The sequence below is a fragment of the Burkholderia sp. L-4 genome, from assembly GCF_056856535.1.
The window spans coordinates 3,505,366-3,597,731 of sequence record NZ_JBXEOX010000001.1 but is presented as its reverse complement, the minus strand read 5'-3'; the positions used below and the strand labels follow the sequence as shown (position 1 = coordinate 3,597,731).

The 92,366-nt window shown below is 65.5% G+C and carries 92 protein-coding genes and 2 tRNA genes (1 of these 94 running past the window's edge); 62 read left to right on the top strand and 32 right to left on the bottom strand.

Going from position 1 to position 92,366, the window contains the following annotated elements:
* Positions 1 to 420: 420 nt before the first annotated feature.
* The 4 genes from rpmH (at position 421) to yidC (ending at position 3,050) form a co-directional block, all read left to right on the top strand.
* A complete protein-coding gene (rpmH, locus tag AC1VVG_RS16800; RefSeq protein WP_004198824.1) occupies positions 421 to 555 on the top strand; it encodes a 50S ribosomal protein L34 in 135 nt (44 codons plus the stop codon).
* A 15-nt stretch (positions 556 to 570) separates the two neighbouring features.
* The gene (rnpA, locus tag AC1VVG_RS16795; protein ID WP_006489941.1) at positions 571 to 1,032 is read left to right on the top strand and encodes a ribonuclease P protein component; all 462 of its coding nucleotides are present in this window, start codon (positions 571 to 573) and stop codon (positions 1,030 to 1,032) included.
* A 75-nt stretch (positions 1,033 to 1,107) separates the two neighbouring features.
* Positions 1,108 to 1,374, top strand: coding sequence for a membrane protein insertion efficiency factor YidD (yidD, locus tag AC1VVG_RS16790; protein ID WP_006750110.1), 267 nt, complete (start codon positions 1,108 to 1,110; stop codon positions 1,372 to 1,374).
* A gap of 8 nt (positions 1,375 to 1,382) precedes the next feature.
* Positions 1,383 to 3,050, top strand: a complete 1,668-nt coding sequence (gene yidC / locus AC1VVG_RS16785) for a membrane protein insertase YidC (protein ID WP_034190191.1) — start codon at positions 1,383 to 1,385, stop codon at positions 3,048 to 3,050.
* 92 nt (positions 3,051 to 3,142) lie between these two features.
* Here yidC and AC1VVG_RS16780 read toward each other — a convergent pair whose 3' ends face one another.
* On the bottom strand, positions 3,143 to 3,577 hold the full coding sequence (locus AC1VVG_RS16780; protein WP_034190192.1) for a transcriptional regulator: 435 nt from the start codon (positions 3,575 to 3,577) through the stop codon (positions 3,143 to 3,145).
* Positions 3,578 to 3,906: 329 nt separating this feature from the next.
* On the opposite strand from AC1VVG_RS16780, the gene mnmE reads away from it, so the two are divergent.
* The 8 genes from mnmE (at position 3,907) to AC1VVG_RS16740 (ending at position 11,628) form a co-directional block, all read left to right on the top strand.
* The gene (gene mnmE, locus AC1VVG_RS16775; RefSeq protein ID WP_034190193.1) at positions 3,907 to 5,301 is read left to right on the top strand and encodes a tRNA uridine-5-carboxymethylaminomethyl(34) synthesis GTPase MnmE; all 1,395 of its coding nucleotides are present in this window, start codon (positions 3,907 to 3,909) and stop codon (positions 5,299 to 5,301) included.
* Between the two features lie 167 nt (positions 5,302 to 5,468).
* The gene (locus AC1VVG_RS16770; RefSeq protein ID WP_482835878.1) at positions 5,469 to 6,704 is read left to right on the top strand and encodes a tyrosine-type recombinase/integrase; all 1,236 of its coding nucleotides are present in this window, start codon (positions 5,469 to 5,471) and stop codon (positions 6,702 to 6,704) included.
* 290 nt (positions 6,705 to 6,994) lie between these two features.
* Positions 6,995 to 7,543, top strand: coding sequence for a hypothetical protein (locus AC1VVG_RS16765; RefSeq protein ID WP_482835877.1), 549 nt, complete (start codon positions 6,995 to 6,997; stop codon positions 7,541 to 7,543).
* Positions 7,544 to 7,877: 334 nt separating this feature from the next.
* Positions 7,878 to 8,174: a helix-turn-helix domain-containing protein gene (locus tag AC1VVG_RS16760; protein WP_482835876.1), complete on the top strand. Its 297-nt coding sequence runs from the start codon at positions 7,878 to 7,880 to the stop codon at positions 8,172 to 8,174.
* A gap of 41 nt (positions 8,175 to 8,215) precedes the next feature.
* Positions 8,216 to 9,001: a hypothetical protein gene (locus AC1VVG_RS16755; RefSeq protein ID WP_482835875.1), complete on the top strand. Its 786-nt coding sequence runs from the start codon at positions 8,216 to 8,218 to the stop codon at positions 8,999 to 9,001.
* Entirely contained in the window at positions 8,998 to 10,365 is a 1,368-nt protein-coding gene (gene dnaB / locus AC1VVG_RS16750; RefSeq protein ID WP_482835874.1) for a replicative DNA helicase, read from the top strand. Before AC1VVG_RS16755 ends, dnaB begins: the two co-directional genes overlap by 4 nt.
* 37 nt (positions 10,366 to 10,402) lie before the next feature.
* On the top strand, positions 10,403 to 10,963 hold the full coding sequence (locus AC1VVG_RS16745; protein ID WP_482835873.1) for a hypothetical protein: 561 nt from the start codon (positions 10,403 to 10,405) through the stop codon (positions 10,961 to 10,963).
* On the top strand, positions 10,960 to 11,628 hold the full coding sequence (locus AC1VVG_RS16740) for a hypothetical protein (RefSeq protein WP_482835872.1): 669 nt from the start codon (positions 10,960 to 10,962) through the stop codon (positions 11,626 to 11,628). Before AC1VVG_RS16745 ends, AC1VVG_RS16740 begins: the two co-directional genes overlap by 4 nt.
* A 135-nt stretch (positions 11,629 to 11,763) precedes the next feature.
* Here the strand turns inward: AC1VVG_RS16740 and AC1VVG_RS16735 are convergent, their stop codons facing one another.
* Entirely contained in the window at positions 11,764 to 12,048 is a 285-nt protein-coding gene (locus AC1VVG_RS16735) for a hypothetical protein (RefSeq protein ID WP_482835871.1), read from the bottom strand.
* Positions 12,049 to 12,363: 315 nt separating this feature from the next.
* Positions 12,364 to 12,777 carry a PH domain-containing protein gene (locus AC1VVG_RS16730; protein ID WP_482835870.1) on the bottom strand — a complete coding sequence of 138 codons (414 nt, stop codon included), beginning with the start codon at positions 12,775 to 12,777 and terminating at the stop codon, positions 12,364 to 12,366.
* A 367-nt stretch (positions 12,778 to 13,144) separates the two neighbouring features.
* On the opposite strand from AC1VVG_RS16730, the gene AC1VVG_RS16725 reads away from it, so the two are divergent.
* Positions 13,145 to 13,351 (top strand): hypothetical protein, encoded by a 207-nt coding sequence (locus AC1VVG_RS16725; protein WP_482835869.1) that lies wholly within the window; start codon positions 13,145 to 13,147, stop codon positions 13,349 to 13,351.
* Positions 13,352 to 13,500: 149 nt separating this feature from the next.
* On the top strand, positions 13,501 to 13,767 hold the full coding sequence (locus AC1VVG_RS16720) for a DUF4224 domain-containing protein (protein WP_482835868.1): 267 nt from the start codon (positions 13,501 to 13,503) through the stop codon (positions 13,765 to 13,767).
* Positions 13,768 to 13,770: 3 nt separating this feature from the next.
* Here the strand turns inward: AC1VVG_RS16720 and AC1VVG_RS16715 are convergent, their stop codons facing one another.
* On the bottom strand, positions 13,771 to 14,022 hold the full coding sequence (locus tag AC1VVG_RS16715) for an excisionase (protein ID WP_482835867.1): 252 nt from the start codon (positions 14,020 to 14,022) through the stop codon (positions 13,771 to 13,773).
* Between the two features lie 417 nt (positions 14,023 to 14,439).
* On the opposite strand from AC1VVG_RS16715, the gene AC1VVG_RS16710 reads away from it, so the two are divergent.
* The 8 genes from AC1VVG_RS16710 to AC1VVG_RS16675 all read left to right on the top strand — a co-directional run bounded on the left by AC1VVG_RS16710 (position 14,440) and on the right by AC1VVG_RS16675 (position 21,338).
* Positions 14,440 to 14,670 (top strand): hypothetical protein, encoded by a 231-nt coding sequence (locus AC1VVG_RS16710; protein ID WP_482835866.1) that lies wholly within the window; start codon positions 14,440 to 14,442, stop codon positions 14,668 to 14,670.
* Positions 14,663 to 14,899 (top strand): hypothetical protein, encoded by a 237-nt coding sequence (locus AC1VVG_RS16705; RefSeq protein ID WP_482835865.1) that lies wholly within the window; start codon positions 14,663 to 14,665, stop codon positions 14,897 to 14,899. Before AC1VVG_RS16710 ends, AC1VVG_RS16705 begins: the two co-directional genes overlap by 8 nt.
* Before the next feature lie 425 nt (positions 14,900 to 15,324).
* Entirely contained in the window at positions 15,325 to 15,588 is a 264-nt protein-coding gene (locus AC1VVG_RS16700) for a helix-turn-helix transcriptional regulator (protein ID WP_482835864.1), read from the top strand.
* A gap of 317 nt (positions 15,589 to 15,905) precedes the next feature.
* On the top strand, positions 15,906 to 16,130 hold the full coding sequence (locus tag AC1VVG_RS16695; protein ID WP_482835907.1) for a helix-turn-helix domain-containing protein: 225 nt from the start codon (positions 15,906 to 15,908) through the stop codon (positions 16,128 to 16,130).
* Positions 16,127 to 17,662 (top strand): hypothetical protein, encoded by a 1,536-nt coding sequence (locus AC1VVG_RS16690; RefSeq protein ID WP_482835863.1) that lies wholly within the window; start codon positions 16,127 to 16,129, stop codon positions 17,660 to 17,662. Before AC1VVG_RS16695 ends, AC1VVG_RS16690 begins: the two co-directional genes overlap by 4 nt.
* A 315-nt stretch (positions 17,663 to 17,977) precedes the next feature.
* Complete coding sequence (locus AC1VVG_RS16685; protein WP_301941870.1) at positions 17,978 to 19,543, top strand: recombinase family protein; 1,566 nt, start codon at positions 17,978 to 17,980, stop codon at positions 19,541 to 19,543.
* A complete protein-coding gene (locus AC1VVG_RS16680) occupies positions 19,540 to 20,445 on the top strand; it encodes a plasmid partitioning protein RepB C-terminal domain-containing protein (protein WP_482835862.1) in 906 nt (301 codons plus the stop codon). Before AC1VVG_RS16685 ends, AC1VVG_RS16680 begins: the two co-directional genes overlap by 4 nt.
* Complete coding sequence (locus tag AC1VVG_RS16675; RefSeq protein ID WP_482835861.1) at positions 20,442 to 21,338, top strand: ParB/RepB/Spo0J family partition protein; 897 nt, start codon at positions 20,442 to 20,444, stop codon at positions 21,336 to 21,338. The genes AC1VVG_RS16680 and AC1VVG_RS16675 overlap by 4 nt, the downstream gene beginning before the upstream one ends.
* A gap of 316 nt (positions 21,339 to 21,654) precedes the next feature.
* Here the strand turns inward: AC1VVG_RS16675 and AC1VVG_RS16670 are convergent, their stop codons facing one another.
* The 4 genes from AC1VVG_RS16670 to tnpA are packed head-to-tail and all read right to left on the bottom strand — an operon-like array spanning position 21,655 to position 24,630.
* Positions 21,655 to 22,251, bottom strand: coding sequence for a plasmid pRiA4b ORF-3 family protein (locus AC1VVG_RS16670; RefSeq protein ID WP_045598730.1), 597 nt, complete (start codon positions 22,249 to 22,251; stop codon positions 21,655 to 21,657).
* Between the two features lie 11 nt (positions 22,252 to 22,262).
* Complete coding sequence (gene tnpC / locus AC1VVG_RS16665) at positions 22,263 to 23,804, bottom strand: IS66 family transposase (RefSeq protein WP_482835906.1); 1,542 nt, start codon at positions 23,802 to 23,804, stop codon at positions 22,263 to 22,265.
* Between the two features lie 50 nt (positions 23,805 to 23,854).
* The gene (tnpB, locus tag AC1VVG_RS16660) at positions 23,855 to 24,202 is read right to left on the bottom strand and encodes an IS66 family insertion sequence element accessory protein TnpB (protein ID WP_046543747.1); all 348 of its coding nucleotides are present in this window, start codon (positions 24,200 to 24,202) and stop codon (positions 23,855 to 23,857) included.
* Complete coding sequence (tnpA, locus tag AC1VVG_RS16655) at positions 24,199 to 24,630, bottom strand: IS66-like element accessory protein TnpA (protein ID WP_063934034.1); 432 nt, start codon at positions 24,628 to 24,630, stop codon at positions 24,199 to 24,201. Before tnpA ends, tnpB begins: the two co-directional genes overlap by 4 nt.
* Positions 24,631 to 24,787: 157 nt before the next feature.
* Here tnpA and AC1VVG_RS16650 point away from each other — a divergent pair, with 157 nt between their 5' ends.
* The 3 genes from AC1VVG_RS16650 (at position 24,788) to AC1VVG_RS16640 (ending at position 26,485) form a co-directional block, all read left to right on the top strand.
* Positions 24,788 to 25,540 (top strand): TIGR04255 family protein, encoded by a 753-nt coding sequence (locus tag AC1VVG_RS16650; RefSeq protein ID WP_301941873.1) that lies wholly within the window; start codon positions 24,788 to 24,790, stop codon positions 25,538 to 25,540.
* A gap of 101 nt (positions 25,541 to 25,641) precedes the next feature.
* Positions 25,642 to 26,007: a hypothetical protein gene (locus AC1VVG_RS16645; RefSeq protein ID WP_482835860.1), complete on the top strand. Its 366-nt coding sequence runs from the start codon at positions 25,642 to 25,644 to the stop codon at positions 26,005 to 26,007.
* On the top strand, positions 25,955 to 26,485 hold the full coding sequence (locus AC1VVG_RS16640; protein WP_482835859.1) for a hypothetical protein: 531 nt from the start codon (positions 25,955 to 25,957) through the stop codon (positions 26,483 to 26,485). Before AC1VVG_RS16645 ends, AC1VVG_RS16640 begins: the two co-directional genes overlap by 53 nt.
* A gap of 560 nt (positions 26,486 to 27,045) precedes the next feature.
* On the opposite strand, the gene AC1VVG_RS16635 is transcribed toward AC1VVG_RS16640, so the two are convergent.
* The 3 genes from AC1VVG_RS16635 to AC1VVG_RS16625 all read right to left on the bottom strand — a co-directional run bounded on the left by AC1VVG_RS16635 (position 27,046) and on the right by AC1VVG_RS16625 (position 29,043).
* Positions 27,046 to 28,404: a sensor domain-containing diguanylate cyclase gene (locus tag AC1VVG_RS16635; protein WP_034190194.1), complete on the bottom strand. Its 1,359-nt coding sequence runs from the start codon at positions 28,402 to 28,404 to the stop codon at positions 27,046 to 27,048.
* A 108-nt stretch (positions 28,405 to 28,512) separates the two neighbouring features.
* Positions 28,513 to 28,761, bottom strand: a complete 249-nt coding sequence (locus tag AC1VVG_RS16630; protein ID WP_482835858.1) for a DUF2795 domain-containing protein — start codon at positions 28,759 to 28,761, stop codon at positions 28,513 to 28,515.
* Positions 28,762 to 28,872: 111 nt separating this feature from the next.
* Positions 28,873 to 29,043 carry a hypothetical protein gene (locus AC1VVG_RS16625; RefSeq protein WP_006489933.1) on the bottom strand — a complete coding sequence of 57 codons (171 nt, stop codon included), beginning with the start codon at positions 29,041 to 29,043 and terminating at the stop codon, positions 28,873 to 28,875.
* Positions 29,044 to 29,194: 151 nt separating this feature from the next.
* Between AC1VVG_RS16625 and speG the strand changes: the two genes are divergently transcribed.
* The 3 genes from speG (at position 29,195) to AC1VVG_RS16610 (ending at position 31,332) form a co-directional block, all read left to right on the top strand.
* Positions 29,195 to 29,752, top strand: coding sequence for a spermidine N1-acetyltransferase (gene speG, locus AC1VVG_RS16620; RefSeq protein ID WP_034190196.1), 558 nt, complete (start codon positions 29,195 to 29,197; stop codon positions 29,750 to 29,752).
* A gap of 488 nt (positions 29,753 to 30,240) precedes the next feature.
* Positions 30,241 to 30,588 (top strand): surface attachment protein Sap1, encoded by a 348-nt coding sequence (gene sap1 / locus AC1VVG_RS16615; protein ID WP_034190197.1) that lies wholly within the window; start codon positions 30,241 to 30,243, stop codon positions 30,586 to 30,588.
* A gap of 189 nt (positions 30,589 to 30,777) precedes the next feature.
* The gene (locus tag AC1VVG_RS16610) at positions 30,778 to 31,332 is read left to right on the top strand and encodes a YaeQ family protein (RefSeq protein ID WP_034190198.1); all 555 of its coding nucleotides are present in this window, start codon (positions 30,778 to 30,780) and stop codon (positions 31,330 to 31,332) included.
* A 21-nt stretch (positions 31,333 to 31,353) separates the two neighbouring features.
* Here AC1VVG_RS16610 and AC1VVG_RS16605 read toward each other — a convergent pair whose 3' ends face one another.
* Positions 31,354 to 31,767: a VOC family protein gene (locus AC1VVG_RS16605; protein WP_482835857.1), complete on the bottom strand. Its 414-nt coding sequence runs from the start codon at positions 31,765 to 31,767 to the stop codon at positions 31,354 to 31,356.
* A 431-nt stretch (positions 31,768 to 32,198) separates the two neighbouring features.
* On the opposite strand from AC1VVG_RS16605, the gene ada reads away from it, so the two are divergent.
* The 3 genes from ada to gshA all read left to right on the top strand — a co-directional run bounded on the left by ada (position 32,199) and on the right by gshA (position 36,325).
* The gene (ada, locus tag AC1VVG_RS16600) at positions 32,199 to 33,290 is read left to right on the top strand and encodes a bifunctional DNA-binding transcriptional regulator/O6-methylguanine-DNA methyltransferase Ada (protein ID WP_482835856.1); all 1,092 of its coding nucleotides are present in this window, start codon (positions 32,199 to 32,201) and stop codon (positions 33,288 to 33,290) included.
* A complete protein-coding gene (locus AC1VVG_RS16595) occupies positions 33,287 to 34,246 on the top strand; it encodes a DNA-3-methyladenine glycosylase family protein (RefSeq protein ID WP_049029766.1) in 960 nt (319 codons plus the stop codon). The genes ada and AC1VVG_RS16595 overlap by 4 nt, the downstream gene beginning before the upstream one ends.
* A 465-nt stretch (positions 34,247 to 34,711) precedes the next feature.
* On the top strand, positions 34,712 to 36,325 hold the full coding sequence (gshA, locus tag AC1VVG_RS16590; RefSeq protein WP_482835855.1) for a glutamate--cysteine ligase: 1,614 nt from the start codon (positions 34,712 to 34,714) through the stop codon (positions 36,323 to 36,325).
* 74 nt (positions 36,326 to 36,399) lie between these two features.
* Here gshA and AC1VVG_RS16585 read toward each other — a convergent pair whose 3' ends face one another.
* Entirely contained in the window at positions 36,400 to 36,711 is a 312-nt protein-coding gene (locus tag AC1VVG_RS16585; protein ID WP_034190203.1) for a DUF4148 domain-containing protein, read from the bottom strand.
* A 466-nt stretch (positions 36,712 to 37,177) separates the two neighbouring features.
* On the opposite strand from AC1VVG_RS16585, the gene AC1VVG_RS16580 reads away from it, so the two are divergent.
* Entirely contained in the window at positions 37,178 to 38,818 is a 1,641-nt protein-coding gene (locus AC1VVG_RS16580; RefSeq protein ID WP_034190204.1) for an L-lactate permease, read from the top strand.
* 95 nt (positions 38,819 to 38,913) lie between these two features.
* On the opposite strand, the gene AC1VVG_RS16575 is transcribed toward AC1VVG_RS16580, so the two are convergent.
* Complete coding sequence (locus AC1VVG_RS16575; protein WP_034190205.1) at positions 38,914 to 39,831, bottom strand: LysR family transcriptional regulator; 918 nt, start codon at positions 39,829 to 39,831, stop codon at positions 38,914 to 38,916.
* 230 nt (positions 39,832 to 40,061) lie between these two features.
* Between AC1VVG_RS16575 and AC1VVG_RS16570 the strand changes: the two genes are divergently transcribed.
* Positions 40,062 to 42,233: a phosphocholine-specific phospholipase C gene (locus AC1VVG_RS16570; protein WP_482835854.1), complete on the top strand. Its 2,172-nt coding sequence runs from the start codon at positions 40,062 to 40,064 to the stop codon at positions 42,231 to 42,233.
* 189 nt (positions 42,234 to 42,422) lie between these two features.
* Positions 42,423 to 43,151: a phosphonate utilization associated transcriptional regulator gene (locus AC1VVG_RS16565; protein ID WP_069245725.1), complete on the top strand. Its 729-nt coding sequence runs from the start codon at positions 42,423 to 42,425 to the stop codon at positions 43,149 to 43,151.
* Between the two features lie 75 nt (positions 43,152 to 43,226).
* Here the strand turns inward: AC1VVG_RS16565 and AC1VVG_RS16560 are convergent, their stop codons facing one another.
* The 5 genes from AC1VVG_RS16560 to AC1VVG_RS16540 all read right to left on the bottom strand — a co-directional run bounded on the left by AC1VVG_RS16560 (position 43,227) and on the right by AC1VVG_RS16540 (position 49,873).
* Entirely contained in the window at positions 43,227 to 44,615 is a 1,389-nt protein-coding gene (locus AC1VVG_RS16560; RefSeq protein WP_482835853.1) for an FAD-dependent oxidoreductase, read from the bottom strand.
* Between the two features lie 102 nt (positions 44,616 to 44,717).
* The gene (locus AC1VVG_RS16555) at positions 44,718 to 45,848 is read right to left on the bottom strand and encodes a 2-aminoethylphosphonate--pyruvate transaminase (RefSeq protein ID WP_124609245.1); all 1,131 of its coding nucleotides are present in this window, start codon (positions 45,846 to 45,848) and stop codon (positions 44,718 to 44,720) included.
* A 47-nt stretch (positions 45,849 to 45,895) separates the two neighbouring features.
* Positions 45,896 to 47,623 (bottom strand): putative 2-aminoethylphosphonate ABC transporter permease subunit, encoded by a 1,728-nt coding sequence (locus tag AC1VVG_RS16550; protein WP_049031868.1) that lies wholly within the window; start codon positions 47,621 to 47,623, stop codon positions 45,896 to 45,898.
* Entirely contained in the window at positions 47,620 to 48,711 is a 1,092-nt protein-coding gene (locus AC1VVG_RS16545; protein ID WP_059561576.1) for a putative 2-aminoethylphosphonate ABC transporter ATP-binding protein, read from the bottom strand. Before AC1VVG_RS16545 ends, AC1VVG_RS16550 begins: the two co-directional genes overlap by 4 nt.
* A gap of 106 nt (positions 48,712 to 48,817) precedes the next feature.
* The gene (locus AC1VVG_RS16540; RefSeq protein ID WP_482835852.1) at positions 48,818 to 49,873 is read right to left on the bottom strand and encodes a putative 2-aminoethylphosphonate ABC transporter substrate-binding protein; all 1,056 of its coding nucleotides are present in this window, start codon (positions 49,871 to 49,873) and stop codon (positions 48,818 to 48,820) included.
* 209 nt (positions 49,874 to 50,082) lie between these two features.
* Between AC1VVG_RS16540 and phnA the strand changes: the two genes are divergently transcribed.
* The 5 genes from phnA to AC1VVG_RS16515 all read left to right on the top strand — a co-directional run bounded on the left by phnA (position 50,083) and on the right by AC1VVG_RS16515 (position 55,218).
* Entirely contained in the window at positions 50,083 to 51,321 is a 1,239-nt protein-coding gene (gene phnA / locus AC1VVG_RS16535; protein WP_034190338.1) for a phosphonoacetate hydrolase, read from the top strand.
* A gap of 29 nt (positions 51,322 to 51,350) precedes the next feature.
* A complete protein-coding gene (gene phnY / locus AC1VVG_RS16530) occupies positions 51,351 to 52,805 on the top strand; it encodes a phosphonoacetaldehyde dehydrogenase (protein WP_034190339.1) in 1,455 nt (484 codons plus the stop codon).
* A gap of 180 nt (positions 52,806 to 52,985) precedes the next feature.
* Complete coding sequence (locus tag AC1VVG_RS16525; RefSeq protein WP_049028912.1) at positions 52,986 to 53,768, top strand: amino acid ABC transporter substrate-binding protein; 783 nt, start codon at positions 52,986 to 52,988, stop codon at positions 53,766 to 53,768.
* A gap of 14 nt (positions 53,769 to 53,782) precedes the next feature.
* The gene (locus tag AC1VVG_RS16520; protein ID WP_034190212.1) at positions 53,783 to 54,463 is read left to right on the top strand and encodes an amino acid ABC transporter permease; all 681 of its coding nucleotides are present in this window, start codon (positions 53,783 to 53,785) and stop codon (positions 54,461 to 54,463) included.
* Positions 54,460 to 55,218, top strand: coding sequence for an amino acid ABC transporter ATP-binding protein (locus AC1VVG_RS16515; protein WP_482835851.1), 759 nt, complete (start codon positions 54,460 to 54,462; stop codon positions 55,216 to 55,218). The genes AC1VVG_RS16520 and AC1VVG_RS16515 overlap by 4 nt, the downstream gene beginning before the upstream one ends.
* Before the next feature lie 24 nt (positions 55,219 to 55,242).
* Here AC1VVG_RS16515 and AC1VVG_RS16510 read toward each other — a convergent pair whose 3' ends face one another.
* On the bottom strand, positions 55,243 to 56,058 hold the full coding sequence (locus tag AC1VVG_RS16510; RefSeq protein WP_034190214.1) for an alpha/beta fold hydrolase: 816 nt from the start codon (positions 56,056 to 56,058) through the stop codon (positions 55,243 to 55,245).
* Between the two features lie 81 nt (positions 56,059 to 56,139).
* On the opposite strand from AC1VVG_RS16510, the gene AC1VVG_RS16505 reads away from it, so the two are divergent.
* Complete coding sequence (locus AC1VVG_RS16505) at positions 56,140 to 56,754, top strand: CGNR zinc finger domain-containing protein (protein ID WP_069706576.1); 615 nt, start codon at positions 56,140 to 56,142, stop codon at positions 56,752 to 56,754.
* 36 nt (positions 56,755 to 56,790) lie between these two features.
* Here the strand turns inward: AC1VVG_RS16505 and AC1VVG_RS16500 are convergent, their stop codons facing one another.
* Both AC1VVG_RS16500 and AC1VVG_RS16495 read right to left on the bottom strand, forming a co-directional pair.
* Positions 56,791 to 57,696, bottom strand: a complete 906-nt coding sequence (locus AC1VVG_RS16500) for a DUF3592 domain-containing protein (RefSeq protein WP_482835850.1) — start codon at positions 57,694 to 57,696, stop codon at positions 56,791 to 56,793.
* Positions 57,697 to 58,022: 326 nt separating this feature from the next.
* Positions 58,023 to 58,098: transfer RNA gene (locus AC1VVG_RS16495), tRNA-Lys, on the bottom strand.
* 190 nt (positions 58,099 to 58,288) lie between these two features.
* Between AC1VVG_RS16495 and AC1VVG_RS16490 the strand changes: the two genes are divergently transcribed.
* Positions 58,289 to 58,693, top strand: a complete 405-nt coding sequence (locus AC1VVG_RS16490) for a PaaI family thioesterase (RefSeq protein WP_034201217.1) — start codon at positions 58,289 to 58,291, stop codon at positions 58,691 to 58,693.
* Between the two features lie 8 nt (positions 58,694 to 58,701).
* Complete coding sequence (locus tag AC1VVG_RS16485; protein WP_034190218.1) at positions 58,702 to 59,568, top strand: patatin-like phospholipase family protein; 867 nt, start codon at positions 58,702 to 58,704, stop codon at positions 59,566 to 59,568.
* A 51-nt stretch (positions 59,569 to 59,619) separates the two neighbouring features.
* Here AC1VVG_RS16485 and AC1VVG_RS16480 read toward each other — a convergent pair whose 3' ends face one another.
* Complete coding sequence (locus AC1VVG_RS16480; RefSeq protein ID WP_034190219.1) at positions 59,620 to 60,633, bottom strand: D-2-hydroxyacid dehydrogenase family protein; 1,014 nt, start codon at positions 60,631 to 60,633, stop codon at positions 59,620 to 59,622.
* A 426-nt stretch (positions 60,634 to 61,059) separates the two neighbouring features.
* On the opposite strand from AC1VVG_RS16480, the gene AC1VVG_RS16475 reads away from it, so the two are divergent.
* Positions 61,060 to 62,109: a LysR family transcriptional regulator gene (locus AC1VVG_RS16475; RefSeq protein WP_482835849.1), complete on the top strand. Its 1,050-nt coding sequence runs from the start codon at positions 61,060 to 61,062 to the stop codon at positions 62,107 to 62,109.
* 131 nt (positions 62,110 to 62,240) lie between these two features.
* Here AC1VVG_RS16475 and AC1VVG_RS16470 read toward each other — a convergent pair whose 3' ends face one another.
* From AC1VVG_RS16470 to dprA, 3 genes are all read right to left on the bottom strand, one after another.
* On the bottom strand, positions 62,241 to 64,865 hold the full coding sequence (locus AC1VVG_RS16470) for a DNA topoisomerase III (RefSeq protein ID WP_034190221.1): 2,625 nt from the start codon (positions 64,863 to 64,865) through the stop codon (positions 62,241 to 62,243).
* 194 nt (positions 64,866 to 65,059) lie between these two features.
* Positions 65,060 to 65,440, bottom strand: a complete 381-nt coding sequence (locus tag AC1VVG_RS16465) for a thioredoxin family protein (RefSeq protein ID WP_034190222.1) — start codon at positions 65,438 to 65,440, stop codon at positions 65,060 to 65,062.
* Positions 65,441 to 65,476: 36 nt separating this feature from the next.
* Positions 65,477 to 66,790, bottom strand: coding sequence for a DNA-processing protein DprA (gene dprA / locus AC1VVG_RS16460; protein ID WP_482835848.1), 1,314 nt, complete (start codon positions 66,788 to 66,790; stop codon positions 65,477 to 65,479).
* Between the two features lie 185 nt (positions 66,791 to 66,975).
* Between dprA and def the strand changes: the two genes are divergently transcribed.
* From def to AC1VVG_RS16390, 14 genes are all read left to right on the top strand, one after another.
* Positions 66,976 to 67,479 carry a peptide deformylase gene (def, locus tag AC1VVG_RS16455; RefSeq protein ID WP_006477461.1) on the top strand — a complete coding sequence of 168 codons (504 nt, stop codon included), beginning with the start codon at positions 66,976 to 66,978 and terminating at the stop codon, positions 67,477 to 67,479.
* A gap of 33 nt (positions 67,480 to 67,512) precedes the next feature.
* Positions 67,513 to 68,496: a methionyl-tRNA formyltransferase gene (gene fmt / locus AC1VVG_RS16450; protein ID WP_034190224.1), complete on the top strand. Its 984-nt coding sequence runs from the start codon at positions 67,513 to 67,515 to the stop codon at positions 68,494 to 68,496.
* Between the two features lie 110 nt (positions 68,497 to 68,606).
* Positions 68,607 to 69,248 carry a LysE family translocator gene (locus AC1VVG_RS16445; protein WP_482835847.1) on the top strand — a complete coding sequence of 214 codons (642 nt, stop codon included), beginning with the start codon at positions 68,607 to 68,609 and terminating at the stop codon, positions 69,246 to 69,248.
* A 100-nt stretch (positions 69,249 to 69,348) separates the two neighbouring features.
* Positions 69,349 to 70,206 (top strand): zinc metalloprotease HtpX, encoded by an 858-nt coding sequence (gene htpX, locus AC1VVG_RS16440; RefSeq protein WP_059561479.1) that lies wholly within the window; start codon positions 69,349 to 69,351, stop codon positions 70,204 to 70,206.
* Between the two features lie 228 nt (positions 70,207 to 70,434).
* Positions 70,435 to 71,826 (top strand): 16S rRNA (cytosine(967)-C(5))-methyltransferase RsmB, encoded by a 1,392-nt coding sequence (gene rsmB / locus AC1VVG_RS16435; protein ID WP_069706588.1) that lies wholly within the window; start codon positions 70,435 to 70,437, stop codon positions 71,824 to 71,826.
* Complete coding sequence (locus AC1VVG_RS16430) at positions 71,823 to 72,413, top strand: DUF4390 domain-containing protein (protein WP_034190340.1); 591 nt, start codon at positions 71,823 to 71,825, stop codon at positions 72,411 to 72,413. The genes rsmB and AC1VVG_RS16430 overlap by 4 nt, the downstream gene beginning before the upstream one ends.
* Entirely contained in the window at positions 72,403 to 74,817 is a 2,415-nt protein-coding gene (gene esaS, locus AC1VVG_RS16425; protein ID WP_482835846.1) for a sensor histidine kinase EsaS, read from the top strand. The genes AC1VVG_RS16430 and esaS overlap by 11 nt, the downstream gene beginning before the upstream one ends.
* Positions 74,818 to 75,519 carry a response regulator transcription factor EsaR gene (esaR, locus tag AC1VVG_RS16420; protein ID WP_034190229.1) on the top strand — a complete coding sequence of 234 codons (702 nt, stop codon included), beginning with the start codon at positions 74,818 to 74,820 and terminating at the stop codon, positions 75,517 to 75,519. It begins immediately after the preceding gene.
* Between the two features lie 61 nt (positions 75,520 to 75,580).
* A tRNA-Phe gene (locus AC1VVG_RS16415) sits at positions 75,581 to 75,656 on the top strand.
* Between the two features lie 350 nt (positions 75,657 to 76,006).
* On the top strand, positions 76,007 to 76,741 hold the full coding sequence (queC, locus tag AC1VVG_RS16410; protein ID WP_059561481.1) for a 7-cyano-7-deazaguanine synthase QueC: 735 nt from the start codon (positions 76,007 to 76,009) through the stop codon (positions 76,739 to 76,741).
* 75 nt (positions 76,742 to 76,816) lie between these two features.
* On the top strand, positions 76,817 to 77,449 hold the full coding sequence (gene queE / locus AC1VVG_RS16405; protein ID WP_034190231.1) for a 7-carboxy-7-deazaguanine synthase: 633 nt from the start codon (positions 76,817 to 76,819) through the stop codon (positions 77,447 to 77,449).
* 18 nt (positions 77,450 to 77,467) lie between these two features.
* Positions 77,468 to 77,920: a 6-carboxytetrahydropterin synthase QueD gene (gene queD / locus AC1VVG_RS16400; protein ID WP_006482561.1), complete on the top strand. Its 453-nt coding sequence runs from the start codon at positions 77,468 to 77,470 to the stop codon at positions 77,918 to 77,920.
* Positions 77,921 to 78,237: 317 nt separating this feature from the next.
* Positions 78,238 to 79,023 (top strand): HpcH/HpaI aldolase family protein, encoded by a 786-nt coding sequence (locus AC1VVG_RS16395; RefSeq protein WP_034190232.1) that lies wholly within the window; start codon positions 78,238 to 78,240, stop codon positions 79,021 to 79,023.
* Positions 79,020 to 79,772 (top strand): tetratricopeptide repeat protein, encoded by a 753-nt coding sequence (locus AC1VVG_RS16390; protein ID WP_034190233.1) that lies wholly within the window; start codon positions 79,020 to 79,022, stop codon positions 79,770 to 79,772. Before AC1VVG_RS16395 ends, AC1VVG_RS16390 begins: the two co-directional genes overlap by 4 nt.
* A gap of 82 nt (positions 79,773 to 79,854) precedes the next feature.
* On the opposite strand, the gene rodA is transcribed toward AC1VVG_RS16390, so the two are convergent.
* From rodA to AC1VVG_RS16365, 5 genes are all read right to left on the bottom strand, one after another.
* Positions 79,855 to 81,003, bottom strand: coding sequence for a rod shape-determining protein RodA (rodA, locus tag AC1VVG_RS16385; protein WP_034190234.1), 1,149 nt, complete (start codon positions 81,001 to 81,003; stop codon positions 79,855 to 79,857).
* Between the two features lie 11 nt (positions 81,004 to 81,014).
* A complete protein-coding gene (gene mrdA, locus AC1VVG_RS16380; protein ID WP_034190235.1) occupies positions 81,015 to 83,297 on the bottom strand; it encodes a penicillin-binding protein 2 in 2,283 nt (760 codons plus the stop codon).
* Positions 83,298 to 83,391: 94 nt separating this feature from the next.
* Positions 83,392 to 83,904 carry a rod shape-determining protein MreD gene (gene mreD, locus AC1VVG_RS16375; protein ID WP_006482567.1) on the bottom strand — a complete coding sequence of 171 codons (513 nt, stop codon included), beginning with the start codon at positions 83,902 to 83,904 and terminating at the stop codon, positions 83,392 to 83,394.
* The gene (gene mreC, locus AC1VVG_RS16370) at positions 83,901 to 84,959 is read right to left on the bottom strand and encodes a rod shape-determining protein MreC (protein WP_482835845.1); all 1,059 of its coding nucleotides are present in this window, start codon (positions 84,957 to 84,959) and stop codon (positions 83,901 to 83,903) included. The genes mreD and mreC overlap by 4 nt, the downstream gene beginning before the upstream one ends.
* 125 nt (positions 84,960 to 85,084) lie before the next feature.
* On the bottom strand, positions 85,085 to 86,128 hold the full coding sequence (locus AC1VVG_RS16365; protein WP_004189550.1) for a rod shape-determining protein: 1,044 nt from the start codon (positions 86,126 to 86,128) through the stop codon (positions 85,085 to 85,087).
* Between the two features lie 367 nt (positions 86,129 to 86,495).
* On the opposite strand from AC1VVG_RS16365, the gene gatC reads away from it, so the two are divergent.
* From gatC to AC1VVG_RS16340, 5 genes are all read left to right on the top strand, one after another.
* On the top strand, positions 86,496 to 86,795 hold the full coding sequence (gene gatC / locus AC1VVG_RS16360; RefSeq protein WP_034190237.1) for an Asp-tRNA(Asn)/Glu-tRNA(Gln) amidotransferase subunit GatC: 300 nt from the start codon (positions 86,496 to 86,498) through the stop codon (positions 86,793 to 86,795).
* A gap of 69 nt (positions 86,796 to 86,864) precedes the next feature.
* Complete coding sequence (gatA, locus tag AC1VVG_RS16355; RefSeq protein ID WP_482835844.1) at positions 86,865 to 88,355, top strand: Asp-tRNA(Asn)/Glu-tRNA(Gln) amidotransferase subunit GatA; 1,491 nt, start codon at positions 86,865 to 86,867, stop codon at positions 88,353 to 88,355.
* A 3-nt stretch (positions 88,356 to 88,358) separates the two neighbouring features.
* On the top strand, positions 88,359 to 89,834 hold the full coding sequence (gene gatB, locus AC1VVG_RS16350) for an Asp-tRNA(Asn)/Glu-tRNA(Gln) amidotransferase subunit GatB (protein ID WP_034190239.1): 1,476 nt from the start codon (positions 88,359 to 88,361) through the stop codon (positions 89,832 to 89,834).
* 118 nt (positions 89,835 to 89,952) lie between these two features.
* On the top strand, positions 89,953 to 90,792 hold the full coding sequence (locus tag AC1VVG_RS16345) for a polyphosphate kinase 2 family protein (RefSeq protein ID WP_059561486.1): 840 nt from the start codon (positions 89,953 to 89,955) through the stop codon (positions 90,790 to 90,792).
* A gap of 41 nt (positions 90,793 to 90,833) precedes the next feature.
* Positions 90,834 to 91,607, top strand: coding sequence for an exodeoxyribonuclease III (locus tag AC1VVG_RS16340; protein WP_034190241.1), 774 nt, complete (start codon positions 90,834 to 90,836; stop codon positions 91,605 to 91,607).
* A gap of 86 nt (positions 91,608 to 91,693) precedes the next feature.
* Here the strand turns inward: AC1VVG_RS16340 and AC1VVG_RS16335 are convergent, their stop codons facing one another.
* On the bottom strand, positions 91,694 to 92,366 hold the 3' portion of the coding sequence (locus tag AC1VVG_RS16335) for an NAD(P)-dependent alcohol dehydrogenase (protein ID WP_034190242.1). It continues 380 nt past the right edge of the window; 673 of the gene's 1,053 nt are visible here — the last part of the coding sequence; the start codon falls outside the window, past its right edge — the gene reads right to left on this strand; the stop codon is at positions 91,694 to 91,696.

Sequence of the window (92,366 nt, the reverse complement as noted above, 5' to 3'; positions counted from 1 at the left end):
AAGTAACTGTCGTTTTTTGCGTGCACAGCGCGGCTCGCCGGCGCCCTTGTCGCGGTCGCGCAACAAGGCCCGAAGCGGTCGTGCGAGCGTGCCTCGGACGCCTGCGTCACAGTGTTGGAGGGGCAGGCGCGAGCCGAGGCGGCGTGCGGGATTCTTGGAGATAAGGCGAGATTCTAACGCCAAACGCGGCCACAGCGGGACTTATCCACAGGCTGTGTTTGTGGGGCGCGGGGCCGGATCGGAGCGGCCCGGCACAGGCGAGCGACTCGTAAAGTATTGACCGTCAACGGAAAAACGGTTTAAATAACGGGTTCCGCGAAAACCAATCCTGTATTCCCGGCGATTGCGTTCGCCCGAATGCCTCCGGTTAAGGGCACGCGGTCCCCTGAATTTCGACATTCTCGAACAAGTGAGAACATCATGAAACGTACTTACCAACCGTCCGTGACGCGCCGCAAGCGCACCCATGGCTTCCGTGTCCGCATGAAGACGGCAGGTGGCCGCAAGGTCATCAACGCTCGCCGCGCGAAGGGCCGCAAGCGCCTCGCCATCTAAGGCAGGTTGCGCGCTGTGTCCGCCGTCCGCAGTCCTGCGGAAGGTGCCGTCGAGCCGGGTGCGAATCCGTCGCAGACGAAAGCCGCCTTCCCGAAAGCTGCGCGACTTCTGAAAACGGATGAATTTTCATCCGTTTTTCGTTTGCGCCCCTGGCGGCGCTCCGCGCACTTCGTGATTTACGGCAAGCCGACCGGTCAGCCTGCACGTCTGGGGCTCGTCATCGGCAAGAAGTATGCGCCGCGAGCGGTGACGCGTAACCTCGTGAAGCGGCTGGCGCGCGATCAGTTTCGCCTGCGCCGGGCCGAATTCGCCGGTTACGACCTGCTGCTGCGGCAGCACACGCGCTTCGACAAGAAAGCGCTGCCGAGCGCGGCTTCCGCCCCGCTCGCGGCGATGTGCGCGGCCGAGATCCGCGAACTGCTCGACAGGGCAGTCCGGGAAATCGCGCGCCGTGCGTCGAAGCCCGCGTCCGAGTGACGCATCCGTGCCCGGTGCGGCGTTCGCGCCTGCCCGGCCGGTTTTGACGCGGCGTCGTACGGCGCCGCCCAAGGTATGGAAACGGTACTGATCGCCTTGCTGCGCTTCTACAAGGTTGCCGTGAGCCCGATGCTCGGCAACCGTTGCCGTTTTTATCCTTCCTGTTCGGATTACGCGCGCGAGGCAATCCAGTATCATGGCGCCGCGCGCGGCACGTATCTCGCCGTCAGGCGCGTGTGCCGATGCCATCCGTTTTCCGCGGGCGGCATCGACCTCGTCCCGCCGCCCAACTCCGACACTCGCGCTCGCGGCGAAGCCGACGCGCGGTCCCATCGACTCTGAGACAACGCATGGATATCAAACGCACCGTCCTATGGGTGATCTTCTTCATGTCAGCTGTCATGCTGTACGACAACTGGCAGCGGTCCCATGGACGCCCGTCGATGTTCTTCCCGAGCGCCACGCAGACGGCCCCCGCGGCCGCGGCCGGCGGCGCATCGGGCACGGGCGCGACGACGACGACCGCAGGTGAAGTGCCTGCCGCCGCGGCCGGCGCCGCACCGACGACGACGGCCCCGGCCGCGCAGGCGCAGCTCGTGAAGTTCTCGACCGACGTGTATGACGGCGAAATCGACACGCGCGGCGGCACGCTCGCGAAGCTGACGCTGAAGAAGCAGGGCGACGGCAAGCAGCCCGACCTGTACATCACGCTGTTCGACCACACGGCCGGCCACACGTATCTCGCGCGCACGGGCCTGCTCGGCGGCGATTTCCCGAACCACAACGACGTCTACACGCAGCTGAACCCCGGCTCGACGTCGCTGACGGGCGACCAGAACACGCTGAAGCTGTCGTTCGAGTCGCCGGTGAAGGGCGGCGTGAAGGTCGTGAAGACCTACACGTTCACGCGCGGCAGCTACGTGATCGGCGTCGACACCAAGATCGACAACGTCGGCACGGCGCCTGTCACGCCGACGGTCTACATGGAACTGGTGCGCGACAACACGGCCGTCGAAACGCCGATGTTCTCGCACACGTTCCTCGGGCCGGCGGTCTACACGGACGCGAAGCACTTCCAGAAGATCAACTTCAGCGACCTCGACAAGAACAAGGCCGACTTCGTGAACTCCGCCGACAACGGCTGGGTCGCGATGGTGCAGCACTACTTCGCGTCGGCGTGGATTCCGCAGCAGGGCGTGAAGCGCGACATCTACGCTGAAAAGATCGATCCGACGCTGTACCGCGTCGGCGTGAAGCAGCCGGTCGCCGCGATCGCGCCGGGCCAGTCGGCCGACGTGCAGGCGCGCCTGTTCGCCGGTCCGGAAGAAGAGCGCATGCTCGAAGGCATCGCGCCGGGCCTGGAGCTCGTGAAGGACTACGGCTGGGTGACGATCATCGCGAAGCCGCTGTTCTGGCTGCTCGAGAAGATCCACAGCTACGTCGGCAACTGGGGCTGGGCGATCGTGCTGCTGACGGTGCTGATCAAGGCCGTGTTCTTCCCGCTGTCGGCCGCGAGCTACAAGTCGATGGCACGCATGAAGGAAATCACGCCGCGCATGCAGGCGCTGCGCGAACGCTTCAAGAGCGATCCGCAGAAGATGAATGCCGCGCTGATGGAGCTGTACAAGACCGAGAAGGTCAATCCGTTCGGCGGCTGCCTGCCGGTCGTGATCCAGATCCCGGTGTTCATCTCGCTGTACTGGGTGCTGCTCGCCTCGGTCGAAATGCGCGGCGCGCCGTGGATTCTGTGGATTCACGATCTGTCGCAGCGCGATCCGTTCTTCATCCTGCCGGTGCTGATGGCCGTGTCGATGTTCGTGCAGACGAGCCTGAACCCGACGCCGCCGGACCCCGTCCAGGCGAAGATGATGAAGTTCATGCCGATCGCGTTCTCGGTGATGTTCTTCTTCTTCCCGGCCGGCCTGGTGCTGTACTACGTCGTGAACAACGTGCTGTCGATCGCGCAGCAGTACTACATCACGCGCAAGCTCGGCGGCGTCAAGAAGAAGCCTGCCTGACGCCCGCGACGCACGCAAAAAAAGCCGCATGGTTCATGACCATGCGGCTTTTTTGTTTCCCGGCGGCGACGGCGGCGGCGCGCCGTTCCCGGTCAGGCTTTCTTCGCTTCGAGTTTCAGATCGCCGTAGAACTGCTCGACCAGTTCCTGCACGAGGTAGCGCTGATGCGGCGACAGCGCCTCGATCTTCGACGCGAGTTCGATCGTCTCGGGCGTCGGCGGGTAGCGCTCGTCGCGGGGCAGCGGTTGCGGCGTCGGGTGTTCGATCACGCTTGGCGACGGCCCGTAGTGCAGCCAGTGCACTTCGACGCGCAACCATTCGGCGAGCGTTTCGAGTTTGTCCGATGTCGGAATCGTGCGCCCCGTCAGCCACTTGTGCGCGGTTTGCGGCGAAACGGGATGCGTTCCGCGGTGGCGCAGATTGAATCGATTCGCCAGCTCGGTCGCGCCGGTGACCTTCTCCGGGCTGCGCCGCAGGGCGAATTTCAGGCGTTCCGAGAACGCGGCTTTTTCTTCGGATGTCGGCATGGGGGAGATTGTGCAATTCCATCGAGGCGTTTCAGACAACCATATGAGCTAAACGTATCTCTTTCGGACGAATCGCGACCTTGGCCGGATGGAGTGCGGAAATTTGGGGGCAAATCGTTGGGGCGCTCCAGCGGGCATACTCGTCCGAAACGGTGGCAAAGTCATCGCGCTGGACTGATACTCGGCTTATCCCCGGCGGGATAAATTCGGGCGAGTTCGAATCCGGCACGGTGGCCGGTCGCGTGTGAGCCGGCACGCTACAATGCCGGCGTTCCGATGCCCGAACTGTTGTGCGGGCGCACCGTTTTCATCCTGATCACCCGATTCCCATGCTCGCTACCGACTCCGATCCGATCGTCGCCATCGCCACTGCTGCCGGCCGAGGGGGCATCGGGGTCGTCCGCGTATCGTTCGGGCGCGGCGGCGACGCGGCCGCGCTGCCGCTGATCGACGCGTTGTGCGGGCAGAAGCTGGCGCCGCGCCATGCGAGCTACGTGCCGTTCCTCGACGAGCATGGCGCGCCGCTCGACCGCGGGATCGCGCTGTATTTCCCGGCGCCGCATTCGTACACCGGCGAGCACGTGCTCGAACTGCAGGGGCATGGCGGGCCGATCGTGATGCAACTGCTGCTGCAGCGTTGCCTGGATGCCGGGCGCGGTTTCGGGCTGCGGCTCGCGGAGCCGGGCGAGTTCACGCGCCGCGCGTTCCTGAACGACAAGCTCGACCTCGCGCAGGCCGAGGCCGTCGCCGACCTGATCGAGGCGAGCACGGAGGCCGCGGCGCGCTCGGCGGGGCGTTCGCTCGATGGGGCGTTCTCGCGGCAGATCCATGCGCTCGTCGACGACGTGATCACGTTGCGGATGCTGGTCGAGGCGACGCTCGATTTTCCGGAAGAGGAGATCGACTTCCTCGAGGCGGCCGACGCGCGCGGCAAGCTCGCGAGGATCCGCGCGCAGCTGGCGCATGTGCTCGGCGATGCGCGGCAGGGGGCGCTGCTGCGCGAAGGGCTGTCGGTCGTGCTCGCGGGGCAGCCGAACGTCGGCAAGTCGTCGCTGCTGAATGCGCTGGCCGGCGCGGAGCTGGCGATCGTCACGCCGATCGCCGGGACGACGCGCGACAAGGTCGCGCAGACCATCCAGGTCGAGGGGATTCCGCTGCACATCATCGATACGGCCGGGCTGCGCGAGACCGAGGATGAAGTCGAGCGGATCGGCATCGCGCGCACGTGGAGCGAGATCGAGCGCGCGGATGTCGTGCTGCATCTGCTCGATTCGCGCACGGGAATGACGCCCGATGACGAAGTGATCGCGGCGCGCTTTCCCGGCGGCGTGCCGGTGGTGCGCGTGCTGAACAAGACGGACCTGACCGGCGTGCCGGCGTGCGTCGAGCATCCGGCGGCGGAAGGCGACCTGACCGAGGTGCATCTGTCGGCGAAGCGCGGCGACGGCATCGACATGCTGCGCGCGGAACTGCTGCGGATCGCCGGGTGGCAGGCGGGCGCCGAAGGCGTATACCTCGCGCGCGAGCGGCATCTGATCGCGCTGCGGGCCGCGCAGGAACACCTGGCGCAGGCGGCGGATCACGCGGAGCAACGCGCTCAGTCGCTCGACCTGTTTGCCGAGGAGCTGCGGCTCGCGCAGGAGCAACTGAATTCGATTACCGGGGAGTTCACGTCGGATGATCTGCTGGGGGTGATTTTCAGCAGGTTCTGCATTGGAAAATAACCAGTCGCCCAAGGTTGTCTAGGGTCGTCTAGTCACCCCTCTGAAACCCTTGTGAATGCTAGGATTGATCGCCTAGCGTTGCCCAAGGTTGTCTATTGACATCCAGCCTTTGATGGTACACATTTAGGTACACATGGACGTTGTGTCCCAATTGATGTGTACCAACCATGCCGAAAACTGTCGTCCCGCTGAATGACACCCGCATCAAGGCGCTCAAGCCGAAGGTGGCGCGCTACCGTATTTCGGACGGTGGTGGCCTTGTGCTGGAGGTCATGACGTCGGGGTCGAAGGTCTGGCGCTACCGGTACACACTGCATGGCGAACGCCAGCCGATGGTGACGATCGGCGACTATCCCGCAGTCACGCTGCAGGATGCGCGCGAGAAGGCCCGCCGCTACGCTGAGATCGTCGCCAAAGGTGTTTCCCCTATCGCCGATGCCAAGAAGGATCGCGGCGCCGTGAAGCGCTTCGATACGGTTCGGGAGTTCGGCGACGATTGGTACACAACCCAGATCGCGGGGATGTCCCCCGAGTACGGTCGGACGATCAAGCGCGCGCTCGAGAAGGACATCTATCCCGCGATCGGCAACAAACCGCTGCCGGACGTGACGCCTGGCGACGTGCTGGCAATCTGCGACCGGATCAAGGCCCGCGGCGCGCCCAAGATGGCGCTCTCGACTCGGAACGTCATCAAACGACTGTTCGAATACGCGATTGCGCGCCAGCTTGCACCGACGAATCCTGCACATGCCGTCGTCGCGCGCTTCGTCGCCACTCAGGACAGCCGCACGCGAGTCCTCTCCCCTGATGAGGTCGGGACCGTGCTGCGGGCCGTCTACGCTTCAGACATTCGCCGCGCGCTCAAGCTCGCGATCCACCTGCTGATCCTGACGATGGTCCGGAAGTCCGAGCTGATCGAGGCGCGGTGGTCGGAGTTCGATCTCGACGCCGGCATCTGGCGCATTCCTGCTGACCGGATGAAGAAGGACAAGGAGCATTGGGTCTACCTGTCCTCGCAGGCCGTTGCGATGCTCCGCGAACTGTACGAGCAGACGGGCAGCCACGAGCATGTATTCCCGTCGACGCGCGGCCGCGGTGACCAGCCTATCGCGAAGAGCACGCTCAACCAGGCTGTGCGCTCGCTCAGTCTCGATGTTCAGCACTTCGTCCTGCACGACTTTCGCCGTACTGCGTCGACACACCTGCATGAGATGGGCATGTCGTCGGATGCGATCGAGAAGGCACTGGCGCACTCGATCAAGGGTATCAAGGGCGTGTACAACCGGGCCGAGTATGCCGACGAGCGTCGGAAGATCCTCCAACTATGGGCGGAGTTTGTTGAGGCTCAGGTCGGTGGGGAGAAGAAGGTCGTGATCGGTAATTGTGGCCCGTCAGCGGCTTGATCGATATCGAGTGCCTATGATGAATGAATACGAGATCGAAATGGTGCGCTTGCAGCTGGGAGTCGCAGCAATCTGTATTGCCAAAGCTCGATCCCGGCAGACTCGTGACGAGGACTTGATACGTGCCGCTGACGCGGTCGAACGCGCAACGATCATATTGGGAGAGGATGTCAACGACGTAGTTCGTGAATACTTCTAATCGATTACGCCGTGCCTAGGATGATCCCCGAAAGCCGGGTCCCTCCCCGGTTGGCACGACTCCTTACAGAGGGTTGTTGCGTGAGGGCGCAATGTCGTCGGTCGACTACGAGAAGTTGTTCCGTTTTCTGTTTGAGGTGCCTCTCTGGGAAGAACTGAAGCGGGCTGAGCGCGGAGATGAGGAGGCCGCGCGTAACGTGCTAGGTGCGATTGCATTCCTCACTTCGACGAAGAACGTTCATCCGAATTCCGGCGAGGTTCTGCCAGTGCCAGGCTTTGTTCGAGACTACTTGGCGCGCGCCTTCGGCCTCATGGCGGCCGGCGTCTCCCCCGACAAAGCGCTGCATCTGAACCAAGGCAAGAAAGGGCGCAGTCCTGACTCCTACGGCCGGAAAATTCTAGCCGCGTCGATCGTCGAATATCTTCACCGCTTCCACGAACTGCCTGTCGATGAAGCCTGTCGTGAAGCGGAGGATGTCATAGCTGCCATCATAGAAGCGCACAATGGAGACAAGCACTGGGGGCCGTGGGAGCCGTTTCGCGCGAAAAAGGTTTGCAATGAACACGCCATCCGCAAGTACTACTACGACCAAGAGGTACAAGAGTCTATAAAGCGGTCACGTGCTCTCTCGTTCGATTAGCGCGCGTTCCTAAAATAGCGCCGAGTTATGGGAATGACCGGCGCAAAGCCCGTAAATAGTATTGCTGACAGGTCGCAACAACGTGCGACTAGACCTTAATAGACGAGGTTCAAATGTCAGCAGCGAATATCGCTACACCCCGGGGCCTTCGGCCTGCAAAGGCAGCAGAGAAACTGGGCATCGGTCTCAGTACCCTTTGGCTGCGGGCGAAGAACGAGCCCAACTTCCCCAAGCCGTTCAAGATCGGTCCTCGCATCACATTGTTCCTCGAGCAGGAACTGGACGCTTACCTCGCCACGTGCGCAGCAGCACGGACGGCTTAAGGAGGCGTGCCATGACCACCACAAACGACAAGGGCCGCAACCCCCGCCAGGGCGCGACCCAAAAGACCACCGCGGTCAATCGTAAAGGAACGTCCGCCGAAGCGCAACGAGCTCGCATTCTCGCGTGGCTCAAACGTCGCCCGCTCGACACCGTCGACGGCTACGTGATCCTCGGCTCCCTCCATCTGCCGCGGCGCATCATGGAACTGCGGCGCGCCGGCTATCCGATCGGGATGCGCTGGATTCACCGCTATGGCCCGGAAGGCGAAAAGCACCGCGTCGGCCAGTACTTCCTGGGGGACGCCTAATGCCGATCGTTCGCGCTCCGCGCCCCCAGTCCAACTTCTACATGCTCGACAAGAAGATCAGCGAGGACAAGCACCTGTCGTGGGCGGCGCGTGGTCTCCTGGTCTTCTTGCTCGGTAAACCCGATCACTGGCGCGTCAGTGTTCAGGCATTGGTGAACGAGACCGACGCGGCGTCGATGCCGAGCGGTCGTGACGCTGTCTATCGGATCCTCCGTGAGCTGCAGCAGGTCGGTTATATCAACCGCGCACAGTCGAAAAACGATGGCGGGACGTTTTCCGAAGTCGACTACCTGGTCTCGGAGTGTCGGCTCGAACCGCTTACGGGAAATCCGGAAGCGGCACCGCTTACGGCTTTGCCGCATACGGACCAGCCGCATACGGCTAATCCGACGCAAGTAAGTATTGAAGAAGTAGCAAGTATTGAACTGAAAGCAAGTATTGAGTCCCCCGCGCCGGCTTCTCGGAAAACCGCTGCAAAGCCGAAGCGTGCGAAACGCGATGACGTGCCCCTGCAGGCATGGTTGGATTCGTTGGCGGCGACCGACGAGGACCCCATCCCGGAATCGGATCCGATCTTCCGGTGGGGTAAAAAAACGAAGGTGCCGTACGAAATGCTCAACGTTTGTTGGGAGGTTTTCAAGGAACGCTTTCTCGAAGTCCCCGCAAAAAAGCAAGCTGATTGGCGCGCTCATTTCCGGAACGCGGTGAAGGGCAACTGGTTTCATCTGTGGTTCTTCGACGCATACGAAAACTGCCGCCTCACGACGGCCGGAGAGCAGGCCCGTCGCGCCTACGACATCGCCAAGCCGAGTCAGGAGGCGGCATGACTGCGAACGACATCCAGCGCGCTGTTCCGCAGAGCGTGGAAGCCGAGCAAGCAGTCCTCGGCATCCTGCTCAACGACAACGACTCGATCGACCGGATAGGCGACCTGCGGACGGAGCACTTCTATCGTGGAGACCATCGGGCGATCTTCATCGAGATCGTCGACATGATCGCCAACGGTCAAGGTGCTGACATCGTCAGCCTGTTCGAGCGTCTGCGCGGCAAAGGGAAAGTCGACGACGTTGGCGGAATGCCGTACCTCAACGCGCTCACGCAGAACGCGCCGAGTGCCGTTTCGATTGCGCGGAATGCCGGTATCGTGCGTGACCGTGCCCAGAAGCGTGGTTTGCTCGCAGCCGCCGCGGACATTCAGGAATCGGTCGGCGTCACGGCTGACGACGCTGCGACCCTCATCGACCGGGCGGCAACCCGGATTGAAGCGCTCGGCGAAGCATCCGTGAAGAGCGAACCCAAGCTTGCAGCTGAGGGGCTCTGCGCACACATCAATGTGCTCGAGCGCCGGTCGAATGGCGCCGAGCGGCGCATTTCGACCGGGTATGACGATCTCGACAAGGTGCTCAACGGTGGCCTTCGCCCCGGCTGGACGGTGATTCTGGCCGGACGCCCGGGCATGGGGAAAACGGCCTTGTCGATGAACATCGGTACGAACATCGCTCGTGACCACGGCGTGCTGTATCTGTCGATGGAAATGCCGGAATCGGAATTGCACGATCGGAACATCGCGTCGCTCGGCAGTATCTCACTGTCACAAGTCATGGAAGCGCCGGACGACAACGCTTTCTGGGATCACGTGACGGTTGCGGCTACCAAAGTCCGCGACCTGAAGCTGTACGTCGATGATCAGCCGTCCCTGCGCCTCCTAGACGTGCGCTCGAAGGCTCGGATGGTGAAGCGAAAATCGGGTCTCGATGTTCTGATCGTCGACTACCTGCAGCTCATGCAGGGCGAAGGCGTGAACCGTAATGCCGAGATCGAAGGCATCTCGCGCGGTCTGAAGTCGCTTGCGAAAGAACTGAACGTCGCGGTGATCGCGCTCGCCCAACTCAACCGCCAGGTCGAGCAGCGTGCAAACCGGACGCCTCAGCTTTCCGATCTGCGTGATTCGGGCTCGATCGAGCAGGATGCGGACGCGGTGCTGTTTATCCACCGCGAGGAGATCGCGAACCCGAACTGCGGCGCCCAGTGGCACGGCTTCGCCCAACTGCGACTCGCCAAATTTCGCCACGGCCGCACGGGCGACATCCCGCTGACGTACCGCGGCGAGTTCACTCGGTTCGAAAGCCATGTCGGCGTCTGGCCGACTCACAGCGAGCCGGAAAAATCGAAACCTCGCGGCTTCAAATGAGGTTTATGGAAAACACTCGTCGGATAAAGGAAATTCAATGAGCATTCTTGGTCGCATTACCGGTATGAGCCGTGGGTCCCATGAGGCTGAACGACAACCCCAATCGGCGGAGCTCGCTGACTTGCAGCGGCGACTTTCACGCGTCGACGACGATATCGAATTGATGCAGGCAAATGCGCAAGCAGTCATGCTCCGCCGGCAAGCAGTAGCTGCGTCAATCGCCAAACTCACGGAGCGGGCTGCTGCCGGCACGCTGGACGATCCAGGTCGTCTGGCTGAAGCTCTGCGTCAACAGCGCGAACTGTCGGCCGATGATGCAAGCGAGCCTCGTCTCTCGGCGTTGCGGGCGGAGCAAGAGTCGTTGCAGCAGCAAATGCATGGCGCGCGGCGGCGCGCGGCCCGCGACGCTTACCTAGCAGCCGTTCAACGATATGCGAATGCCTGCGCCGCCTTACCCGGGCTTGCGGTGCAGGTGAGAGAAGCCGCCGTTGCCGCCGGCATGATGCTTACGCCGGACAATTCTCCGCACCTGGTCGGTCGCACGATCCAAATCGGCGACACGCTTGTGGATATTCCTCCGCAAACGGAGACAGTATGACCAAGGCTGCGCAGGAGAAGAAGGAGCCACGCGGTAAGCAGAAGATCTTGTGCGTTGACGATGATCGAGGGATGAGCCCAGAGCAACGGCGCGCGACCATTGCCGGCAGCTCTATCATCCGAGGGGCGGAGGCGGGGCTGCATTACGCCAGACCGATGTTTGGCCGGGACATCGATTTCACCGCCTACGCCTCCGAACTCCGGAAGCAGGCTGACGCGGTAATCGCCGGCGACACGGCATCGATCGAAACGATGTTGATGACGCAGGCGAACACGCTAGACATGATGTTCAACCACCTCGCGCGAAAGGCTTTCAATGCTGAGTACTTGAACCAGGCCGATGCACATCTTCGCCATGCCATGAAAGCTCAGGCTCAATGCCGGGCGACGTTAGAAGCGTTGGCCGAGATCAAGAACCCGCGAGCGGTTGCCTTCGTGAAGCAGGCGAACATCGCGCACGGCCATCAACAGGTGAACAACGGATCTGCGCCGGGTGCCGTGGCGGACTCATGCGCGCGCGCGCAAGAAAGCGACGTCGCTCAATCGAACGAACTATTGGAGCATCATCATGGCGAACGGCTGGACATCCGAGCGACGCGCAAGACAAGCGGAAGCGATCCGACGTTGGAAGCCGTGGGAGCGATCGACCGGGCCGAAATCCGATGAAGGAAAGGCGATTGCGGCACAGAATGCTTGGGTGCACGGCCAGCGCTCCGCGGAGTCACTCGAGGAGCGCCGGCGCATAGCTGACTTCCTACGGGAATGCAGAGACCGATTGCGGCGCGCTTAGCCCCGCGCCGCTCAGGCTGCCGGCAAACCTTGGGCGGCCCACTGGGTCGTCAGGCATGTGATTACCCATGACCGGCGCCCAGTAGTATTCGCAGCGGCAACGGCGAGGCCTTTCACGCCGACGGCGTCGAGCTCGATCGACTGCGAGAAGTACATGGCTGTCGGCAATTGATGCAGTGTTCCGGATTGGTCTTGAATCGACCGGAAGAACCTCCGCGCCTCCATTTCCTCATGCAGCCGCTGATAGTCCGCCTCCGTGGCACCGTGCAGCTCGACGCGTGTAATGAACCAATTCATCATGGTCTCCTGTTGAATTGCATCAATCCCATGTTTGCCGTGACTTACGCAGTGCTGAGCCGTTCGAGGGCCACTTCGAATGGCCACTTCTTGCCGCTGTCGATGTCCCCCCGTAAGCCGGACGAACTCATGTTGCACGCTCAGAAGTGCTCGGGTCGACGCTTTCCGACGGCAATAGAGAAACAAACCCCATGAACGAGGCCGCACATGGCGAAGACGTGCGGCGCCCGCCCGCGATCTGGATTGCTGGCGGCCGCTTTTGCGGCTGACCCTCGGCCCCGGAGATCACTGATGGCCCTGCGGTCGCGGTCAGGATTATGCAGTGGCCTCTTGTTGTTGCAGGAAGCGCTTGCGAAACTCCATCGGATTGGAGATGCCCGGGATCGGGGCCTGCGGGTTGCCGGCCCCAGCCATTACGATCGACCCGAAGTCGAAGAGGCGACCGAGGATGCCTTGATGGATCTGGATGCTTTCGATCTTGCGGATTCCGATTTCGACCGTGCTTCGCCGGATGAACCCGAATTTCGCGACGATTCGTTTGTTTGTGATCGCTAGCTCAGTGGATTTGTATTGGATGAAGACGTCCAGCCACAGGAGCAAACCGATACCGAACAAAGGGAGAAGCAGCAGTCCCGCGACGAGCTTGGGAGCAAGGTGCCAAAGGCTGAGTTGCCCTTGGTAGACGATCTGCTCCTCAGACAGGAGGTTTTTTTCTACGTATTTCGCCACGATATCCCCGGTAGTGAATTTTCTGGTAATGGTGCCAGTTCTCAGATTTATCGGCACTCCTGGCCACAACTTTAACCGATCGGGCAGTTCTGGATGGCCGGTGCCACCCACGGTGGCAGCGGCATATGTTGGGGCCAGGATGTGGATAACTTCCGGTGCCGCTATTGCCTAAAAAATGTGCAAAAACCTGACCGGCTCGTGCGCCTTATCCGGCTTGTGTCTCCCGAAATGCGGACAAAAATTGTCCACTTCTCTACATTTGATAATTGGAGGTTATGTCAAATTGCGGAGGGAAATTGATCTTTTCTCCTCTTTTGGGGAGGCGTGCTATCCTCGGGACACGATCATTCTCGCGCGCGCAAGGCACATGACCCCTGACGAGTTTCAAACCGCTCTTGACCAGCTCGGCTGGAAGCAGTCCGACTTCTGCCGCATGGCCGGGGTCGACAAGAACACGCCGAGCCGTTGGCTAAAGGGAACGACACCGATCCCCGGCTGGACTCCGCGGTTTCTTGGCATGGCGCTGGAGATCCGTCGCCTAGCAACGCTGATTGAGCCACCGAGGCTCGGGTGACAGAGGCTCCGGCCCATTTCCCAGATCGGTTTCCATTTCTATGAAACGTCTCGTGCTTCCTGACCGTGGCGGCGCGCTGCCTGTCGATGAACGCATCACGATCGGAGATGCTGAGCGCGACCTGCTGCGATCCAAACGTCGATTCCGCTATGAGCGACTACCTGACGTCCGAAGAACTGGCTGATCTTGTTGGATGCAGGCCGAACCAGCGAGCCGTTATGTCGGCTTGGCTGACCAAGAACGCTTGGTCCTTTGTCGTCGATCGCAACGGCCTGCCAAACGTGCTGCGAGCATATCGCGATCAGCGGTTAGGAATGAAGGCGGCCGTCGTTGACGATAGTCTCGAGTCAGGCCCGAACCTCGACGCGTTTCGAGACGAGATACAGAAGATGCGAGCGAAGACTCGATCGAGATGACCATCAGCACCCGTCGATCATCCGTTGCAGTTCCTCGGCGACCGGATCGATGTACCGTGCGTTCGGGCTCACGAAATATGAGCGGCCAATCTTGATCGGGACGGGGCGAATCTTTCCGTTGTTGACCCAGTTGCGAAGGGTGTGGCGATGTGGAGCGTACTCGCCGAACGTTTCTTCGGCCCAGACACTCAGCGGAATCAGCTTCGGCCTCGTGCCTTTGGTTGCCTTCTCTGTGATGTCCTCGCGCTCTGCCATCAGCATCTCCTTACGTTCGTTCGTGAGTTCGCATCGTCGCGCGCGGTTCGCAATAAAATCCGCTTGACGCTGTGATGCGACGGACATAATCTTAAGTCGTGCTTGAGACAACAAGCACCGGGTTTGGCGACCTGACACTCAAGGCGGATGACGACCGCCACATGGCGGTATTTTTTCGTCTGTACACTTCGCACACATCCAGTCTATGGGTGGGCGGTGGTGGGGATACCCGCGAGGGTATGCCGGATGCCTTGAGTGCCGGTTCGCCAACCCTGTCATTCGCCCGCCCACCCCGTTTGGCGACGGAAGGCGGGTCCAACACTCAAGGATCCACCATGTCACGCAATCTCGAAGCCAGAGTTCCGGCCGGCGAACAATACTTTCTTAATCGCACATTTGATCGAGTCGGTGATCATCATGGTCGTGACGCAGAGGTGCGCCATGGCTGCTAATGCAAAGATTGCATCTCAGGCCGCCAGCAAAGCCAAAGTTATTCGGTTGGCCGACCATCGGAAGATCACTCGTGAGATTCCGCCTCCGTCCATCGACCACGAGGTTGTCGAGAACTCGCTCCTTGCAATCGATACGCTCCTCAAGACAGCCCGGAACATGATCGAGAAGTTGGGTGCGGAGGTGCGACATGGCTAAGCGCGAAACCGAGCGTCCCGATGACGCACCCTCGCCGGACGCAAAGTCGTGTCCGATCGACATCGGCGAGCTGACCATTCTTCTCGATCCGCGCTTAGGTGGCGCGTCATATTTCGGCACGCGCGCGCAGATTGAGGCCGAGGGTATGGTTCCGGCAACTACCGAGTGGCCGAAGGGTTTTGACGTCGTAAGATGGTCCGCAGGTGACAATGAGTTCTGGTTGAGGTGAGATCGTCCTGAAGGAGCGAAAGGCCCGCGTCGTGACTTCCTAAGCTGCGATAACTGGCGCTTGGGAATATTGCGACGGAATTGGAGTCCTTTCGACCATCAGATCATGCGTAGGACCGAGGAACTGCGCAACATGCTTCATCGAGATTCACGAGCGGGAAGGGTAGCATTCAGTAAGTTCTGGGCTGCTCTACAGGTTGCAACGGAAGATCAGAAATTCCAGGCTTTCAAGGCGCTCGTTCCGGGGCTCGTTCCGGAACCTCGGACTCGCCGGGGCGGCAGGCCGGCACAGGCGCGGAAAATCGAACAGTAGGAATCGCGACGTCAAGACGATTTCGATACCGGAATCGTCTTGCGTCTACGGATGAGGCTGATTCGTTTTTTTACGGTCAGTGATGACCGTGGTGCTAGGCAAAGGAGGACTCGATGAAATCCCTATTTATCCTGATGGCGCAGTTTGATTCCAAGTTGCGCCTGTCGCTTGACGAGGTTTGCGAAGCCATCGGCTATGCCCGGCAGACTGCCTATAACGAACTGAGTCTCGGGCATTTCCCCGTGCCGATGCAGAAGTGCGCCGGCAAATGGGTCGCCGATATCCGCGACGTTGCGCAATTCCTGGACGATGAGAGGGCGGCGGCCCGCGTGAAATTCGACGAGCTTCGGGCCTCCCTTTCCCGGAGTGCAGGGTAGTTCTGAAAATTGTTACAACCGCGCCTAGCCCGACGGGGCGAAAGCAGCAAGGGTTTGACCGACGCGGCTCTCGTTAAATTTAGTATGGCGGACCGCGTCGGCATGGGCCATGGCTAAGTGCAACCTTTCTCACAACTGACAGCCTCCATTGCTGCGCCGACTGATCGGCGTTCCGGAAATATACGAGACTTAATGGAATGACCGCGCATTTGGCGATCTATAGCCTTGGCAGCAGGCTGAGAAACGCAACGAAACGATAGCAGACGCCATGAAGTAGCTCAGCCCGCGTCTGCTATCGTGCGGAGCTGCAATTGGACATGCAAGGCCACGTAGTGTCGCCGCGGGCGGTGCCGGACATTGAGGCACTCCCGGACGACGCACTTTTGAAGACGAGCAAAGTTGCCGCTCTCTATGATGTCAACTCGGCAACGATTCGTCGCTGGGTTCAGGAGCGTCGCTTCCCAGCACCGGCCCGATCCGAAGGGCATTGGCTTTTCCGTGTCGCGGACATTCGCGCCAGCTGCGGAGGTGCACGCGCATGACCACCAAGCGTCTCTTTCAGTTTCCAGGTGCGGCGAACATCGGTCCAAGCGATCTGATCTACATGTCCCAAAATGGGATCGAGGTTGCCGCAACGCCAGCTCAGATTGCAGCGGCTATCGCACAAAATGCATCGCGCGAAGTTTTCACCGCCGGCCCATCGTTCACTGGTTCGATCTCTGGAACCACGCTGACCGTCTCGGGTGTTGTGGGTACGATCGCCATCGGCCAGACGGTCTATGGTGCGGGAGTGGCCGCCGGAACGACGATCACTGGCGGAAGCGGCACATCTTGGACTGTCAACAATTCGCAAACCGTCACCAGCGAATCAATGGGATCTGCGAATTCGAGCCAATTCGCAGCCGGCTTTTCGACCAGCATCACCTTGGCGGGAATCTACGGCTCGATCAACAACATCACCGTCCTATTTGATGCCGCGTCGCAGGTTGACTGCACGCTGAATGGTCAGGTTCTGACCTTCAATCCGACAGTGCCAATCGGTACGCAGCAAGTCACGATCACGGGTTGGCCCTCTCGCTCCATCGGCGTGCCGGCCAATGCATCTGTCGGGTCTGCCCAACTCGCATCTGGAGCAGTAAGCGACGCTGCAATCGCGAGCGGCCGCGCCCTTCTGCAAAAGAATTCAATCGCACAAAACTACCTGATCAATTCAGGTGCCGGCACGAATCCGCTGTTCCAAACGGATTTCGTCGAGAGCCTTTCGCCAGGCCCGAATGTGTTTGTTGATGGTGTGGTGGTCAATCACGTGCGCACCGATGGGAACGGCCATCGTCAGGCTTTCACCGCCCAGATCACGTCGAGTGGGGCCAACGCCGGAGAGTTCATCGTGGGCTCTTGTGGCTTTGCATTCATCAATAGTGGTTCCGCCAACGCATCGGGAATGAACGCATATTGCCAAGCCCTAAGTAGTGCTGCGTCGACGACCGAAATTGTCGGCGCGGAAATCAACACCGATGTGCGCAATGCCGGTGTTAACCGCAAGGTCGGCCTTCAGATCGTTGATGTCAATACGAGCACCGGCGGAAGCAGCAACATCAGTGCCGGAATGATCATAGAGAAGCAGGCCGGTGGATCCGGCTGGACCACGGGCATCCAATTCGGCGATGACTTGACCGCGAATCAAGGTGCGATCTCTGGCGCACTTATCCGTACCGGCAACGCGTCAGGGTCGGCCAACGTGACGCGCGGCATCGACTTCCGTACTGCTGTGTTCACGAGCGCTGCGATCGATCTTCCGGCCAATGGCGCTGGCTCGGGTTCTATTGCATGGGCTGCAGGCCCAGGAGGTTCATTGCAGAGCCAAACCGCAGTCAACGGTCCCACCGCAATTTTTGGCAACAATACGTTCGGTGTTGCTGACGTCACCGGTGCAAGCCTCGCTCTCTCCGTCACCACGCAGACTGGCAATCAAAGCGTCAGCGTCCAAATCCCCGGAGTCGGACTTCGACAAATTCAGGCGGGGGCTGCGAATAGTGGCGGCGCAGGACTGCGTTCGCTCGTGTGCCCCAACTAGATTGGGATATGCGGCAGTCTGTACCGTTCGTGGACGTGTGCCGCGAGAGGTGGTGAAGGCTCTGCTTGGCCGGATGGGCGCCGCAGCCGATTCAATTGTCATCGCGGTGCACGGTTTGGAAGAACAGTGAGATTCACGCATACCTGAAGAGCCCGTTGGATTACCGTGCTGCGGGAGGGTGAAATGTAAGAACTGGTGTCGAACACCAATTGGCATTTCCGGTGCGCGGTGATTCGTGGTGGCGAATGTCATCAAACAGACATGGCAGCAGTCGCAGCATTCATCGACAGAAAGTCATGCTGTTGGAGGTCGTTGATGGATGCCGACTTGCTTCCTTTCCCAAGTGCTGCAGACGGGACCGAGATACCGGCCGCCGAGTATCTGCGCATGTCGACGGACCATCAGCAGTACTCGACCGAGAATCAGCACCAGGCGATATTGGAGTACGCGCGGCAGCACAACATGCGCGTAGTCCGGAGCTACGTCGACCACGGAAAGAGCGGTTTGACGTTCAAGGGGCGCCCCGGACTTCGAGCGCTTATCTCCGATGTTACCCAAGGTCGCGCTGATTTCGAGGTCGTCCTGGTTTACGACATGAGTCGTTGGGGACGATTTCAAGATGCGGACGAGAGCACTTTCTACGAACAGCTTTGCCGCCGCGCTGGTGTTCAGGTTCTCTATTGCGAGGACGAAATAGGGAACGACAAAGGTCCGGCGGGAAGCCTAATTCGACAGGTGCGCCGGATGTCGTCTGGCGACTTCGTGCGCAATCTTTCCGTCAAAACCCATGCGGGGCTTCGAACGCTTGCCCAGATGGGAGTGCGGCAAGGAGGTACGCCAGGGTTTGGCTTCCGCCGCTTGCTAGTTGATGCTCAACGCAAACCCAAGGAGGTTCTCGCGTTTCGGCAGCACAAGAGTATCCAGACGGATCGCGTGATCCTGATACCGGGCCCCGCGGACGAAGTCTCCGTTGTTATCGAGATTTATCGTTGGTTCGTGCATAGCCATTGGACTGAGCGGCAGATTGCCGAGCAGTTGAATGCACGTGGGCTCCTCACGGACCTCGGCCGGCATTGGCGCCCGGCTACGGTCCAGCAAGTTCTCACGAACGAAAAGTACATTGGAAATAACGTCTGGAATCGAACGAGCGGACGTTTGAAATCTCCTCGGAGGCGAAATCCAACGTCGGATTGGGTCAGGTGCGACGGAGCCTTCGAACCAATCGTTTCAGCGGATCTGTTTGCCGAAGCTCAGCGAGTTATAGCCCGACGTCGGAAGAGGCTCGACGATGCCGAAATGCTAGGTGCGCTGCAGGAGCTGCTTGTGCGTACGGGTTACTTGTCAGGTTGGGTCATAGACGAGCAAGCCGGATTGCCATCAAGTGCGGCATATGCGGCTCGGTTCGGCGGTCTGCTGCGTGCCTATTCAATGGTGGGATATTGTCCGCAGCATGACTATCGGTACCTGATCATCAACGAAGCGCTGCGTCGTCTGCATCCGGCCGTTGTGAATGAGATTGTGGAAGGCATTCAGTCCACTGGTGGGTGGGTGGAGAGATCGGAAGTCGCGGACCTGATGCTGGTCAACGGAGAGTTGTCGCTCTCGGTTGTGATCGCTCGATGTAAGACGACTCCGGGTGGGCATCGTAGATGGATCACCCATCTCGATCAGGCCTTGATGCCGGACATGACAGTCATCGTGCGCATGAACGCTGACAACGAGACGCCGCACGACTTCTTCATTCTTCCGTCTATCGACTTTCCGCGCGATGTACGCGAGCTGAAAGAGGAGAACAATTTCTTCCTAGAAGCGTATCGGTTTGACGACCTTTCGCTCCTGTATTCACTCACCGCACGCGTGACGTGCCGGGAGGCAGCATGAACGAGGATGACATCACTGGCCCGATAGAGCTGATACCGGTTAATCAGATTCGGGTGCTGAATCCCCGTGCGCGAAGTCGTCGTATGCACGCGGAAATCGTTCGGAACATTGAAGCTGTCGGGCTGAAGAGGCCAATCACGGTTTGCCGAAGCGATGAAACCAAAAAGTCGGGCGTGTTTGATTTGGTCTGTGGTCAGGGGCGCTTGGAGGCATTCATCGAACTTGGTCAAAGCGAGATTCCCGCGCGCGTTATCGATGCGTCGGAACATGAGTGCTTGATCAAGAGCTTGGTCGAAAACATCGCTCGGCCACAAAAGGCAACTGTAGAACTGCTCGATAGCATCAGCATCTTGAAGCATCGAGGCTATTCAAACGCGGAAATTGGTCGGAAGATCGGATGCACCGCTGAGTGGGTGAAGAGCGTTGCAGCTTTGCTTGAGAAAGGAGAGCGTCGGCTCCTGGCAGCGGTCGAGGCCGGACACATGTCCCTGAGCTTGGCGATCGAAATAGCTCGTGCGCCGGACTCGGAATGCCAGAATCTGTTGATGGACGCATACAACCGCGGCGATCTACGAGGGAAAAAGGTCACGGTCGTGCGGAGGGTTCTGGCACTTCGCGCGCGAGTCGGAAAAACGGGGGCAATCAATATTGCAGCGAAGGGACGGAGCAAGGCCTACAAGCCGGAAGAGTTGCGCCGGATCTACGAGGTAGAAGCAGCAAAACACAAGGCACTGCACAAGCGCGCTGAATTTACACAGAGCAGGCTCATGGGCGCTGTCGAAGCTTTTCGTGATCTGCTGCAGGTCGATGAGTTCGTCACATTGCTGACGGACGAGAAGCGTAGCTCTATGCCCGAGTTTCTTAAAGAGGCGGCGACACGTCGCGAGGCAGGTGTATCGTGAGTGATCGAGTCGTTGCGATGGGGTTTGATCGACAGCCCGTCAAGGTGCCCCTGAGCAGTCTGCGTCCAAACAAAGTCATCGCAGATGCGGTTTGGAAATCGACCAAGTATCGCCAGATACTCGCCTCTGTACAGGCGATTGGGCTAGTTGAACCAGTCGTTGCGAAACCACATCCGGCTGAAGCCGGAATCTACGTCATCATAGATGGTCATCTTCGTGTCGAGGCGCTCCGCACCTGTGGGGTTAAGACGACAAACTGTCTGATTGCGCTGGATGACGAGAGCTTCACATACAACCGCCACAACATCGGTATTGCCGCTATTCAAGTGCACAAGATGATTGTGAAGGCCTTGGACCGCGGCGTGCCTGCCGAGGACCTTGCCGCGGCGCTTGGCATGTCGGAGGACATGATCAGAGCTCGCTTCCGGATGCTGGACGGTATCTGCCGCGAGGCGACGGACATATTGGCCGAGAAAAACTGTCCAACCGGAATCTTCCCGATACTTCGAAAGATGAAGCCACTCCGGCAGATTGATGCTGCAAGTCGGATGGTCGATTTCAACAACTACACGGTCAAATTTGCGCTGGCGATGCTTGAGGCTACGCCCCAGGAATTGCTGGAGGTGCCGGCTGCAAAGAATGCGAAGTCCAGCACATGGAGCGAAGCCAATGCTCGCCTTGAGCGTGAAGTAGCCGCGCTGCAGGTCGAAAGCCGGATGTACGAGGACAACTACGGCCGCGACAATTTGCAGCTGATGATGATCACGACGTACCTGCAAAGCTTGCTGACAGACGCGCGCATTGTACTTTGGCTGTCGGAGAATCGGCGGGACTACCTGACGGAATTCAAGAAGATCGCCGACATCAAGTCTCTTCCGTCCACAAGTGGCTGACCCTTTATTTTGACGCAATTTGCACTCACGAATCCTTCCCCTAAAGGGAAGGTCCCGATGCGGTCGCCCTTGCTTGGCTCTGGATCGACAATCTATACTGATTCCGTTTAGATTCAATCTGGGTTCACCGTGGCCCGTACCAATTCTGTCGAGACCAAGAAGCTGCAGCTGACCGTCGACCAGACGACGGAGCGCATCATTGAGGAAATTGCGCAGCTCGGGCTCCATGGGACCAACAAATCCGAGGTGGCTTGCTCGATCATTCGAATGTGGCTCTGGGAGAACCGTAAGCGTCAATCTGAGGCCGTCTTGACGATCAGAACTTGACCTCTGAGAGGCGCTGATTCGCGAGCACGAGATCAAAGGCGGCGGGATCGAAGCTGCCGCCACACCACTCGAGGAAGTGGTCGTGCTCCTCGTGCGTCGGATCGGTGATCGCTCCGAGGAAGTCGGCATATCCTGGCACTCCCCCGACGTCTTCCGGTGGACACGCATTCTGCCCGTCCAGGCACATCGGCCGGCGCATGTCTGGATCAGGCACCAGCGCCTTCTCGACTTTGATCCGATGCTGCCAGTTGTCACCGTAGTCGTAGATATAGGTGAATGACTTCAGCCCGCCGAGCGCCTTCGACAGTGTGACCCGTGCTTCATTGAGCATTGGTGGATCGCTCTGGAATCCGAAGTCATCAGGTTCACCATAGTTGGTTTCGCCGAAGACGAACTCGTGCAGGTGCCCGCCTTCCCAGCCCATGGCCAGTTGCAGCACGACATGCAGCTTGCCCAGCCGGATCGAGCCGGGAACGACGATTCGTCGCCAGATCGCCGGCTTGATGTACTTCAGCTCAACGCGCAGTACGTAATCGGGGACTGGCGCCTTGACCAGGCGCACGGCAGGTTTGCGGGGTTGGACCATCGGATTGATTCTCAGGCGGCTTGCTGTTCGATGTGTGCAGTCGGCATCAGGTGCCACGGCAGCAACTCGTCGATGCGGTTGATGGGATGATCGGCGATGCGCTCAAACACCGTGCGCAGGTAGGCAAACGGCTCGATGCCGTTCAGGCGCGCCGTACCGATCAGGCTATAGATCACCGCCGCGCTTTGGCCACCGCCGTCGGAGCCTGCGAACAGATAATTGCGCCTGCCGAGAACCAGCGGCCTGATCGCGCGCTCCGCCGTATTGTTGTCCACCTCGACGCGCCCGTCTTCGCAATAGCGTGTGAGAGCGTGCCAGTGCCCCAGCGAGTATCTAATCGCCTTCGCCAGCCCCGACTTCGCCGAGACCAGTGACAGCGTGTGTTCGAGCCAGGCCTTCAGCTCAGCGAGCAATGGGGCCGAGCGCTGCTGACGCGCAGACAGGCGCACGTTCGGCGTCTGGCCGCGAACCTCGCGCTCAACAACATACAGCGCCCCGATGCGGTGCAGTGCTTCTTCGGCAATCGGTGAGCTGTCCAGTTTGTATATGTCGTAGAACTTGCGCCGCGCATGGGCCCAGCACCCGGCCTCGATGACCGTGCCGTCACGATACAGCGCGTCATATCCGCTGAAGGCATCTGCCTGCAGGATTCCCGTGTAGCCCGCAAGATGTTCTCGAGGTCGCTCACCTTTGCGATCGGGTGAGTACCTGTACCAGACTGCTGGTGGCGCGCGGCTTGCCGCAGGGCGGTCATCCCGCACATAGGTCCACAGGCGCGCTGTGCGTGTCTTGCCACGCCCCGGCTCCAGCACAGGCACGGGCGTGTCGTCGGTATGAATCTTGTCTGCGTCGCGCACGTAACGGCCGAGTGCATCAGACAGCGGCTGCAGTAGCGCCGCTGCTTCACGCACCCACGAAGCCAGTGTCGCGCGATCCAGTTCGATGCCGGCGCGGCGATAGATGCCGGCCTGCCGGTACAGCGGCGTATGGTCAGCGTACTTCGCGACGACGACCTGTGCGAGCAGCCCGGCACCCGCCATCGAGCGCGCTATCGGTCGCGAAGGTGCTGGCTCCTGTACCACTGCAGCACAGCGCGGGCAGCTCAGCTTCGGACGTACGTGACGCAGTACCTTGAAGTAGCCGGGTACATAGTCGAGCACCTCCGAGACGTCTTCGCCGAGCGCGCGCATCTGTTTGCCGCATTCCGGGCATCCGCAGCTCGTTGGCGTATGAACAACCGTATCGCGAGGCAAATGGGCAGGGAAGTGCCGCGGTTTGCGGCGCAGCGAATTGAGGTTCGTAGTAGCCGATGTATCCGCAGTCGCGGCATCAGGCACCTTCGCCGGTGCGGCCATATTTGCTTCAGGAACAGGCAGCTCACCGAGCGCGAGCTGCAGCTGGTCCATCAATTCTGTCATGCGCTCCGATGAGCGGCCGTACTGCCATCGCTTCAGCCTCGAGATCTCGGCCAGCAACTGCGCAATGGTCTCGTCACGCGAGGCAACGATGCGCTTGAGGGCGGCGATGTCATCGGGCAGATGGTTGGCAGGCATGCAGCCAGTGTAAATGAAGCCCACGCGCTTGTGGGTTCCCGCACCCGGCGTTACGCGGCGTGCGTCGGCTGCCACGTCCGCTCTGGATGCCGCCAGTCAATCCCCTCGAGCAGCATCGACAGTTGGGCAGCTGACAGATGGACTGTTCCCGAGTCCGCCTGCGGCCACACGAAGCGTCCTCGCTCGAGTCGTTTCGCGTACAGGTTCATGCCGTCGCCGCTCCACCATAAAATCTTGATGAGGTCACCGCGACGCCCACGAAACAGGAAGATGTGCCCCGAGAAGGGATCACGTCCGAGCGCTGACTGCACCAGCGTGGCAAGTCCATCCATGCCACGGCGCATATCGGTAACGCCCGCTGCCAGCCATACGCGGGTACCGCCTGGCGGCGCAATCATGCTGGCATCAGGCAGCGCAGCACGAGGCGCAACTGCACGGGGTCCACCATGCCCGTGACGCGTACACGGGCACCGTTCAGTTCGATCTCGATGCCCGACGCTGCCGATACGCTCTCGCGATGTGGCTCGACAGGCTGTAGAGCGAGCGACGCCAGTTCTGACGTTTCGCCGGTCGGTGCATCAGGTAGCGCTACAGGCAACAACACCGCTGTGCTGTGCGCCACACCTTCAAACAGGCCCGCCCGCAGTTGCCGACGCCACTTGAACACCATATTGGGATTCAGTCCGTGCGCCTGCGCGAGCTTGGCCACCGAAATACCCGGCTCGCACGCCGCGACGGCAACTTGCCGTCGGTACTCCGGCGTGTAGTTCGGTCGGCCCTTGCGGTTCGACGCTCGCGCATCCCGTGTGTCCAAAGTAGTCCCCATCACTTGAAGTAACGGACATCACTTTGGACACCGGCTGCAGCTCTGTCCATGCGGCCACGAAATGACGCTTACGGAGAACCAAGGCAAGCTACGCGACAACGGTATCGAGTTTCAGCGTGATGGCCGCGGGAAGCCTTCCGGAAATGGGGGGCAATGAATGGCACGACATCGTCAGTTGGCCAATGCGCCCGTTCGGGAGGCACTAATTGATCTTCGGTTTGAACCCCCCGTTTCCCTTGATGTAGTTGACCGGTTCGTTGCTAAGCTGGGCAATAGATATGGAGCGCGGACCGACCTTTGGGAGGCAGTTTTCGGTCTGGTTAACGACGGTACCGCGACCTCGACCCATAGCGGACAGAAGGCCGTAGGTCGGCGGCTTCAGTCCGTCGAAGTTCCGCAGTACATCCTGCAAGCGCGAGTCGCGGGATTTACTTTAAGCCGCCTATCCCCATATGGGAAATGGAGCGAGTTGAGAGACGAGGCTTGGACGCTGTGGGAGGCGTTTCGGCAGGAAGCTGGCCACTTGGACGTTACACGAGTCGCTGTCCGATACATCAATGAGCTAAATTTACCTCTCCCACTGGGGGATTTTGGCGATTACCTGACATCCCCGCCGCACGTTCCGGCTGCGTTGCCGCAGTCCGTCAGCGGGTTTCTGAGTCGAGTTATCATTCCCGACCCGGCTGCCGATTGTGTATCGATCGTGACCCAAGTGTTGGATGGCGGTCCAGTCGTGACGCCTTCCGGGACGACGATCATGGTGTTGCTCGATATTGACGTGTACCGTACGGTGCGATTGAACGGCGATGAGATTGAAAAGATATTTTCAGCCTTGGACACCCTTCGGGATCAGAAGAATCGTATGTTTTTCGAGCATCTGACCGAAAGGACAGTGGAGATGTATGAATGAGCACTCTAGCGCTTGGACCTGGAAAGTTCGGACGATTGGCTTTCAGCTCCCCAGCTGCCGGGGAGGAAGCCCGGACGATTGGGTGCAACTCGAGCCAAGTGGTGAGTGGAACCCGCTTTGGGATTCCGGCACGCCAATCCTACGTGTTTAACGACCTGTACGCGTTGGCGCAGGAACAGGCGATCGAGATGCAAGATTCCCCAGTACTGGTGCTCGCACAGCGATTCTTGTTTGCGCTGCCATCCAATGTTCCGCCGCCGGAACTCGCAATGGACGACGATGGAGACGTGTCGTTTGATTGGCGTGGTCCGCGAGGAAAGATGCTGACTGTTGCGCTACGAGAAGATGGGCGGCTCGCGTATGCTGCGCGCATTTCCGCCTTTGACAAAGATCACGGAATAAAGCGATTCGACGATGCGATTCCTGCGCGCGTTGTGGAACTACTTTATCAGGTCACTGCGGTCTGAAACAGAGCCGTCACCGCTACCTGAAGTCGCCGACGCTGATTTTGTCACCGCCAATGGAAAGGTGGCGCGGTTCATTTTTAGCAAGCGCGATATCTATGCGAATGGGACGCCCAGACCCAAGGCGTTCGAGCCGGAACTGCATCCGGATCTCCGGCGATATGAAACTTCAGTTTGTGGTTTGAACGGCGTCCATGATGATCGGCTGTGGCATTTGGGGCGTACGATCAGATCCGACAAGACAGCGTTCGCGGTCGCTGAGGTTTCCGTCGCAGATATTAGTGCGGCCAATCTTGCTTGCGAGCCGCTTCCCCAGGTCGACTACGACGAGCATGGTGTGATTCTGGGATGGAACAGCGATCCGGATGCAAAGGACGCGCGGATGTCGGCTCAGCAGGATCTCGTTGCAGCCATTTCTGCTCAACATGTCCGCAGGCCGCCGAAAGATCCTGCATCAGATGATCAAGCACCTAATGTTTAAGGTACACAAGAAGGTACACAAAGGCCCTGCCAGATCGGTAGGGCCTTGTTGTATATGGAGTTCGTGGAGATTGCTAGGTTCTGCATCGAAGTGAGCGGCCGCTCGGGACGAGACGGGCGGCTCTCTTGTCAGGCGATCTCGGTCGCCCTGTTGCTTACGACACTACGCTGCACGACCACCGTGCTTGCGCTCGTCGCGCCGATCGCTGGGCGAAAATCAAACCGTCGGCGCATCGATCACGACGGCACGTCGGCCGTTACGCGAGCGACGCGCCGGAATCCTCGCCAGCATCAATCCCAATGACGATGATGGTGGTAATACCCGTCGCCGTAGTACCCACCGTCAGGCACCACGATACAGCCGCTCAGCAACACGGCGACGCCGGCAATCAGCAAAAGGGTCTTCTTCATGGCGTTCACCTGCTCGGGTTCGATATGAAGCCCAGCATAGCGAGCGCCATCAACACCGGCTGTAAGCGATCGTATCGCCGCTCCGCAATCCGTAACGGCGGATTATTCCGGTCACAATGACCGTAACAAATAGCCAAACAGCAGACGTTTTCACGCGACGACGACCCGGTTTCGCCCCGTATCCTTCGCACGATACAGCGCGGCATCGGCGGCTTCGATCAACGCGTCGGTCGTCGACAGATCGTCGGCCGACACGGTCGCGCAACCGATGCTGACGCTCACGCGTCCGGCCGGCGAATCGGGCATCTCGAGATTGAGCCGAAGCACGGCTTCGCGCGCTTCGTCGGCCACCACGCGCGCCCCGCGCGCACCGGTGTTTGGCAACACGATCGCGAACTCCTCGCCACCGTAACGCGCGACGATATCGGCGGGCCGCCGTACCGCGCCGGCCAGCGCATTCGCGACCGCGATCAGGCACGCATCGCCTTTCACGTGACCGAACGTGTCGTTGTAGGCCTTGAAGTGATCGACGTCGACCATCAGCAGCGACAGCGGTTCGCCCTGGCGCCGCGCCTGCAGGAACAGCGTGTGGAAATGGTCGTTGAAATGGCTGCGGTTGAATGCGCCGGTGAGCCCGTCGCGCGCGGATGAGCGAACCAGCGTCGCATGCGCCTCGAACAGCTGTTGGTACAGCATCGTCACTTCCCACGCGAGCACGCAGACGAGCACGCCCGGCGTGAACATGCTGAACACGCGCGCGACGTACCAGCCGACCGTGAAGCGATTCGTCGTCAGCAGGTTCAGCGTCGTGTCGGTCAGGCACGCGAGCACCGCGATCGCGAGCCACAGGTCGAGCGTCGTGCGCAGCCGGCCGGTGGCGAGCACCGCGACGAGCGCGAGCGCGTTGAGGAGCCACACGACGAGCGCGATGCCGTTGACGGGCAGCACGGCCGCGTCGCCGGGCGGATGGAACGCCGGCGGCAGCGACACGTTCAGCGCGAGCGCGCACAGCAGCGCCGCGGCGACGGCCGGCCCGCCGACGAGCGCGACCGTCCAGCGGCGCGTCTCGTGCTCGCCGACCGGTGCGCGCGTCAATCGCTCGCGCGCGAACAGCGCGGCCATCACGAAGCACGGGAAGCCGGCATGCCAGAAGATCCACATCCATGCGGCGCTTTGGGGGCGCGCGCCGAGCAGGCCGTGCGGCGCGAATACGCCGGGAAAGGTGAGCAGTTGCAGTGCGACGGCGAGCGCGGTGAACGCATAGGCGCCGCCGAGTGCGCCGAGCACGGGCTGGCGCGTGACGGTGAACTGCGCGCCGAGGAAGAACGCGGCGATGCTCGCGGTCGTGAACACGGTGAGCGCGCACATCGGCATGAACGGCTCGACGGCCGGCAGCGCGACATTCGCGTGCGGCGCGGCGATCCCGAGCGCGAGCAGGATGACGAGCGCCGTCAGCGCGCCGAACCAGAGCTGACGTCGCGTCGTGTGCTGGATCAGGATGCCTTCCATGGAGTCCCCCGGACACGCGTGCCCGCACCCGATCTTGCGCCGGGCAGCACGCCTCCCGGTCGCGGCGCGACCGGTGCGGCCCGATCCTATCGCGTTATCGGCATCCGCTCAAATACCGAGCCCCGGGCCGAAGTTGCCGGCGACCCAGTGCGTGACGGCATTGACGTCCGCGTAGTCCTGTTCGGGCAGGCCGTCGAGCATCGACAGCACTTCGTTGCTGGCGCCGGCGTCGCGCGCGGCATCGACGATCGCATCCTTGTTCGCCGGGTAGCGGACGGCCGCCAGCACGTCGGCGATCTGCAGGTCGATCGTTTCGGGAGGGATATCGTGAGCAGGGGCAGCGGGCTTGTCGTTCACGTCGGCGTCTCGCGGGTTGGGCGGGAATCGGGTCGAAGGGGCGGTACAGCGCGCGTTACTTGGCCCGGGGCGTCCGGGCCGGCGCGTGCTGCGGATCGAGGGTGAACCGGCTCAATGGCCGCGTCGCACGCGGCGCCACGGATGCTTCCAGTCGATATGCGGTGCGTTTTCGTCGCGTGGATGCTGGCGCCGGTGTTCTTGCCACAGTTCGTCGGAAAACAGCGCCGCGACGATGACGAGCGGCAGCACGAGGAATATTCCGAGTATGACTTGCTCGATCACGATAGCCTCCTTGCGGTGGCAGGAACCCTTGCTCCCATTCTAGGCTCTGAACCTCGCCCGCGTTCAATTTCTTACAGTGCGGAACGGGCCCGGACGCGGCCGTGCCGCGCGGGCATTCCGCCCGTGCGCCGGCATCCAACAGGACACCAACATGCAACTCCAGAACGATACCCACACGCTCGCGCTGCGGCCGCTGGAGCGCCAGGACCTGCGCTTCGTCCACGAGCTGAACAACGACGCGAAGATCATGCGCTACTGGTTCGAGGAGCCGTACGAAACCTTCTCGGAACTGTCGCAACTGTACGACCGCCACGTGCACGACCAGCGCGAACGCCGGTTCGTCGCGGTCGATGCGCAACGCGAGCTGGTCGGCCTCGTCGAGCTGATCGAGCTCGACTACATCCACCGCCGCGGCGAGTTCCAGATCATCATCGCGCCGCAATGCCAGGGGCGCGGTTATGCAGGGCAGGCGACGCGCCTCGCGATCGAGTACGCCTTCAAGGTGCTGAACATGCGCAAGCTGTACCTGATCGTCGACACGTCGAATGCGGCGGCGATTCACGTGTACGAGAAATGCGGATTCCAGCACGAAGCCGAATTGAAGGAAGAATTTTTCGGTAACGGCGCGTATCACAACGCCTATCGCATGTGCATTTTCCAGCGCGATTATTTCGAACGCCCGCAATCCGGTCCGAATAAGGCAGGGTAAACACGCTCGCGAAAAACGCTTGCGACGGGACTTTCTCGGGTGCCGAATCCATGCGGGGAACTACGGATAAATACGGATTCGCTTATACCTGGCATTTTTCTTGTGTCGGGTAATGGCGATTCCGCGCCGCGGTAAAGTCGAATCGTTTCGGATGACTTTATGTGCGGCGCATCAAAATGATCGGGATCACGAAATGGATTATCCAAACCGTTCAAGCGTCGCCATGTAACTTGGATGAAAGCCTTGCCGGGTAACGCTTTCCGCCCGGCGTGACGGGGCTGTCCGCCACACGGCAGGTGTTGTCCGCCGCGTGCACCGCGCGAAAAACGGGCTGCGCACGGGGGTGCGACAATCCGCCGCTATTGCGGTCGCACAACAAATGTGCTTGCTATCGTTTGCCGGTCTTCTAAAGTGAAAAACGCGGGTTCACGATCATCTTTAAACGCATAGCTAACCCCAGCCTGGTGCCCGCAGCCTGGAGACAGAACATGATGAAGCGTACCGGTATCCTTTTTGCCCTCGTCGGCGCATTTTGCGCGGTGTCGATTGCCCAGGCCGGCGGCGATTCCGCCGTGAAGCCGAAGCAGGAAATCCAGTTGACGAAGAATGCGTGGGGCTGCCTTTCGAAAGACAATCTGGATTCCGTACTGAATCACGAGCGTGACGGCAAGTCGCAGGCGAAGCAGCAATACTTCGACGACTTCCGTTGCCTGTCGGTGCCGGAAGGCCAGCGCTTCCGCGTGGTGTCGGTCGACCAGGGCGACGTGCAGTTCGTCAGCGCCGACAACAGCGACCAGCAAGGCCTCTGGACCGATTCGCGCTTCGTGAAGCAGTAACCGATCCATCCCCGCGCAGTCGCACGACGCGCGAGCGCGCCGGCCCGAGGTGCCGGCGGCGCGAACCGAACACGGCCCGGCTGATGCCGGGCCGTTGCGCTGTGGGGCACGCATGACACGCGCCGGGCGGCGCGCATTCGGTATCATCACGGCCCGACCGAACCGAATGCCCGCCCGGGCCGACTCCGCATGGCGCTGAAATCCACGATCTACAAAGCCGAACTGCAAATCGCCGACATGGATCGGCACTACTACGCCGATCACGCGCTGACGGTGGCGCGCCATCCGTCGGAAACCGACGACCGGATGATGGTGCGCATCGTCGCGTTCGCGCTGTTCGCGCACGAGCGGCTCGAATTCTGCAAGGGGCTGTCGGACGTCGACGAACCCGATCTGTGGCAGAAGGACCTGACGGGTGCGATCGACGTGTGGATCGAGGCCGGCCAGCCCGACGAACGGCGCATCTCGAAGGCGGCCGGCCGCGCCGGGCAGGTCACGGTGATCGCGTACGGCGGCAAGACCTCGGATATCTGGTGGCAGGGCGTGCGCAGCAAGGTCGAACGGCTGCGCAACGTGCAGGTGCTGTCGCTCGCCGACGGCGTCGCGAGCGCGCTCGGGCAGCTCGCGGAGCGCACGATGCGCCTGCAGTGCACGGTGCAGGACGGCGCGGCGTGGATCTCGAGCGCGGACCACGATCCCGTTGCGGTCGAATGGACGGTGCTGAAGGCGCGCGCGGACGCGTGACGGCCCGCATGCCGGCCGCGTTCAGCCGATCGCGGGCGGCGGCCCCTTGAATTCGACCATGTTGCCCTCGGGATCGAACAGGTAGATCGACGGCCCGTAGCCGCCGGCGCCGTAGCGTTCGGCCGGGGCGCCCGGGCGCGCGCCGTGCGCGGCGAAATGGGCGATCAATGCGTCGGGGTCGAACGGCTCGACGCGCAGGCACAGGTGATCCAGGTTGCGCCCGGTGCCGGGCGGCCCGCTGTCGGGGCGGTCGATCGGGCCGCCGACGGTCAGCAGGTCGATCAGCGCATCGCCGGCGCGCAACTGCACGAGGCCCAGATCGGGCTGCTCCTTTTCCACATGGCAGCCGACGGCGTCGCAGTAAAAGCGCGTCATCGCCGCCATGTTGGTCACGCGCAGCACGATGTGATCGATCCCGCGGATGGTGGGCTTCATGAACCGATACTCCTTCGCAGTCGACGAGCATCGAGTGTAGACGCATCGCGCCGGCGCCGCCGGCCGGAACACGGCACAATCGACAGACGAAAAAAAGCCCGTTCACGCAGTGCGGAACGGGCTTAATCCATATCAGGAGGAGACATGGAGGAGACAGTTCCAACTATACACACGGCGATGGTGCGACGCAATATTCCGTTTGCAAAAAAACGTCAGGACGGCGATTTGTCGCATCCGCACTGCAGCAAAATGGTGACGGGACGATGACGAAAACCGCGCCGGAGCAGCCGTTTCGGGTGTTTTGTCGGATGGATGGCCGGCCGATGTGTCCCCGGTTCGGCGGCGCGAATCACAAAGCAAGATTCAGGGCGCGACGGCAGGTGCCGATGTCTAGAGTAGGCACCATCTACACTAGAGCGTGCGAGGTTCAGATGAAAACTGCCTATCCGACCGACGATGCCCGCTGGGGCGCCGTGACCAAGCGCGATCCGCATGCGGACGGCGCGTTCTTCTATGCCGTGAGCACGACCGGCGTGTTCTGCCGTCCGACCTGCGCGTCGCGGCTGCCGCGCCGCGAGAACGTGTCGTTCTTCGCCGATCCGGCGGCCGCGCGCGCGGCCGGCTTCCGGCCCTGCAAGCGCTGCCAGCCGGAAGGGCTGCCGCGCGAGCTCGAGATCGTCAACCGCGCGTGCGCGGTGCTCGACGCGCATGCCGAGCGGCTCACGCTGCAGCAACTGAGCGATGCCGTGCACGTGAGCCCGTTCCACCTGCAGCGGCTCTTCAAGCGCGTGGTCGGCGTGTCGCCGCGGCAGTACCAGGCCGCGCAACGCGGCGCCGCGTTGCGGCAGGCGCTGCAAAGCGGGCAGCCGGTCACGCAGGCGGCCGTCGATGCGGGTTTCAACTCGCCGTCGCGGCTCTATGCGTCGGTGCCGCGCGAGCTCGGGATGGCGCCGTCCGCGTTCCGCCGCCAGGGCGCCGGCCTGACGATCGACTATGCGACCGCGTCGACGTCGCTCGGCACCGTGCTCATCGCCGCGACCGGGCAGGGCATCTGCCGGATCGCGTTCGGCGACGAACCGGCGGCGCTCGTCGGCGAGCTGAAGGACGCCTTTGCCCGCGCCGAGCTGGTCGAGGCGTCCGCCAGGCTCGCGCCATTCGTCGCGCAGATCCGCGCATACCTGGACGGCACGCGGCACGCATTCGACCTGCCGCTCGACATCGCGCCGACCGCATTTCAGCAGCGCGTGTGGGAAGCGCTCACGCATATTCCGTACGGCGAGACGCGCAGCTACTCCGAGATTGCCGAGGCGCTCGGCTCGCCGCGCGCGGTGCGGGCGGTCGCCTCCGCGTGCGCGTCGAATCCGGTCGCGCTCGCGATCCCGTGCCATCGCGTCGTGCAAAAGGGCGGCGCGCTGGCAGGATATCGCTGGGGCGTGCGCCGCAAGGCGACGCTGCTCGCATCCGAGGCGCGTCATATCCACCCCGATGAAGCCGAAGCCGTGACGGAGGGCAGTGCGGTTTGAGCATCGAAACGACAACGATCACGTCCATCGCGAACGGCGGCCACGTGCCGCCGTCCGCGCAAATGACGCTGCGCTACCAGGCGCCGTACGACTGGGCGCGCGTGCTGCGCTTCTTCAGCGGGCGCGCGATTCCGGGCGTCGAACAGGTCGCGGACGGCGCGTATCGCCGCATCGTCGACCTGCACGGCGATGCGGGCCGGCTCACCGTCACGAAACATCCGCGCAAGCATTGCCTGATCGCGACCGTCGAAGGGGCCGTCGCGCGTCATGTCGACGAGGCGTTCGCCGCGCGCGTCGCGACGATGTTCGACCTCGGCGCCGATCCGGCCGCGATCGGCGGCGGGCTCGGGCGCGATCCGTGGTTCGCGCCGCTCGTCGAGGCCGCGCCGGGGTTGCGCGTGCCGGGTGCGTGGTCCGGGTTCGAACTGGCCGTGCGCGCCATCGTCGGCCAGCAGGTGAGCGTGAAGGCCGCGACGACGATCGTCGGCCGGCTCGTCGAACGGGCGGGCGAGCGCGTGGTGCATGACGACGACGGCGCACCCGCGTGGCGTTTCCCGACGCCCGACGCGCTGGCCGCGTGCGATCTCGACAAGATCGGGATGCCCGGCAAGCGGGTGGCGGCGCTGACGGGCGTGGCGCGCGCGGTGGCGGCCGGCGACGTGCCGGTCGATCGCGCGCATGCCGATCTCGCGACGCTGCGCAGCGCGTGGCTCGATCTGCCGGGCATCGGTCCGTGGACCGTCGAATACATCGCGATGCGCGCGTGGCGCGACCCGGATGCGTGGCCGGCCTCCGATCTCGTGCTGATGCAGTCGATCGCCGCGCGCGATCCGGCGCTCGACCGGCTCGCCAGCCAGAAACGCCGCACCGAAGGCTGGCGGCCGTGGCGCGCGTATGCGGCGCTGCATCTGTGGAACGAGGTGGCCGACCGGGCGGGCGGCGCGCGCGGCGGGTGATCGCGGCGCACCGCGGTCGGGTGCGACCGCAAGAAGGCGGCGCCGCAACCCGCTGCGCACGCGGTGCCGGCATGCGGCGAGTGCCGGCGTGACGCGGCCCGTGAGGGCGATTCCACGCATCCGGCATCGGCCGGATGTCGCGCGTGCGGATGCCTGCGCACGCGTCGTTTCCCGATCCATTCAGCGGCACGGTTGCACCTGCCGCCACCCGTTCGTCGTTCTCGTTCCGTCCGACGAATGGCGGTGACCGGCGTGCGGATCGGCTTCGTCGCGAACGGGTGACACGGGCCCGGACTGCCGCGCCGGCCCCTCCGATGGCCCGCTCAGGCCCGTGTGCCGTGCCCGGCGCCACCTCAAGCGCGTGTTCCGGCGAGATGTTAAAGTGCCCGCTACCAACGAAGCGACCAACAATCCAGCCGGCCGCGCGCGGCGTTCTGCGCGCGGCCGTCACGCACTTGCGTCTCCATGTCGAACACCATGACTCACCGCCAGTCCGAACTGCTGCTGAAACGCCTCGACGCGCTGAGCTCGGGCCCGACGCGGCAGCATCTGCCCGACGGCCTGCGCGGCATCGAGAAGGAAAGCCTGCGCGTGACGCGCGACGGCATGATCGCGTTCACGCCGCATCCGCGCGCGCTCGGTTCGGCGCTCACGCATCCGGCGCTGACGACCGACTATTCCGAAGCGCTGATCGAACTGATCACGCCCGCCGAGCGCGATGCCGCCATCACGCTCGAACGCCTCGACGACCTGCATCGCTACGTCTATGCGTCGCTCGGCGACGAGCTGCTGTGGAACGACTCGATGCCGGGCCTGCTGCCGGCCGACGACCAGATTCCGATCGCCAACTACGGCACGTCGAACATCGGCCGGCTGAAGACGGTGTACCGGCGCGGCCTCGCGTATCGCTACGGCCGCACGATGCAGTGCATCGCCGGCATCCACTACAACTACTCGCTGCACGAGGAGGTGTGGCGGCGCCTGCATGCGGAAGAAGGCTCGACGGCCACGCTCGTCGATTACCAGTCGGAGCGCTATCTCGCGCAGATCCGCAACTTCCGCCGCCGCAGCTGGTTGCTGATGTACCTGTTCGGCGCATCGCCGGTGCTCGACACGAAGTTCCTGCGCGGCAAGCCGCACAAGCTCGACACGTTCGACGCCGACACGCTTTACCTGCCGTATGCGACGAGCCTGCGGATGAGCGATCTCGGCTACTCGAACACGACGGCCCAGGCCGCGCTGCACGTCGACTACAACACGCTGCCCGGTTATCTCGACGCGCTGTCGAAGGCCGTGAGCGAGCCGTATCCGGCATACGAGGCGATCGGCACGCATCGCGACGGCGAGTGGATCCAGATCAACACGAACGTGCTGCAGATCGAGAACGAGTTCTACTCGACGATCCGCCCGAAGCGCGTCACGTACTCGGGCGAGCGGCCGCTGCATGCGCTCGCGTCGCGCGGCGTGCAGTACATCGAAGTGCGTTGCCTCGACATCGATCCGTTCGAGCCGACCGGCATCGCGCTGGAAACCACGCGCTTCATCGACGCATTCCTGCTCGCGTGCGCGCTGGACGACAGTGCGCCGCTCGACTGCGATGCGTACAAGGAAGCGAACGCGAACTTCGGCAGCGTGACGATGGAAGGCCGCAAGCCGGGGCTCGCGCTCACGCGCGACGGCCAGTCGATCTCGCTGCGGCAGTGGGCCGACGCGCTGATGGCCGATATCGAAACCGTCGGCCGCCGCCTCGACGAGATCCGCGGCGGGGACGAGCACGCACGCGCGATTGCCGCGCAGCGCGAGAGGCTCGCCGACCCGGAACGCACGCCGTCCGCGCGCGTGCTGCGCACGATGCGCGACAACGGCCAGTCGTTCCTCGCGTTTGCGCTCGCGCAGAGCGAAGCGCATGCCGCGCATTTCCGCGCCCGTCCGCCGTCGGCGGATACGCTGCACACCGAGCAGGCGCTCGCCGCGAAGTCGCTGGCCGAGCAGGCCGAACTCGAAGCGAAGGAGGCCGGATCGTTCGATGCGTTCGTCGCGGCCTATCGCGCCTATACGCTGAACCGCTTCAGCGTCTGACGGTTGCGCGGGCGGCCGGCGCAGCGCGCGCCGCGCCGCCGCGGCGCGATCGTCCGGTTCCTTCCGTCATCGGATCAGTGATGCGCGTACGTGCCGCGATCGATCGCGTGCGGCAGCGCCGGCTTGCCTGATTCCCCGTTCGCCCGGCCGTCGCTGCCGTGACCGGTATCGCCGCCGCGCGCCCGCGCGGCACGCTGCATGATCGCCTGCATGTGCTCCGGAAAGTCGGGACTGCTTGCGAGACTCGTCCGGTAGCCGGCGGCCTGCAATTCAACGAGTTCCTGGCGGACCTGCGCGCGCGTCACCGTCGATGCCGCCTGCGCATGGGCGGCGACGGCCGCGCCGATCAGCAGGAAGGCGCATGCCGCGTGTTGGATCGTCTTCATCGTGTCTGCTCCGAGAGGTTCCGGTGCCGCGCCGTTGCTGGCCCGGCCGGAATCGATGCAGCCAGTCTAGGCGTCGGATGCCGGACGAAACATCCTCGTTGCCGTCAGTCACCTTTGCCGCGCGCGCAACATTGCGCGGTCGACCGCATGACCGGGCTTCCTGTCGAACGCGACAGCCGCCCGCCATCCGCCGGTCATCTGGCGGCGCAACGGCCGTATCGGGTCGTCACGCATCGGGCTTGTCCCCCTTGTACAAGCGCCGCGCGCCTCCTAACCTCTTTTAAGCGACCGATCGGTTGGCCATGCAACGTCGTTGCGTGCGCAAGCGCCCGATCGTGGTCGTGACCACAGGACATCGCCTTGTACCGAACCCGGGGCATCGACACGCCAACCCGGGTCGTCAGCGCAAGGCATGGGACCCGAGTAAGCGCTAAAGCGCCAACTCGGGTCGACATCTGGAGACACGATGAACCCGACCGACGCCCTACCGCCCGGCATCGTCTTCGCGCAGCCGCTGACGCCCGTCGCCCACTCGCTGCTGCTGTCGTTTCTCGTCGCCGCGATCCCGATCGCCGTCGCGCTGATCGCGCTCGGCGTGCTGCGCCGCCCGGCGTGGCAGGCGTCGCTCGCCGGGCTCGTCGCGGGCCTCGCGGTCGCGATCGGCGCGTGGGGCATGCCGGCCGGGCTGGCGTTCAACGCGGTCGGCGCCGGCATGGCGCTCGCGGTCGTGCCGGTGATGTGGATCGTCTTCAACGCGCTGCTGCTGTACAACATCGCGGTGAAGTCGGGCCGCTTCGACCAGTTCCGGCAGTGGATGCTCGACAACCTGCCCGACGACCGCCGCCTCGTGCTGCTCGTCGTCGCGTTCTCGTTCGGGTGCCTGCTCGAAGGGATCTCCGGATTCGGCACGCCGGTCGCGATCACGAGCGCGCTGCTGATCGCATTGGGTTTCCCCGCGCTCGAAGCGCTCACCTATACGCTGCTGTTCAACACGGCGCCGGTCGCGTTCGGCGCGCTCGGCGTGCCGATCACCGTGCTCGGCGCGGTCACGTCGCTGCCGCCCGCGACGCTCGCGCAGATGGTCGGCCGCCAGCTGCCGTTCTTCGCGCTGCTGCTGCCGTTCTACGTGGTCGGCGCGTACGGCGGGCTGCGCTCGATTTCGAAGCTGTGGCCGGCGCTGCTCGTGTCGGGCGGCAGTTTCGCGCTCGCGCAGTTCGTCACGTCGAACTTCCTCGGCTACCAGCTCACCGACGTGCTGTCGTCGCTCACGTCGCTGATCGTGACGATCGGCTTCCTGCAGGTGTGGAAGCCGCAGCCCGATCCGCAATACGCGCTCGCGCGCAGCGTGCCGGCGGCGGCCGGCGCCGCGCGCGCGGGCTTCGGCGGCTGGCTGCCGTGGCTCGTCGTGTCGGTGGTCGTGATCGTGTGGGTGCACGCGAACATCGCGGCGATCGGCGACGTGAAGATCAAGTGGCCGGGCCTGCACAACGCGGTGTTCGTGTCGCTGTACCACAAGCCGTATGCGGCGATCTGGGACTTCCAGCCGCTCGGCACGGGTACCGCGATCCTGGTGTCGGCGCTCATCACGGCCGCGCTGACGCGCACCGGCCCCGGGGCGTTCGTCGAATGCGTGGTGAAGACGTGGCGGCAGACCTGGATCGCGATCGTCACGGTGATGATGATCGTCGGCCTCGCCTACCTGCTGAACTACTCGGGCATCAGCTACACGCTCGGCACCGGCGTCGCGTCGACGGGCGCGTTGTTCCCGCTGGTGTCCGCGTCGCTCGGCTGGATCGCCGTGTTCCTGTCGGGCAGCGACACGTCGGGCAACGCGCTGTTCGGCAACCTGCAGGTCGTGGCCGCCCGGCAGCTGGGCCTCGATCCGGTGCTGATGGCCGCGACCAACTCGTCGGGCGGCGTGATGGGCAAGATGATCTCGCCGCAGAACATCGCGACGGGCGTATCGACGACGGACCTGAAAGGGCAGGAAGGTGTCGTGTTTGCGCGCACCTTCTGGCACAGCGTGATTCTCACGCTGCTGCTCGGCGTGCTGGTGTTCCTGCAGCAGCACGTGCTGACGTGGATGATTCCGGCACTGCCGAAATGAGGTGAGCGCAACGACGGAAGGAAGGCACGAGGCAACACGAGGGAAGGCGCGGGAACAGCGCCGGTCAAGTGCGGAACCGGCGAGCGCGCGGCAGCTCAGCGCGCGTTCGCCCGCCGCGCCGTGCGTCCGGTTTCGTCCGCCGCGGCCGGCTTGCCGCCGTCCGGCAGGATGCACGCGAGGAACGCGTCGATCGCCGGGCTCTGGCGGCGCGCCTTCAGGTAGTACACGTATTCGTCGATCGTCGTTTCGGCGCCGCGCAGCGCGATCACGCGCAGGTCAGGATGGCGTTCGGCCTCGCCGAGCGGAAACAGGCTGCCGCCCACGCCGTGCAGGATCGCCTCGCGGATCGCTTCGCGGCTGCCGATCTCGGCAACCGACACGGCCGCGACACCGGCCGCCGCCAGGATCGTCTCCGTGCAGCGGCGCGTGACCGAACCTTCCTCGCGGATCAGCAGCCGCACGTCGGCGAGTCGAGCCGGATCGATCGCATCGAACCGCGCGAGCGGATGGTTGCGGTGCACGACGAGCACGAGCGGATCGGTCGAGATCACCTTGCGTTCGAGGCCGTCGGCATCGTTGCGCTGCGACGAGACGGCGAGGTCGATGCGGAATTCCTGCAGCGCCTGCAGGATTTCATCGGAGTTGCCGATCCGGCACGTGAGCGCGATCGACGGATGCGCGTGCGAGAAGCGGCCGACCGCATCCATGATGTAGTACGGGCCCGTTGCGCCGATCCGCAGGTGGCCTTCGAACAGGCCGCCGACGTTGCGCAGCATGATGTCGGCCTGCGCCTCGAGCGCGATCATCTGCTCGACGAGCGGCAGCAGCTCGATGCCGGTCTCGGTCACCTCGAGCTTGCGGCCGCTGCGGTAGAACAGCTCGACGCCGTACACCTGCTCGACCTGCCGGATCTGCGCGGCGATCGTCGGCTGGCTCACGCCCAGATGGCGCGCGGCGCGCGTGATGCTGCCCTGCCGGACGGTCGCGTGGAACGCCTTCAGCTGATCGAACACGACTCGGCTTCTCCCCCCTCTTCATCGCGCGTCAGCGTAGCGCACGCGTGTGTCGGCCGCATGAAAGGCGCGTCGTGCGCCGCTTCGAAAAAAACCTGTGGGTCACCCAAAGAATCCTGCGGTAACCGGTCATGGCCGGGACACGCCGGTGCGGGGTAATGGCGGGTAACACACCGACCGCCGGCCCCGCTCGACCGGCCCTCACTCCTACCGACAACAGGGTTCCCTTCATGTCCTCGAACAATCGACGCGATTTCCTGCGCCTTGCCGCGCAGTCGGCCGGCGCGATGGCCGCCTATGCGGGCTTTCCGCCCGCGATCCGCAACGCGCTGGCGATGCCGGCCGCCTATCGCACGGGCACGATCCGCGACGTCGAACACGTCGTGATCTTCATGCAGGAAAACCGTTCGTTCGACCATTACTTCGGCGGGCTGCGCGGCGTGCGCGGCTTCGACGATCCGCGCCCGCACCTGCTGCCGAGCGGTGCGCCGGTATGGCAGCAGCCGCCGGCGTCGGTGTTCACGAAGAACTACCATTCGCGCGGCCTCGATCCGTCGGCGCCGTACGTGCTGCCGTTCTACCTCGATCCGAAGCAGACGACCGAATTCCAGCCGGGCACCAACCACGGCTGGAGCAGCGGCCACCTGTCCTGGAACAACGGCCAGTGGGACCAATGGGTGAACCAGAAGCAGGACGTGCTGACGATGGGCTACCTGAAGCGCCAGGATCTCACGTACCACTACGCGCTGGCCGATGCATTCACGATCTGCGATTCGTACTTCTGCTCCGCGCACGCGGACACCGCGCCGAACCGCATCTACCTGTGGACCGGCACGGTCGACCCGCGCAACGTCTACGGCAACCCGCCGAACGGCCCGGGCATCGGCGAGCGCGACGACGTGAACGGCTACACGTGGACGACCTACGCCGAGCGCCTCGAGAACGCGAAGATCAGCTGGAAGGTGTACCAGGGCGGCACGGGCATCCCGGGCGACCCGACCGACAACTACACCGACAACTCGCTGATGTTCTTCAAGAAGTTCCAGGTGAAGGAGGGCGCGAGCGGCCCGCTGGTCGACAAGGGCGCATCGGACCACACGCTCGCCGAGCTGAAGGCCGACGTGCAGGCGAACCGGCTGCCGCAGGTGTCGTGGATCGTGTCGCCGTACAAGTACAGCGAGCACCCGCAGGCGTCGCCGACCGACGGCGCGTTCTACATCAACATGGTGCTCGAGGCGCTGACGTCGAACCCGGAGGTGTGGGCAAAGACGGTGTTCATCCTGAACTACGACGAGAACGACGGGCTGTTCGACCACGTCGTGCCGCCGGTGCCGCCGGTCACGAGCGGCGTGGGCGGCCAGGGCATCGTGTCGTCGAACCTGCTGTCGACCCTCGGCGACGAGCTGCTCGACCTGAACCAGTATCCGGGCGAAATGAGCCCGCTCGTGCCGGGCGCCGACCCGGGCGGCATCCAGCCGGTCGGCCTCGGGCCGCGCGTGCCGCTGATCATCATCTCGCCGTGGACGAAGGGCGGCTGGGTCTGCTCGGAAACGTTCGACCACACGTCGGTGCTGCGTTTCCTCGAAGCGCGTTTCGGCGTGAAGGAGCCGAACATCAGCGCATGGCGCCGGTCGATCTGCGGCGATCTCACGTCGGCGTTCGACTTCTCCGCGCGACCCGACACGCGCACGGTGAGCTTCACGGTGCCGCAGCACATCGCGACGGCCGGCCAGGCGTACCAGGTGCCGGCCCGGCAGTCGATGCCGGCGCAGGAGCCCGGCACGCGTCCGGCGCGGGCGCTGCCGTACGAGCTGTTCGTGCATGCCCACGTGCATGGCCGCGACGACAGCGTGTCGCTCGACTTCGCGAACGCCGGTGACGCGGGCGCCGCGTTCTACGTGTACGACCGCCGCAACCCGGCGACGCCGCCGCGCCGCTACGCGGTGTCCGCGCACGACCGCTTCGCCGATACGTGGAGCACGTCGGCCGCGCGCGGCGAGTACCATCTCGCCGCCTACGGCCCGAACGGCTATCTGTGCGAGTTCCAGGGCAACACGCGGCTCGCCGCGGACGGCCGCCACGCGAACCCCGAGGCGAAGATCGGCTACGACGTGCGCAACCGCCACGTGTACCTGCAACTGCGCAACAGCGGCCGCGCGACGTGCCGCGTGACGGTCGACAACGCATACGGGCATGCGCCTGCGCGGACCTACACGCTGGAGCCGGGCGAGCGCATCGAGGATCACTTCGCGCTGTCGTCGAGCCACGGCTGGTACGATCTGACGATCACCGCGACGACGCTGCGCGGCGGCGACGACAAGGTCGTGCGCCGCTTCGCGGGCCACGTCGAAACGGGTCGGCCGAGCCAGAGCGATCCGGGGCCGGTGAAGCGCACGGCCTGACGGCCGGAGGTCGCGCGGCCGGGCAGGTTCGGCCGCCGCGTGCGCGCCGCCTGCCGGGCGTGTTCCGGCAGGCGGCATGGATTTTGGAAACTGAAAACTGTTGACAATGTGTCGGACCGAGGGTATACAAGGATCATTCGCCGATAGGGCGCCCTCGTTTTCACCCGCAGCTCCGCTGCCTGTCCGACCATGACTTCCCCGAACGCGCTCAGCGCCATCGAACTCCTGCAAAGCCAGTCGCTCGCGATGATCGTCCAGGACATGCTCGAGCGCGCGATCGTTTCCGGCGAATACGCGCCCGGCGAAAAGCTCAACGAAGTCGACATCGCGACCAGGCTGAACGTGTCGCGCGGCCCCGTGCGCGAAGCGTTTCGTGCGCTGGAGCAGGCCGGCCTGCTGCGCAACGAGAAGAACCGCGGCGTGACGGTGCGCGTCGTGCCGCTGCGCGAGGCCGAGGAGATCTACGAAGTGCGCGCGATGCTCGACGAGTCGGTCGCGCGCGCGCTCGCGACGCGCATCTCGCCCGACACGCTGAAGGTGCTGAAGGGCATCATCCAGTCGATGAAGGACGCCGCGAAGACGCACGACGTCACGCGCTATACCGAGCTGAACGTGCAGTTCCACGATGCGATGGTGGTCGGCGTCGGCAATACGCACCTCACCGACACCTACCGCCGGCTGGTGCGCCAGCTCGGCCTGCTGCGCCAAGCCGCGATCGAGGCCGAGGAGGATGCGATCGCCGTGTCCGCGGCCGAGCACGACAAGATCGTGCAGGCGCTCGCGGCCGGCGACGCCGAGCAGGCCGTCGCGCTCGTGCGCGAGCACGTCGCGCACGGCCTCGCGCGGATGCGCCGGACGCACGAGCAGGGGCTGCCGGCCGCGGGCAAGGCGGCGCGGGATAAAACCGCGCGCGCATGAGCGTCGGCGGCGCTCGCGCGGGCTGCCGCACACACACAAAGGGACGCTGCGCAGCGTCCCTTTTTCGTTGCGTCGTCACGCCTTGTCGGCCTTGCCGGCCGCGCTCGCAAACTTCGCGAGCCACGTATCGACAGCCGATGGCTGCCGGCTTTCGTCCTCCGCACGCTCCTTGCGACGGATCGCGTTGCGCACGACGTGCGCGCCGACGTAACGGATCGGCTCCGGCGGGAAATGGCCGAGCGGGCCGCGCGCGATCGGACTGCGCGTCCATGCGTTGTCGAGGCCGAGCACGAGCGACGACAGGATCTGCCCGCCCATGTAGGTCGGCCCGACGCCGTTGCCCGAATAGCCGAAGCCGTAGAACACGTTCGGCGCGTCGTCGAGGCGGCCGAAGAACGGGAAGCCCGTGACCGAACGATCCGACGGGCCGTTCCAGCTCGCGGTGACCGGCACGCCGGCGAGCGACGGGAAGAATTCGCGCAGGCTGTGCGTGAGTTGCGCCTCGTACGGCGAGCGCCGGTCGAACACCGGCGCGATGCGGCTGCGCCACGAGAATGTGTTGCCGCCCTTGCCGAGCATCAGCCGCCCGTCGGCCGTCGTGCGGTAGTAGTAGACGAAGATCCGCGAATCGAGCACCGACACGCCGTCCACGAGGCCGGTCTTCTCGAGCAGTTCCGGGCATTTCTCGGTGATCACCATGTCGCTCGACACGACCGCGATCGTGCGCTCGAACTGCGGAAAGCGGCTCGCCATCCACGCGTTGATCGCGAACACGAGCGTGCCCGCCGTGACGCTGCCGGACGGCGTGCGCACGACGGCCGGCTGCCCGGGCGTGAAGTCGAGCATCGGCGTGCGCTCGTAGATCCGGATGCCCATCGCGCGCGCGACGCGGCGCAGCCCGCGCACGAGCTTGCCGGGATGCACGGTCGCGGCGATCGGCGAGTAGACGCCGTCGATGTTGCGCGCGGAGCCCGAGCGGCGCGCGACCTCCGCGGGCGGCAGCGGTTCGTAGCTGTGGATGCCGGCTGCGGCGAGCGCGTCGAGCACCGGCGCGAGCGTGCCGACCTGCGCGCGCGACGTCGCGGTGTACAGCGTGCCGTCGAGCCGCAGTTCCGCGTCGATGGCGTGCGCGCGGCAGAAATCCGCGATGTGCTGCACGGCCGCTTCGGATGCCTTCACGAGCCGGATTGCCTCGGCTTCGCCGAACAGGCGCCGTAGCGTCAGGAATTTCGCGGACCACGTGAGCAGGCAGCCGCCGTTGCGTCCGCTCGCGCCGGCGCCGCACAGGTCGGCCTCGAGGATCGCGATGTCGAGCGCGGGGTTCTGCTGCTTCGCCTGGATCGCGGTCCAGAGTCCCGTGAAGCCGCCGCCGACGATGCACACGTCGGCCTGCGTCGCGCCTTGCAGCGCGGGGGCGAGATCGCCGTCGTTGAACAGCGCTTGTTCGATCCAGAAGGGTCGCATCGGATGGTTCGTCAATAAGGGTCGAGGCACGTGCCGCGCACGGCCGGGAAACGGGCGGCCGCAGGCGCGTACGCACGCGGCCGGCTGCGTCGCGCTGCGTCGTTAAGCCGCCGCCGCGGCCGAGACGCGGCGCACGCCCATCGCGCGCAGCGTGTCGGCGATCGCGGCGACGGCGCCTGGAATTCCGGCTTCGCCGAAGTGGCCGATACAGCCGACGCGGAACGTCTCGACTTCGGTCAGCTTGCCCGGATACAGAATGTAGCCGCGCTTTTTGACCTCCTGATAAAACCGCTTGAAGTCGTAGTTCGGGTCGTCCGGCGCATGGAACGTGACGATGATCGGCGCCTGGATCGCCGGATCCAGGAACGGCCGGAAGCCGAGCGCGAGCATCCCGTCGAGCAGCGCGCGCGTGTTGCGCTGGTAGCGGCCGCCGCGCGCGGCGAGCCCGCCTTCGTCGACGTATTGCGCGACGGCCGCGTCGAGTGCCGCGACCACGTGCGTCGGCGGCGTGAAGCGCCATTGCGTCGTGCGCTGCATGTAGACCCACTGGTCGTGCAGGTCCATCGCGAGCGAATGGCTGTTGCCTTCGCAGCGTTCGAGCGTGCTGCGCTTCGCGATCACGAAGCCGAGCCCCGGCACGCCTTCGAGGCATTTGCCGGACGCCGCGATCACCGCATCGAACGGCGTCGTGCGCGCATCGATGTCGATCGCGCCGAACGAGCTCATCGCATCGACGATCAGCGCGCGCCCGTGCTGCGCGACGACCTGCGCGATCTCGTGCAGCGGGTTCAGCACGCCGGCGCCGGTCTCGCAGTGGACGAGCGCGACGTGCGTGATGGTCGGATCGGCGGCGAGCGCGCGCTCGACGTCGGCCGGATCGACGCGGCGATCCTCGCGGTAGTCGATCGTCGTCAGCCGGCGGCCGAGCACGCGGCAGATCTTCGCGATGCGCTGGCAATACGCGCCGTTGTTCGGCACGAGCACGTGGCCGTCGCGCGGCACGAGCGTACCGATGGCCGCTTCGACCGAGAACGTGCCGCTGCCTTGCAGCGGCACGCATTCGTGCGTGCCCGCGCCGTGCACGATCCGCAGCAGGCGTTCGCGCAGCCGCGCGGTGATCGCGTTGAAGTCGCTGTCCCACGAACCCCAGTCGCGCAGCATCGCGTCGCGCGTGGTGTCGGAGGTCGTCAGGGGGCCGGGGGTGAGCAGGATCGGCTGGGCGGCGAGCGTCATGGTGTCTCCTTGATGAAGTCGGGACGTCACGTGAATGCGGCGGGAAATCAACGGCGATGCGGGTTGCGCCACGCCTGCGTGCGGCGCAGCAGGCGGTGCGAGATGCAGGCGAACAGCACGCACGCGAACGAGGAGGTCGCGAGCACGAGCGTGGCCATCGCCGCGGCCGGGCCCATCTGGCCCGCGTCGTCGAGGTTCAGGATCGCGACCGACGCGGGCTGCGTGTCCGGCGAGTACAGGAACGCGACGGCCGAGACCGTCGTCATCCCGTTGACGAACAGGTAGCGCGCGATCAGCAGGATCGCGGGCAGGCACACGGGCACCGTCACGCGCAGGAAGGTCTTGTAGAACGGCACCTTCAGCGATGCGGACACGGCCTCGAACTCGCTGTCGATCTGCCGGAGTGCGGTGACGGCGGTGAGGTGGCTCGACGCGTAGTAGTGGACGACCGTGACGATCGCGAGCAGCCACAGCGACCCGTACAGCCCGTTCAGCGGATTGCCGGGCGCGTTGAACAGAAAGATGTAGCTGATGCCGAGCACGAGCCCCGGCACGCCCATCGGCAGGATCGCGCACAGGCTGATGAAGCCGCGCAGCCAGCGCGCGCCGCGCGTCTTCTCGATCAGGTAGGCGCCGCCGAACACGACGATCGTGCCGCCGATCGCCACGGTCGCGGCCATCCGCAGGCTGTTCTGGTACGCATCGAAGATGCCGGCCGCGATCAGCCCCATCCGGTAGTGCTGCAGCCCGAGGCTCATCTGGTACGGCCAGAACTTCACGAACGACGCGAACACCGAGATGCCGACCACCGCGATGAAGAAAGCGCACACGAGCGCGCAATACGCGAGCATCGCGGCGTCGAAGCCGCGCGACGGTTTCGGCTGGTACGGCGTCGAGCGTGCGCCGAGCTGCGACTGCTGGCGGCGGCGGATGAAGAAATCGACGCCGAACGCGACGAGTGCCGGGCACAGCAGCATCAGGCTCACGACCGCGCTGCGGTTGAAGTCCTGCAGCCCGATGATCAGCTTGTAGATGTCGGTCGACAGTACGTTGTACGAGCCGCCGATCACGACCGGCACGCCGAAGTCGTTGATGCACATCGTGAACGCGACCATCGTCGCGCTGATCAGCCCGTACTTCGCGCCGGGCAGCGTGATCGTGAAGAACTTGCGGATGCGGCGCGTGCCCATGGCGTCGGCGGCCTCGTAGAGCCGGCCGTCCGCGAGCGACAGCGCGGTGACGAGGATCATCAGCACGTGCGGGAACGACGCGTACACCATGCTCAGCACGATGCCCGGCAGCCCGTAGATCGAATGGCCGTGCAGCAGCGGCTTCAGCAGCCCCGCGTTGCCGAACCAGTAGATGAACGACACGGCCGACAGCAGCGTCGGCGCGAGCAGCGGCAGCAGCGCGATCGTGCGCGCGGCGTTCTTCAGCGGCATGCACGAGCGCGTCAGCGCATACGCGAACGTGAACGCCATCGGCACGACGATCATCGTGACGAGCGCGCCGACCGTCAGCGAGTGCAGCATCGAGCGCAGCACGCCGCTGTCCTCGAGGTATTCGACGAAGTTGTGCGCGCCGACGAAACGCCCGTCCGCGTCGACGAAGCATTTCTGCACGACGAGCGCGAGCGGCAGCAGCAGGAACAGCGACATCAGCGCGGCCATCGCGACGAGCGCGAGCTGCGCGAGGCGGTCGTGCCAGTGCGTGATCTGCCGCACGTCGGCGGGGGCGGCGGCGCCGCGGCGGCGCTCGGTCAGGACGGTGCTCATTGCAGTCGCTCCTTCGCGCACGGGAACACGCGGACATGCTCGCGATCGAGCGCGAGGTCGATGCGCGCGCCGGCCTGCACGCCGGTGCGGTCGACGTCGTGATACGACAGGTCGGCGACGATCTCCTGGCCGTCGAGCCCGTCGATCCGGAAGCTCACGCGGCAGAACGCGCCGAGGAATTCGAGCTTCTCGACGCGGCCGGCCAGCACGTTGTCGGCCGTCTCGCCCGGTACGCGGATCCGCAGGTCTTCCGGCCGCACGTAGACCGACACCGCCGCGCCTGGCGCGGGGCGGGCCGTGCCATGACGGCAGTCGAGGCCGACCGCGCCCGCGCGCAGCGTGCCGTCCCGCGCGACTTCGGCGGGAATCGTGTTGACCCGGCCGATGAAATCCGCGACGAACGGCGAGGCGGGCTGCCGGTAGATTTCGAGCGGCGTGCCGATCTGCTCGATCACGCCGTGGTTCATCACGACGATGCGGTCGGCCATCGACAGCGCTTCTTCCTGGTCGTGCGTGACCATGATCGTCGTCACGCCGAGCCGTTGCTGCAGCGCGCGGATTTCCTGGCGCAGCCGCACCCGCACGCGCGCGTCGAGCGCCGACAGCGGCTCGTCGAGCAGCAGCAGGCCCGGGGACGTCGCGAGCGCGCGCGCCAGCGCGATCCGCTGCTGCTGGCCGCCGGACAGCTGGCCGGGATGCTTGCGATGGCTGTCGGGCAGGCCGACCAGCGCGAGCAGCGTGTGCACGCGCGCGTGGATCGCGTCGCGCTTCATCTTCCGGTTCACGAGCCCGTACGCGACGTTGTCGTACACGGTGAGGTTCGGGAACAGCGCGTACGACTGGAACACGATGCCGTAGTCGCGCAGTTGCGGCGGCAGCCGCGAGATGTCGCGGCCGTCCTGCATGATCTGGCCGGCGTTCTGCGTCTCGAGCCCCGCGATGATCCGCAGCAGCGTGGTCTTTCCGCAGCCCGACGGCCCCAGGAAGCAGATCATCTCGCCCTTCATCACGCTCAGGTTGATGTCGGTGAGGACCTGCGTGTCGTTGTACCGCTTCTCGATGCGTTCTACGCTCAGATAAGGTGCCATGCGCGCCTCCATGCTGGGGCGGCCCGGGGGCCGGATTCGACGAGGGGAAGGGGCACGGGGCGGCGCGTTGCGCGGCCCCGCTGCCGGTCGCGGCGTGCTGGCCGCGTTATTGCCGGGCCTTCGCCCCGTAGCGCTTCTGCCACGTATCGAGGATCGACTGGCGGTTCTTCGCCGACCACACGAAATCGTTCTTCACGAGCAGGTCCGCGTAGTTGTCGGGGATGCCGGCCAGCTTGCGCGCGACGCCCGGATACGCGACGATCGCCCACCAGCGCGCGGTGATCTGGTTCGCATCCTTGCTCGCCATGAAGTCGGCGAGCTTCTTCGCCGCCTCGGGCTGCTTCGTCGTTTTCATGATCGCCGTGCCTTCCATGTCCCAGCCGAGCCCTTCCTTCGGGAACACGAGGTCGATCGGCGCGCCCTGCGACTGCAGTTCGTGGCCGCGGAACTCGAACGAGATGCCGATCGGGAATTCGCCGGTGCCGGCGAGCGTGCACGGCTTCGAGCCCGAGTGGACGTACTGCGCGACGTTCTTGTCGAGCGCGTCCATGAATTTCCAGCCTTTGTCGTCGCCGAAGGTCTGCAGCCATGCGGTCACGTCGAGGTAGCCGGTGCCCGACGACACGGGGCTCGGCATCACGATCGCGCCTTTGTAGACCGGCTTCGTCAGGTCTTCCCACGACGTCGGTTTCGGGATGTTCTTCGCCTGCGCGGCGACGCGGTTGTAGCAGATCGTCGCGCCCCACACGTCCATGCCGACCCAGTGCGGCGGGTTGTTCGCGTCGCTGTACTTGCGCGTGAGCTGGTCGAAGCCCTTCGGCGCGTACGGCATCAGCATGCCCTGCAGGTCGAGCAGCGTGAGGCTCGACGCGGCGAGGCCGAGCACGACGTCCGCGCGCGGGTTGTTCTTTTCCGCGAGCAGCTTCGCGGTGACCGAGCCGGTCGAGTCGCGCACCCAGCGGATCTCGATGTCGGGGTTCGCTTTCTCGAACGCGTCCTTGTAGGGCTTCATCGCCTCGTCTTCCAGTGCGGTGTAGACGAGCAGCGACGTCCTCGCGTGCGCCGCCTGCGCGACGCCGAGCGCGACCGCCGCGGCCAGCGCGAGGCGGGCCGCGCCCGTCGCCCATGCATTCAAACGCTTGTTTACCGGCACTTCGTTCATCTTCAGACCCCTTGACTGTGGCGCCGCGGCACACGGCGGATGAGTGGAGACCAGCCCTCTTGCTGCTGCGTTGTTTTGCTTTCTGTTCTCTGCATGTTGTTGACAATCTACAAATCATCCATTTTAATGTCAAGCATGGAAAACACCTCCCTTCGGCGCGGCGCGGGCGCCGACGGCTCAACCCCTTCGAACCGAAAGGAATGAACGTCATGAGTGAAACGCCTGTATCCGTGGAAGTGAACGGCCGCCGCTACAACTGGATGAGCCGGCCCGTGGTGGTGGTCTGCGTCGATGGCTGCGCATACGAATATCTGGAGGAAGCCGCCGAGGCCGGTGTCGCGCCGTTCCTGCGCACGCTGCTGAAGCCGGGCACGGCGCTCAAGGGCGAATGCGTGGTGCCGAGCTTCACGAACCCGAACAATCTGTCGATCGTGACCGGCGTGCCGCCGGCGATTCACGGGATCAGCGGCAACTACTTCTACGATCGCGACACCGGCGCCGAGGTGCTGATGAACGATCCGAAGTACCTGGTCGCGCCCACCGTGCTCGCGACCTTCGCCGAACAGGGCGCGCGCGTCGCGGTCGTCACCGCGAAGGACAAGCTGCGCCGCCTGCTCGGCAAGGGGCTGAAGGGCATCTGCTTCTCGTCGGAAAAGGCCGACGAGGCGAGCCTCGAGGAAAACGGCATCGACAACGTGCTCGAGCTGGTCGGCAAGCCGGTGCCGAGCGTGTACAGCGCGGCGCTGTCGGAATTCGTGTTCGCGGCCGGCGTGCGCCTGCTCGAGACGCGCCCGATCGACCTGATGTACCTGTCGACCACCGACTACGTGCAGCACAAGTGCGCGCCCGGCACGCCCGGCGCGAACGCGTTCTACGAGATGATGGACCAGTACCTGCAGCGTCTCGACGCGCTCGGTGCGATCGTCGCGATCACGGCCGACCACGGGATGAACGCGAAGCACGACGACGAGACCGGCGAGCCGAACGTGATCTACCTGCAGGAGCTGTTCGACGAGTGGCTCGGCCACGACGCGGCGCGCGTGATCCTGCCGATCACCGATCCGTACGTCGTTCATCACGGCGCGCTCGGCTCGTTCGCGACCGTCTACGTGCCGGCGACGGCCGATGCCGACGCGCTGCGCGCGCGGCTCGCCGCGGTCGACGGCATCGAGGTCGTGCTGACGGGCGCCGAAGGCTGCGCGCGCTTCGAGCTGCCGCCCGCGCGCATGGGCGACCTGATCGTGATCTCGAAGCAGGACGTCGTGCTCGGCACGCGTCGCATCAAGCACGACCTGTCGGGCCTCGACGTGCCGCTGCGCTCGCACGGCGGCATCTCCGAGCAGATCGTGCCGCTGATCTTCAGCAAGCCGGTCGCGACCGACGTCACGGCGCGCGCGCGGCTGCGCAACTTCGACATCATCGACATCGCGCTCAACCATCTGCAGTGATGCACCTGCATCCGCAAGGGGACATACTCATGAACGCCATTGCAGCATCGACGGCCGTCCGCGGGATTCGTCGCGAAGCACTGCGAATCGACGGCGAGCGGATTCATCGGGACGCGGTGATCGACGTGCGCAACCCGTACGACGGCTCGCTGGTCGGCACCGTGCCGAAGGCGACGCTGGACGACGTGCGCCGCGCGTTCGCGGTCGCGCGTGCATACCGGCCGGCGCTCACGCGCCACGATCGCGCGGCGATCCTGCGCCGCGCGGCCGACATCGTGCGTGCGCGCACGGCGGAGATCGCGGCGCTGATCACGGCCGAGGCCGGGTTGTGCCTCAAGGATTCGACGTACGAGGCGGGCCGCGTGGCCGACGTGCTGACGTTCGGCGCGGGCGAAGTGCTGAAGGATGACGGGCAGATCTTCTCGTGCGATCTGACGCCGCACGGCAAGAAACGCCGCGTGTACACGCAGCGCGACCCGCTGCTCGGCGTGATCTCCGCGATCACGCCGTTCAACCATCCGATGAACCAGGTCGCGCACAAGATCGTGCCGTCGATCGCGACCAACAACCGGATCGTCGTGAAGCCGTCGGAAAAGGTGCCGCTGTCGTGTTATCTCTTTGCGGACATCCTGTACGAAGCCGGCTTGCCGCCGCAGATGCTGCAGGTGATCACCGGCGACCCGAAGGAGATCGCCGACGAGCTGATCACGAACCCGGCGATCGACCTCATCACGTTCACGGGCGGCGTGTCGATCGGCAAGTCGATCGCGGCGCGGATGGGCTACCGGCGCGCCGTGCTCGAACTCGGCGGCAACGATCCGATCATCGTGATGGAAGACGCCGATCTCGACGAAGCGAGCACGCTCGCGGTGTCGGGTTCGTACAAGAACTCGGGGCAGCGCTGCACGGCGATCAAGCGGATGCTGGTGCACGAATCGGTGGCCGATCGCTTCACCGAACTCGTCGTCGAGAAGACGCGGGCCTGGTCATACGGCAATCCGTCCGATCCGGCGGTGGACATGGGCACCGTGATCGACGAGGCGGCCGCGAAGTTCTGCGAGCAGCAGGTGAACGACGCGATCGCGCGCGGGGCGCGGCTGCTGGTCGGCAACGTGCGCGACGGCGCGCTGTATTCGCCGACGGTGATCGACCGCGTGACGCCCGACATGCCGATCGTGAAGTACGAGACGTTCGGCCCGGTGTCGCCGATCCTGCGCTTTCGCGACATCGACGACGCGATCCGGATGTCGAACAGCACCGACTATGCGCTGTCGTCGTCGGTGTGCACAAACCGCTTCGACCACATCACGCGCTTCATCACCGAGCTGGAAGTCGGCAGCGTGAACGTGCGCGAAGTGCCGGGTTACCGGCTCGAACTGACGCCGTTCGGCGGCGTGAAGGATTCGGGGCTCGGATACAAGGAAGGCGTGCAGGAAGCGATGAAGAGCTTCACGAATACGAAGACCTATTCGCTGCCGTGGTAAGCGGCGTGTAAGGCGCCCGCGCCGGTTGCGCGGCCGGTGCGGGCGTTATTCGATCGGCTCATATCGTTAGCGGATTTGCGTGTTTGTCGCGCTCCGGCGCATCGGTAGAATTCGCGGACCTCTCGAACGGCGCATGCGTGCCGGCGGGATGATTTCCTCTAATCATTCGGGGTCCGCACCATGAAATTTCTCCGCTCCATCCTGATCGTCGCGCTGCTGCAGGCCACCGCGGCCACCAGCGCGCTGGCCGCCGATGACCTGTCGCAGATCAAGTCGTCCGGCGTGTTCCGGGTCGGCACCGAAGGCACCTATGCGCCGTTCACGTACCACGACGAAACGGGCAAGCTGACCGGTTTCGACGTCGACATCGCAACGGCGATCGCGCAGCGCCTCGGCGTGAAGCCGCAGTTCGTCGAAGGCAAGTGGGACGGCCTGATCGCGGGCCTCGACGTGAACCGCTACGATGCGGTCGTCAATGAAGTGTCGATCACCGACGCGCGCAAGGCGAAATACGATTTCTCGACCCCGTACATCACGTCGCACGCGGTGCTGATCGTGCGCTCGGACAACACGACGATCCGCTCGTTCGACGACCTGAAAGGCAAGAAGTCCGCGAACACGCTGACGAGCAATTTCGGCAAGCTCGCGGCCGCCCATGGCGCCGACGTGGTGCCGGTACAGGGCTTCAACGAATCGATCGATCTGCTGACGTCGGGGCGCGTCGATGCGACGATCAACGATTCGCTGTCGTACCTCGATTTCCGCAAGCACAAGCCCGACGCGAAACTGAAGATCGCGGCGACCGACAAGACCGGCGCCGGCGACGCATCCGGCGTGCTGCTGCGCAAGGGCAGCCCCGCGCTGGTGGCCGCGATCGACAAGGCACTGGCCGACATCAAGGCGGACGGCACCTACGCGAAGATCTCGCAGAAGTACTTCGGCCGCGACGTGTCGCAGCCGTGACGCGAGGCTGAACGATGCCGGCCTGGCTGCACCTGATGGCGGAATCGCTGCGGCCCCTGCTATACGCGGGGCTCGTGTTCACGGTTCCGCTCACGCTCGCGTCGTTCGCGATCGGGCTGCTGCTCGCGTTCGGCGCGGCGCTCGCGCGGCTGTTCGGGCCGCGCTGGGCGCAGGCCGTCGTGCGTTTCTATATCTGGCTGTTCCGCGGTTCGCCGTTGCTCGTGCAGCTGTTCGTGATCTTCTACGGATTGCCGAACGTTGGCATCGTGCTCGATCCGTTGACGGCGGCCGTGATCGGTTTCTCGCTGAACGTCGGCGCGTACAACGCCGAGGTGATCCGCGGCGTGATCGAATCGATGCCGAAGGGGCAGTGGGAAGCCGCCTATTCGATGGCGATGACGCGCGCGCAGGCGTTGCGCCGCGCGATCCTGCCGCAGGCCGCGCGCGTGGCGCTGCCCGCGCTGTCGAACTCGTTCATCTCGCTCGTGAAGGACACGTCGCTCGCGGCCGTGCTGACCGTGCCCGAGATTTTCCAGGCTGCGCAGCGGATCGCGGCAGTGACCTACGAGCCGCTGATTCTCTATACCGAAGCCGCGCTGATCTACCTGCTGTTCAGCTCGGTGCTGTCCACGCTGCAACGTCGCCTCGAAGCCCGCTTCGGCCGCCACGCGCTGTTCCAGGCGGAGTTGCGATGATCCGTCTCGAACGCATCGACAAGTCGTTCGGCGTGCAGCGCGTGCTGAGCGGAATCGACCTCGCATTGCAGCCGGGCAGCGTGACTGCGCTGATCGGGCCGTCCGGCAGCGGCAAGAGCACGCTGCTGCGCTGCGTGAACCTGCTCGAAGTGCCGGAAGCGGGCACGCTCGCGGTCGGCGACGCGCGCATCGCGTTCGCGCCGGGGCGGCGGCCGTCGCGCGACGCGGTGTTCGCGGTGCGCCGGCAGACCGGCATGGTGTTCCAGAACTTCCAGCTGTTTCCGCACCTGAGCGTCGTGCAGAACGTGATGGAGGGGCTCGTCACCGTGCAGCGCTGGCCGCGCGAGCGGGCGCGCGAGCGGGCACTCGCGTTGCTCGACAAGGTCGGCATCGCGGACAAGGCCGACGCATGGCCGGCCACGTTGTCGGGCGGGCAGCAGCAGCGCGTCGCGATCGCACGTGCGCTCGCACCGTCTCCGCAGGTGCTGTTGTGCGACGAGCCGACGTCGGCGCTCGATCCGGAGCTGTCCGTCGAAGTGGTCGAGGTGCTGCGCCAGCTCGCACGCGAAGGCACGACGATGCTGATGGCCACGCACGACCTGCGCCTGGCCGCGTCGATCGCACACGACGCGGTGTTCCTCGCCGACGGCCGCATCGTCGAGGCCGGTGCGTCGCGCGACCTGTTCGGCCGGCCGCGCGACCCACGCACCGCGAAGTTCGTCGCGACGCTCGCGCAGGGCGTGCCGGTGTTCTGACGCGCGGCGCGATGCCGGCGGTGGTCAGCCGGTCACGTGCCCGTCCAGTACCGCGGCGACGATGGCCTCCGGCGCATCTTCCTGGACCAGGTGCCCGGCCCGCGGCACCCTGATCAGCCTGCCGTTCGCGATGCGATCGGCAAGCGCCTGCCCCTGTTCGAGCGGAATCCACGCGTCGTCCTCGCCCCACACGATGCGCACCGGGAAATCCGGCGGCGCGTAACGCGCCTCGGCTTCCTCGATGTAGCACTGGCGCATCTGCGCGATCTGCCGATAGAACGCGGCCTGGCCGGCCGGCGTGAGCCACGGCGCACGGTAGATCGACAGCGCGTCGTCGCTCAGCGGCCGCGCCACCGCATGGCCGAGATAGGCCGTGAGGAGCGCGTGATGGGCATACGCGGGCAAGCCGGTGAACGCGGCTTCGTGCTGCGCGACGTGCCGCACGAACGGCGACCCTTGCGGCGCGATCGCGACCGGATTCACGAGCGTGAGATCCGCGTACGCGATGCCGTCGAGAAAGTGCGCGCGCAGCACGGTGGCGCCGCCGTAGTCGTGCGCGAGGACACGTGGCCGCGAAAGGCCCCACGCATTCAGCATCGCGCCGAACAGCGCGTTCTGGCGGCCGAGCGACACATCCGCGTCCGGCATGTCGGACTGGCCGTAGCCGAGCAGGTCGTAGCAATACACGCGATGACGCCGCGCGAGCCACGGCGCGATCCGGCGCCACACCTGCGATGAAAACGGCGTGCCGTGCACGAGCACCAGCGGCGGCCCTTCGCCGAACGCGCCCCAGGCAATCCGGTGGCCGTCGACATTGAAGCGATTCGGGAGTTCGAGCATCGGCTTCTCCGTGATAACCTGTTTTGGTTGTTAACAGGTTACGCCGGATCGTCCGGATGTGAAACCGATAGGTGAAAATAAATGGTTACTCGAACCGAGCCGGCGCGACACGCGCATGAATGGCGCGCGGCGGATTTCGTCGGCGGCCATCCGGCGCTCGATTTCCTCAATACGGTGGCCGACACGGGCAAGACTCGCGACGAGGACAAGCTCGTCGACTGGCCGGCCGTGCGCGCGTGGGCGGAGCAGGCCGGATTGCTGGCGCCGGACGATCTGGCGCGGCTGCTGCGTCATCCGCGGCAGGACGGGCCTGACGAACTGGCGGCGCTGCGCCGCTTTCGTGACGATGCGTATGCCGCGATCGCGCACCTGACGGCGGATGGGGGCGGCAGCGCCGGTGCGCGCGCGGCGGGCCGGCTCGCGGTGGCGATCCGCGAAGCGATCGGGCGCAGCGCATTCGATGCGATCGACGGCCGCTTCGCGTGGCGGCCCGACGTGCGCGCCGCGTCGCGCTGGATCGATGCGGCCGCGCTCGGCTTCGAGCAGTTGCTGCGCAGCGACGATTTCGCGCGTGTGCGTCAGTGCGGCCGGTGTACGTGGTTCTTCGTCGATCGCGGCCGTGGTGTCGGGCGCCGCTGGTGCGACATGCGCACGTGCGGGAACCGCGCGAAGGTGGAGGCGTTCAGGGAACGATAAAGCGCACGGCGTGACGGGGCGCGCGCCGTGCGTGCGTCATTGGGCGGCTTCGCGCGGCCGGTGTTCGGGCCACAGCGTCGCGGCGATGAACAGCCCGGCGGCGAGGAACGGCGCACCGATCGCGAACAGGATGGCCGTGAGGCCCCAGCGATCCCAGAAGCGGTCGACGATCGCGCGTTCGGGGGTGACGGGGTCGTACAGCACGTTGACCGTGTCGCCCTCGTGCAGGCCCGGATGCGACGACGCCGAGCCTTGCGCGAACGTGATCAGCCGCCCGCTGTCGGTCGTGAACGCGACGATGGCCGAATAGAGCGACGTGCGCGAGCGCGACGACCGTCCGTTTTTCGCGATCTCGACGACGTGGCCGGTCGAGCGCGCGTAGTGGTGCACGATCTGCCACTGATGCAGCGCGGTCGCGCCGGCGCCGGCGAAAAAGCCCGTGCCGATCGCGATCGGAATCAGCACGATCGCGACATCCCAGCGGCGCCGCGCCCGTTTGAGCGCGGCGCGGGTCGGCGGCGGCTCGGCCGGCCGGCGCCGCCGCTCGGCGGCAATCAGCAGGCCGCCGATCGCGAACGACGCGACGGCGAGCAGCGCCGGCACGAGCATCGGAAACCAGCGTTGCGCGAAATCGTCGATCAGGGCGGGGCGGTCGGGGTGGGCGGGGTCGAGCAGCACGTCGACGTTCTCGCCGATGTCGTACGCCGGGACGGTCGAGGCGGTATTGCCGGCAATTTCGCGGCGCTGGCCGTCGTTCGCGAGGTACGCGACGATCGGCCGGTACGCGCGCATCGCGTCGCTGTCCTGCACGATGCGCACGACCGTGCCCGGCGCGCGGATCAAATGGCCGGTTGCGCGGCCGGCCGTGACGGCGAGCACGCCCGCGAGCACGAGCAGCGCGACGCCGAGTGCCAGCGCGACGAGCGCGTCCTTACCCGGCATGGTCCGATCCGGTTCGTGCGTCGCGCGGCGGATTCGGACGGGCTCGGGTGCGCGGCTCGACCGGACGGACAAGCCGATATCGGCGCAACCAGGCCCTCTGAATGGTCGCGTCTCGTTCACATGCTTCCATGTATGACGTCCCATGTTCTCTCAGTGCCGGCAGGCAAACGCCTGGGCCGGTCGTGTGATATTTGTCGGACGATTCTAGCGGAAACGTTGCGCGAGAGGCGCGCGGGTTGCATGCCGAGAAAGGTGTACAACCGTGAAATTCGGCGGCGGAAAAGGAAAAGGCCGGTCAGCTTGCGCTGACCGGCCTTTGAAATTCCTGGTGGGGCGTGAGTGACTCGAACACTCGACCTACGGATTAAGAGTCCGCTGCTCTACCAACTGAGCTAACGCCCCCAACAGAAGAAAGATTATGCCGGGGTTTTCAGGGCATGGCAAGCCCTTTGTGCAAATTTCCTGAAAATATTTCGTCACGCCGGCGGCCGGCGGCGGCGCGGTAACGAGCGATCGCAGTTTGCGCGCTCCCGGTATGATGACGCCACACGTGTTGCGCGGCGGTCGCGCAACGCTTTCTGGACAGTCGAAGATGGACGAAAACGCAGTCCGCGAATTGCTGGATCGCCTGCTGGCCCCGTGGGTCCGCTCGCTGGGTCTGGTCCCCGTGTCGATCGGCGACGACAGCGTCACGCTGCGCCTGCCGTTTTCCGGCGAGTTCCGCCATTCGGGCGGCATCATCTGCGGCCAGGTGTTCACGGCGGCCGCCGATACCGCGATGGTGGTCGCGATCTCGTCCGCGCTTGGCGAGTTCCGGCCGATGACGACGGTATCGCTGAACACCAACTTCATGCGTCCCGTGCGCAAGGGCGACGTGCTTGTCACCGCGCGCGTGCTGCGGATGGGCCGCAACCTCGTGTTCGGTGAAGTCGAGCTGTTCGACGAGGACGGCAAGATGGCCGTCCATGCGACGTCGACCTACGCCCTCGTCAGCTGAGCGGCGCGATGTTCGACCAGATCGTTTTTGCGGGCGGCGGCAATCGCTGCTGGTGGCAAGCCGGCTTCTGGGACGTCGCGCAGCCGGCGCTCGGCCTGCGCCCGCGCGTGATCACCGGCATCTCGGCCGGCGCCGCGACCGCGTGCATGCTGTATACACGCGACGCCGCATGGGTGATGCGCTATTACGAAGAGGCGCTGCGCGACAACCGGAAGAACGCGTACTGGGGCAACCTGTTCGGGCGCGAGCCCGTGTTTCCGCATTACCGCATCTATCGCCAGGCGTTGCTCGACATCTACGGCGAGCCGTTCGCGAAGCTGGCCGACGCGCCGGAGATCCGCATCGGCGTGTCGCACGTGCCGCGCTGGCTCGGCGCGCGCAGCGCGGTCGCCGCCGGGCTCGTCGCGTACAACATCGAGAAATACGTGCGCAAGACGCTGCACCCGACGCTCGGGCGCACGCTCGGCTTTCGGCCCGAATTCGTGCGGGCGCAGGCCTGCACGCGCGTCGACGAACTCGCCGACCTGATCCTGCAGTCGTCCTGCACGCCGCCGTTCACGCCGGTATTGCGCCGCGGCGGCCGGCCCGTGCTCGACGGCGGGATGGTCGACAACGTGCCCGTCGACGCGCTCGACCCGTCGCCCGGCGACGTGCTGGTGCTCGTCACGCGGCTGTACCCGCGTCCGCAGATGTTCACGGTCGCGCACGGCGATCAGCGGCGGCTGTACGTGCAGCCGTCGAGCAAGGTACCGATTTCGAGCTGGGATTACACGAGTCCGTCGCAGATGCGGCACGCGTACGATCTCGGGCGGCGCGACGGCGAGCATTTCCTCACGCGCGTCGGCGCGATGACGGGCGGCCGCGCGGCCGCCTGACGATCGGGAAGGGAGAAGCGGGGCCGCGCGGCGCGCGCGCAGCCCGTGCGATCAGCGCTTGCGGATCGGCGTCAGCGCTTCCGGGTTGGCGACGCTCGACATGTCGCCGTCGTCGAACGCGAGGATGTTGCGGAACGCCGCGCTGAAGTAAAGCTCGTAGCTTTCGCGCTCGACGTAGCCGATGTGCGGCGTGCAGATCACGTTTTCCATCCGCAGCAGGCTGTAGCCCTGCAGGATCGGCTCGCTCTCGAACACGTCGATCGCGACCATCCCCGGACGGTTGTGCGACAGCGCGTTGACGAGCGCGTTTTCCTCCAGCAGCTCGGCGCGGCTCGTGTTGACGAGCAGCGACGTCGGCTTCATTCGCATCAGGTCTTCCTGCTTCACGATCCCGCGCGTGTCGTCGTGCAGGCGCAGGTGCAGCGACAGCACGTCGCTCTGCTCGAACAGCGCTTCGCGGCTCTCGGCCGCCGTGTAGCCGTCGGCGCGCGCGGCTTCGAGCGAATGCTCGCGGCCCCAGATCAGCACGTTCATCCCGAAGGCCTTGCCGTAGCCGGCGACGAGCCGGCCGATCTTGCCGTAGCCCCAGATCCCGAGCGTCTGGCCGCGCAGCACCTGGCCGAGGCCGAAGTTCGGCGGCAGCGCCGACGTCTTCAGGCCCGACTGCTGCCAGGCGCCCTGCTTCAGGTTCGCGACGTATTGCGGAATGCGGCGCTGGGCGGCCATCACGAGCGCCCACGTCAGTTCGGCGGGCGCGATCGGCGAACCGGTGCCTTCGAGCACCGCGATGCCGCGGTCGGTACAGGCTTCCAGATCGATGTGGCTCGACACGCGGCCGGTCTGGCTGATCATGCGCAGGTTCGGCAGCTTGGCGAGCAGTTGCGACGTAATCGGGGTCCGTTCACGAATCAGCACGAGCGCCTCGACTTCCGCCAGGCGGCTTGCGAGCTGTCCCAGGCCGCGCACCGTATTGTTGAAGACCTTCACGTCGTGGCCGGCGAGCATCTCGAAGCAGTTCAGCTTGCGGACGGCGTCCTGGTAGTCGTCGAGGATGGCAATTTTCATGGTGAACGGGTGTCGCGCGTTGAAAGCGGCCGTGGCGGCGGCGCACGTTGCGCGCCCGTCCCGCCCGGCCGGGGCCGACATGATGCTACGTCGGCCGCCTTCATGGTGTCTTTTTAACAGGTTGTTACGCTCCGCCGCAATTGGCGGGAGCCTGACCGGGCGCCGCTCGCGCGCAGTGTGGAAGGGTGCGCTGTTGTGTCGCATCAGACACGTCCTTCCTGATTCGGCTGCTTACTCGACGAGGTTCACCCAATTGTTGCTCCAATCAGAATAATTGGATCATCCATCCGCGTAAGGCGAGGATTTTTGACTATTTTTATCGTCAACCGGTGCCTTGTTGAGCAACTCTGCATCATTTCCGCTGTCGTAGGAGAATTACGCATTTGCTTCATCTTTTTGAAGTTGTATTAGCGGCAGGAGTCGTTTATGGATCATTTGCAGTCGATGCGCGTGTTCGTCAAGGTTGCAGATCTCGGCAGTTTCGCGCGGGCCGCGAGCGCAATGGATATCTCCAACGCGGTCGCGACGCGCCATGTCGCCGACCTGGAAGGCCGGCTTGGCACACGTTTGCTCAATCGCACCACGCGCAGCCTCTCCCTGACGGAGTCGGGTCAGGTCTATCTGGAGCGTGCCCGCCAGATCCTCGATGAGCTCGAGGACGTCGAGCAGATGGTCGTCGCGCGCAATCACGAGCCGGTCGGCACGCTGCGCATCGTCGCGCCGGTCGTGTTCGGCCTGCACAACCTCGCGCCCGTGCTGCAGTCGTACACGGAGAATTTCCCGAAAGTGGTGCCGGATCTCACGCTGGTCGACCGGCAGGTCGATCTCGTCGAGGAAGGCTTCGACGTCGGTATCGTCGTCACGCGCCAGATGCGCAGCGCGAGCATCGTCACGCGGCGCCTGACCACCGGCTGCATGACCGTGTGCGCGACGCCGAGCTACCTGGAGAAGCACGGTGTGCCGACGCATCCGGAGCAGCTCGCCGAGCACCCGAGCCTGAGCCTGCCGACCGAATACTGGGGCGACGAGCGCGTGTTCACGGGGCCGGACGGCGAAGTGCGCGTGCGCCCGACCAACGTGATCGTCGCGAACAACACCGCGATGCTGCGCCAGTTCGCGCTGCTCGGCATGGGCGTCGCGATCCTGCCGAGCTACCTGATCGGCAGCGACATCGCGCGCGGCGCGCTGGTGCGGCTGCTGCCGGATTTCCGGCTGCCGCAGGTCGAGATCAACATCGCGTACCCGAGCCGGCGCCATCTGCCTGCGAAGGTTCGGACCTTCATCGACCACCTCGTCGAGTATTTCAGCCACTCGACCGACGCGATGATGGGGGAACAGTGGGCCGCGCAGAGTTCGGCGCTCGCGCCGATCGGCGTCGAGACGCGTGCCGAGCAGCCGGAAGCGGCCGACCCGAACCTGTCGCCGCGCCTGCCGCGTTCGCCGCGCACGCGCGTCGCGGCGCCGTCGCCGCTGTAACGGCGCGACGGCCGGGCGGCGGTTGCCGCCGGCACAAAAGAAAAACGCGGATCGAGCGATCGATCCGCGTTTTTTTCATGGCTGCCTGGCGCAGCCCGATACGCCGGGGAAGGCTCCCGGCGGCCGGGCCGTTACGACCCCGTCTTGCGCGTCGTCGTCTTGCGGGCGGCGGTCTTGGTCGCCGTGGTCTTGGCGGCCGTCTTGCGGGCCGGTGCCGATTTTTCTTCGGCGCCTTCCGTCACGGTTTCGGCCTCCTTCGTCGCCGATTTTGCCGTCTTCTTCGCGGCGGCGGCCTTCGGCTCCTTCTTCTCGAACTCGAAACCGATCTTGCCGTCCGGTTGCTTCACGAGGAACGCCTTGAAGTTGCGGCCGGTACGCGACGACTTGAAGTTCGGCAGCAGATCCGTGCGGCCGTCGGCCAGCAGCTTGCCCATCTGCTCGCGCGTGATTTCCTGTTGCAGGATCACCTTGCCCGAGCGGAAGTCGCAGGTCTTCGGGTTCGCCACCGAGTGCTCGCACACGTAGCTCATCCCGTGCTCGAACACGCGGCCCTTGCACTTCGGGCACGCGCCGACCGGTTCCTGCGCGGAGAAGTCGGGCGCTTCGCCTTCCTCGCCGCCCTGGTCCTGGCCGAAATCGAACTCGAGCTTGTAGTTCTTCGTCTCGTCGTCGAAGGACAGCTTGAGGATCGCCGAGAACGGGCGGCCCATCTTGCTGCGGAAGCCGGACAGCGGCCCGATTTCCTTCTTCTGCAGCAATTCCTCGACTTCCGGGATCTCGAACTGCCGGCTGCCCGGGATCTTCGAGATCGAGAACTCGCACTTCGTGCACGCGAAGCGGCGGTAGTTTTCCTTCACCTGGCCGCCGCAGTTCGGGCATGGCGTCTCGAGCGTCGCGTAATCGCCGGGGATCGTGTCGGAATCGTATTCCTTCGCGCGCTTGACGATCTGCTGCGTCATGCGGGCGATTTCCTGCATGAACGCGTCCCGCCCGAGATTGCCGCGCTCCATCTGCGACAGCTTGTATTCCCATTCGCCGGTCAGCTCGGGCGCGGTCAGTTCCTTCACGCCGAGCCCGCGCAGCAGCGTCATCAGCTGGAATGCCTTCGCGGTCGGGATCAGCTCGCGGCCTTCGCGCAGCAGGTATTTCTCGCCGAGCAGGCCTTCGATGATCGCCGCACGCGTTGCCGGCGTGCCGAGACCCTTCGCGGCCATCGCCTCGCGCAGCTCGTCGTCCTCGACGAGCTTGCCCGCGCCTTCCATCGCCGACAGCAGCGTCGCTTCCGAATAGCGTGCGGGCGGCTTCGTCACGAGCGCGACGGCGGCGATTTCGTCCGTCTTCACCTTCTCGTCCTTCTGCACCGGCACGAGGTTCGCGTCCGCGCCTTCGGCGTCGCGGCCGTACACCTGCAGCCAGCCCGGCTCGACGAGCACCTTGCCTTCGGTCTTGAAGTGATGGCCGGCGACTTCGGTGATCCGCGTCGTGACGCGGAATTCGGCCGCCGGGAAGAACACGGCGAGGAAGCGCTTCACGACCATGTCGTACAGCTTCTGCTCCGGCTCGGACAGCGACTTCGGCGCCTGCAGTGTCGGGATGATTGCAAAGTGGTCGCTGATCTTCGAGTTGTCGAAGATCCGCTTGTTCGGCTTGACCCAACCCTTGTCGAGCACCTGCTTCGCATGCGGCAGGTAGTTGTTGCTCTCCTTGAGCATCTCGAGCGTGGACTCGACCGTCGACAGGTAGTCTTCCGGCAGCGCGCGCGCGTCGGTACGCGGGTAGGTCAGCACCTTGTGCTTTTCATACAGCGCCTGCGCGAGACCGAGCGTGTTCTTCGCGGAGAAGCCGAAACGGCTGTTCGCCTCGCGCTGCAGGCTCGTCAGGTCGAACAGCAGCGGCGACAGTTGCGTTGACGGCTTTGATTCCTCGGAGACCGTGCCGATCTGGTCGCGGCACGCGGCGACGATCGTTTCGGCGGCCGGCAGGCTCCACAGGCGGGAGTCGCGCCTCTCCGGATCGAATTCGTCGCGCTTGAATTTCGGGTCGAACCACTTGCCTTCGTAGAAGCCGCCGGCGCACGCAAACTCGGCCTTCACTTCCCAGTAGTCGCGCGGAATGAAGCGGCGGATTTTCTCTTCACGTTCGACGACGATCGACAGCGTTGGCGTCTGAACGCGGCCGACGGTGGTCAGGAAGAAGCCGCCGCCCTTGCTGTTGAATGCGGTCATCGCGCGGGTACCGTTGATCCCGACGAGCCAGTCGGCTTCCGAGCGGCAGCGCGCGGCGTCGGCGAGCGGCTGCATGTCGGTGTCGCTGCGCAGGTTCGCGAAACCGTCGCGGATCGCCTGCGGCGTCATCGACTGCAGCCACAGGCGCTGGACCGGCTGCTTCGCCTTCGCGTGCTGCGCGATCAGGCGGAAAATCAGTTCGCCCTCGCGCCCCGCGTCACATGCGTTGATCAGGCGGTCGACGTCCTTGCGCTTCATCAGCTTCGTGAGCACCTTGAGGCGCGACTCGCTTTTTGCGATCGGGTTCAGGTCGAAATGCGGGGGGATGACGGGCAGATGCGCGAAGCTCCATTTCCCGCGCTTGACCTCGTACTCTTCCGGGGCGGCGATTTCCAGCAGGTGGCCGACAGCGGACGAAAGGACGAAATCGTCGCTCTCGTAATACTCGTCATGCTTGGTAAAGCCGCCCAAAGCGCGTGCGATGTCGTTCGCGACAGAAGGCTTTTCCGCAATGATCAGTGCTTTGGACATGACAGGTGTGTGTTGGTAGACCGGGTTCGCCGGTTGTGGGTCGCTTTTACGACCGCTTTATAGCACACGCCGCAGCGACGGCGGCTCGGCGTGTAAAAAGCGGCCCATCATAGAGGGGGGCTGCAACGGCGGCAAGCGCCCCGCCGCGGCGAGGCGCGCAAACACGCGCCCAACCGCTGCGCCGGCCGGCGAATTCAGGCTTCGACGATCAGGACGTTGCGCAATTTCGGTGCGTGCGGCGCGCCGGGTACCGCGCTCAGGTCGGACAGCATCCGCTCGACGATCGCCGCGTGCGGCAGCACCGTGCCGAAGAAACGTGCGGTGTTGGCGTCCTCGATCAGGATCGTCGGGAAGTTCTCGACGTCGAGATCGTCGAGCCGGTCGGCATGCGTTTCGATGTCGATCCAGGCGAAACAGGCGTTTGGATGCGCATCGGCGAGCTGGTCGAAGGCCGTCCGGTAGTCACGGCACGTGCCGCACCACTCGGCGCACAGGCAGGCGACGAGCAACGTGCCGGGATCGGCGAGGCGCTCGGCGATCCGATCCGCATCGGTGTCGAGGTTCAGCGCGGGCATGGAATTCCTTGGATATCGTCGGCGGCTTGGCCGCCTCTATGCCGGGGAATGTAGCACGCCGCGCGCGGCCGGGGTGGGCGCGGCGTCAAGCCGCGCGAAGCGTCCGCCGGGGAGGCTGGCGACGCGGCCGGCCAGCTCCAGCGCCAGCAGCGCGCCGTGCAGCACGTCGTCGGGCAGGCCGCTGTGTTCGGCGAGCCACTCGTAGGTAACGGGGCCGTATCCCAAGGCGGCAAGCACGGCTCGCTCCGGCGGGGAGCAGGGTGGCGGGGCGTCGATCCGGGCCGGCGCGATGGCCGCTGCGGCGGAATCCGCTGGTGCGATGGAGGCGGATTCGGGGGCGCGAATTTCGCCGTCTGTCGGGTCACGGCTGTCGGCGCGCGCGGCACCACCCGTCGCGCGCGCTGCCGGTTCGCCCAACCCGTATTCCTCCAGCACGTCGAGCGGCGATGCGGTGAGCTTCGCGCCGTCGCGGATCAGCGCGTGGCAGCCCTGGGCAAGCGGTGCGTGGATCGAGCCCGGCACCGCGAACACGTCGCGCCCCAGTTCGTTCGCGAGCCGCGCGGTGATCAGCGAGCCGGAGCGCGGCGCGGCCTCGACGACGAGCGTGCCGATCGCCAGCGCGGCAATCAGCCGGTTGCGCCGCGGGAAATGCGCGGCACGGGCCGGCGTGCCGAGCGGCCATTCGGACACGATCGCGCTGCGCGCGGCGATCTCGTGCGCAAGTGCGCGATGCCGCGCCGGATAGACGAGATCGGCGCCCGTCGCGATGACGGCGACCGTGCCCGAGCGGCCGTCGAGCCCGCCGCGATGCGCGGCACCGTCGATCCCGAGCGCGAGGCCCGAGACGATCGAGAGCCCTGCGTCGGACAACGCGCGTGCGAAGCCCGTTGCGTCGGCGAGCCCCTGCGGCGTCGCGTGCCGGCTGCCGACCACGGCGAGGCCGCGTGCATGCAGCAGGTCGAGCCGGCCCTTTACATATAGCAGGGGCGGCGGATCGTGCAGGTCGCGCAGCCGCGGCGGGTAGGCCGGATCGTTGAGCGTGACCAGCACATTGCCCGGCGCGTCGAGCCACGCGAGCGCGGCGTCGGTGCACACGTCGAGATCGCCGCGCTCGCTCGCGCGGACGGCTTGCGCGGCGGCGGCGCTGCTCACCGCGGCAATGGCCGGGTCGGATGCGCGCAGCAGCGCGGCCGGCGAACCGAAGGTATCGAGCAGGATCTGCAGCACGGCCGGCGCGAGGCCGGGCGCATGCGCGAGCTGCAGCCACGCGCGCAGCGCGGACGGCGTCAGCGCTTGCGGCGACATGAGGCTGCCCTCGAATGCGGCGGCCAGCGAACCGCGTGGCGCCATGATAAAATTTTCATCATCCGAAATACTCGACAGGGCCGCGCGCACAAGCGCCCGGCCGATTGCAGGAGGCGCGATCCGCGGCGTTGATTCGCCACGCATCCGCCCCATCTTCATTGCATCCCGGCGGCGGCACCAGTCGGCCGGACGGCCGATGCGGCACGTCGCTCCACCGAATACCGAACACCATGGCTTTGCTCAATATTCTTCATTACCCCGACAAGCGGCTGCACAAGGTCGCCAAGCCCGTCGACAAGGTCGACGACCGGATCCGCAAGCTCGTCGCCGACATGGCCGAAACCATGTACGCGGCGCCCGGCATCGGCCTGGCGGCCACGCAGGTCGACGTGCACGAGCGCGTGATCGTGATCGACGTCTCCGAGGAGAAGAACGAGCTGCGCGCGTTCATCAACCCCGAGATCGTGTGGTCGAGCGACGCGAAGCAGATCTATGAAGAGGGCTGCCTGTCGGTGCCCGGCATCTACGACGAAGTCGAGCGGCCCGATCACGTGCGCGTGCGCGCGCTCAACGAGCAGGGCGAGACCTTCGAGCTCGACTGCGAAGGCCTGCTCGCCGTGTGCGTTCAGCACGAGATGGATCACCTGATGGGGCGCGTGTTCGTCGAATACCTGTCGCCGCTCAAGCAGACGCGCATCAAGACGAAGATGAAGAAACTCGAACGCGCGATGTAACGCGCGTTCCCCCTGCCCGACCCGAACGCTTTCATGACCCATACGTTGCGCGTGATTTTTGCCGGCACGCCGGAATTCGCCGCGGCTGCCCTTGCCGCGATCCACGAGGCCGGTTTCCCGGTGCCGCTCGTGCTCACCCAGCCCGATCGCCCTGCGGGGCGCGGGATGAAGCTGCAGGCGAGCGCCGTGAAGCGTTACGCCGTCGAGCACGGGATGCCCGTCGCGCAGCCGCCGTCGCTGCGCCGCGCGGGCAAGTACCCGGCCGAGGCGGCCGACGCGATCGAGCTGCTGCGCACGACGCCGCACGACGTGATGGTGGTGGCCGCGTACGGCCTGCTGCTGCCGCAGGAAGTGCTCGACATCCCGCGTGCCGGCTGCATCAACATCCATGCGTCGCTGCTGCCGCGCTGGCGCGGCGCCGCGCCGATCCATCGTGCGATCGAGGCCGGCGACGCCGAGACGGGCGTCACGCTGATGCAGATGGACGTCGGCCTCGACACCGGCGCGATGATCGAGGAAGCCCGTGTCGCCATCGCGGCCGACGATACGACCGCGACGCTGCACGACCGTCTGGCCGCCGACGGCGCGCGGCTGATCGTCGACGCGCTCGTGCGGCTCGAGCGCGACGGCACGCTGCCGGCGACGCCGCAGCCGGCCGACGGCGTGACCTATGCGGAAAAGATCGACAAGCACGAAGCGGCGCTCGACTGGCGCAAGCCTGCCGACGTGCTCGCGCGCCAGGTGCGTGCGTTCGATCCGTTCCCGGGCGGCGTCGCGACGCTCGACGGCGCGGCGATCAAGCTGTGGGCGGCCGAGCCCGTGGCGGCGCGCGGCGACGCGGCGCCCGGCACGATCGTCGAAGCCGCGCCGGAAGGCGTGGTCGTCGCGTGCGGCAGCGGCGCGCTGCGCGTCACGCAGTTGCAGAAGCCGGGCGGCAAGCGGTTGCCCGCGCGCGAATTCCTGGCCGGCTCGCCGCTCGCCGCGGGCCAGCGTTTCGCGTTGCCCGACGCGGCCTGAGCGCCATTCGATCCGACCTGCCCGCCCTGCGCAATCGGCCGAACGGCCGAGTCGCGCGGCGCGGCAGGCGCGCGTAGAATTTCCCTGCGCTCTCCGGTTTCGAGGTTTTCATGTTCGGCATCACCCATTTCGGTTTCTTCGTGCTGGCGGTTTTCTTGCTGAACGTCACGCCCGGCCCCGATACGGCCTACATCGTCGGCCGCAGCGTCGCGCAGGGCCGCGGCGCGGGGCTGATGTCGGCGTTCGGCATTTCGGCCGGCTGCTGCGTGCACGCGCTCGCGTGCGCATTCGGCCTGACCGCGCTGCTCGCGGCGTCGGCCACCGCGTTCACGGTGATCAAGCTGGTTGGCGCGGCCTACCTGATCTACCTCGGCGTGCGGATGATCGTCACGAAGCAGGCCGCCGCGCCGTCGGGCGCCGAAGCCGCGCAGGCCGCGGCCGTCAAGCCGCTGCGCCAGCTGTTCATGCAGGGCTTCTGGACCAACGTGCTGAACCCGAAGGTCGTGCTGTTCTTCGTGTCGTTCTTTCCGCAGTTCGTGTCGGCCGACAGCCCGCACAAGGCATGGGCGTTCCTGACCCTCGGCGCGGTGTTCGTCGCGATGAGCACGGTCTGGACCAGCCTCGTCGCATGGGTGGCGGGCAGCGTCACGCAGCGTTTTTCCGGCAAGCCGGGCGTCAGGAAGTGGCTCGACCGCACGGTCGGCAGCGCGTTCGTGGGCCTTGGGCTGCGTCTTGCGGCAGCGCAACGCTGAGATTGAATTTTTCCGGCAAGACCTTATCTAACAAATCGCTTACAATTTTCCGCCGTGCGCTGTGATGCGCGGCGGGTCCCCTGACGGATAAGGAGTGGGTATGTTCAATTGGGTCAAAACGGCGATGCTGATGGCCGCGATCACGGCCCTGTTCATCGTGATCGGCGGGATGATCGGCGGCTCGCGGGGCATGACGATCGCGCTGCTGTTCGCGCTCGCCATGAATTTCTTCTCGTACTGGTTCTCGGACAAGATGGTGCTGCGCATGTACAACGCGCAGGAAGTCGACGAGAACACGGCGCCGCAGTTCTACCGGATGGTGCGCGAGCTGGCCACGCGCGCGAACCTGCCGATGCCGCGCGTCTACCTGATCAACGAGGATGCGCCGAACGCGTTCGCGACGGGCCGCAACCCCGAGCACGCGGCGGTCGCCGCGACGACGGGCATCCTGCGCGTGCTGTCGGAGCGCGAGATGCGCGGCGTGATGGCGCACGAGCTCGCGCACGTGAAGCACCGCGACATCCTGATCTCGACGATCACCGCGACGATGGCGGGCGCGATCTCCGCGCTCGCGAACTTCGCGATGTTCTTCGGCGGGCGCGACGAGAACGGCCGGCCGGCCAACCCGATCGCGGGTATCGCGGTCGCGCTGCTCGCGCCGATCGCCGGCGCGCTGATCCAGATGGCGATTTCGCGGGCCCGCGAGTTCGAGGCCGACCGCGGCGGCGCGCAGATTTCCGGCGATCCGCAGTCGCTCGCGACCGCGCTCGACAAGATCCATCGCTATGCGGCGGGTATCCCGTTCCAGGCGGCCGAGGCCCATCCGGCCACCGCGCAGATGATGATCATGAACCCGCTGCACGGCGGCGGCCTGCAGAACCTGTTCTCGACGCACCCGGCCACCGAGGAGCGCATCGCGCGCCTGATGGAGATGGCGCGTACCGGCCGCTTCGACTGAACCCCGGCCCCCGCGCGGCCGTTGCCGCGCGGGGGCCGTCACGCCACCCCGCACGCTTCGCGCTGCGGGGTGTTTCATTTGGGCGCGCCTTAAAGAGGTCAAAGGGGCCAAAGGGGCCGCGTGGTCGCACGCTACAATGCGCGGTTTGGGATCGCGGGGCCTCGCGGCCGCCGCGATCCTGCCGTTAGCCGTATTTGTTTGCCGCGCCTGATTGCCGATTCCGTACCGATGACACGAACCCGTTCTTCCGCTCCGTCTTCTTCCGGCCGCCCGGCGCGTCTGGCCGCGCTGCATCTGGCGCCCGATTCGCTCGGCTTCGCGCTCGACGCGGCCGCGCAGGCGGTCGATGCGGTACGGCGCGGCACCGCGCTGCCGGCAGCGTTGTCGGCGGTATTCGCGCAGATGGCGTCCGGCGCACAGGCGCTCGCGCGCGGTGCGACACAGGACGTCGCCTACCGGACGATGCGTCGCCTCGGCAGCGCGGACTGGCTGATCGGCAAACTCGTCAGCAAGGCGCCGCCCGCGCACGTGCATGCGGTGCTCGCCGGCGCGCTCGCGCTGCTGCTCGACCCGGCGGACGAGGCCGCGTATCCGGCGTTCACGGTGGTCGACCAGGCCGTCACCGTCATCGGCGCGCGCCGCGAATGCGCGTTCGCGAAGGGCATGGTCAACGCGGTGCTGCGCCGTTTCCTGCGCGAACGCGATGCGCTCGTAGCGGCAATGCAGGACGATCCGGTCGCACGCTGGAATTACCGCGCATGGTGGGTCGACGCGGTGAAGCGTGCAGCGCCCGATGCGTGGCCGGCGATCCTCGCGGCCGGCGAACGACAGGGGCCGCTGACGCTGCGCGTGAATGCGCGCCGCGCGAGCGTCGACGCGTATCTCGAGACGCTGCGTGCGAGCGGGATCGAAGCGACCGCAATCGGCCGGCACGCGGTGCGGCTTGCGTCGGCGCTGCCGGTCGAACGCATTCCGGGGTTCGCCGACGGCGTCGTGTCGGTGCAGGACGCCGGCGCGCAGCTCGCGGCCGAATGGCTCGACGCGCGCGACGGCATGCGCGTGCTCGATGCATGCGCGGCGCCCGGCGGCAAGACCGGCCATATTCTCGAACTCGCTGACGCGGAAGTCGTTGCGCTCGAAAGCGATGCGACGCGCGCGGCGCGCATCGGCGAGAATCTCGTGCGCCTGTCGCTCGAGGCGGACGTGCGCGTCGGCGATGCCGGCGCACCCGACGCGTGGTACGACGGGCGCCCGTTCGACCGGATCCTCGCCGACGTGCCGTGCTCGGCGTCCGGCATCGTGCGGCGGCACCCCGACATCCGCTGGCTGCGCCGCGAGGCCGACATTCCGGCGCTCGTCGCGGAGCAGCGCCGCATCCTGTCGGCGCTGTGGCCGCTCGTGAAGCCGGGCGGCGAACTGCTTTACGTGACCTGCTCGATCTTCCCGGAAGAAGGTGAAATGCAGGCCCGCTGGTTTGAAGCGGCCTGTGAAGATGCGGTACGATTGGACGCCCCCGGCCAGCTGCTGCCGGGCGGCGTGCAGGGACGGGCGGCCGCCGGCGCACTCGACCAGAACACCGATCACGACGGATTTTTCTACGCGCGGTTCCAGAAACGGTGACGATCAAACACCTTTTTCCCTTTCGGCTCGCGGCCGTCCTGCTGGTCGCGTTGATGCTGTGCCTGGCCGTCGTCCGGCCGGCGCATGCCGAATCGATCGCCGTGCAGCGCGCGTCGCTCCAGGCCGACGGAAGCGGCTGGAGCCTCGACGCGCGTTTCGACTTCGAGCTGAATCCGAACCTCGAGGATGCCGTCAACAAGGGCATCCCGCTTTACTTCACGACCGACTTCGAGCTGAGCCGCGCGCGCTGGTACTGGTTCGACGAGCAGCCGGTGGCGGTGACGCAGACGATCCGCCTGTCGTTCCAGCCGCTCACGCGCGAGTACCGCGTGTCGACGGGCGGCCTGCAGCTCGGCTTCCCGTCGCTGAAGGACGCGCTCGCCGTGATCCGGCACATCACGTCGTGGCACGTGATCGACCGCAACCAGGTGCGCGCGGGCGAGACCTACACGGCGTCGGTGCGGATGCAGCTCGACACGGCGCTGATGCCGAAGCCGTTCCAGGTCGATGCCGTGAACAACCGCGACTGGACGCTCGGGTCCGACTGGAAGCGCTTCAACTTCACGGTGACCGAACGTGCTAAATAAAGTGCGCCGCGCGGCCAGCGGGAAGAGCTTCCTCATTCGCGTGATCGTCTCGACCGTCGCGCTGACCGCGTTGCTGCTGCTCGTGCTGCTCGCCGCCGCGAGCGCGAACACCGAGTTCTTCGATCGCTACTACTCGTGGCTGTACGCGACGAACATCGTCGTCGCGCTCGTGTTCCTGCTCGTGGTGCTCGGGCTGATCGGGATGATCGTCGTGCGCCTGAGGAAGGGCAAGTTCGGCACGCGGCTGCTCGCGAAACTCGCGGTGTTCTTCGCGCTCGTCGGCGTGGTGCCGGGCGGGATCATCTACATCGTGTCGTACCAGTTCGTGTCGCGCAGCATCGAGTCGTGGTTCGACGTGAACGTCGAGACGGCGCTGACGGCCGGCCTGAACCTCGGCCGCGGGATGCTCGATGCATCGCTGTCCGATCTGCAGACGAAGGCGCGGCTGATGTCCGACCAGCTCGCGAGCGTCGACGCGAACACGAACGGCACGACGCTCACGCTGCTGCGGCTGCGCGACCAGTTCGGCGTGCAGGACGCGACGATCGTCGAGCCGAGCCGCGGCGGCTCGGGCGCGGCGCCCGACCTGCACATCGTCGCGCAGGCGTCGGGCAATTTCGCGGCGCTGATTCCGGACGACCTGCCGACACCGCTGATGCTGAGCCAGGCGCGCGAACACGGCGCGTACGCGGCGATCGAGGGCGAGGTCGACGGCGACCCGCGCGCGCATGGCGCGAAGGGCGCGCTGCGGCTGCGCGTGGTGCGGCCGATTCCCGATGCGACGACGTCGCTGCTGCAGCCGGCGGAGCGCTTCCTGCAGCTCACGCAGCCGGTGCCGCCGACGCTCGCGCACAACGCGGACGCCGTGCAGCGCGCCTACCGCGAGTACCAGGAAAAGTCGCTCGGCCGCACGGGGCTGCGCAAGATGTACATCGGCACGCTGACGCTCGCGCTGTTCCTCGCGACCTTCATCGCGATGATGCTCGCGCTCGCGCTCGGCCAGCAGCTCGCGCGGCCGCTGTTCCTGCTCGCGCAGGGCACGAAGGAGATCACGGAAGGCGATTACACGCCGAAGCGCGAGATCAAGACGCGCGACGAGCTTGGCTTCCTCACGCAGTCGTTCAACGCGATGACACGGCAGTTGTCCGAGGCACGGCTCGCGGTCGAGAAGAACCGCATCGCGCTCGAGCATTCGAAGACGTATCTTGAGAGCATCCTCGCGAACCTGACGGCCGGCGTGTTCGTGCTCGACCGCCAGTTCCGGCTGACGACGGCCAATCGCGGCGCCGAGCGGATCTTCCGGCAGCCGTTCAACTCGATGATCGGCACGACGCTCGACCGGATCGGCGTGGCCGCGGGGTTCGGCGCGATGGTGCGCAAGGCGTTCGCCGATCGCGAGGCGGCGTCCGACGGCGGCAGCGGCGACCGCGGCCACTGGCAGCAGCAGTTCGCGATCGAGGTGCCGGGGGAAAGCGATCCGCTGACGCTGCTCGTGCGCGGCACGCGCCTCGTGTCGACGGTCGAAGGGCAGGCCGACGATCCGCAGACGTCCGGTTACGTCGTCGTGTTCGACGACATTTCCGACGTGATTTCCGCGCAGCGGTCGGTCGCGTGGGGTGAGGTCGCACGCCGGCTCGCGCACGAGATCAAGAATCCGCTGACGCCGATCCAGCTGTCGGCCGAGCGGCTGCAGATGAAGCTGTCCGACAAGCTCGCGCCGCCCGATGCGGACGTACTCAAGCGCGGCGCGACGATGATCGTGAACCAGGTCGCGGCGATGAAGCGGATGGTCGACGATTTCCGCGAATACGCGCGCACGCCGCCGGCGGTGCTCGCGAACCTGCAGTTGAACGAACTGGCGAGCGAGGTGCTCGGGCTGTATGGTGTCGGCGAAGGCAAGAGCCCGATCGTCGCCGAGCTCGCGCCGTCGCTGCCGGTGATACGCGGAGACGCGACGCAACTGCGCCAGGTGATTCACAACCTGCTGCAGAATGCGCAGGATTCGGTCGCGGAGTCCGCTCATCCGCGTGTGTTGATCGAAACCAAGACAGTAGAATATGGCGATCCCGACGCCGAGGGTAAAACGCGCGTCGCGGTACGTCTTACCGTGTCCGACAACGGGCCCGGTTTTCCGGCACGCATCCTGACCCGCGCGTTCGAGCCTTATGTGACGACGAAGGCGAAGGGCACGGGGCTCGGGTTGGCCACGGTCAAGAAAATCGTCGACGAGCATGGCGCGCGGATCGATCTGCGCAATCGCATGCACGGCGAGACCGTTGAGGGTGCGCAGGTGTCGATCCTGTTCCTGCAGATGGCAAGCGATACGCCAGGCGCCGAACATCGCGCACAGGACGGGGCGACCCCCGCTAAGACAAAAGCAAGTGAGCAGACAAAGGCAGCGTAAATGGCAACCATCCTGGTGGTAGATGATGAAATGGGCATCCGGGAATTGCTCTCGGAGATCCTCAGCGATGAAGGACATGTCGTCGAGGCGGCGGAGAACGCGCAGGCCGCGCGGGAATACCGGCTGAATCAGGCGCCCGATCTCGTGCTGCTCGATATCTGGATGCCCGATACCGACGGCGTGACCTTGCTCAAGGAGTGGGCGGCGCAAGGGCTGCTGACGATGCCCGTGATCATGATGTCCGGGCACGCGACGATCGATACGGCCGTCGAGGCGACGAAGATCGGCGCGCTCGATTTTCTCGAGAAGCCGATCGCGCTGCAGAAGCTGCTGAAGTCCGTCGAGCACGGCCTCGCCCGCGGCGCGGCGCCGGTGTCGGCGAACGCGGCGGCGAAGGCCGGCGCCGGACAGGCCGCGGGGCCCGCGGCGGTTGCGTCCGCGGCCGCGCTGCCGACGCTCGGCGACGACATGGCGTCGGCACTCGGCCTGGCGGGCCAGACGGCCGCGATCCCGTTCGACATCCCGTTGCGCGAAGCGCGCGACGCGTTCGAGCGCGCGTACTTCGAATATCACCTCGCGCGCGAGAACGGCAGCATGACGCGCGTCGCGGAGAAGACGGGCCTCGAGCGCACGCACCTGTACCGCAAGCTCAAGCAGCTCGGCGTCGAGCTCGGCAAGAAGCCGACCGAAGGCGCCGTATAAAAATATTTTGCGAAAGCACTTGCTCAGGTACGAATAGCTCGATATACTTTCATTCTTCGTTGGCCCGGTAGCTCAGTTGGTAGAGCAGCGGATTGAAAATCCGCGTGTCGATGGTTCGATTCCGTCCCAGGCCACCAGCATTTAAAACCCCAAGAATCGGAAGGTTCTTGGGGTTTTTCGTTTGTGGTGGGTATCGCGTGTCGTGGGCGGCATGGCCGGCAGCATTCGCAGGGGCATGATAAAATCCGTGCCCGCTCAATGACTTAGCGCATCGCTTCACGCGCACGGCAGGCTGCGAAGCGCACGCCGCCGCGGCATGCGGCAACGATGCTGCGCGATGGACGGTATAAGCGCGCCGCCGCGTTCGCGGCCGACCGCGCTGCCTATACTGGTCGAGCCGGCGCGGGCCGGCCGCGTCGGGCCGCCCGGCGGCAGCCGGCCCAGGGTCGGAGCGCGACGCGAGCCTACACATTCACGGAGTATCACGGTGACTCGGACAGACGCTAAAGACGGCGCGCTCGTGTTGTTTTCCGGCGGGCAGGACTCGGCCACGTGCGTGGCATGGGCCCTCGAACGCTACCAGACGGTCGAGACGCTCGGCTTCGATTACGGCCAGCGCCATATCGTCGAGCTCGAATGTCGCGAAGGCGTGCGCGAAGCGCTGAAGCGCGATTTTCCCGCATGGTCGGACCGGCTCGGCGACGATCACATGATCGACCTGTCGGTGCTCGGCGCGATCAGCGATACCGCGATGACACGCACGATCGAGATCGAGACGACGGCGAACGGCCTGCCGAACACGTTCGTGCCGGGCCGCAACCTGATGTTCATGACGATCGCCGCGGCGATCGCCTATCGCCGCGGGCTGCGCGTACTGGTCGGCGGGATGTGCGAGACCGATTTCTCGGGCTACCCCGACTGCCGCGACGACACGATGAAGGCGCTGCAGGTTGCGCTGAATCTCGGGATGGATACGCGCATGGTGCTCGAGACGCCGCTGATGTGGCTCGACAAGGCACAGACCTGGCAACTGGCCGAACAGCTCGGCGGCGAAGCGCTCGTCGAACTGATCCGCGTCGAGACGCACACGTGCTACGTGGGCGAGCGCGCGGAACTGCACGACTGGGGCTTCGGCTGCGGCGAGTGCCCGGCCTGCAAGCTGCGCAAGCGCGGCTACGAGGCTTACCTGAAGGGCGAGCGGGTGACCGAAGCGCCGCTGTGACGCGGATGCGCCGGCAGCGCCGCATGAATAACGGATTCTGATCGACAACGAGCGGCGCGAGCCGGACGAAGCACGATGACTTACGCGGTCAAGGAAATTTTCTACACGTTGCAGGGCGAGGGCGCGAATGCGGGCCGGCCGGCCGTGTTCTGCCGGTTCGCCGGCTGCAACCTGTGGTCGGGCCGCGAAGAGGATCGTGCGGAGGCCGTGTGCCGCTTCTGCGATACCGACTTCGTCGGCACCGACGGCGAGAACGGCGGCAAGTTCAAGGACGCCGATGCGCTCGTCGCGACGATCGCCGGCCTGTGGCCGGAGGGCGAGGCGCACCGCTTCGTCGTCTGCACGGGCGGCGAGCCGATGCTGCAGCTCGACCAGCCGCTCGTCGACGCGCTGCACGCGGCCGGCTTCGAGATCGCGATCGAGACCAACGGCTCGCTGCCGGTGCTCGAATCGATCGACTGGATCTGCGTGAGCCCGAAGGCCGACGCGCCGCTCGTCGTCACGAAGGGCAACGAGCTGAAGGTCGTGATCCCGCAGGACAACCAGCGGCTGGCCGACTATGCGAAGCTCGACTTCGAGTACTTCCTGGTCCAGCCGATGGACGGCCCGTCGCGCGACCTCAATACGAAGCTCGCGATCGACTGGTGCAAGCGTCATCCGCAGTGGCGGCTGTCGATGCAGACCCACAAATATCTGAACATTCCCTGAGCCCCGGCTTTTGACATCGTGCTGATTACCCGAAAACTCGAATTCGACGCGGGCCACCGCATCCCCGATCACCGCAGCCAGTGCAGGAACCTGCACGGCCATCGCTACGTGCTCGAAATCACGCTGCGCGGCGATCTCGTCGATACCGAGGGGGCGCCCGACCGCGGCATGGTGATGGATTTCGCCGACGTGAAGGCGCTCGCGATGGAGCACCTCGTCAGCAAGTGGGATCACGCGTTCCTGGTCTATGCGCGCGACGAGGTCGTGCGCTCGTTCCTCGAGCAGATGGCCGACCACAAGACCGTCGTGATCGACCGGATCCCGACCGTCGAGAACCTCGCCGCGATCGCGTTCGACCTCCTCGCGAACGTGTACGACGCGCACTACGGCGTGAACCTGCGCCTCGAGCGCGTGCGGCTGTACGAAACGCCGAACTGCTGGGCCGACGTCGAGCGCCAGCCCGGCCGCTGATTTTCCTTCCCGGCAGCCCGCGCCGGCCGGTGCGGGCTGCCCGTCACCGTGCCGTGCGGCTTCGACCCGCGCCGGCGCCGCATCCCGCCTGTTCCCACATTCCGCGTAACCGCGCGCTATGATCGTCGAGTGGCACCGGACACGATGCCCGTGCGCCGTCGTACGGCATGCGCTGTCAGATCGGCTGCCTGTCGCCGACTAACGATTCCAGGGGCGATCCTGGTGCCGCCGCCGTGCCGCACTGCACGACGGGTTGCGTCCCGCCTCGCCTGTTGCTTGTCCCGTTCGATTGCCGTTCCGTCCAGGAGGCCGTATCGATGAGCACGCTCACCAATTCCCTCAAACAACGCCTGCGTGATGGCGACGATCCGCTGTACGGCCTGTGGCTGTCGCTCGGCAGCGAGTCGGCCGCGGAAGCGCTTGCGCATGCCGGCTACGACTGGCTCTGCATCGACATGGAGCATGCGCCGAACGACAGCCGCGACGTGGCCTCGCAGCTGCGCGCGATCGCGGCCGCCCACCTGCCGAGCGAGCCCGTCGTGCGGGTGCCGGCGCGCGAGCCGTGGCTCGTGAAGCGCGCGCTCGACGCCGGCGCGCGCACGCTGATGTTCCCCGGCATCGAGACGCCCGACGAAGCCGCGCACGCGGTGCGGCTAACGCGCTATCCGTCGCCCGATTCGCCCGACGGGCTGCGCGGCGTCGCGGGCATGGTGCGCGCGGCGGCATTCGGCATGCGCCGCGATTACGTGCAGACGGCGAACGCGCAGGTCGCGGTGATCGTGCAGATCGAATCGGCGCGCGGTGTCGACGAAGTCGAGCGGATCGCGGCGACGCCGGGCATCGACTGCCTGTTCGTCGGCCCGGCCGATCTCGCGGCGAGCCTCGGGCATCTCGGCGACATCCGCCACCCGGACGTCGAAACCGCGATGGCGCGCGTGCTGGCGGCCGGCCGGCAGGCCGGCGTCGCGGTCGGTATCTTCGCCGGCGACACGGCGGCCGCGCGCCAGTACCGCGAGGCCGGCTACCGGATGATCACGGTGTCGGCCGACGTGAGCTGGCTGTTGCGCGCGACGCGGCAGGCATTGCAGGAGGTACGGTCATGAACGGCGGCAGCGGTGAATGCGGCGTGCGCGCGCGGATCGGCGTGATGGTCGGCCTGTGGGCCCTGTGTATCGCGGCGGCCGCGCAGGGCACGCCGCAAGCGAAGCCCGATCCGTCGCGCGAGACGCAGTCGGCGGTCGCGGACTACAACGCCGGCGACTATCGCGCGGCGCTGGTGCAGTTCCACGACGCGGCCGAGCGCGGCGATCGTCTCGCGCAATTCAACTACGCGATGATGCTGCTGACGGGCGAGGGCGTGACCGCGAACGTCGACGAAGGGTTGCGCTGGCTGAAGCGCGCGGCCGACGCGAACATGTCGCATGCGCAATACGTGTACGGCCGGATGTTCGACGACGGCGAGTTCGTCGCGCGCGACCCGGCCGAAGCGCATCGCTGGTTCCTGCGGGCGGCGAAGCAGGGGCACGTGCAGGCCGAGCTGTCGCTCGCGAACCAGTTCCTCGACGGGCGCGGCACGCCGCGCGACAACCGGCAGGCGTTCGGGTGGTACAAGCAGGCCGCCGACGCCGGCGAGCCGACCGCGCAGTACGTGACCGCGTCGTTCTACGAGCGCGGCGGCGACGGCGTCGCGCAGAACCTGAACATCGCGCGGGCGTATTACGCGGCGGCGGCCGCGCAGGGCGACGAGACGGCCGGGCTGAAATTCAAGGAACTGAGCGCGCGGCTGAAGTCGCAGGGGCCGGCACCGGGCGGCGCGGCGGAGCCGGGCGGGCCGCACGCGCCGCCGCCATGAGCGCACGCGGCGTTGTGGTCCGTTCCATGAAAAACGGCGCCCCGGAGCGCCGTTTTCCTCGACCGCGGGGCAGGCCGCGCGGTCAGCTCTTCATCAGCCGCCGCTGCCGCCCGACGCTCATGATCATCCCGATCGCGATGCCGAGCGTCGTGAGCGCGGTGCCGCCGTAGCTCATGAACGGCAGCGGCACGCCGACGACCGGCAGCACGCCGCTCACCATCCCGATGTTGACGAACGCGTAGACGAAGAACGCGAGCGTGAGCGAGCCCGCGAGCAGGCGGCCGAACAGCGTCGCGCCTTGCGCGGCGATGTAGAGCCCGCGCGCGATCAGCGCCATGTACAGCGTCAGCAGCACGAGCCCGCCGACGAGCCCCCATTCCTCCGAGAACACCGCGAAGATGAAGTCGGTGTGCTTTTCCGGAATGAATTCGAGGTGCGCCTGCGTGCCTTTCAGATAGCCCTTGCCGAGCACGCCGCCCGAGCCGATCGCGATCACGGCCTGGATCGTGTGGAAGCCCTTGCCCAGCGGGTCGGAGGTCGGGTCGAGCAGCGTGCACACGCGGTGCTTCTGATAATCGTGCATCAGCGGCCACTGCACGTCCGGCTGGCAGATGCGCTCCTCGAACACGGCGATCGAGCCGACCGCGATCACGCCCGCGACGAGCACCGGCACGATCAGCTTGAACGACAGGCCGGCAAGGTAGATCACGAAGAAGCCGGCCGCGAACACGAGCAGGCCCGTGCCGAGGTCGGGCTGCTTCGCGATCAGCCCGACCGGCACCATCAGGATCCCGAACGCGGCGACGAAGTCGTACCAGCGCAGCCCGCCCTCGCGGCGCTGGTAGTACCACGCGAGCATCAGCGGTGTCGCGATCTTGAGGATTTCGGACGGCTGGATCACGACGCCGACGTTCAGCCAGCGCTTCGCGCCCTTCTTGGTCATCCCGAACAGCGCGACCGCAATCAGCAGCGCGACCCCGAACGTATAGAGCGGGACCGCGAAGCGCATCAGCGTGGTCGGCGGAATGTTGGCGATCACCCACATCAGCACGAAGGTCAGCAGGATGTTGCGCAGCTGATCCTCGACGCGGCCCGGCATGTCGATCGATGCGCTGTACAGCGTGACGATGCCGACGCACAGCAGCAGGAACACGATGAGGGCGAGCGGGCGGTCGAAGCCCGCGAACATCTGCTTGATCTTGTCGAGCCAGGCGCGCTTGTCGAATTGCATGCCTTTCTCCGTTAATGAGCGGTGCCGGCGTCCGCCGCTTTCGCGGGGGCCGTCGCGCGGTGGTTGTCGTCCCGCGGCGCGGCGGCAAGCGGCTGCGCATCGCTGGCGGGCCGGCGCGGCCGGTGCGGGCGCCGGATCGGCGGCAGGCTCGCGGCCCTCGGCGCCGCGGCGCTCGCGTCGGCCGGCTGGGCCGCGCTGGCGGCTGCGTCCGATGCGGCGGCGGCCGAGGCAGCCGATGCCGCATCCGCCGCGCTGGCCGCGGTCGGCACGACCGGCTGCGGCAGCGCCTTGAAGCCGGCCGCGACGGCAGCGGGCTTGGTCGCATCGCCGATCACCGGTGCGCTGATGGGTTCGGTCGCCGACGCGGCGGCCGCCACGGCCGCCGCCTCGTTCTTCGGGTTCTGGCGCTCGACCAGATAGTAGTCGAGCACGCGGCGTGCGATCGGGCCGGCGGCCTGCGCGCCCCAGCCGCCGTTCTCGACGACCAGCGCGATGGCGATCTGCGGGTGGTCGACCGGCGCGTACGCGATGAACAGCGCGTGGTCGCGCAGGTGCTCGGCGAGCAGGTGGCCCTTGTAGTTCGAGCCCTGCAGCGAGAACACCTGCGCGGTACCGGTCTTGCCGGCCGCGAGGTACGGCGCGCCGCGGAATACCTTGTACGCGGTGCCGGACGGGTTCTCGATCACGTTCTCCATCCCGCGCTTCACGACGTCGATGTCGGCCGCCTTGAGCGGGATCACCTCGCTTTCCTTCGGCACGGTCAGGTGGCGCGCGCGCGTGATCGGATCCTCGACTTCCTTCACGAGGTGAGGCTTCATCACGACGCCGTTGTTCGCGAGCGTCGCGGTCGCGTGAGCCAGCTGCAGGATCGTGAACGAGTTGTAGCCCTGGCCGATCCCGAGGCTGATCGTTTCGCCGTCGAACCACTTCTGCTGCGCGGCCTTCTTGAACGCCTTCTTCTTCCAGTCGGTCGACGGCAGGATCCCGCGCGCCTCGCCCTGGATGTCGATCCCGGTGATCTGGCCGAAGCCGAACGGCTTCATGAAGTTCGCGATCGCGTTCACGCCGAGGTCGCGCGCGAGCATGTAGAAGTAGGTGTCGTTCGACACCATGATCGCCTTGTTCATGTCGACCCAGCCCTGGCCCGAACGCACGTCGTTGCGGAACGTGTGGCCGCCGAACGTGAAGTAGCCGGGATCCTGGAAGCCCCAGCCCGGCGTGCGCTTGCCGAGCGTCAGGCCCGCGAGCGCCATGAACGGCTTGTAGGTCGAGCCGGGCGGGTAGGTGCCGTGCAGCGGGCGGTTCAGCAGCGGCTTGTCGGGCGAGTTGTTCAGCTCGTCCCAGGTCTGCTGGTCGATGCCGTCGACGAACGAGTTCGGGTCGAAGCTCGGCGACGACACGAACGCGAGCACGTCGCCCGTTTTCGGTTCGATCGCGACGAGCGCGCCGCGCTTGCCGGCGAACGCCTGCTCGGCGACCTGCTGCAGCCCGATGTCGAGGGACAGCACGAGGTTGTTGCCGGGCGTCGCCTGCGTGCGCGACAGCGTGCGCACCGGCCGGCCGCCGGCCGTCACCTCGACTTCCTCGAAGCCCGTCAGCCCGTGCAGCTCGGTCTCGTAGCTCTGCTCGACGCCGATCTTGCCGATGTAGTCGGTGCCCTTGTAGTTGTTCGCGTCGCGGCGCGGATCGTAGTTTTCCTGGTCGCTGTCGTTGTCGTCGCTCATCGCGTCGATGCGATCCTGGTCGCGCTTCGAGATCCGGCCGATGTAGCCGATCACGTGCGCGGCCGTCATGCCGAGCGGATATTGCCGGAACAGCCGCGCGCGTACGTCGACGCCGGGGAAGCGGAAGCGCTGCGCGGTGAAACGCGCGACTTCCGCGTCGGTGAGCCGCGTGCGGATCGGCAGGCTCTCGAAGTTCTTCGAGTCTTCCTGCAGCTTCTTGAAGCGGCGGCGGTCGCGCGCGTCGATCGGGACGATCTCGGACAGCTTGTCGATCGTGTTGTCGAGCGTGTCGTCGAGCTTCGACGGCGTGATCTCGAGCGTGTACGCCGAATAGTTCTTCGCGAGGATCACGCCGTTGCGGTCGGTGATGATCCCGCGGTTCGGCACGATCGGCGCGACCGAGATGCGGTTCTCCTCGGCCTGCAGCGCGTATTTGCCGTGCTGCATCAGCTGCAGGTAGAAGAAGCGGCTCGCGAGTAGCCCGAAGCAGACGAACACGAACACGCCCGCCGCCGCGACGCGCAGGCGGAACTTCGAGAGCTGCTGTTGGGTGTCGTTGAATTCGGTCATGCGGTTAGGGGCGGTCTGGCCCGCGCGGGCGGGCGAGGTGCCGCCCCTGGGCGCAACGGGCGTGGGGGCGGCGGGTATTCAAGGTCGGTCCGGCTCAGATGGGGCGCGTGTCGTCCGGATCGACCGGGCGGCGTTGCGGCATCAGCAGCAGGTGGCTCGCGATCGGCCACAGCGCGGCTTCGACGAAGCCGTCGACGAGGTAGCGCCAGCCCGGAAACGCCGCGCCCATCAGCAGACGGATCACGAACGGCACGAGCTGCGCGACGACGAGCAGCGGCGTGACATACAGCACCTGCACGCCGATCGGCATCCACAGCACGCGGCGGTGGATCGTGATCGCGCCGTACGACAGCAGCGTATAGGCGAGCGCGTGCTCGCCGAGCAGCCCCGCGTCGTGCACGTCCATCAGGATGCCGAGCGCGAACGCGACGCCCATCCCGACCTTGCGCGGCTGATGGATGTTCCAGAACAGCAGCACGAGCGCGACGAAGTCGGGCACGCCGGGCAGGCGGCCCCACGGCATCAGGTTCAGCAGGAACGCGGCGGCGAGGCTGAAGACGATGAAGTACGGATTGACCGGCTGCAGGATGTATTGCGGGCGGTTCATCGCTGGGCTCCTGGTTGCCCGGCCGCGGGCTTCGCGGGCGCGGCGGCCGGCCTGGCCGGAGCGGCGGGCGCCGCCGGTGCAGGCTTCGCGGCCGGCGGGGTCGCGGCGGCCGGCTTCGCGTTCGCGTCGGCCTTCTCGCCCTTCGCGGCGGCTTTCGCGCCCTTCTTGCCCTTCGCGTTCTTGTCGGCGGCCGGATCGGGCTCGGCCGGGCGCGGCGGGATGTCGTTCTGGTAATGCAGCACGAGCATCTGGCGCGCGCCGCGCACGGCGGCGATCGGCGCGCAGGTCACACGTGCGAATGCGGTATCGGCGAGCTTGTCGACGCGCGCGACCTTCGCGACCGGCAGGCCGGGCGGATAGACGCCGTCGAGGCCGCTCGTGACGAGTTCGTCGCCGGCGACGAGATCCGCGCTCGTCGGCACGAAGCGCAGGTCGAGCGAATCGCCCTTCGGCGTGCCGTAGATCACGCTGCGCAGGCCGGTGCGCAGCACCTGCACGGGAATCGCGAGATCGCGGTCGGTGACCAGCGTGACTTCGGCCTGCAGCGGGAACACGCGCGTGACCTGGCCGATCACGCCGTCCTCGCTGACGACGGGCGAGCCGTTCTGGATGCCCTGTTGCGAGCCTTGTCCGATCACGATCTTCTGCGTGAACGGATCGCTCGTGTCGTACTGGATCTCGACCGGCGTCGATTGCGTCGCGATGTGCTGGCGCAGCTCGAGCACCGCGCGCAGGTGCGCGTTTTCCTGCGTGAGCACGGCGGCCTGGTTGGCCTGCGTGGACAACTGCAGGTTGCGTTTGCGCAGATCGTCGTTCTCGTGGCGCAGCGACGCGCCGGTGACGGCGATGTCGGCCGCGCCCATGAACAGGTCGCGCGGCACGAGTGCCGCGCGCTGCAGCGGATAGAGCACGGTGCCGAGCACGCCGCGCACGATTTCGAGCGTGCTGAAGCGCGCGTCCGACACGAGGAGCGCGATGGCGAGGGCAACGAAGAAGATGAGCCGCGCGAGCGCGGGCGGACCTTGCTTGAAGAGGGGCGGCGGACTGTATTCCATGGTCGGCGCCGGGCGCGTGTGATCGGTTAAATGATGCTCAGACGCGCAAACGGCGCGGCGGTTCGTTCTGAACGAGCGATCCGGCCACGCCGCGGGTGCGTCATGTCAGGGAACTGCCTAGACGATCACTCGTACGAGAAGATGCTGCCCAGCTTGTCCATGCGCTCGAGCGCCATGCCCGAACCGCGCACGACGCAGGTGAGCGGATCTTCGGCGACGAGCACCGGCAGGCCGGTTTCTTCCGCGAGCAGGCGATCGAGGTCGCGCAGCAGCGCGCCGCCGCCCGTCAGCATCATCCCGCGTTCGGCGATGTCGGCGCCGAGTTCGGGCGGCGTCTGCTCGAGCGCGATCTTCACCGACGACACGATCTGGTTCAGCGGATCGGTCAGCGCCTCGAGGATTTCGTTGCTCGAGATCGTGAAGCTGCGCGGAATGCCTTCCGACAGGTTGCGGCCCTTCACTTCCATTTCCTTGACTTCGGAGCCCGGGAACGCGGAGCCGATTTCCTTCTTGATCGCCTCGGCGGTCTGTTCGCCGATCAGCATCCCGTAGTTGCGGCGGATGTAGTTGACGATCGCCTCGTCGAACTTGTCGCCGCCGACGCGCACCGAACCCTTGTACACGATGCCGCCGAGCGAGATCACGCCGACTTCGGTCGTGCCGCCGCCGATGTCGACGACCATCGAGCCGGTGGCTTCCGACACCGGCAGGCCCGCGCCGATCGCGGCCGCCATCGGCTCCTCGATCAGGTAGACCTGCGATGCGCCGGCGCCGTGCGCGGCTTCCTTGATCGCGCGGCGCTCGACCTGGGTCGAGCCGCACGGCACGCAGATGATGATGCGCGGCGACGGCGAGAACATGCGCGATTCATGAGCGGTCTTGATGAACTGCTTGATCATCTGCTCGGTGACGGTGAAGTCGGCGATCACGCCGTCCTTCATCGGGCGGATCGCCTCGATGTTGCCCGGCACCTTGCCGAGCATCTGCTTGGCTTCCTTGCCGACCGCCTGGATCGTCTTCTTGCCGTTGGGGCCGCCTTCCTGGCGGATCGACACGACGGACGGCTCATCGAGGACGATGCCCTTGCCGCGCATGTAGATCAGGGTGTTTGCGGTGCCGAGGTCGATCGCAAGATCGTTGGAGAAGTAGCTGCGCAAAAAACCGAACATTCAGAATCCTGTTTCGCTCTGGGCCGGCCCTGCTTAGCGGACGCTGAGGGCGGCAGCGGAAAAAATAACAGCCTCGGGAAGCGTGGCGGAAGCGGCCGCCGCGGCGCACGAAGCTGCGAGTGATGTCTACCGGGGATCGCACGAAGCACGCACGGCTTGCCGAAGCGGGGCGAAACGGTGCGGGAAAAGGCTGCCGGGTTTGGGTCGAACGCGTAATGATACCTTATAATTTCACGGTATTTGAATCGAAACGGGCGGTATTTTTGCCGCTTCGGCCCCGATTTTTGAGGGTGGGATCGCACCCTCCAACCCCCCGCCGCAGCGCTGCTTTCGATGCGCTGCGCAGCCTTGTTTTTCCGGTGATCGCATGGCCCTGACCCTGACCGATGTGAAACGCATCGCGCACCTCGCGCGACTCGAAATGGCCGACGCCGACGCCGAGCACATGCTCGGCCAGCTCAATGAATTCTTCGGGCTCGTCGAGCAGATGCAGGCGGTCGACACCGCCGGCATCGCGCCGCTCGCCCACCCGATCGAACAGATCCAGCAAGTCGCGCAGCGCCTGCGCGACGACGCCGTGACGGAAGTCGTCAATCGCGACGACAACCAGCGTCCGGCGCCGGCCGTCCAGGACGGCCTCTACCTCGTGCCGAAGGTGATCGAGTAAGCATTCGATGACAAGCGCGCCGGCCGCCCTGCGCCGCGCGCCACCCAGAATTCCCAGGAAAACCACTCAATGCACGCAAAAAGCCTCACCGAACTGCGCGCCGCGCTCGCCGCCAAGGAGTGCTCGGCCGTCGAGCTCGCGCAGCTCTACCTGAAGCGGATCGACGCCGCACGCGACTTGAACGCGTTCGTCCAGGTCGACACCGACCTGACCCTCGCGCAGGCGAAAGCCGCCGACGCGGAACTCGCGCGCGGCGCGGGCGGCGCGCTCACCGGCCTGCCGATCGCGCACAAGGACGTCTTCGTCACGCGCGGCTGGCGCTCGACCGCCGGCTCGAAGATGCTCGCGAACTACGAGAGCCCGTTCGACGCGACCGTCGTCGCCCGCCTGCAGGCGGCCGGCATGGTCACGCTCGGCAAGACCAACATGGACGAGTTCGCGATGGGCTCGTCGAACGAGAATTCCGCGTTCGGCGCGGTGAAGAACCCGTGGGACACGAACGCCGTGCCGGGCGGCAGCTCGGGCGGCAGCTCGGCCGCCGTCGCCGCGCGCCTCGCGCCGGCGGCAACCGGCACCGACACCGGCGGCTCGATCCGCCAGCCCGCGTCGTTCGCGGGCGTGACGGGCATCAAGCCGACCTACGGCCGCGTGTCGCGCTACGGGATGATCGCGTTCGCGTCGTCGCTCGACCAGGGCGGCCCGATGGCGCAGAGCGCGTCCGACTGCGCGCTGCTGCTGAACGGGATGGCCGGCTTCGACGAGCGCGACTCGACGAGCCTCGAGCGCGACGACGAGGATTTCACGCGCCACCTCGGCCAGCCGTGGGCGGCCGGCAACGATGCGGGCAAGCCGCTCGCGGGCCTGCGTATCGGCCTGCCGAACGAGTATTTCGGCGACGGCCTCGCCGACGACGTGCGCGCGGCGATCGACGCGGCGCTGAAGCAGTATGAGGCGCTCGGCGCGACGCTCGTGCCGGTGTCGCTGCCGAAGACGGAACTGTCGATCCCCGTGTACTACGTGATCGCGCCGGCGGAAGCGTCGTCGAACCTGTCGCGTTTCGACGGCGTGCGTTTCGGCCATCGTGCCGCGCAGTACGGCGACCTGCTCGACATGTACAAGAAGTCGCGCGCCGAAGGCTTCGGCCCCGAGGTGAAGCGCCGCATCCTGGTCGGCACGTACGTGCTGTCGCACGGCTACTACGACGCGTACTACCTGCAGGCGCAGAAGATCCGCCGCATCATCGCGAACGATTTCCAGGAAGCGTTCAAGACTTGCGACGTGATCATGGGCCCGGCGTCGCCGACGGTCGCATGGGATCTCGGCGCGAAGGGCGACGATCCGGTGCAGATGTATCTCGCGGACATCTACACGCTGTCGGTGAGCCTCGCCGGTCTTCCCGGCATGAGCGTGCCGTGCGGCTTCGGCGCGGGCGCGAACGCGAAGCGCCCGGTCGGCCTGCAGATCATCGGCAACTATTTCAACGAAGCCCGGATGCTGCAGGTCGCCGACGCGTTCCAGCGCGCGACCGACTGGCACAAGCAAGTTCCGGCAGGGGTGTAAGCAATGGCTACTCAATGGGAAGTCGTCATCGGTCTCGAGACGCACGCGCAACTGTCGACCGTCTCGAAGATTTTCTCGGGCGCGTCGACGCAGTTCGGCGCCGAGCCGAACACGCAGGCCTGCCCGGTCGACCTGGCGCTGCCGGGCGTGCTGCCGGTGCTGAACCGCGGTGCGGTCGAGCGGGCGATCCGCTTCGGCCTCGCGATCGGCTCGACCATCGCGCCGCGCAGCATCTTCGCGCGCAAGAATTATTTCTACCCCGATCTGCCGAAGGGTTATCAGATCAGCCAGTACGAGATTCCGGTCGTGCAGGGCGGCCGGATCACGATCCAGGTGCCCGCCAACGAGAAGGCCGGCAAGCCGGCCTACGAGAAGACGGTCAACCTGACCCGTGCGCACCTCGAGGAAGATGCGGGCAAGTCGCTGCATGAGGACTTCGCCGGGATGACGGGGATCGACCTGAACCGCGCGGGCACGCCGCTGCTCGAGATCGTCACCGAGCCGGAAATGCGCAGCGCGGCCGAGGCCGTCGCGTACGCGAAGGCGCTGCACGGGCTCGTCGTGTGGCTCGGCATCTGCGACGGCAACATGCAGGAAGGCTCGTTCCGCTGCGATGCGAACGTGTCGGTACGCCCGGTCGGCCAGGAGAAGTTCGGCACGCGCGCGGAAATCAAGAACCTGAACTCGTTCCGGTTCCTCGAGGAAGCGATCAACTATGAAGTGCGTCGCCAGATCGAGCTGATCGAGGACGGCGGCGAGGTCGTGCAGGAAACGCGCCTCTACGATCCGGACAAGCGCGAGACGCGTTCGATGCGCAGCAAGGAAGACGCGCACGACTACCGCTACTTCCCCGACCCCGACCTGATGCCGCTCGTGATCGGCCAGGACTGGATCGAGCGCGTGCAGTCCGGGATGCCCGAGCTGCCGGCCGCGATGCAGCAGCGCTTCGCCGACGAGTACGGCGTGTCCGCGTACGACGCGGGCGTGCTGACGTCGAGCAAGGCGATGGCCGCGTATTTCGAGTCGGTGGTCGCGAAGGCCGGCGCGGCGAACGCAAAGACCGTCGCGAACTGGCTGATGGGCGACGTGTCGTCGCAGCTGAACCGCGACGGCATCGAGATCGACGCGATCCCCGTGTCGGCCGCGCAGCTCGCGCTGTTGCTGCAGCGCATCGCCGACGGCACGATCTCGAACAAGATCGCGAAGGAAATCTTCGCGACGATCTGGGACGAGAAGGCGACCGACGAAGGTGCGGCCGACCGCATCATCGACGCGAAGGGGCTCAAGCAGATCTCCGACACCGGCGCGCTGGAAGCGATCATCGACGACGTGCTCGCGGCGAACGCGAAGTCGGTCGAGGAATTCCGCGCGGGCAAGGAAAAGGCGTTCAACGCGCTGATCGGCCAGGCGATGAAGGCGACCAAGGGCAAGGCCAATCCGCAGCAGGTCAACGAACTGCTGAAGAAGAAGCTCGGCTGAGCATGACCGCGCGCCTGAACCGCGCTTGACGGCGGGCCGCCTCGAACCAGTTCGGGGCGGCCCGTTGCGTTTGGCGGATGCGTTATCGTATGCGCCACACCGTCCAACGGAGGAACGAATGGCGAAACAACCGTCTCTCGACGATTTCCGCGTGCCTGAATTCACGCGCGAGAAGGAAGCCGCCGCATTCAAGCTCGATGCGTTCGACCCGGCCGCGAAGCCGTTTTCGTCCGGCTCGAAGGACGCCGACCGCGAACGCCTGTCGGCCGTGTCGACCGAGCTCGACGTCCAGCAGGAGCGCCTGCACACGCAGCAGAAGAAGCGCGTGCTGCTCGTGCTGCAGGGGATGGACACCAGCGGCAAGGACGGCACCGTGCGCGCGGTGTTCCGCGAGGTCGACCCGCTCGGCCTGCGCGTCGTGTCGTTCAAGGCGCCCACGCCGATCGAGGCCGCGCACGATTTCCTGTGGCGCGTGCACGCGCAGGTGCCGGCCGCGGGCGAGCTCGCGATCTTCAACCGCAGCCACTACGAAGACGTGCTGGTGCCGCGCGTGCTCGACGCGATCGACGCGAAGGAGTGCGAGCGCCGCTACCGGCAGATCCGCGATTTCGAGACGATGCTGCACGAAAACGGCACGACGATCGTCAAGTGCTTCCTGCACATCTCGAAGGACGAGCAGCGCGCGCGGCTGCAGGCGCGCATCGACGATCCGACCAAGCACTGGAAGTTCGACATCGCCGATCTCGATGCGCGCAAGCACTGGGACGCCTACCAGTCCGCATACCGCGACGCCCTCGCCGCGACGTCGGTCGAGCATGCGCCGTGGTACGTGATCCCCGCGAACTCGAAGACGCACCGCAACGTGATGATCGCCGAGCTGCTGCTGCGCACGATGACCAACATGAAGCTGGAATTCCCGCCGCCGAAGCCCGAGCTCGAAGGCGTGAAGATCCGTTAAGCTGCCACCCTGTAAAAACATCGAACTGAACGGAACCCGACATGATGCGAGTGATTACCGCCAACCTGAACGGCATCCGCTCCGCCGCGAAGAAGGGCTTCTTCGACTGGCTCGGCGAACAGAACGCCGATTGCGTGTGCGTGCAGGAAATCAAGGTATCGGCCGACGACCTGCCGGCCGAATTCGTCGAGCCGCACGGCTTCAAGAGCTATTTCCACCACGCCGAGAAGAAGGGCTACAGCGGCGCGGGCGTGTACAGCCGCCGCGAACCCGACGACGTGATCATCGGCTTCGGCAGCAGCGAATTCGATGCCGAAGGGCGCTACGTCGAGGCGCGCTACGGCAAGCTGTCGGTCGTGTCGGTGTACGTGCCGTCCGGTTCGAGCGGCGAGGAGCGCCAGCAGGCGAAGTACCGCTTCATGGACGAATTCATGCCGCACCTCGCGCAGCTCAAGAAGAAGCGCGAGGTGATCCTGTGCGGCGACGTGAACATCGTCCACAAGGAAATCGACATCAAGAACTGGAAGAGCAACCAGAAGAACTCGGGTTGCCTGCCGGAAGAGCGTGAATGGCTCACGAAGCTGTTCGACGACGTCGGTTATGTCGACGTGTTCCGCACGCTCGACCCGCGTCCCGAGCAGTACACGTGGTGGAGCAATCGCGGCCAGGCGTACGCGAAGAACGTCGGGTGGCGGATCGACTACCAGATCGCGACGCCGGGCGTGGCCGGTACCGCGAAACGCACGTCGATCTTCAAGGACATCAAGTTCAGCGATCACGCGCCGCTGACGATCGACTACGACTACGCGAAGTGATTGCCGGCGCTGCGCCGCGTGCGCAGTCGCCGAATGCGAAACGGGCCGCATGTCGAACATGCGGCCCGTTTCGTTTGAAGCGGGGCTTACTGCTTGATCGACGCCATGTCGATCACGAAGCGGTACTTCACGTCGCTCTTCAGCATCCGCTCGTAAGCGGCATTGATCTGCTGCATCGGAATCGTCTCGATATCCGACGTGATCCCGTGCTGCGCGCAGAAGTCGAGCATTTCCTGCGTTTCCGCGATCCCGCCGATCAGCGAGCCCGCGAGGCGGCGGCGCTTGAAGATCAGGTTGAACACCTGCGGCGACGGGTGATCGTGTTCCGGCGCGCCGACGAGCGTCATCGTGCCGTCGCGCTTCAGCAGGTGCAGGAACGGGTTCAGGTCGTGCTGCGCGGCGACCGTGTTCAGGATGAAGTCGAAGCTGTTCAGGTGCGCGTTCATCTGCGCTTCGTCCTTCGAGATCACGACTTCGTGCGCGCCGACGCGCTTGCCGTCCTCGATCTTCGACGGCGACGTCGTGAACAGCACGACGTGCGCGCCCATCGCGCGCGCCAGCTTCACGCCCATGTGGCCGAGGCCGCCGAGCCCGACGATGCCGACCTTCTTGCCGGGGCCGACGTTCCACTGCCGCAGCGGCGAGTAGGTCGTGATCCCCGCGCACAGGAGCGGCGCGGCGCCGGCCGGGTCGAGCGTGTCCGGCACGCGCAGCACGAACGCCTCGTCGACGACGAGTTGCGTCGAATAGCCGCCGTAC

Excerpts from the sequence above, each read along its gene's own strand:
- AC1VVG_RS16605 (WP_482835857.1), bottom strand. The coding sequence starts at position 31,767 with ATGAAGCCCACCATCCGCGGGATCGATCACATCGTGCTGCGCGTGACC.
- AC1VVG_RS16705 (WP_482835865.1), top strand. The coding sequence starts at position 14,663 with ATGGCTAAGCGCGAAACCGAGCGTCCCGATGACGCACCCTCGCCGGAC.
- AC1VVG_RS16690 (WP_482835863.1), top strand. The coding sequence starts at position 16,127 with ATGACCACCAAGCGTCTCTTTCAGTTTCCAGGTGCGGCGAACATCGGT.
- AC1VVG_RS16725 (WP_482835869.1), top strand. The coding sequence starts at position 13,145 with ATGACCCCTGACGAGTTTCAAACCGCTCTTGACCAGCTCGGCTGGAAG.
- AC1VVG_RS16345 (WP_059561486.1), top strand. The coding sequence starts at position 89,953 with ATGGCGAAACAACCGTCTCTCGACGATTTCCGCGTGCCTGAATTCACG.
- AC1VVG_RS16540 (WP_482835852.1), bottom strand. The coding sequence starts at position 49,873 with ATGAACGAAGTGCCGGTAAACAAGCGTTTGAATGCATGGGCGACGGGC.
- AC1VVG_RS16570 (WP_482835854.1), top strand. The coding sequence starts at position 40,062 with ATGTCCTCGAACAATCGACGCGATTTCCTGCGCCTTGCCGCGCAGTCG.
- AC1VVG_RS16525 (WP_049028912.1), top strand. The coding sequence starts at position 52,986 with ATGAAATTTCTCCGCTCCATCCTGATCGTCGCGCTGCTGCAGGCCACC.
- AC1VVG_RS16565 (WP_069245725.1), top strand. The coding sequence starts at position 42,423 with ATGACTTCCCCGAACGCGCTCAGCGCCATCGAACTCCTGCAAAGCCAG.
- rsmB (WP_069706588.1), top strand. The coding sequence starts at position 70,435 with ATGACACGAACCCGTTCTTCCGCTCCGTCTTCTTCCGGCCGCCCGGCG.
- speG (WP_034190196.1), top strand. The coding sequence starts at position 29,195 with ATGCAACTCCAGAACGATACCCACACGCTCGCGCTGCGGCCGCTGGAG.
- AC1VVG_RS16745 (WP_482835873.1), top strand. The coding sequence starts at position 10,403 with ATGAGCATTCTTGGTCGCATTACCGGTATGAGCCGTGGGTCCCATGAG.
- AC1VVG_RS16585 (WP_034190203.1), bottom strand. The coding sequence starts at position 36,711 with ATGAAGACGATCCAACACGCGGCATGCGCCTTCCTGCTGATCGGCGCG.
- AC1VVG_RS16390 (WP_034190233.1), top strand. The coding sequence starts at position 79,020 with ATGAACGGCGGCAGCGGTGAATGCGGCGTGCGCGCGCGGATCGGCGTG.
- AC1VVG_RS16555 (WP_124609245.1), bottom strand. The coding sequence starts at position 45,848 with ATGACGCTCGCCGCCCAGCCGATCCTGCTCACCCCCGGCCCCCTGACG.
- mreD (WP_006482567.1), bottom strand. The coding sequence starts at position 83,904 with ATGAACCGCCCGCAATACATCCTGCAGCCGGTCAATCCGTACTTCATC.
- AC1VVG_RS16500 (WP_482835850.1), bottom strand. The coding sequence starts at position 57,696 with ATGCCGGGTAAGGACGCGCTCGTCGCGCTGGCACTCGGCGTCGCGCTG.
- yidD (WP_006750110.1), top strand. The coding sequence starts at position 1,108 with ATGGAAACGGTACTGATCGCCTTGCTGCGCTTCTACAAGGTTGCCGTG.
- tnpA (WP_063934034.1), bottom strand. The coding sequence starts at position 24,630 with ATGGGGACTACTTTGGACACACGGGATGCGCGAGCGTCGAACCGCAAG.
- phnY (WP_034190339.1), top strand. The coding sequence starts at position 51,351 with ATGAACGCCATTGCAGCATCGACGGCCGTCCGCGGGATTCGTCGCGAA.
- gshA (WP_482835855.1), top strand. The coding sequence starts at position 34,712 with ATGTCGAACACCATGACTCACCGCCAGTCCGAACTGCTGCTGAAACGC.
- AC1VVG_RS16580 (WP_034190204.1), top strand. The coding sequence starts at position 37,178 with ATGAACCCGACCGACGCCCTACCGCCCGGCATCGTCTTCGCGCAGCCG.
- AC1VVG_RS16340 (WP_034190241.1), top strand. The coding sequence starts at position 90,834 with ATGATGCGAGTGATTACCGCCAACCTGAACGGCATCCGCTCCGCCGCG.
- AC1VVG_RS16740 (WP_482835872.1), top strand. The coding sequence starts at position 10,960 with ATGACCAAGGCTGCGCAGGAGAAGAAGGAGCCACGCGGTAAGCAGAAG.
- AC1VVG_RS16735 (WP_482835871.1), bottom strand. The coding sequence starts at position 12,048 with ATGAATTGGTTCATTACACGCGTCGAGCTGCACGGTGCCACGGAGGCG.
- dprA (WP_482835848.1), bottom strand. The coding sequence starts at position 66,790 with ATGGCGCCACGCGGTTCGCTGGCCGCCGCATTCGAGGGCAGCCTCATG.
- AC1VVG_RS16635 (WP_034190194.1), bottom strand. The coding sequence starts at position 28,404 with ATGGAAGGCATCCTGATCCAGCACACGACGCGACGTCAGCTCTGGTTC.
- mrdA (WP_034190235.1), bottom strand. The coding sequence starts at position 83,297 with ATGACCGAATTCAACGACACCCAACAGCAGCTCTCGAAGTTCCGCCTG.
- htpX (WP_059561479.1), top strand. The coding sequence starts at position 69,349 with ATGTTCAATTGGGTCAAAACGGCGATGCTGATGGCCGCGATCACGGCC.
- AC1VVG_RS16710 (WP_482835866.1), top strand. The coding sequence starts at position 14,440 with ATGGTCGTGACGCAGAGGTGCGCCATGGCTGCTAATGCAAAGATTGCA.
- rpmH (WP_004198824.1), top strand. The coding sequence starts at position 421 with ATGAAACGTACTTACCAACCGTCCGTGACGCGCCGCAAGCGCACCCAT.
- AC1VVG_RS16640 (WP_482835859.1), top strand. The coding sequence starts at position 25,955 with ATGCGATTCCTGCGCGCGTTGTGGAACTACTTTATCAGGTCACTGCGG.
- ada (WP_482835856.1), top strand. The coding sequence starts at position 32,199 with ATGAAAACTGCCTATCCGACCGACGATGCCCGCTGGGGCGCCGTGACC.
- AC1VVG_RS16510 (WP_034190214.1), bottom strand. The coding sequence starts at position 56,058 with ATGCTCGAACTCCCGAATCGCTTCAATGTCGACGGCCACCGGATTGCC.
- tnpC (WP_482835906.1), bottom strand. The coding sequence starts at position 23,804 with ATGCCTGCCAACCATCTGCCCGATGACATCGCCGCCCTCAAGCGCATC.
- AC1VVG_RS16505 (WP_069706576.1), top strand. The coding sequence starts at position 56,140 with ATGGTTACTCGAACCGAGCCGGCGCGACACGCGCATGAATGGCGCGCG.
- AC1VVG_RS16720 (WP_482835868.1), top strand. The coding sequence starts at position 13,501 with ATGAGCGACTACCTGACGTCCGAAGAACTGGCTGATCTTGTTGGATGC.
- AC1VVG_RS16650 (WP_301941873.1), top strand. The coding sequence starts at position 24,788 with ATGGCACGACATCGTCAGTTGGCCAATGCGCCCGTTCGGGAGGCACTA.
- AC1VVG_RS16545 (WP_059561576.1), bottom strand. The coding sequence starts at position 48,711 with ATGGCACCTTATCTGAGCGTAGAACGCATCGAGAAGCGGTACAACGAC.
- AC1VVG_RS16755 (WP_482835875.1), top strand. The coding sequence starts at position 8,216 with ATGCTCGACAAGAAGATCAGCGAGGACAAGCACCTGTCGTGGGCGGCG.
- AC1VVG_RS16715 (WP_482835867.1), bottom strand. The coding sequence starts at position 14,022 with ATGGCAGAGCGCGAGGACATCACAGAGAAGGCAACCAAAGGCACGAGG.
- mnmE (WP_034190193.1), top strand. The coding sequence starts at position 3,907 with ATGCTCGCTACCGACTCCGATCCGATCGTCGCCATCGCCACTGCTGCC.
- AC1VVG_RS16760 (WP_482835876.1), top strand. The coding sequence starts at position 7,878 with ATGACCACCACAAACGACAAGGGCCGCAACCCCCGCCAGGGCGCGACC.
- AC1VVG_RS16560 (WP_482835853.1), bottom strand. The coding sequence starts at position 44,615 with ATGCGACCCTTCTGGATCGAACAAGCGCTGTTCAACGACGGCGATCTC.
- AC1VVG_RS16765 (WP_482835877.1), top strand. The coding sequence starts at position 6,995 with ATGTCGTCGGTCGACTACGAGAAGTTGTTCCGTTTTCTGTTTGAGGTG.
- phnA (WP_034190338.1), top strand. The coding sequence starts at position 50,083 with ATGAGTGAAACGCCTGTATCCGTGGAAGTGAACGGCCGCCGCTACAAC.
- gatA (WP_482835844.1), top strand. The coding sequence starts at position 86,865 with ATGCACGCAAAAAGCCTCACCGAACTGCGCGCCGCGCTCGCCGCCAAG.
- AC1VVG_RS16680 (WP_482835862.1), top strand. The coding sequence starts at position 19,540 with ATGAACGAGGATGACATCACTGGCCCGATAGAGCTGATACCGGTTAAT.
- AC1VVG_RS16550 (WP_049031868.1), bottom strand. The coding sequence starts at position 47,623 with ATGAGCACCGTCCTGACCGAGCGCCGCCGCGGCGCCGCCGCCCCCGCC.
- mreC (WP_482835845.1), bottom strand. The coding sequence starts at position 84,959 with ATGGAATACAGTCCGCCGCCCCTCTTCAAGCAAGGTCCGCCCGCGCTC.
- dnaB (WP_482835874.1), top strand. The coding sequence starts at position 8,998 with ATGACTGCGAACGACATCCAGCGCGCTGTTCCGCAGAGCGTGGAAGCC.
- AC1VVG_RS16610 (WP_034190198.1), top strand. The coding sequence starts at position 30,778 with ATGGCGCTGAAATCCACGATCTACAAAGCCGAACTGCAAATCGCCGAC.
- fmt (WP_034190224.1), top strand. The coding sequence starts at position 67,513 with ATGACCCATACGTTGCGCGTGATTTTTGCCGGCACGCCGGAATTCGCC.
- esaR (WP_034190229.1), top strand. The coding sequence starts at position 74,818 with ATGGCAACCATCCTGGTGGTAGATGATGAAATGGGCATCCGGGAATTG.
- AC1VVG_RS16470 (WP_034190221.1), bottom strand. The coding sequence starts at position 64,865 with ATGTCCAAAGCACTGATCATTGCGGAAAAGCCTTCTGTCGCGAACGAC.
- AC1VVG_RS16685 (WP_301941870.1), top strand. The coding sequence starts at position 17,978 with ATGGATGCCGACTTGCTTCCTTTCCCAAGTGCTGCAGACGGGACCGAG.
- AC1VVG_RS16485 (WP_034190218.1), top strand. The coding sequence starts at position 58,702 with ATGTTCGACCAGATCGTTTTTGCGGGCGGCGGCAATCGCTGCTGGTGG.
- AC1VVG_RS16780 (WP_034190192.1), bottom strand. The coding sequence starts at position 3,577 with ATGCCGACATCCGAAGAAAAAGCCGCGTTCTCGGAACGCCTGAAATTC.
- AC1VVG_RS16770 (WP_482835878.1), top strand. The coding sequence starts at position 5,469 with ATGCCGAAAACTGTCGTCCCGCTGAATGACACCCGCATCAAGGCGCTC.
- sap1 (WP_034190197.1), top strand. The coding sequence starts at position 30,241 with ATGATGAAGCGTACCGGTATCCTTTTTGCCCTCGTCGGCGCATTTTGC.
- gatB (WP_034190239.1), top strand. The coding sequence starts at position 88,359 with ATGGCTACTCAATGGGAAGTCGTCATCGGTCTCGAGACGCACGCGCAA.
- AC1VVG_RS16695 (WP_482835907.1), top strand. The coding sequence starts at position 15,906 with ATGCAAGGCCACGTAGTGTCGCCGCGGGCGGTGCCGGACATTGAGGCA.
- AC1VVG_RS16475 (WP_482835849.1), top strand. The coding sequence starts at position 61,060 with ATGGATCATTTGCAGTCGATGCGCGTGTTCGTCAAGGTTGCAGATCTC.
- AC1VVG_RS16365 (WP_004189550.1), bottom strand. The coding sequence starts at position 86,128 with ATGTTCGGTTTTTTGCGCAGCTACTTCTCCAACGATCTTGCGATCGAC.
- AC1VVG_RS16700 (WP_482835864.1), top strand. The coding sequence starts at position 15,325 with ATGAAATCCCTATTTATCCTGATGGCGCAGTTTGATTCCAAGTTGCGC.
- AC1VVG_RS16670 (WP_045598730.1), bottom strand. The coding sequence starts at position 22,251 with ATGGTCCAACCCCGCAAACCTGCCGTGCGCCTGGTCAAGGCGCCAGTC.
- AC1VVG_RS16520 (WP_034190212.1), top strand. The coding sequence starts at position 53,783 with ATGCCGGCCTGGCTGCACCTGATGGCGGAATCGCTGCGGCCCCTGCTA.
- AC1VVG_RS16465 (WP_034190222.1), bottom strand. The coding sequence starts at position 65,440 with ATGCCCGCGCTGAACCTCGACACCGATGCGGATCGGATCGCCGAGCGC.
- tnpB (WP_046543747.1), bottom strand. The coding sequence starts at position 24,202 with ATGATTGCGCCGCCAGGCGGTACCCGCGTATGGCTGGCAGCGGGCGTT.
- def (WP_006477461.1), top strand. The coding sequence starts at position 66,976 with ATGGCTTTGCTCAATATTCTTCATTACCCCGACAAGCGGCTGCACAAG.
- gatC (WP_034190237.1), top strand. The coding sequence starts at position 86,496 with ATGGCCCTGACCCTGACCGATGTGAAACGCATCGCGCACCTCGCGCGA.
- rodA (WP_034190234.1), bottom strand. The coding sequence starts at position 81,003 with ATGCAATTCGACAAGCGCGCCTGGCTCGACAAGATCAAGCAGATGTTC.
- queE (WP_034190231.1), top strand. The coding sequence starts at position 76,817 with ATGACTTACGCGGTCAAGGAAATTTTCTACACGTTGCAGGGCGAGGGC.
- AC1VVG_RS16395 (WP_034190232.1), top strand. The coding sequence starts at position 78,238 with ATGAGCACGCTCACCAATTCCCTCAAACAACGCCTGCGTGATGGCGAC.
- AC1VVG_RS16490 (WP_034201217.1), top strand. The coding sequence starts at position 58,289 with ATGGACGAAAACGCAGTCCGCGAATTGCTGGATCGCCTGCTGGCCCCG.
- AC1VVG_RS16515 (WP_482835851.1), top strand. The coding sequence starts at position 54,460 with ATGATCCGTCTCGAACGCATCGACAAGTCGTTCGGCGTGCAGCGCGTG.
- AC1VVG_RS16480 (WP_034190219.1), bottom strand. The coding sequence starts at position 60,633 with ATGAAAATTGCCATCCTCGACGACTACCAGGACGCCGTCCGCAAGCTG.
- yidC (WP_034190191.1), top strand. The coding sequence starts at position 1,383 with ATGGATATCAAACGCACCGTCCTATGGGTGATCTTCTTCATGTCAGCT.
- AC1VVG_RS16445 (WP_482835847.1), top strand. The coding sequence starts at position 68,607 with ATGTTCGGCATCACCCATTTCGGTTTCTTCGTGCTGGCGGTTTTCTTG.